Origin of the sequence: Flavobacterium ginsenosidimutans (genome assembly GCF_037478105.1) — a bacterium.
GTDB classification, from domain to species: Bacteria; Bacteroidota; Bacteroidia; order Flavobacteriales; family Flavobacteriaceae; genus Flavobacterium; species Flavobacterium ginsenosidimutans.
In genome coordinates this window covers 2,768,229-2,883,571 of sequence record NZ_CP147988.1, presented here as the reverse complement: position 1 = coordinate 2,883,571, position 115,343 = coordinate 2,768,229, and the positions used below count along the sequence as shown (strand labels likewise).

The 115,343-nt window shown below is 32.7% G+C and carries 95 protein-coding genes (2 of these 95 cut by a window edge); 41 read left to right on the top strand and 54 right to left on the bottom strand.

Going from position 1 to position 115,343, the window contains the following annotated elements; genetic code table 11:
* The 9 genes from V6624_RS12690 to V6624_RS12650 all read left to right on the top strand — a co-directional run.
* A protein-coding gene (locus V6624_RS12690; RefSeq protein WP_338838740.1) for a hypothetical protein crosses the window boundary here: on the top strand, positions 1-1,122 show its 3' portion. The gene continues 318 nt to the left of window position 1, outside the view; the window shows 1,122 of its 1,440 coding nt (coding positions 319-1,440); its start codon lies off the left edge, out of view; its stop codon occupies positions 1,120-1,122.
* A 4-nt stretch (positions 1,123-1,126) separates the two neighbouring features.
* Entirely contained in the window at positions 1,127-2,293 is a 1,167-nt protein-coding gene (locus V6624_RS12685) for a hypothetical protein (protein WP_338838738.1), read from the top strand.
* A 1-nt stretch (position 2,294) separates the two neighbouring features.
* Positions 2,295-3,545 (top strand): hypothetical protein, encoded by a 1,251-nt coding sequence (locus V6624_RS12680; RefSeq protein ID WP_338838737.1) that lies wholly within the window; start codon positions 2,295-2,297, stop codon positions 3,543-3,545.
* Between the two features lie 142 nt (positions 3,546-3,687).
* Complete coding sequence (locus tag V6624_RS12675; RefSeq protein WP_338838736.1) at positions 3,688-10,095, top strand: T9SS type A sorting domain-containing protein; 6,408 nt, start codon at positions 3,688-3,690, stop codon at positions 10,093-10,095.
* Between the two features lie 93 nt (positions 10,096-10,188).
* A complete protein-coding gene (locus tag V6624_RS12670; protein WP_338838735.1) occupies positions 10,189-12,636 on the top strand; it encodes a hypothetical protein in 2,448 nt (815 codons plus the stop codon).
* A gap of 42 nt (positions 12,637-12,678) precedes the next feature.
* Complete coding sequence (locus V6624_RS12665; protein ID WP_111282967.1) at positions 12,679-19,176, top strand: fibronectin type III domain-containing protein; 6,498 nt, start codon at positions 12,679-12,681, stop codon at positions 19,174-19,176.
* 3 nt (positions 19,177-19,179) lie between these two features.
* Positions 19,180-19,875 carry a hypothetical protein gene (locus V6624_RS12660; RefSeq protein WP_162614888.1) on the top strand — a complete coding sequence of 232 codons (696 nt, stop codon included), beginning with the start codon at positions 19,180-19,182 and terminating at the stop codon, positions 19,873-19,875.
* Positions 19,876-20,610, top strand: a complete 735-nt coding sequence (locus V6624_RS12655; RefSeq protein ID WP_111282971.1) for a nucleic acid/nucleotide deaminase domain-containing protein — start codon at positions 19,876-19,878, stop codon at positions 20,608-20,610. It begins immediately after the preceding gene.
* A 6-nt stretch (positions 20,611-20,616) separates the two neighbouring features.
* Positions 20,617-21,117, top strand: coding sequence for a hypothetical protein (locus V6624_RS12650; protein WP_111282973.1), 501 nt, complete (start codon positions 20,617-20,619; stop codon positions 21,115-21,117).
* 132 nt (positions 21,118-21,249) lie between these two features.
* On the opposite strand, the gene V6624_RS12645 is transcribed toward V6624_RS12650, so the two are convergent.
* Positions 21,250-22,149, bottom strand: coding sequence for a LamG domain-containing protein (locus V6624_RS12645; RefSeq protein ID WP_239455547.1), 900 nt, complete (start codon positions 22,147-22,149; stop codon positions 21,250-21,252).
* A 389-nt stretch (positions 22,150-22,538) separates the two neighbouring features.
* On the opposite strand from V6624_RS12645, the gene V6624_RS12640 reads away from it, so the two are divergent.
* Positions 22,539-23,558 carry a DUF481 domain-containing protein gene (locus V6624_RS12640; protein WP_111282975.1) on the top strand — a complete coding sequence of 340 codons (1,020 nt, stop codon included), beginning with the start codon at positions 22,539-22,541 and terminating at the stop codon, positions 23,556-23,558.
* Positions 23,559-23,666: 108 nt separating this feature from the next.
* On the opposite strand, the gene V6624_RS12635 is transcribed toward V6624_RS12640, so the two are convergent.
* The 3 genes from V6624_RS12635 to V6624_RS12625 form a co-directional block, all read right to left on the bottom strand.
* Complete coding sequence (locus tag V6624_RS12635; protein WP_338838724.1) at positions 23,667-24,581, bottom strand: LamG domain-containing protein; 915 nt, start codon at positions 24,579-24,581, stop codon at positions 23,667-23,669.
* 352 nt (positions 24,582-24,933) lie between these two features.
* Positions 24,934-25,974, bottom strand: coding sequence for a PLP-dependent cysteine synthase family protein (locus tag V6624_RS12630; RefSeq protein WP_111286460.1), 1,041 nt, complete (start codon positions 25,972-25,974; stop codon positions 24,934-24,936).
* A 71-nt stretch (positions 25,975-26,045) separates the two neighbouring features.
* Positions 26,046-28,106 (bottom strand): S9 family peptidase, encoded by a 2,061-nt coding sequence (locus V6624_RS12625; RefSeq protein WP_338838723.1) that lies wholly within the window; start codon positions 28,104-28,106, stop codon positions 26,046-26,048.
* Positions 28,107-28,250: 144 nt separating this feature from the next.
* Between V6624_RS12625 and V6624_RS12620 the strand changes: the two genes are divergently transcribed.
* Positions 28,251-28,571 carry a YbaB/EbfC family nucleoid-associated protein gene (locus V6624_RS12620; protein WP_338838722.1) on the top strand — a complete coding sequence of 107 codons (321 nt, stop codon included), beginning with the start codon at positions 28,251-28,253 and terminating at the stop codon, positions 28,569-28,571.
* An 89-nt stretch (positions 28,572-28,660) separates the two neighbouring features.
* On the opposite strand, the gene V6624_RS12615 is transcribed toward V6624_RS12620, so the two are convergent.
* A complete protein-coding gene (locus V6624_RS12615; RefSeq protein ID WP_111286464.1) occupies positions 28,661-29,680 on the bottom strand; it encodes a threonine aldolase family protein in 1,020 nt (339 codons plus the stop codon).
* Between the two features lie 151 nt (positions 29,681-29,831).
* On the opposite strand from V6624_RS12615, the gene prfB reads away from it, so the two are divergent.
* The 8 genes from prfB to hemN all read left to right on the top strand — a co-directional run bounded on the left by prfB (position 29,832) and on the right by hemN (position 37,654).
* A protein-coding gene (gene prfB, locus V6624_RS12610; RefSeq protein WP_338838720.1) for a peptide chain release factor 2 occupies positions 29,832-30,930 on the top strand; the annotation gives its coding sequence in 2 pieces (ribosomal slippage) (positions 29,832-29,894 and positions 29,896-30,930; 1,098 coding nt in all).
* Positions 30,931-31,029: 99 nt separating this feature from the next.
* Positions 31,030-31,476 (top strand): peptide-methionine (R)-S-oxide reductase MsrB, encoded by a 447-nt coding sequence (gene msrB, locus V6624_RS12605; protein ID WP_111286468.1) that lies wholly within the window; start codon positions 31,030-31,032, stop codon positions 31,474-31,476.
* A gap of 332 nt (positions 31,477-31,808) precedes the next feature.
* A complete protein-coding gene (gene lpxD / locus V6624_RS12600) occupies positions 31,809-32,807 on the top strand; it encodes a UDP-3-O-(3-hydroxymyristoyl)glucosamine N-acyltransferase (protein ID WP_338838719.1) in 999 nt (332 codons plus the stop codon).
* A gap of 146 nt (positions 32,808-32,953) precedes the next feature.
* Positions 32,954-34,582: an acyl-CoA carboxylase subunit beta gene (locus tag V6624_RS12595; RefSeq protein WP_338838718.1), complete on the top strand. Its 1,629-nt coding sequence runs from the start codon at positions 32,954-32,956 to the stop codon at positions 34,580-34,582.
* A gap of 123 nt (positions 34,583-34,705) precedes the next feature.
* A complete protein-coding gene (locus V6624_RS12590; RefSeq protein WP_263524968.1) occupies positions 34,706-35,128 on the top strand; it encodes a DoxX family protein in 423 nt (140 codons plus the stop codon).
* 108 nt (positions 35,129-35,236) lie between these two features.
* Positions 35,237-35,581: a hypothetical protein gene (locus V6624_RS12585; RefSeq protein WP_111286476.1), complete on the top strand. Its 345-nt coding sequence runs from the start codon at positions 35,237-35,239 to the stop codon at positions 35,579-35,581.
* 108 nt (positions 35,582-35,689) lie between these two features.
* Positions 35,690-36,166: a hypothetical protein gene (locus V6624_RS12580; protein ID WP_111286478.1), complete on the top strand. Its 477-nt coding sequence runs from the start codon at positions 35,690-35,692 to the stop codon at positions 36,164-36,166.
* 123 nt (positions 36,167-36,289) lie between these two features.
* Positions 36,290-37,654: an oxygen-independent coproporphyrinogen III oxidase gene (hemN, locus tag V6624_RS12575; RefSeq protein WP_338838715.1), complete on the top strand. Its 1,365-nt coding sequence runs from the start codon at positions 36,290-36,292 to the stop codon at positions 37,652-37,654.
* Between the two features lie 25 nt (positions 37,655-37,679).
* Here the strand turns inward: hemN and V6624_RS12570 are convergent, their stop codons facing one another.
* The 8 genes from V6624_RS12570 to V6624_RS12535 all read right to left on the bottom strand — a co-directional run bounded on the left by V6624_RS12570 (position 37,680) and on the right by V6624_RS12535 (position 46,301).
* The gene (locus tag V6624_RS12570) at positions 37,680-38,381 is read right to left on the bottom strand and encodes a sulfite exporter TauE/SafE family protein (protein WP_111286482.1); all 702 of its coding nucleotides are present in this window, start codon (positions 38,379-38,381) and stop codon (positions 37,680-37,682) included.
* Between the two features lie 6 nt (positions 38,382-38,387).
* On the bottom strand, positions 38,388-38,837 hold the full coding sequence (locus V6624_RS12565; RefSeq protein WP_338838714.1) for a FixH family protein: 450 nt from the start codon (positions 38,835-38,837) through the stop codon (positions 38,388-38,390).
* 12 nt (positions 38,838-38,849) lie between these two features.
* On the bottom strand, positions 38,850-40,268 hold the full coding sequence (ccoG, locus tag V6624_RS12560) for a cytochrome c oxidase accessory protein CcoG (protein ID WP_338838713.1): 1,419 nt from the start codon (positions 40,266-40,268) through the stop codon (positions 38,850-38,852).
* A gap of 10 nt (positions 40,269-40,278) precedes the next feature.
* Positions 40,279-41,214 (bottom strand): cbb3-type cytochrome c oxidase N-terminal domain-containing protein, encoded by a 936-nt coding sequence (locus tag V6624_RS12555; protein ID WP_111286488.1) that lies wholly within the window; start codon positions 41,212-41,214, stop codon positions 40,279-40,281.
* A 2-nt stretch (positions 41,215-41,216) separates the two neighbouring features.
* A complete protein-coding gene (locus V6624_RS12550) occupies positions 41,217-41,411 on the bottom strand; it encodes a CcoQ/FixQ family Cbb3-type cytochrome c oxidase assembly chaperone (protein ID WP_111286490.1) in 195 nt (64 codons plus the stop codon).
* A 7-nt stretch (positions 41,412-41,418) separates the two neighbouring features.
* Complete coding sequence (gene ccoN / locus V6624_RS12545) at positions 41,419-43,605, bottom strand: cytochrome-c oxidase, cbb3-type subunit I (protein WP_338838710.1); 2,187 nt, start codon at positions 43,603-43,605, stop codon at positions 41,419-41,421.
* Positions 43,606-43,607: 2 nt separating this feature from the next.
* On the bottom strand, positions 43,608-43,799 hold the full coding sequence (gene ccoS, locus V6624_RS12540; protein WP_111286494.1) for a cbb3-type cytochrome oxidase assembly protein CcoS: 192 nt from the start codon (positions 43,797-43,799) through the stop codon (positions 43,608-43,610).
* 117 nt (positions 43,800-43,916) lie between these two features.
* On the bottom strand, positions 43,917-46,301 hold the full coding sequence (locus tag V6624_RS12535) for a heavy metal translocating P-type ATPase (protein WP_338838709.1): 2,385 nt from the start codon (positions 46,299-46,301) through the stop codon (positions 43,917-43,919).
* 202 nt (positions 46,302-46,503) lie between these two features.
* On the opposite strand from V6624_RS12535, the gene V6624_RS12530 reads away from it, so the two are divergent.
* The gene (locus V6624_RS12530; protein WP_111286498.1) at positions 46,504-47,187 is read left to right on the top strand and encodes a Crp/Fnr family transcriptional regulator; all 684 of its coding nucleotides are present in this window, start codon (positions 46,504-46,506) and stop codon (positions 47,185-47,187) included.
* Here V6624_RS12530 and mazG read toward each other — a convergent pair.
* The 3 genes from mazG to def all read right to left on the bottom strand — a co-directional run bounded on the left by mazG (position 47,184) and on the right by def (position 49,192).
* A complete protein-coding gene (mazG, locus tag V6624_RS12525) occupies positions 47,184-47,954 on the bottom strand; it encodes a nucleoside triphosphate pyrophosphohydrolase (RefSeq protein WP_111286500.1) in 771 nt (256 codons plus the stop codon). The genes V6624_RS12530 and mazG overlap by 4 nt on opposite strands.
* A 98-nt stretch (positions 47,955-48,052) precedes the next feature.
* On the bottom strand, positions 48,053-48,541 hold the full coding sequence (locus V6624_RS12520) for a DUF5606 domain-containing protein (protein WP_111286502.1): 489 nt from the start codon (positions 48,539-48,541) through the stop codon (positions 48,053-48,055).
* 60 nt (positions 48,542-48,601) lie between these two features.
* Positions 48,602-49,192 carry a peptide deformylase gene (gene def, locus V6624_RS12515; RefSeq protein ID WP_111286504.1) on the bottom strand — a complete coding sequence of 197 codons (591 nt, stop codon included), beginning with the start codon at positions 49,190-49,192 and terminating at the stop codon, positions 48,602-48,604.
* 200 nt (positions 49,193-49,392) lie between these two features.
* Between def and V6624_RS12510 the strand changes: the two genes are divergently transcribed.
* On the top strand, positions 49,393-51,615 hold the full coding sequence (locus V6624_RS12510) for an FUSC family protein (RefSeq protein ID WP_338838708.1): 2,223 nt from the start codon (positions 49,393-49,395) through the stop codon (positions 51,613-51,615).
* A gap of 44 nt (positions 51,616-51,659) precedes the next feature.
* Here the strand turns inward: V6624_RS12510 and V6624_RS12505 are convergent, their stop codons facing one another.
* The 5 genes from V6624_RS12505 to V6624_RS12485 all read right to left on the bottom strand — a co-directional run bounded on the left by V6624_RS12505 (position 51,660) and on the right by V6624_RS12485 (position 55,010).
* Positions 51,660-53,153, bottom strand: a complete 1,494-nt coding sequence (locus tag V6624_RS12505; protein ID WP_338838707.1) for a malate:quinone oxidoreductase — start codon at positions 53,151-53,153, stop codon at positions 51,660-51,662.
* A 126-nt stretch (positions 53,154-53,279) separates the two neighbouring features.
* Positions 53,280-53,693 (bottom strand): Holliday junction resolvase RuvX, encoded by a 414-nt coding sequence (ruvX, locus tag V6624_RS12500; RefSeq protein WP_111286510.1) that lies wholly within the window; start codon positions 53,691-53,693, stop codon positions 53,280-53,282.
* Positions 53,694-53,738: 45 nt separating this feature from the next.
* A complete protein-coding gene (locus tag V6624_RS12495) occupies positions 53,739-54,020 on the bottom strand; it encodes a type II toxin-antitoxin system RelE/ParE family toxin (RefSeq protein WP_338838704.1) in 282 nt (93 codons plus the stop codon).
* Positions 54,010-54,243 carry a hypothetical protein gene (locus V6624_RS12490; RefSeq protein WP_111286512.1) on the bottom strand — a complete coding sequence of 78 codons (234 nt, stop codon included), beginning with the start codon at positions 54,241-54,243 and terminating at the stop codon, positions 54,010-54,012. The genes V6624_RS12495 and V6624_RS12490 overlap by 11 nt, the downstream gene beginning before the upstream one ends.
* 137 nt (positions 54,244-54,380) lie before the next feature.
* Positions 54,381-55,010: a PAS domain-containing protein gene (locus V6624_RS12485; protein ID WP_111286514.1), complete on the bottom strand. Its 630-nt coding sequence runs from the start codon at positions 55,008-55,010 to the stop codon at positions 54,381-54,383.
* A 263-nt stretch (positions 55,011-55,273) separates the two neighbouring features.
* Here V6624_RS12485 and V6624_RS12480 point away from each other — a divergent pair, with 263 nt between their 5' ends.
* Both V6624_RS12480 and V6624_RS12475 read left to right on the top strand, forming a co-directional pair.
* On the top strand, positions 55,274-56,089 hold the full coding sequence (locus V6624_RS12480) for a 2,3,4,5-tetrahydropyridine-2,6-dicarboxylate N-succinyltransferase (protein WP_111286516.1): 816 nt from the start codon (positions 55,274-55,276) through the stop codon (positions 56,087-56,089).
* Positions 56,090-56,355: 266 nt separating this feature from the next.
* A complete protein-coding gene (locus V6624_RS12475) occupies positions 56,356-58,131 on the top strand; it encodes an LTA synthase family protein (protein ID WP_338838703.1) in 1,776 nt (591 codons plus the stop codon).
* 5 nt (positions 58,132-58,136) lie between these two features.
* Here the strand turns inward: V6624_RS12475 and V6624_RS12470 are convergent, their stop codons facing one another.
* Positions 58,137-58,883: a glycosyltransferase family 2 protein gene (locus V6624_RS12470; RefSeq protein ID WP_111286518.1), complete on the bottom strand. Its 747-nt coding sequence runs from the start codon at positions 58,881-58,883 to the stop codon at positions 58,137-58,139.
* A 126-nt stretch (positions 58,884-59,009) separates the two neighbouring features.
* Here V6624_RS12470 and V6624_RS12465 point away from each other — a divergent pair, with 126 nt between their 5' ends.
* Together V6624_RS12465 and V6624_RS12460 are read left to right on the top strand one after the other, a co-directional pair.
* Positions 59,010-60,074 carry a glycosyltransferase family 9 protein gene (locus V6624_RS12465; protein WP_111286520.1) on the top strand — a complete coding sequence of 355 codons (1,065 nt, stop codon included), beginning with the start codon at positions 59,010-59,012 and terminating at the stop codon, positions 60,072-60,074.
* A gap of 19 nt (positions 60,075-60,093) precedes the next feature.
* The gene (locus tag V6624_RS12460; RefSeq protein WP_111286522.1) at positions 60,094-60,864 is read left to right on the top strand and encodes a glycosyltransferase family 2 protein; all 771 of its coding nucleotides are present in this window, start codon (positions 60,094-60,096) and stop codon (positions 60,862-60,864) included.
* On the opposite strand, the gene V6624_RS12455 is transcribed toward V6624_RS12460, so the two are convergent.
* Positions 60,845-61,609, bottom strand: coding sequence for a lipopolysaccharide kinase InaA family protein (locus tag V6624_RS12455; protein ID WP_338838702.1), 765 nt, complete (start codon positions 61,607-61,609; stop codon positions 60,845-60,847). The genes V6624_RS12460 and V6624_RS12455 overlap by 20 nt on opposite strands.
* Positions 61,610-61,669: 60 nt before the next feature.
* Here V6624_RS12455 and V6624_RS12450 point away from each other — a divergent pair, with 60 nt between their 5' ends.
* Both V6624_RS12450 and V6624_RS12445 read left to right on the top strand, forming a co-directional pair.
* On the top strand, positions 61,670-62,626 hold the full coding sequence (locus V6624_RS12450; protein ID WP_338838701.1) for a hypothetical protein: 957 nt from the start codon (positions 61,670-61,672) through the stop codon (positions 62,624-62,626).
* A gap of 194 nt (positions 62,627-62,820) precedes the next feature.
* The gene (locus tag V6624_RS12445) at positions 62,821-63,150 is read left to right on the top strand and encodes a hypothetical protein (RefSeq protein WP_338838700.1); all 330 of its coding nucleotides are present in this window, start codon (positions 62,821-62,823) and stop codon (positions 63,148-63,150) included.
* 246 nt (positions 63,151-63,396) lie between these two features.
* On the opposite strand, the gene V6624_RS12440 is transcribed toward V6624_RS12445, so the two are convergent.
* The gene (locus V6624_RS12440) at positions 63,397-63,582 is read right to left on the bottom strand and encodes a hypothetical protein (protein WP_338838699.1); all 186 of its coding nucleotides are present in this window, start codon (positions 63,580-63,582) and stop codon (positions 63,397-63,399) included.
* Between the two features lie 533 nt (positions 63,583-64,115).
* Between V6624_RS12440 and V6624_RS12435 the strand changes: the two genes are divergently transcribed.
* Positions 64,116-64,676: an L-threonylcarbamoyladenylate synthase gene (locus tag V6624_RS12435; RefSeq protein ID WP_338838697.1), complete on the top strand. Its 561-nt coding sequence runs from the start codon at positions 64,116-64,118 to the stop codon at positions 64,674-64,676.
* A 65-nt stretch (positions 64,677-64,741) separates the two neighbouring features.
* On the opposite strand, the gene V6624_RS12430 is transcribed toward V6624_RS12435, so the two are convergent.
* A complete protein-coding gene (locus V6624_RS12430) occupies positions 64,742-65,866 on the bottom strand; it encodes a cysteine desulfurase family protein (RefSeq protein WP_338838695.1) in 1,125 nt (374 codons plus the stop codon).
* Between the two features lie 88 nt (positions 65,867-65,954).
* Here V6624_RS12430 and V6624_RS12425 point away from each other — a divergent pair, with 88 nt between their 5' ends.
* Positions 65,955-66,950 carry a hypothetical protein gene (locus V6624_RS12425; protein WP_111286531.1) on the top strand — a complete coding sequence of 332 codons (996 nt, stop codon included), beginning with the start codon at positions 65,955-65,957 and terminating at the stop codon, positions 66,948-66,950.
* 147 nt (positions 66,951-67,097) lie between these two features.
* Here V6624_RS12425 and V6624_RS12420 read toward each other — a convergent pair whose 3' ends face one another.
* Positions 67,098-67,649: a Smr/MutS family protein gene (locus V6624_RS12420; RefSeq protein ID WP_338838691.1), complete on the bottom strand. Its 552-nt coding sequence runs from the start codon at positions 67,647-67,649 to the stop codon at positions 67,098-67,100.
* Between the two features lies 1 nt (position 67,650).
* Complete coding sequence (locus tag V6624_RS12415) at positions 67,651-67,824, bottom strand: hypothetical protein (RefSeq protein WP_204251678.1); 174 nt, start codon at positions 67,822-67,824, stop codon at positions 67,651-67,653.
* Positions 67,825-67,931: 107 nt separating this feature from the next.
* On the opposite strand from V6624_RS12415, the gene V6624_RS12410 reads away from it, so the two are divergent.
* Entirely contained in the window at positions 67,932-68,216 is a 285-nt protein-coding gene (locus V6624_RS12410) for a DUF2752 domain-containing protein (RefSeq protein ID WP_338838690.1), read from the top strand.
* A gap of 599 nt (positions 68,217-68,815) precedes the next feature.
* Here V6624_RS12410 and V6624_RS12405 read toward each other — a convergent pair.
* Positions 68,816-70,051, bottom strand: coding sequence for an ABC transporter permease (locus V6624_RS12405; protein ID WP_111286899.1), 1,236 nt, complete (start codon positions 70,049-70,051; stop codon positions 68,816-68,818).
* 99 nt (positions 70,052-70,150) lie between these two features.
* Positions 70,151-70,645 (bottom strand): YkgJ family cysteine cluster protein, encoded by a 495-nt coding sequence (locus V6624_RS12400; protein ID WP_111286901.1) that lies wholly within the window; start codon positions 70,643-70,645, stop codon positions 70,151-70,153.
* A 72-nt stretch (positions 70,646-70,717) separates the two neighbouring features.
* Here V6624_RS12400 and V6624_RS12395 point away from each other — a divergent pair, with 72 nt between their 5' ends.
* Positions 70,718-71,425, top strand: coding sequence for a class I SAM-dependent methyltransferase (locus V6624_RS12395; RefSeq protein WP_338838689.1), 708 nt, complete (start codon positions 70,718-70,720; stop codon positions 71,423-71,425).
* Between the two features lie 20 nt (positions 71,426-71,445).
* The gene (locus tag V6624_RS12390; RefSeq protein ID WP_111286905.1) at positions 71,446-71,991 is read left to right on the top strand and encodes a YfiT family bacillithiol transferase; all 546 of its coding nucleotides are present in this window, start codon (positions 71,446-71,448) and stop codon (positions 71,989-71,991) included.
* Positions 71,992-72,066: 75 nt separating this feature from the next.
* Here V6624_RS12390 and V6624_RS12385 read toward each other — a convergent pair whose 3' ends face one another.
* The 8 genes from V6624_RS12385 to V6624_RS12350 all read right to left on the bottom strand — a co-directional run bounded on the left by V6624_RS12385 (position 72,067) and on the right by V6624_RS12350 (position 78,536).
* Entirely contained in the window at positions 72,067-72,699 is a 633-nt protein-coding gene (locus V6624_RS12385; RefSeq protein ID WP_111286907.1) for a 7-carboxy-7-deazaguanine synthase QueE, read from the bottom strand.
* A 100-nt stretch (positions 72,700-72,799) separates the two neighbouring features.
* Positions 72,800-74,467, bottom strand: a complete 1,668-nt coding sequence (locus V6624_RS12380; protein ID WP_338838688.1) for a tetratricopeptide repeat protein — start codon at positions 74,465-74,467, stop codon at positions 72,800-72,802.
* Between the two features lie 18 nt (positions 74,468-74,485).
* A complete protein-coding gene (locus V6624_RS12375; protein ID WP_338838687.1) occupies positions 74,486-75,409 on the bottom strand; it encodes a substrate-binding domain-containing protein in 924 nt (307 codons plus the stop codon).
* 2 nt (positions 75,410-75,411) lie between these two features.
* Positions 75,412-75,642 carry a hypothetical protein gene (locus V6624_RS12370; RefSeq protein ID WP_111286913.1) on the bottom strand — a complete coding sequence of 77 codons (231 nt, stop codon included), beginning with the start codon at positions 75,640-75,642 and terminating at the stop codon, positions 75,412-75,414.
* Positions 75,642-76,442, bottom strand: coding sequence for an energy transducer TonB (locus V6624_RS12365; protein ID WP_111286915.1), 801 nt, complete (start codon positions 76,440-76,442; stop codon positions 75,642-75,644). The genes V6624_RS12370 and V6624_RS12365 overlap by 1 nt, the downstream gene beginning before the upstream one ends.
* Before the next feature lie 30 nt (positions 76,443-76,472).
* Positions 76,473-77,039, bottom strand: a complete 567-nt coding sequence (locus V6624_RS12360; protein WP_111286917.1) for an ExbD/TolR family protein — start codon at positions 77,037-77,039, stop codon at positions 76,473-76,475.
* Between the two features lie 19 nt (positions 77,040-77,058).
* Positions 77,059-77,670 (bottom strand): ExbD/TolR family protein, encoded by a 612-nt coding sequence (locus tag V6624_RS12355; RefSeq protein ID WP_111286919.1) that lies wholly within the window; start codon positions 77,668-77,670, stop codon positions 77,059-77,061.
* Between the two features lie 41 nt (positions 77,671-77,711).
* On the bottom strand, positions 77,712-78,536 hold the full coding sequence (locus V6624_RS12350) for a MotA/TolQ/ExbB proton channel family protein (RefSeq protein WP_008464979.1): 825 nt from the start codon (positions 78,534-78,536) through the stop codon (positions 77,712-77,714).
* Between the two features lie 381 nt (positions 78,537-78,917).
* Between V6624_RS12350 and V6624_RS12345 the strand changes: the two genes are divergently transcribed.
* Positions 78,918-80,435: a helicase HerA-like domain-containing protein gene (locus V6624_RS12345; protein WP_111286921.1), complete on the top strand. Its 1,518-nt coding sequence runs from the start codon at positions 78,918-78,920 to the stop codon at positions 80,433-80,435.
* A 130-nt stretch (positions 80,436-80,565) separates the two neighbouring features.
* Here V6624_RS12345 and V6624_RS12340 read toward each other — a convergent pair whose 3' ends face one another.
* Entirely contained in the window at positions 80,566-81,909 is a 1,344-nt protein-coding gene (locus V6624_RS12340; protein WP_111286923.1) for an FAD-dependent oxidoreductase, read from the bottom strand.
* A gap of 215 nt (positions 81,910-82,124) precedes the next feature.
* Here V6624_RS12340 and V6624_RS12335 point away from each other — a divergent pair, with 215 nt between their 5' ends.
* A complete protein-coding gene (locus tag V6624_RS12335; RefSeq protein ID WP_111286925.1) occupies positions 82,125-82,718 on the top strand; it encodes a GNAT family N-acetyltransferase in 594 nt (197 codons plus the stop codon).
* Between the two features lie 50 nt (positions 82,719-82,768).
* On the opposite strand, the gene V6624_RS12330 is transcribed toward V6624_RS12335, so the two are convergent.
* Positions 82,769-84,214, bottom strand: a complete 1,446-nt coding sequence (locus tag V6624_RS12330; protein WP_111286927.1) for a DUF1214 domain-containing protein — start codon at positions 84,212-84,214, stop codon at positions 82,769-82,771.
* 164 nt (positions 84,215-84,378) lie between these two features.
* Between V6624_RS12330 and V6624_RS12325 the strand changes: the two genes are divergently transcribed.
* The 4 genes from V6624_RS12325 to V6624_RS12310 all read left to right on the top strand — a co-directional run bounded on the left by V6624_RS12325 (position 84,379) and on the right by V6624_RS12310 (position 89,189).
* The gene (locus V6624_RS12325; protein ID WP_338838683.1) at positions 84,379-85,167 is read left to right on the top strand and encodes an AraC family transcriptional regulator; all 789 of its coding nucleotides are present in this window, start codon (positions 84,379-84,381) and stop codon (positions 85,165-85,167) included.
* A gap of 71 nt (positions 85,168-85,238) precedes the next feature.
* Entirely contained in the window at positions 85,239-86,771 is a 1,533-nt protein-coding gene (locus V6624_RS12320; protein WP_111286931.1) for a serine hydrolase, read from the top strand.
* A 371-nt stretch (positions 86,772-87,142) separates the two neighbouring features.
* Positions 87,143-88,603, top strand: a complete 1,461-nt coding sequence (locus V6624_RS12315) for a serine hydrolase (protein WP_338838681.1) — start codon at positions 87,143-87,145, stop codon at positions 88,601-88,603.
* Positions 88,604-88,745: 142 nt separating this feature from the next.
* Positions 88,746-89,189, top strand: a complete 444-nt coding sequence (locus V6624_RS12310; protein WP_111286935.1) for a hypothetical protein — start codon at positions 88,746-88,748, stop codon at positions 89,187-89,189.
* A gap of 136 nt (positions 89,190-89,325) precedes the next feature.
* On the opposite strand, the gene V6624_RS12305 is transcribed toward V6624_RS12310, so the two are convergent.
* Positions 89,326-91,716: a penicillin acylase family protein gene (locus V6624_RS12305; protein WP_111286937.1), complete on the bottom strand. Its 2,391-nt coding sequence runs from the start codon at positions 91,714-91,716 to the stop codon at positions 89,326-89,328.
* Between the two features lie 116 nt (positions 91,717-91,832).
* Here V6624_RS12305 and V6624_RS12300 point away from each other — a divergent pair, with 116 nt between their 5' ends.
* From V6624_RS12300 to V6624_RS12290, 3 genes are all read left to right on the top strand, one after another.
* Positions 91,833-93,389: a hypothetical protein gene (locus V6624_RS12300; RefSeq protein ID WP_111286939.1), complete on the top strand. Its 1,557-nt coding sequence runs from the start codon at positions 91,833-91,835 to the stop codon at positions 93,387-93,389.
* Between the two features lie 143 nt (positions 93,390-93,532).
* On the top strand, positions 93,533-95,329 hold the full coding sequence (locus V6624_RS12295; protein WP_338838679.1) for a hypothetical protein: 1,797 nt from the start codon (positions 93,533-93,535) through the stop codon (positions 95,327-95,329).
* 178 nt (positions 95,330-95,507) lie between these two features.
* A complete protein-coding gene (locus V6624_RS12290; protein WP_338838678.1) occupies positions 95,508-96,080 on the top strand; it encodes a hypothetical protein in 573 nt (190 codons plus the stop codon).
* A gap of 87 nt (positions 96,081-96,167) precedes the next feature.
* Here the strand turns inward: V6624_RS12290 and V6624_RS12285 are convergent, their stop codons facing one another.
* The 14 genes from V6624_RS12285 to V6624_RS12220 all read right to left on the bottom strand — a co-directional run.
* Positions 96,168-96,593 (bottom strand): YMGG-like glycine zipper-containing protein, encoded by a 426-nt coding sequence (locus V6624_RS12285; RefSeq protein WP_111286945.1) that lies wholly within the window; start codon positions 96,591-96,593, stop codon positions 96,168-96,170.
* Between the two features lie 405 nt (positions 96,594-96,998).
* A complete protein-coding gene (kynU, locus tag V6624_RS12280; RefSeq protein WP_111286947.1) occupies positions 96,999-98,273 on the bottom strand; it encodes a kynureninase in 1,275 nt (424 codons plus the stop codon).
* Positions 98,274-98,587: 314 nt separating this feature from the next.
* Positions 98,588-99,637, bottom strand: a complete 1,050-nt coding sequence (gene queA / locus V6624_RS12275) for a tRNA preQ1(34) S-adenosylmethionine ribosyltransferase-isomerase QueA (RefSeq protein WP_111286949.1) — start codon at positions 99,635-99,637, stop codon at positions 98,588-98,590.
* Between the two features lie 285 nt (positions 99,638-99,922).
* Complete coding sequence (locus V6624_RS12270; protein ID WP_338838676.1) at positions 99,923-101,152, bottom strand: 3-phosphoshikimate 1-carboxyvinyltransferase; 1,230 nt, start codon at positions 101,150-101,152, stop codon at positions 99,923-99,925.
* Positions 101,153-101,286: 134 nt separating this feature from the next.
* A complete protein-coding gene (locus V6624_RS12265; RefSeq protein ID WP_012022600.1) occupies positions 101,287-101,613 on the bottom strand; it encodes a nucleotide pyrophosphohydrolase in 327 nt (108 codons plus the stop codon).
* Between the two features lie 3 nt (positions 101,614-101,616).
* The gene (locus V6624_RS12260) at positions 101,617-103,608 is read right to left on the bottom strand and encodes a DUF3857 domain-containing protein (protein WP_338838661.1); all 1,992 of its coding nucleotides are present in this window, start codon (positions 103,606-103,608) and stop codon (positions 101,617-101,619) included.
* Position 103,609: 1 nt separating this feature from the next.
* The gene (locus V6624_RS12255; protein ID WP_338838660.1) at positions 103,610-105,622 is read right to left on the bottom strand and encodes a DUF3857 domain-containing protein; all 2,013 of its coding nucleotides are present in this window, start codon (positions 105,620-105,622) and stop codon (positions 103,610-103,612) included.
* 34 nt (positions 105,623-105,656) lie between these two features.
* Positions 105,657-107,564 (bottom strand): DUF3857 domain-containing protein, encoded by a 1,908-nt coding sequence (locus V6624_RS12250; RefSeq protein ID WP_338838659.1) that lies wholly within the window; start codon positions 107,562-107,564, stop codon positions 105,657-105,659.
* Between the two features lie 64 nt (positions 107,565-107,628).
* The gene (gene dtd / locus V6624_RS12245; RefSeq protein WP_338838658.1) at positions 107,629-108,081 is read right to left on the bottom strand and encodes a D-aminoacyl-tRNA deacylase; all 453 of its coding nucleotides are present in this window, start codon (positions 108,079-108,081) and stop codon (positions 107,629-107,631) included.
* Positions 108,082-108,229: 148 nt separating this feature from the next.
* Positions 108,230-109,207: a ribosome small subunit-dependent GTPase A gene (gene rsgA / locus V6624_RS12240; protein WP_111286962.1), complete on the bottom strand. Its 978-nt coding sequence runs from the start codon at positions 109,205-109,207 to the stop codon at positions 108,230-108,232.
* Positions 109,208-109,347: 140 nt separating this feature from the next.
* Positions 109,348-112,419 (bottom strand): VIT domain-containing protein, encoded by a 3,072-nt coding sequence (locus tag V6624_RS12235; protein WP_338838656.1) that lies wholly within the window; start codon positions 112,417-112,419, stop codon positions 109,348-109,350.
* 221 nt (positions 112,420-112,640) lie between these two features.
* Positions 112,641-113,723 carry a bifunctional 3-deoxy-7-phosphoheptulonate synthase/chorismate mutase type II gene (locus tag V6624_RS12230; RefSeq protein WP_053472520.1) on the bottom strand — a complete coding sequence of 361 codons (1,083 nt, stop codon included), beginning with the start codon at positions 113,721-113,723 and terminating at the stop codon, positions 112,641-112,643.
* 12 nt (positions 113,724-113,735) lie between these two features.
* On the bottom strand, positions 113,736-114,593 hold the full coding sequence (locus V6624_RS12225; protein WP_111286964.1) for a prephenate dehydrogenase: 858 nt from the start codon (positions 114,591-114,593) through the stop codon (positions 113,736-113,738).
* A gap of 203 nt (positions 114,594-114,796) precedes the next feature.
* Positions 114,797-115,343 carry the final stretch of a pyridoxal phosphate-dependent aminotransferase gene (locus V6624_RS12220; RefSeq protein ID WP_338838653.1) on the bottom strand. Its footprint extends 599 nt past the window's final position, so only the last 547 of its 1,146 coding nucleotides appear in the window; the start codon falls outside the window, past its right edge; its stop codon occupies positions 114,797-114,799.

Here is a 115,343-nt window from a genome sequence, read left to right as displayed (position 1 = left end):
CCTTACTATGTCTGCAGTGAAATTGCAAATCAAGTAATTACAAATACTGGTTATACATACAACGGAACGACTAATGCATCATTGGGAGTTATACAATCATTGACTGGTGGCGGAAATGCCGGTGGTTTTTCTATAAACCCAAGTACCCAGGTCTGTATAGGAACTGTTATGTTAAAAAATTTCAGACCAAACGGAATCGTCATAAGCAAACCTGGTTACAATTTATATCCCAATGGAACATTTACACCTCCTGAATATATTTCAGGGGAAATGATAGATTTAATTGCAACAGCTGGAAGTGGTCCTATACCATTTCCTTCTGAGGTATATCATTGGCAATATTCCATAGACAATAAAGCAACATGGATTGATGTCCCTGTCGTAGCTGGAAAAGTCACTATTAATACTCCAACCCCATCATTTACTATAGAAGATATTTTAGGAGCTGATCATGTAAATCATTTTGGTCCAATTGATTTCCGACTTGGCTATGGTGTTCGAGCATTTACAGATTCTTATCGTATTATATACACTGCAGGCGCACCAGTATTAAAAAAAGTTGCCTACCAGGGGCCAAAGTGTGCTGGTGATAATATTCAGTCTCTAATTGTTTATTTTGATCGTGACTTATATCTAAATGAAGATATTGCACCGCTTTATGTTCAAAAAACAACTTTGTCTACACCTACTCCACTTCAAGCACAGCCAGTTGTTGAAAAACTCACATATGATGATGCCACAGGTTTTTATAAATATTCTTTTGTAGATCTCGGAAATCTTGAAAATAATGCGGAATATAAAATTAATTATCAAGCAAGAATGAGCACTGTACCAAGAGGTACATTAACCTCATCTAGTCAAACATTTACTTATAAAGAACCTCAAATTTTAAGTTTTCAAATAACAGATCAGCAAAAACCATCATGTGTAGACGGAAATGATGGATTTATAGAAGTTACGATTACAAGCGGAACTTCTCCCTTTCATTTTTACAAAAATAGTACCGAGGTTACTCCTGAGGTTAGTAATGGCAAATATTACATTCGAAATCTAACTGAAGGCAATTACGATATAATAGTTACTGATCTCAGTGGCTGCATAGATAAAAACGCTAATGATTAAGAAAATGAGAACAAAATTACTTTCTGTATTATTTCTCTTTTTTGGATTAATACAATTTTCAAATGCACAGGCAACCAAATATGGTATGCTCGTAAGAACAACATTAGACCCTTTTCAAGGCTGGAATGGAAGTCACGCAGGGAATTTAAGTATAACAATAGGTTCTAAATCTGTAACTGAAGGCAGTAATACCACAGATGATGTCGTTGTTGCATATACTTTCTTTTACATAACTGATAATCCAACAAAAATTGTATGTAGCAGTCGTACAGCAGGAAACAAGGATGGTAGCGATTGTACTTTAAGTAAAACTATTGCATACGATCCAAATACCTTTGATTCTGATTTTTTCGGAGGATGTATTGGAGATGCTGATATGATGGGAATCTATCTCCCACAACCTGTAAATACCAATTATTGCAAAAATGACATGATAACATTAACCAGAGGATGGAACTGGCAATATCGTTATGATAGTGGAGCTTGGACTGATTTTCCGAGCACTTATCAAGCTAAAAGATCAATCTCTTTTAATATGGCAACTTTAGGAGGCTCTGATGGAAAAAACAAACTCCAAATCAGAACAGGTTATGGTACAAGTTTCACTGACGAGATTATTTATGACATTATTCCGTGTCCTCCTGGATTAGTTGGGCTTCCAGACACAAAAGCTACGACTTGCATTAATAAGAATGATGGCCAGTTAGTTTTAACTTATGACAGAGATTTAGTAGCCAATGAAAAATTTCTTTTTACTTTTTTCAAACAGCCAGGGAATATAACTGTTGGATTTTCTGATTATTCAATTGATGCTGTAAATCGAAAATTAAGTTTTACAGATGTCCCCGCGGGTGATTATTCTTTTAAATATCAAACTTTTATTGGAGCTCAGGAAACTAGTACAAATCCATCTCCTGATCCAACGTTTAAAATTCCTCTCCCAGAAGCCTTAACATTTCAAGTAACTGATTTACAACCACTATGCAATAATGAACAAGGAAAAATAATAATAACCGCATCTGGAGGCACAGGAACATATTTTTACAAAATAGATTCAGGTTCGGAAGTTCAATTTACTTCTTCTACAGGAGAAATAAATGTATCTGCTGGTGAACATTCAATTAAAGTAAGAGATACAAATTCTTGTATCGATTTAAGTGCTAATCAATAATATGAAGAAACTCTACTATACTTTTTTCATTATTTTATTTTCTGTCGGAAGTCTTTCCGCACAGACTACCTATATTATCAATAGTAATACTAGTTCGTATAGTTACACAACATCTTTTTTTCCGAGTGGTGATTATTATTATCAATACTGGATTAAAAAAGCTGATGGAAATTTACTTGTTGCAATAAAAAATGTTGGAGACTATTTGATTTTTAATGAAAAACCTACTCAATTCTATTTTTATGCATATAGACCAGAAACTTATCATTGTAGCGGTCCTTGCGGAGAAGATTGGGATTCATCATTTACTGCTACTGATTTCAATGCTAACTGTTTTAATGGAGTTGGTGGTTCTGGAGGTCGAGCAGGTGCCGAAATCGTTCCAGAATTTAGCATAATTAGTAATCAAGTATTGGTAAATCCAAATCCACAAAACGGACAAGAAACAAATTTCTGCGATAAAGTAAATCTGCAAGCAGTTGGATGCACCGGAACACAACGCTTCTTTTGGGAGTATCGAATCGAAGGAGGAAGTTTTCAGTCAACTAATATAAGCACTGCTTTTAATGAAACATTTCAATTCAATAGATCGAACTATTTGTCTACAACATATATTGGAAATATTGATTTTCGTGTTCTAATAGATTCAGATACTTCAGTAACAGGAGAAGAAGTTTACTCTAATATTATTTCTTACAGCGTAATTCCTTGTCCGCCATTTTTAAATAAAAATCCTGAACCAGAAACGACTAGTTGTGTGTACAATAATGATGGAAAAGTGGTTTTAACATTTGATAGAGCATTAATTACAAATGAACGATTTGAGTTTAATTTTTATACCGCAGATAATGCGCTTATACCAACTCCTGCTCTTTCTGTAGATAGTACAAATAAAGTATATACTTTTTCTGGTTTAGCTCTAGGACAATATTATATAAAGTATCAATCTTTTATAGGTTCGCAACAGACCAGCGTAAATAAAGAGCCATATCCAGCCTTTACAATTGGTCCTCCAAGTGAGTTTACATTTGAAATTATTGAAACTCAACCTGCATGTCATAACGAACCAGGCAAAATACAATTAAAAGCTTCAGGAGGGGAAAGTCCTTATTATTATACGGTTGATAATGGTACTGAAGTCGAGTTTACTGCTATTTCAAATGTATTTACCCTTACAGAAGGAAATCATTATATAAAAGTGAGAGATAAAAAAAACTGTTTAAGCGTGACCGCCAATGATGTGCAAATATAAAGCTTCAGGTAAGGCATTGCCTTAAGCTCAAATTCAAAAATTGAATAAATCAAAGATAGATTTGGTGGTAATCGATTCGAGATTACTTATTAAAGTTAGAAATACAAATAACTGCATGATACAGATGCAAAAGACTATAAATATGAAGAAAATTATACTATTTTTTCTATTACTTACTAATTTCATTGCGCACTCTCAAGCTCCAACTGGTGTTAAAAGAGTAACGATAGGTAATCCCGCTGTGATTGTTATTACTGCAACCGAAAAAGCTGCCTCAGGAAAAGGTCTGGCAAATGGTTCTATAACTTTATTTCCAATAACTGGCGGAATAACTAATGGCGTAGGACCTTACACTTATTCTTGGACAAAAATTGGAGATGGTACTTTTTCATCTACAGCAAAAGATATCACTGGATTAAAAGCTGGAGATTACGAAGTAACTGTAACTGAAAATGAAAAATGTACCCAAAAAGCAACATTTAAAGTTGGCGAGCCTCTAAAAGAGCTAACAGTATCTTATAATGAAACTGTAATCAACAACTGTTTTGGAGGAACCAGTACCCTTAAGGCAACTGCTGATGGAGGAACTTTAACAACTAACGGATCATATACTTATTCTTGGACGATAACTTATGAAGATAATTCAACAGAAACTAAATCTACCAGCAGTGTAACTGGTAAGGCTGGTGTCTATGCATTAACAGTATTTGATAATGCTACACCACCAAATTATGCTTACGAAACTATAACTGTAAAACATAATCCTGAAATTAAAGTTACACCAACTACTGTAGGTGCTAAATGTTTTAACGAAGCTTCTGGAAAAATAACATTTAACATTACTGGCGGAACAGAATTAACGACTGGCGGTTATACAGTTGTTGTTAGTACTGACTATAGCCAAAACAATGTAGTAGCAGACCCAACACAATTAAAAAAAGGGCTATATTACTTTACGGTTACTGATAAATTAGGCTGTAAATATTCTCCAAATCCAATTCCTTTTGAGATAGAAGGACCTACATCACCAGTATCAATTGGATCAAATATACAACAAACCCAACCTTCAAGTTCGTCAGCACTTGACGGAAAGATTAAAATATCTGCAACTGGAGGAACTCCTGGTTATACCTACACTTGGTATAAAGGCACAACATTAATAAATCCAGATTCAGACCAAAATGGCGAAGCAACTGGTCTTGACAATGGAACTTATTCTGTTATTGTAACAGATGCTAATGGCTGTACTGCTACTAAAGAAAATTTGGAACTTAAGGCATTAGATGTCGCAATTGAAGACCATACTGATGTTAAGTGTTTTGGGGAATCAACAGGTAGTATAACAGCTAAAGCTGTAGGAGGTTTAGGTTCTGGATATACATACAAATGGTATAAAATTGAAGGTCAAAACTTAATCCCTCAATTACCTGAACAAGCACAAATCAACAATATCCCGTTTGGTACCTACAGGGTCGTAGTAAATGAAGGTCAAACTCCTTCAGTTTCTGCGGAGTATACGCTTATACAACCAAACCAACCTTTACAAGCAAGTGTAAGTACTACTAAAACAATCTGCTATGGAGAAGCAAATGGAACTGCAACACTTACTGTCTCTGGCGGAACAGTGGGAACTGGTTATACTTACTTGTGGAGTAACGGAAGTACGGCTAAAAATCAGAATTCTTTAGTTAAAGGAACATATTGGGTAACTGTAACAGATGCAAACAACTGTTCAGTAACAATAAACAATATTTTAATTGATCAGCCAAATCTTATAATTATCCCTACTCCAACCATTAAAAAAGTCTTAATTAATGGACAAAGCACCGGAGAAATTTCTCTTGCTGATGCAACTGAAGGCACTGGCACACTTGAGTATAGCTGGGTTTCTACTAATGTTACTCCTGCATTCAGCTCAAATAGCAAAAACATTAGCGGACTTAAAGCTGGAGATTATACTTTAACAGTAAAAGATGGGAATTCTTGCACTGTAAGTGCAACTTTTACAGTTGAAGAGAATCCGAAATTAGTTGTTTCCTTGGCAGAAACGTCAAGCATTAAATGTTTTGGCAATACAACTGGAGAAATAACAGCTACAGTAACTGGAGGATCTTCAATCTATACATACGAATGGTCTAAATTAAATGGCAGTACTTACGATCCAATTTCGAGCGCTCCGAGCATAATTTCGAATCAAGGTTTTGGAAAATATAAATTGACTATAACAGATAATGTCGGTGCAGTTGAAAGTGCAGAAATTGATCTTGGACAGCCAGATCAACTTACCGTTTCATTAGCTTCTAATGTTGTAAATGTTTTATGCTATGGAAATCAAACGGGAGCAATATCAATTAATATTTCTGGAGGAATCACGCCATATACATATCAATGGATAAATAGTGAAGATGCAACTTTTTATAAAACTTCAAAAGATCTATCAGGAATTTTCGCAGGAACTTATAGTGTTTTAATTACAGACGATAATAATTGTACTATTGAGCTAAAAGACATTATAGTAAGCCAGCCAACGGCTCCATTGGCAATTAATGATCTTCAAGTTAAAAATTTAACTGGTTTTGAAACCAAAAATGGTATTCTAGAAGTAAATGTTACTGGCGGAACTCAAGCATACACTTATGAATGGAGAGTAAAAGGAACATCTCCTATTATCGGAAGCACTAATAAAATTGATCAGCTTACAATTGGAACTTATGTTCTTACCGTTACAGATCAAAACAATTGTACCATTGAGAAAGAATATACATTAACACAACCGCCTAGACTTGATATTACAGGTATCGACATGACGCCAAATACAGAAATAAAATGTTATGGCGACACTACTGCAGAATTGACTGCAACAATTACCGGAGGTGTACCAGCATATATCTATAAGTGGTATAATGCTTTAGATTCAGATATAACATTATCAAATACAAATCAAGTTTCTAATTTAGGAGCTGGAAAATATATTGTTGAGGTAACAGACCAAGAAAATAATATTTTATATGGAATAAACGAATATACGATTACACAGCCAGATCCATTAGCAATTACTTTTACTAAAACAGAAGTTTCTTGTAAAAATGGAAATGATGGAACAATAAACTTGACTATTACTGGAGGTTCTTCGGACTATAATATTGTTTGGAATTACGATTCAGCAAATAACAATGGGAAAACCAATATTACAGATTTACCATACGGTACATACACCGTAACAGTATCTGATAATAATGCTGTAAATTGTTCGATAACAGAAACAATTAATATTACGGAACCAGCAAATGAATTAGCTATTAGCGAAAATATTCTACCAGCTTCAGGATATGGTTTAAGCAACGGAAAAATTACAGTTCAAATTTCTGGAGGAACTCCAACATACACTTACAAATGGTTTAAGGATGATACCGAAATTGCTGATCAAACTACCGAAGTTTTAGACAATCAGCCAGCGGGATCTTACAAACTTGTTGTAACCGATAGCAAAAACTGTACTTTAGAACAAACTTTTACAATTACAGAACCTTTAGAACTTAAAGTAAATGTTTCTATCGCAAAAGTAATTGATTGTTTTGACGGTACAGGTATTTTGAAAGCTGCAGCAGTTACAGGAACTGGTGTGCCAGATGCACAAGGATTTTATACTTATAAATGGTACAACGAAAGCGGTACTTTAATCAATACTATTTTAAATACTGAAGGAACTACAGGAAATATTACAAAAGGTAAATATTATGTAATTGTAATTGATTCAAACAACAATCAAACAACTTCTGACCTATTCGAAATTACACAGCCAACTCAAATTATTGTTACAACAACAAACAAACAAGATGTAACATGTTATGACGGAAATGATGGAATTGTTGAAATTGATGTTATTGGAGGAACTCCTGATATTGTCGCTGGAGCACCAGTTTACACTTATTTATGGAGTAACGGAAGCACAGATAAAAACCAATATTCTTTAAGAAAAGGTACTTACTCGGTTAGTGCTTATGACGGAAATCTATGTGTTGGAACTTTAAGCAACATTGTAATAGATCAGCCTCAGGATTTCGGATTTGATTTGGACAAAATTGTACCAACTATTCCAACCGCAGGCAATAATGACGGTTCATTACATATTGAAATTGTTGGTGGAGTCGCACCTTACAGATATGTATGTCAAGACAGCAACGGAAACATAATTAAAGACGTAACAAATTCAAACTTAAAACAAGTCGATTTTACAAATCTAGCTTCAAGCATTTTTACAATTTCTGCAACAGATGCAACTGGATGTACAAAATCTACAGAATTTGATTTCAATAATAATGTATTAGAAATTAACATTGCTCAATCGGCAGAAATTACATGTAACAATGGTAAAAATGCTTCTATAACTGCTGTTGTAAAAGGTGGTTTTGGTATTAGAACTATTACTTGGTATAAGAATAATGTAAAAATTCCAAACGAATCAAATGCATTACTAAGCAACCTAGAAATAGGAACTTACTATGCCATTGTAAAAGATTTTAATAAAGTAGAAGTCACTAGCAACTCAATCGTAATTACCCAACCTGATCCAATTGTTGTTACCAATACACAAAAAGATGCAAGCTGTTTAGGTTATAATGATGGAGCAATTTATCTTACAGCTGCAGGCGGAAGCAATAATTTCCAATACCGTTACAAATCGCAAGATTCAGGATACGGCAATTGGATTGCATTTAATAATTTATCTGCTACCATTTCAAATCTAAAAGCAAATGTTTACGACATACAAGTGCAAGACAGTAAAGGATGTAATTATACTTCAATAGTAAATGTTCAGATCTCAGAACCAAAACAACTTGTAATAACTCAAAAAACAATTACTCCAACAACAGGTTTTGGACTTTCTAATGGAAGCATCAATATTACTGTTCAAGGCGGAACTCCTACATACAATTACAAATGGTTTACAAGTGCAAATGCTGCCGTAAACGGAACAACAGCAACAGCTTCAAATCTTTCGGCAGGTAAATATTATGCAATTGTGACAGATGCAAAAGGCTGTTCTGTGACTTCTGAACTTTACGAAGTAAAACAGCCAGATTTATTAGTGGCAACTATTACCAAAATAAATTCTGTTTTATGTAACGGAGATAAAAATGCAAGCCTTAGAGCAAATGTAACAGGAGGTATCTCAGGTTATACATACAAATGGTATTCTGTTCCAGAAACTGGAGTTTTAGGAACTAACATAACTTTAGGAAATCTAGGAATCGGAACTTATTATGTTGAGGTAACTGACAGCAAAAACAACATTTCAAAAAGTGATTTGTTTACGATTGACCAACCTCAACAACTAGACAATACACTTTCTTCAGATTACACACTTTGTGGTGATGGAAAAGACTGGACAATTACACCAGCTGTTACAGGCGGAACAAAACCATACAATTATTTATGGAATACTGGAGCTAAGACTGAAATTTTAAAGAATGTTTCTCCTGGTACATACACTGTGACGGTAACAGATTTTAATGGATGTACGATCTCAAAATCTATTACTGTAAAAGCGCCATTGCATTTGGATGCTACTGGAGTAATCAAAATTCCAACTTGTTATGGAGGATCTGATGCTACAATTACCATGACAACTTTTGGCGGACAAGCACCTTATCAATATTTATGGAATACAGGCGAAAAATCTAGTGTTTTAAGCAATGCTTCAGCTGGAGATTATACGCTGAAAATTACAGACAATAAAGGCTGTGTGATGAATTATGATTTTACAATCGAAAATCCTCCAAAAGATGTGATTTATCTTGGCGAAGACGTTACGCTATGTTACGATCAAAGCTTGACAATCAATGCAACGATTGATGATGATAAAGCAACTTACTTATGGACTTCTGATAAAGGATTCAAAAGCACAAATGCAATGATCACCGTTTCTCAAGCTGCAAATTATACTGTTGTTGTAACCAACAAATTAGGATGTCAGGCAACAGATACAATTAATATTTCGAGTCAAGATTCGGCTATCAGTTCTGAGTTTGCAATGTCTTCTCAAGTATTCGTCAATGAGAAATTTATCATTGTAGATATCAGTAATCCAAAAGCAGATAGAATCGAATGGAAATTACCTCCAGAAGCAATTGTAACAACAAATAATGGAGATTATGCCGAAATGAGTTTTACAAAAGCGGGGGAATATGATATTACATTAAATACTGAAAAAGGAAGATGTACGTCTTATCAAACCAAAACCATTTTGGTAACCGAGGGCGAATATGTTGATCCGGATGAAACAGATTTACAGAAAAAATTTGATATAAAGGTTTATCCGAATCCTTCTAATGGAATATTTACTGTCGATGCAACATTAGACAAAGTAATGCCGGCAAGTGTAAAAGTTTATAACCTAAATAATAATGTGGTTATTGATTCTAAAAGCGGAAATGGACAAGATACGTATTCGTTCAATTTTAGTTTAAACGGACTTCCATCGGGGATCTATTTTGTATTGTTTGAATCTCAGCAGGGAACAAAACTGAGAAAACTGATTATACAATAAACCATGATCATTTGATCGAAAAGTCAATTTTAATAAAAATAGTTCGAAATATAAGGCCAGCCCTTCCCTATTTCATGCCCTGAATATATTATAATGAATTTAAAAAGAATATCATTTTTTAGCATACTATTGTTTACATCCTTGGGATTTGCACAAAATTTCAATGTTGAAGAACTAGGAAAAGCCAAATTAATAAATGTCTCTGGTGGCGCTTCTGCCAGCGGAGTATTCTATTCTGGAAATGCTGCCAGAGAACCTTTTACCTATTTCTTAAACGGAAATATCAATGTGAATGTCGCAGGATTATATAATATACCTTTTTCATTTTCGTACACCAATCAAAGTTTTGGTTACAATAGACCAGTTCTAATGAATCGTTTAAGCATCCATCCATCTTATAAATGGATAACTGGACATATTGGAGATGTTAGCATGACTTTTTCTCCATACACCTTAAGCGGACATCAATTTACTGGTTTGGGTGTTGATTTAACTCCGCAAGGCAAATTTAAAATCAGCGCCATGTACGGACGTTTGGTTAAAAGTAGCGAATATGATGCAATCAATAGCGAATTGGTTCCAACGTATAAAAGATTTGGTTACGGTTTTAAAACACAGTACGCCTTAGAAAAAGTAAATCTTGGACTTACCTTTTTTAGAGCAAAAGATGAGATTAACTCACTTTCTATTCCAGTTCCTTACGAATTGGGAGTTGTTCCAAAAGAAAATGCTGCAATCAGTTTTGAAACCTCTTTTAAACTATTCAAAAAATTACAGGTTTTAACTGAATTTGCAAACAGTGCAATAACAGAAGATACAAGAGATGAAGGAAATACAAAGGCAAAAAATGTTGCTTCATTATTTGTAAATTCTAACTCGACTACGACAAGCTATAAAGCAATGAAAGGGCAATTGGTTTATCCAGCCGGAAAAGGAACATTAGGTTTAGGTTACGAACGTATCGATCCGAATTACAGAACATTGGGAGGTTATTATTTCAATAATGACTTAGAAAATGTTACTGTTAATGCTTCTCAAACTTTATACAAAGACAAATTGAGCTTAAACTTGAATTTAGGTTTGCAAAAAGACAATCTGGACAAACAGAAACAAAGCCAGATGAAAAGATTGGTTTCATCTATTAGTGCCGATTTCAGAGCAAATCAGAAATTAAATTTCAATGTAAATTATTCTAATTTTCAATCATTTACCAATAGCAGAAATCAGTTTGATTACATCAATCAGACTTCTCAATATGAATATTTAGACACTTTAAATTACAGACAGGTCAATCAAAATGCAGCGCTTACAGTTAATTATCTTTTGAAAAATGATAAAAGACAGAAACAAGCTTTCAATGCAACTTTTAGTATGCAAGATGCCGTAAATCAGCAAGAAGGAAAAACAATTGCTGGCGGTGCGAGCACTTATTATAACACAGGACTTTCATACATTATTGGATATCCACAGAAAGATCTAAATCTGACGGCTTCATTCAACAGTACAATAGGAAAACTAGATACTAGTGATAATTTAATTTTAGGACCAACGGTTGGCGCTACTAAATTATTTTATGACAAAAAACTAAATACTTCCTTTTCTACCAGTTATAACACCAGTTTCAATAATGGTGATAAAGTCAACGACATTATTAATATCCGTTTAAACGGTTCATACATTTATTTGCAAAAGCATAATTTCAGTTTAAACTGTATTACGCTTTTCAGCAGTTCGCAAACCGTTCGCAATAATGATTTGACAGCAACTTTATCCTATGCTTATTCATTTGACAAAATCAAACTTCGCCCAAAACGTGTAGAAGAAAAAACAGAAGTTACAGCAAAAGAAACCCCAGAAAGCACTCTGAAAATCTCTTCGAAAGATGTGACATTAGAAGGAACAAAAGCTGAAATTATTGCCAATCTTGAACAGCTTCAAAACAACCTAAAACCAGTGCCAGAAGAAGAAACTGAAAAGTTAAATAAACTTTTAAATGGTGCAAGAATGGAATTGGATGACAAAAAATTCAAAGAAAAAACACTCGATTATCTTGATCAATATAATTCAGATAAAGAAATTATTTCGAAATACAACTCTGTCCTTTTTGATATCGCACAGAAACTAAACAGTGAAATATCTGCCAAAGATGAAAATATCGAAAAAGTTTATGTAGCCGCAATTAGCCGTGTCAATACAGACAAAATGCACGGAGTTACAAGCGAAGAAGCAAAAGACAAAGCCGCTTACAACAAGTATTTGAAATTGGTTGAAAGAAGCAAACAAAGCGAAAAACAGCTAATTAACCATAGATGGATGATGAGAGAATTTGCAATGCTTGCCAAACTGCCCAAAAATGAACTTCAGAATAATGAATCAATGGCGGCTTTCAGCAAACAAGAAGTCAATACATTTTTTGATTTAAATCAAGATAAAAAACCTGCTGAAGAAATCAGTGCACAATTAGAAGAGAAGATGATTCCATTTTACCATCAATTGGCGATAGAAAAAGCAGCAAATGATCCTATCGAATTAAAACATTAAGAGAAAAAGATTTTAAAGTATAATAGTTATAAAAACACCCAAATGCTAAAAAAACTACAATATCAACTATTTCTAACCCTTGGGTTTTGGCTTTCTGCAATGGTTTCTGGTATAGCACAAACTTATCCAGTAACAATAAGCACGCAAATTTCGCAACCATCGCCAATCTATTTAAGCAATTATGCCGATGCGACTACCATAAATAGTCCAATCAAAGTGCAGATTTCTTTAAACGATTTAACGATTTCTAATCGCCAGATTCGATTAAAATGTTATTTCCAAGGACAATCTATTTCATTAACAACAAACGATTTTGTGGTTGGAGCACGTGATCTTTATCTAGAAGGCGGTGTGCCCCTTCAGTTAACCAATGTAGATTTAGCACCATACTTTGAATATCAAAATCTCCTTGGAATCAATCCAAACCAATACGCTCAGGCACTTCCTGAAGGTATTTATAATTTTTCTGTTGAGGTTTATGATTTTGCGACCAACAAAAAGCTTTCTAAGAAAACCAGTGTAACGACAATTATTTTCCAAAATGATCCGCCGTTTCTAAATCTTCCTCTGAATAATGCTTCTATAATGCAGCAGAATATTCAGAACATTATTTTCAGTTGGACGCCACGACAAATCAATGTCAGCAACGTTGAATATGAATTTTCTTTGGTAGAAATCTGGGATAAATATACTCCAGTTCAAAATGCATTTTTATACTCACCTCCTCTTTTTACAACTACAACACGTTCGACTACGTTACAATATGGCGTTTCAGAACCGCAATTACTTCCTGGTAAAAAATATGCTTGGAGAATAAAAGCAAAAGCCCTTCAAGGAGCCGAAGAAATTGGTGTTTTTAAGAATAATGGATATAGTGAAATCTTCTCATTCGATTACGAAACCTATTGTACAGCACCACTTGCCATAAACGTTGACGGAATAAGCGAAAATCAAGCTAAAGTTTCTTGGTCAGGAAGTATCGATAACTTCGATTATCAGGTAAACTACCGTGAAAAAAATGCAGATTCGGAATGGTATAAAGTGGTAACTCCAAGAGAAAACCTTACTATTACCAATCTTAAACCTAATACTACTTACGAATATACTGTAGGTGCATCTTGTGAAGTTGGCAAATACACTCATAGTACAGTTAAAGAATTTAATACTCTAGTAAGAGATGAAATTGCTTTTCAAGGCTGTGGCTTAAAACCAGATCCAGCAGATTTAGCAAACACTACTCCGCTGAAAGAACTTTTGCCTAATGATGTTATCGCAGCGGGAGATTTCCCTATTGTGGTTTTACATGCAACTGGAAGCAACGGAACTTTTTCTGGTGATGGTTATGTAACGCTTCCTTTTATCGAAAAATTTAGACAGCTTATTGATGCAGCTGACACACTTATTGCACAAAGCGCAGAAGATAAAGAAGAAAACGAAAAAAGTGCTAAAGTAAATATAAGTGAAAACACTCGTATCAGGATTACATTCAACAGTATTGGTTTAAATACTGATTTTAAACTGATTTCTGGAGAGATTATAGCAGCCTATGATCCGAATTGGAGCAGTATGGCTGATCTTGATGGCGTGTTTAAAGATGTATTTGGAAGCGATGGAAAACCAGTTGAAGGCAAGCTTGATTATGTAATAGAATCAGTAACATTAAATCCTGACGGAAGTACTACAATAAAAGGAACTAATGGCGCTGTCACTGTTCTTCCAAAATCTTCTTACGATCAAGTTTATACTGATAAAGACGGAAAAACTGTTACGATACCAGCTGAAGCTAAAGGTGAACCTACTGTTTCAAATCCAGCTGAAGGCGGAAAAGCAACCGCTGCAAATACCAATGGTATATCTAGCAGTGGTGAAGTTGTTCAAATATCTTCTTCAGATGTTAAAATTACTTTTTCAAATGGAACTAATGCCAAATACGCTTTTGATCCACAGCCAAAAGATGGGCCTAAAAAGCTTTTAGAATCTTATGAAACCATCCCTACTAAAACGGGAGGCACATATAAGGTAAGTTATAAAGCAATATCTGACTTAAGTGATGATTTTGATTTCATTATTGCAGAGGCTGAATTTAAAAATGGTAAAACATTAGATGATGTTGTTTTTAAAACTAATGCTGGTGAAGAAGTCGCTACACAAAAAATCAGTGATACGAAAGTAGAAATAAAGATTAGTAAGAAATTTAATTTTGCTAAACATAGTATCATTGCTACAGTAAAAGGAGCACAAGAAAAAGATCCAAATGATCCTAGTAAAACTATTGCTGGTAAATCTGATATTGCTGGTAAAATAAACCTTTGGGATCTAACTCAAAAACCTTCAATTAATATAACTATTTTAAGTGTCAACGGAGCAAATGCACCAAGTACTGCAGATGCGGAAAAATTCCTTAATGACGTTTATAATAAAGCAGGAATTAAGTTCAATGTAACTTCACAAAATGTCAATATAACGACTCTACCTAACATAGTTCCTTGTGGAGACAGCGGAATTATGAATGTGTATACTGATGGACAAATTAATATAATAAATCAGATTGAAGCGAGTAATCTTAAATATGATGATGAAACATATTACATCATTTACACTGGTAGACCAGGGCAAGATGGATATAAAGGTTTTATGCCACTTGGAGGTCAATATGCTTTTGTATTTGACAATAATTTAAAAACTGCTGCTCACGAGCTTGGGCATGGTGTTTTTGGTCTTAAACATCCTTTCTCTACTGATACTGAATCAGGAAAAACGGATCTCTTAATGGATTATGGGAATGGTACTGTATTATCACATAACGATTGGGATATTATTCATAGCGGTGGATGGAAATTCTATGGTTTCCAGAAAAGTTCTTCTGGGGCTGATCGTCAAGCTAATGAACTTGATTTACTTGGAAATATTTTTAAAGTAACTGAAAATGAAGCTGCTAGTGGAAATATATTAGTAGCTCAGCTTTCTGAAAAAGTTCCTTTTCTAATTACAGGTTTTAATTTACACCAAACTGAAACTAAAAAATTACTTGCAACTTTTATTGGAAAAGTGTCAGGAAAAGAAGTAGTATATGAGCTATCTTATAGAGATAATGATTATAACCGCGTTACAAATATCGGGGATAAAATGCCATATCCTATTTCTTTAGAGAGTAACGGCGATGCAGTCATTAAAATTTTGAATGACCAATGTTCTTACAGTAGAAAAACAATTTATGGCTGGAAAAAACCTGAAAACGCAACTACTGAAAATGTAATTGAACAAATCAAAAAGTATCTTCAAAAGGATAATAATTTTATTACCGTAGCATTATATTCTGCCGATCCTTCATGTACTGTAGTTAATTCGTTAGTAGATTTAATTAACAATGACAAAAATAAATGTCAGCCCAATATTGTTGAAGCGGACGAGAAAAAACTTACTACGCTATTTGCAAAATCAAGTTTTACAAATACAGAACTAGTCGATTTAATTGTAAACCAGCAAGTTTGTATTTCTGCCTTAAGAAAAGTAAGCTGGGAAAATATAAAGAAGGCATTTAAACAATTAAGCTTATCTCCTGAAATTAAAAATGATCAAGAAATTGCCCTTTTAAGGGTAATGGTTGCTATAAACTCAAAAAATGTACCTGATTTCTACAATTTATTGTCTGCTAATAATCATGAGATTCTTATCAATTTAAACAAAGAATTACATGATCATTCTATTAATCCATATGATAATGAGAACTATACATCTTTCTATCAAGGATTAATGGCTATGTTTTCTATCAATAACCTTGATCTTGATAGATTAATTCCTAAAGATGATTCAGCTGCATACAATTTCATTAAAAATCTTGTCCCTGAATCTGTTACTGGTTTTGATGAAAGCTATTATTATGAATATGTAACAAACCAGTCCGTAAGTGATAAATTTAAAATGATTCCTGTTTTCTGGAAAAGCATATCTAATGAAACAAGAAAAAATCTGATTGATTTAGCAATCAACAATAATTCAATGTTTGATAAATCTGAGGAAATTCTTCTAAATCTCTTCATTCATGTAAATGATCGTTATGGAATAACTGAAGAATTACAAAAAAATAATTATAGCTTATTATGGAGCGTTTATAAAATATTGGATGGAAAAGAGAGAAAATTTTTCGTTCAAGACATTTTCTACAAAACATTAGTTTACAATAAAATTCCAAATGGTTATGCAAATAACTTAGCATTAGAAGTTAGTAACAAATACAATACGATTCCTCCTTTAACAGAAGTTCGAAAAGAGCCATACTTCATGTTCTATGATCAAGGACTTTTTAACGTGGTTTCAAATAATGGTGCTGTACTAGAATATCATTTGCTTTCTACTAAATTATTGAGTAACCCAAGTCGAATTCTATTTAATTGTAGTTATCAAGTAATAAATTCAAAAGACCCAAAAAATCCAATACAACATCTTTTTGATCTCGCCCCATATGATTATGTTGTCTTAGAGATTCCCAAAGATTTTACAGTAGATGGTAGACAATTCAAAAAAGGGCTTTTAGCCGTTCCTGCAATTTATGCTTACTGGATGATTAATGCTGTAGAAGACCATAATGATGCAATCTTATTTAGATTAGTAGCTGATGGGGTTGCTATAGCTTTAGCTCCATTTACAAGTGGTGGATCATTATTAACACTAGAATTAACAATGGTTTCCGCAGACATACTTATAACAGCAACTAATTATAATAATCCAGGTGCTATAAGTCCAAAATATAATGCCATCTGGGATGCTGTATATGCAATCTATAATTTACCAAAAGCCGTTTCTGGATTAACAAATTTAACACGAGGAGTTTTTCAATTTGCGGTTAGAGAAGGAAAATATATTGAAACTGTAAGAGTAATGCGAAGCAGCATTAAAAATTTGGTTGCAGATTTTCAAAATTTAAATGAAACGGAAAGACTAGCACATTTAAACGCACTTGATAACTTAGTAGAAACAATGTCTACTGCAATGAACGGAGGAACTCTTAACCCCGATGAAGTGAGAGTCGTTAAAAAAATGTATGATCTAGTTACTGAAGCTAGACTAAAATGTCAAAACATTGATCAAAGTCTTTCTTCAATTATAGATATAACAGTTGATAATGGAACTATTTTATTAAACAATGGAAAAGTAGCAAGTCCGGCAGTTGCAGAAGTTACGATTTCAAAAAATATAGTCAATTTAAAAAATATAAAATGGCAACCAACTAATGTTCAAAATGTAGAAATTGTAAGCACATTTGATAAACTATCATATATAGATAAAGCAGGGCAAACGACAACAGGGGCACTGAGCATTGTAGAAGACTTAAATAATAGAGGATACTTTTATGCTACCCCAAAATTATTAGGACCTGCAACATTATCATCTAGACTAGAATCATCTCAATTTGCATTATTAAAAAGTGAAGTAAATGCATTAGATTCAACTCTAAAAACTAAGTTCTTTGAAGATTTTGCACTTGCAAATGATGCTATTTTAAAAGAATTAGATGATATAGTTCATTACAATGACGACTACATTGCATTCAAAGAACTATGGAAAAACTCAAAAACGACTGATGTAAAAAATTATGCCGGAGATATAGATAAATTCAAATCTTGGTGGTATCCAAATAAAGCAAAAGTTAATAATGAATTTTTTATTAATCAAAAAGCATTTGAAAAAGCTTTAAATAAAGATTACATTGAGAAATTAAACCTAGAAAAAATTCCAAGTACAGTTAGGGGTCAATATTGGAATAATTATAAGCAAAGCCAATGGGAAAAACTCGAAGCCTTAGCAAAAGAATATAATATAAATTTTGACTCTAAAAATAATGCTTTATGGCCACCCGCAAATGGCGGATATGGAGCACTAATTAAAAGGGTACCAAACAAAAATGAAGTATTTGACAGATATAGTGGTTCTTTTGAAGACCTTCCTGACGGGACACCAAATTTAGGAGGAGCTTACACAAGTCCTATGTTCAATGGAAAACCTTATGACTTTGATAGTAGAGCATTAAATATGGAAAGAAACGAATATGATTTTTATTATCAAATTATAATTAAAGATCCATCAAAATTTGAAATAGAAACTAACAGAGCAATTCCTTGGTTTGGAAAAGTTGGAAAAGGTGAACAATCACGATTCATAATAAAAGACATTGATCCTATAACTGGTTATCCAAAAACATGGTCTCAATTAGCACTAGAAGGATCTGTTGAAGTAATTGTTATGGAATCGCCAAGTGGTAAATATGCAACATGGGTTGGAAAAGGAAGAACAATATCTAAAACTATAGCTAGTGGCGCAGATACTTTAAGTGAATTTAAAGCATTAGGATTTACAGATGATGTAGCAGCTAAAATTGTTGCCAAGAATAAATCATTAAATTTGCCTGAAACAGAAGTGAAAACATTGATGCAAGATTTAAAAAGTAACTCTACTTTAATGAAAGCTGTTAGTAAAAATCCTGATAATGGCATTGATGCTTGGAAGATATTTAGTGATAATAAGAAACCTTTTTGCGATTAGGAAATGATGCAACTAACAAAAATTGAAAAGTTATATAAATTTGAAAATGTAAACAAAAAAATAAAATTTGTTTATGCTGGATGGGAAGAACCTAACAGAGGTCAAGAACTTGTATACTATACTTTATTAATTAACGGGGTAGATAAAACGCAAGAATTGTTTTCAGAAAAAAAGATCCAGTGTTTTATCGATGAAAAGATTGAAACAGAACATCCTATTAAAAATTTTGCATTTATTCCTTGCAGAGATTTATTTTTATTAGATATGGAAAATTTTAGCAAAGTAAGTTTGAAGGTTTATTTTAGAGAAGATGGTAAGACAGTACAAGACAGTTTAGTTGGCAGTTTTTTTTATGAAAAAAATCATCTATTGATTAATAAAAGAAGCCTAATTATAACAGACCTTTCAACTTTACAAAATATCAAAGTAAAGTTTGAAAAAGACATTGCGATCGAATGGGCATTTTTTATTAATACAACACAAATACAAATTGTTCAATCATTTTCTAATACCTGTTTTGTATACGATTTGATAGAACAGAAAATTATCGATAAAAAAAAGATTATTAACGAATTGCTTTATCCTGATATATTTCGATGGATCTACAGAGGGCAAGAATATAATTCAAATCAATTACAAATGGAGCTACTCCAAAAAAAAGAAAGCCAATTTATAAGTACTTATTTTAAAATAGAATAAATGAAAAATATATTAAAAAGATTCCTTTTTTGTTTAATACTATTAGTTCAATTTATTTCATATGCTCAAGGTGAAGACAATATATGTCCTGTATTAGCTCTAGCAAATGATCTATCAACAGCTAATGCAGAATTCAAAACTTCAATTAAAGATCCAGAAATTTTTAATGCTTGGAATCTATTAAGCAAAGAATCTCCTGCCTTAAGAACTAACATTGAAGAGTTAAAATTAGTTTCTAAAAATTTAACTGAAATTAATAAAGCTGGCGGATATTTAAAGTGGAAAAATACATTCCGAAATGTAATAAAGTTACCCTTAGACACTGGTGATTTAGGAAAAATGGCAATGAGTTACAGAAAGTCCAATAATTTTTGGCACGATGGAAATATTGCTGTTTTTGAATATTTAGATCTAAATGGAAATACAAAAACACTTGTTCAAACAACTATTCCTAATAATGGAAGGCACGCAGAAAGATTAGCCCTTGAAACATTAGAAGCACAAAATATTCCACCAAAAAATATTAAGAGAATATATTCTGAATTAGAAGTATGTGAACTAGAAAGTGGAGGCGTCGGCCAAGGCTGTACAAAAATGCTTTTGGACAAAATAGGACGTGATTTAGAAATAATTTATAGCTATCCTTATCCAGGAAAAGGCTCCGATCTCGACGCAAAAGCAATAAGACAAGCATCTTTAAATCAAAGAGCCATTGATTTTAATAATTTTAAATAACTAGAAATGATAATTGAAAATAAAGTAATCGAACATTTCGGTTCTAATTTGATTATTAGAGCAATTGAATTTAGTTTAAGTCAAAAATTAACTAAAGAAGAAGAATTAATTATTTCAAGCATTGGATTACCTAGTAATATTTTGAACTTTGAATTTGTTGATAACATTTCTTTATTATCAGAATCTGAAATCATTATTGGCAAAACATCTTATAATTCTAATATTATTTTAAATTTAAAATCAAGGGTAATAACTAGAGATAATGAAATTTTTATTTCGAAATCTCTTAAAAATTTGGTATTACAACTTTATACGTACGATCATTTATGGACAATTGATATACCCGAAAAAAAATTTGGTAATTACAGGGAAGATTCTAATCATAAAAAATATGCAAAATATCTAGAAATAGAATTATTGAAAATAGATTCAGATTTATTTAAAAATGATAATGGATATTTATGGGGTTCATTAGTAGAAGATATAGAATTTGGTATAGTAGGATAATATATTATTTAAACATGCCCTTAATAATCTTAATAATAAATAGCGCATATCATTAAATTTATAAACTACTTTAAAAAAGCCTTCTGAAAATCTCAGAAGGCTTTTTTATTATATTAAAAACAAATAAGAACTTTACTTTTTCGCGTTCGTATTGATAACCTTAATCAAATAAGTACCTTCAGGTAAATCGCCAATATTAGACGCATTAGCACTCATGATTTGTTTTCCTTGCGAGAAGACCTCGATTATTTTACCATTCTTAGTAGTTTCTGCTGAAGAAGCAGCAGGCGCCGAAGCTTTTGCTGGTGATCCAACAGATCTCGCTGATGAATTAGAAGCTGATGCTAATACAGCAACTTGATTATTCGCTGGAGCAGCTTTCGAACTGTTATAGGCTTCTAAAACCTGTTCGTCTGTCATGGCCACACTGTATAATCTTATATCATCAATATCAGCATTGATACTGGTTGAAGTATTTAATTTTCCTAAATTTAAAATATAACCTTTCGCTGAACGCTGAATTCCATCAGCCGCTTTTAATAATACACCGTTTCGGTAAATTTTTGATACATTACCATCGTAAGTAACACTGTACATATACCAGGTCTCTTTTGCAAGAGGAACAGAAGCGATAACATTGTTGCTATCTCCCCACCCTACTAGACTTACATCCGCATTTCCTCCAGTTACTGGCTGCTGAACTAAACCAAAATACTGTCCATTTACTGCTGCACCATAACCTAAAATATAGTTAGGAATATTTACAGCATTAAATTTTACCCAAACCGAAATTGTTTTGGGTTTATTATCTTGCGGAAGCTCACCAACAACAGCTTGCAAAGATTTATTAGTTAATCTTAAAGCTCCTCGCGGCGCACCCATTCTGTCATTTACATAAATTGGAGTTCCAACAAATGAAATGCTGTTATCGGCGCTGTTTAGATTACCATTGAAATTAAATTCCTGCACCGGATTTTGTGCATTGGCAGTTAAAAAATTTACAAACATGAATGTGAGTAATATTTTTTTCATAGTCATAGTAGTTTTTTTTCAGAATGTTTTGGAGTTACGGTAAATATCTTTAACTCTAAAATTTGATTGCTCAAACCTTACAATTAAATTTTCAGTTATTATTTTTACAAATTTTGTTAAAACTATGATTTTTATTCAGCATCACCAAACAATTCCTACACACAAATAAATAATTCTCACAAAAATGATGTTTTTACCTCAAAAAGAATATCGCAAGATCTGTTTAAAGCTTTATAAGGCCGATTTAGGAAATTCAATACCATCATTAAAAAACACCAATACAATTTATCTTAACTGTCAATAGGATTTTTTCAGGATTCTGTCCTACATTTCTTTTTTATTTCTAACTTTAACATTAAAAGCTGATAATCAAATAAATAAAACTCCGTATGAAGAAAATTTTGCTTTTGTTTTTTCTTTTATTTTTCTTCAATATCAATGCACAAATCTGTGATACTTTAGTATTGAAAAACAACGATATTATTGTTGGTGAAATAAAAACAATGAACAAAGGTATCTTACAGATCGAAACCGATTACAGCAAAGACGATTTTAAAGTCGAATGGAAATATGTAAAAAGCATCGGTTCAGAAAGAGTTCATATTATCAATCTTTCCAATGGTAATTTATTAAACGGAAAAATTACTAAAATCAAAACTCCCAACAAATGCGAAATCACCAATATCGAAACACAGACCAAAAGCATTATTGATCTTAGTGATATTGTACGAATAAAACCCGTTGATGACAGTTTCTGGGACAGACTCGATGCTAGTTTCGACGCCGGAATCAAATTGACTAAAGCGCAAAGTTTACAGCAATTAACTGTAAACGTAAATTTAGGATACACTGCAAAAAAGTGGTACGGAACGGCAATGTACAAACAAATCCAATCCATACAAGATGACAGCGAACCGATTCGCAGGATTGACACCGATTTGAGTTATGTCCATTTATTGCCAAGAGATTATTTTATTCCGCTCTCTATTGTTACTTTAAAAAATACAGAACAAGATATTGATTTGCGTGTGGTGTCAAAAGCTGGTTACGGAAAATATCTCATGCACAGCAATAAAAAATATTGGGGCCTTGCCGCAGGATTGTCTTTTAACCATGAACGTTTTACAGAGACAACTGAGCCCAATAAAAGTTTGGAAATGTTCTTAGGCAGTGATCTTAATTTATATGATATTGGAGATTTTAGCATTCAGTCAAAAGTGAATGTTTTTCCAAGTTTAACAGAAAGCAAAAGGGTTCGTACCGATTTTTCAGTAGACACCAAATACGATTTGCCACTTGATTTTTTTATCAAACTTTCTTTTGTCTATAATTACGACAATAAACCAAAAGAAGGAGCTTCAAAAGATGATTATGTATTTCAGACCACTTTCGGATGGAAATTAGACTAAAAAAAGCCCTCTGGATTACAGAAGGCTTTTTCTTTTACTAGTTCAAAAATGTTATTGCCGAAGCAACGTAAGAAACTAAACTAACATTAAAAAAACAAATGAAAACCTTTATTTTGAAGTGATTTTTTTAGCTGGAGCATTGGTGATTTTTAATAAATAGGTTCCTTCTGGAAGACTGCTGATATTTGTTGCATTACTTCCTTCAATTTTTTGTCCTTGAGAATAAATCTCAACACTTTTTGTAATTCCGCTAACATCACTTGAAGTTAATATTGTAGCATTATTTTGCTGTTTAACCACTTTTCCTTTCACTACAGTTGCTGATGTGGCTTTAGATTTTTCTACAGTTGAAGCGATCGAAACAACAGGTTTTTCACTTTCATATAATTCTTTAACCTGATCTGCAGTCAACGCTACATCATAAATTTTCAAATCGTCTACATCAGCATTAATACCAATTGTAGTATTAATTTCTCCTAATCTAAACACAGTACCATTCGTAGAACGTGTCATTCCTTCTAAAAACTTTATTAGTTTTCCGTCTCTATATATTTTAGAAGTTGCTCCTTCGTATGTAATGGTATAGTTATACCAAACATACTTTTCAAGTGGTGTAGGAACAATTACGTCATTTGAAGCTCCCCAAGCAGCTAGACTCAAATCGGAATTTGAATTCGTAGTTCCTTGATGTAATAATCCGAAATATTGCGCATTATAAGGATTTCCATAACCCCAAATATAATTAGCAGCAGCAATATCATTGAATTTTACCCAGATACTAACTGTTCTGGCATTTTTTCCTTGTGGTAGATTGTCGATTACGGCTTCTAGGGCTTTATTATTTAATCGTTGGGCTCCTTTTATAACTCCCGCCCTATCTGTGACGAAATTATCGGTTCCCATAAATGAGATTGTGTTTGCGGTATTGTTTAGAGTACCATTAAAGTTAAATTCTTGAATTGGTGTTTGTGCATTAGCATTCAAATAACATACAAACAAAACTGTAAGTAGTAATTTTTTCATAATAGTGAGATTTTGGGATTAAACAACTCATGTCATTTTAACACTGCTAAACTAGACCATTATGAATTTGGACGAAAATATTTCCGACAACCTACCAAAATACTCGTTAAAATAACGAATATTAGTCATTTTATACGACTAAACGCGTTTATGAACTTGCAAAAAATAGTATTAAAATTATCCATTTAATTCAATCATCTTAATAATTTCTTACGTATAAATACGGTATTTTTAAAAATAAGAGATTTAAAATATTTCAAAACAAAAGAAAAACACCTTTCAAAAAGCGTTTAAATCAAAAAAAAACTCCATTCATAAGAATGGAGTTTTATATATTAAAAGTAAATTCTCTTTACTTTACAAATTCAATTTTTTGAACTTCTTCTTCATTAACACTGTCAAAGAAACCTTGTTCGTTCATCCAGTCATCACTAAATACTTTACTCATGTAACGAGAACCGTGATCTGGAAAAATTGCAATGATATTACTGTCTTTTGTAAATTCTCCTTCTTCTGCATATTGTTTAATAGCTTGCATTACTGCTCCAGAAGTATATCCAACAAATAAACCTTCTTTACGAGTGATTTCTCTAGCAGAGTGAGCACTTTCTTCGTCGGTTACTTTCATGAATTTATCAATAATATCAAAATCTGTTGCCGATGGGATTAAGTTTTTACCTAAACCTTCAATACGATATGGGTAAATTTCTTTGTTATCGAATTCTCTTGTTTCGTGGTATTTTTTCAATACAGATCCAAAAGCATCAACTCCTAGGATTCTAATATTCGGATTCTTTTCTTTTAAGAATTTTGCAGTTCCAGAGATAGTTCCTCCTGTTCCACTGCACGCAATTAAGTGCGTAATTTGTCCTTTTGTTTGTTCCCAAATCTCTGGACCTGTAGTGTTGTAGTGGGCATCAATATTCAATTGGTTAAAATATTGATTAATGTAGACTGATCCTTTAGTTTCTTCGTGTAAACGTTTTGCTACATTATAATATGATCTTTCATCATCAGCAGAAACGTGAGCCGGACAGACATAAACTTTGGCGCCTAAACTTCTCAACATGTCAATTTTATCTTTCGATGATTTTGAGCTTACGGCTAAAATACAATTGTAACCTTTAATAATGCTTACCATTGCTAAACTAAATCCTGTATTACCAGATGTGGTTTCGATAATGGTATCTCCCGGAGAAAGAATTCCTTTTTTCTCGGCTTCTTCAATAATATATAACGCTATTCTATCTTTTGAGGAATGACCTGGGTTGAAAGCTTCTACCTTTGCGTAGAAATTTCCTTCTAACTCTTCGGTGATTTTATTTAGTTTAATAAGGGGGGTGTTACCTATTAACTCTAAAACATTATTATAAGCGGTTATTTCTTCTTTCATAAAAAAATAGTTAATCAAAGGCCTTTTTAAATTAACCTTGATAGGTTGCAAATTTAACAAAAAATTTCTAATTAGCTTTTAATTTTTTCTAAATCTAATAAAAAACTAAATTCTTTTGCTAAGTCTTTTAAAGCCTCAAAACGTCCCGAAGCCCCGCCATGACCTGCATCCATGTTAGTATCTAAAAACAAAAGATTATTATTTGTTTTTAAATCTCTTAATTTAGCAACCCATTTGGCTGGCTCCCAATATTGTACCTGAGAATCGTGCAATCCAGTAGATACATACATATTAGGATATTCCTGCGCTTTTACATTATCATAAGGTGAATATGATAACATATAATCATAATATTCTTTTTTGTTTGGGTTTCCCCATTCGTCATACTCTCCAGTTGTAAGCGGAATACTGTCGTCTAGCATCGTCGTAATTACGTCTACAAAAGGCACCTGAGCGATAACGCCGTTATACAATTCAGGAGCTTCATTTACGATCACTCCCATTAAAAGTCCGCCAGCAGATCCTCCCTCTGCATAAAGATGTTCGGGAGAAGTATACTTTTGGTCTATTACAAATTTAGAGCAATCGATGAAATCTGTAAAGGTATTTTTCTTTTTTAACAGTTTTCCGTCTTCATACCATTGTCTTCCTAAGTCCTCGCCTCCTCTAATATGCGCAATAGCATAAACAAATCCGCGGTCTAAAAGTGACAATCTTGTTGACGAAAAATACGTATCCATTGTGATTCCATATGAACCGTATGCGTAAAGCAACAACGGATTTTTACCATTTTTCTCTAATCCTTTTCTATAAACCATCGAAATAGGCACTTTTACACCATCTCTGGCTTCTGCCCAAACTCGTTCTTCTATATAATTGTTCTTATCAAATTTCCCACCTAAAACCTCTTGTTCTTTAAGAATTTCTTTGGTTTTAGTCTTCATATTAAAATCTATTACAGAAGACGGAGTTGCCAATGATTGATAACTGTAACGCAAAATATCAGTATCAAAATCAACATTTGTTGTTGTGTATGCATTATACGTTTCACTGCCAAAGGGAAGATAATAATCTGGCTCATCGCCCCAAGGCATAATTCTAATATGATTTAATCCGTTAGAACGTTCTTCTACAACTAAATAATTTTTAAAGATTTCAATATCTTCCAACAAAACATCTTCTCTGTGCGGAATAAGATCTACCCAGTTTTTCTTTCCTGTTTTGTCTTCTGGCGTTTTCATTAACTTGAAATTCGTCGCCTTATCTTTATTGGTTAGAACATAAAAAGAATCTTCATAATGAGAAATACTGTATTCTAACCCACGTACACGAGGCTGAAAAACTGTAAACTCTCCATCTGGATCACTTGAATTCAGAATTCTATATTCAGTCGTCAAAGTACTTCCAGAACCAATAACAATATATTTTCTTGATTTTTCTTTGCTGATTGAGACATTAAAAGTATCATCAATTTCATCAAAAACTAAAACATCCTTTTCAGATGCTGTATTTAATTTATGTCTGAAAACCTTATCGGCTCTCAGCGTAACTTGATCTTGTCTCACATAAAAAATAGTATTGTTGTCATTTGCCCAAACTGAAGCGCCAGTAACATTTTCTATTTTATCTGCTAAGATTTCACCAGTCTCTAAGTTTTTTACTTGAATCGTATAAATTCTTCTTCCAACAATATCTACTCCAAAACTAGCAAATTTGTTATCTGGACTAATACTTAAACCTCCTAATTTGAAATAAGCATGTCCTTTTGCCATTTCGTTACAATTAAAAAGAATTTCTTCTTCGGCAGAAAGGCTTCCTTTTTTTCTAGCAAAAATTGGATAATCCTGCCCTGTTTCGAAACGTGTAATATAAAAATATCCGTTGTAAAAATAAGGAACAGAAGAGTCGTCTTCTTTAATCCTTGCTTTCATTTCTTCAAACAGGCTATCTCTTAAATTTTGGGTATGAGAAGTCATGCTTTCATAATAAGCATTCTCCTTATTTAGGTAATCAATTACTTCTGAATCCTCTCTGTCATTAAGCCAGAAATAGTTATCAATCCTAGATTCTTTATGTTTTTTTAATGTCTTTGGAATTATTTTAGCCTTTGGGGCTGATATATCATTTTGCATTTATTAAGCATTAATTTTTAAATATGAAGACGCAAAAATAGCACAAACCCAACAGAACAGAATTAATTTTTTCTTAAATTATTCTATTGAATTCACACAGCAATATACTAATTTTGTCTGAAATAATTTAAAAAATCAACAAAAATGGATTTAATGGTAATGATGGGTAAACTTAAAGAAACCCAACAAAAAATTGAAGATACTAAAAAGCGTTTAGATACTGTTTTGATTGATGAACAAAGCGCTGACGGATTATTAAAAGTTACTATCACTGCAAGTAGAAAAATAAAATCACTTTCTATTGATGATTCTTTACTAGAAGACAAAGAACAGCTAGAAGATTACTTAATTGTAACTTTAAATAAAGCTATAGAAAAAGCAACAAGTGTAAACGAAAGAGAATTAGATGCCGTTGCTAGAATGGATATGCCTTCTATTCCTGGAATGGATAATTTGTTTAAATAAGATTCTAAGAAACTAAGATTCTAAGTTTCTAAGTTTTCGACAGAAGAAAAACTCAGAAACTTAGAATCTTAGCGACTTAGTAACTTCCCCTAAAACTTCGAAAGTGTATCAATTACATAAGTATGCATTACTTCTTTATAATCTAAATGTGTTACAATACGAAGTTTATTATGTCCTAAAGAACTTATCAATATATTTTTCTGTTTTAATTTTTCAATTAACAATTGGTCGCTGTAACCTTCTGCAAGCGAAAAAATTAAAATATTTGTTTCAACGGGTTCAATAGATGCAATCCAAGGTTTTGTGCTTAAGACCTTTGCAATTTCTTTCGCTCTGCGATGATCTTCAGCCAATCTTTCGATATTATGAGCCAAAGCATATAATCCTGCTGCTGCCAAATAACCAACTTGACGCATCCCTCCACCTAATATCTTTCTGATTCTCAACGCTCTGTGAATATCAGCTTTACTTCCAAGCAGTACAGAACCAATTGGAGCGCCTAATCCTTTAGACAAACAAACTGAAATAGTATCGAAAATAGCTCCAAATTCTTTAGGATTCTGTCTTTTAGCTACTAACGCATTCCAAATTCGAGCGCCATCTAAGTGAAACTTTAAATTATTAGCATCACAGACCTTTTTTATTTCTCTTAAATCTTCTAATTCATAACAAGCTCCACCACCTTTATTGGTTGTATTTTCTACACAAACCAAACTCGTTAGCGGACTATGATAAAACTCTGGATCATTTATCGCAGCAGCAACTTGCGGAGCTGTAATCATTCCGCGGTTTCCATCTAATAAACAGCAAGAAACACCGCTGTTAAAAGAAACTCCTCCTCCTTCATAATGATAAACGTGAGCATATTTATCTGCAATTAATTGTTCTCCAGGCTGCGTGTGCAGTTTAATTGCAGTCTGGTTTGCCATAGTTCCAGACGGAAAAAAAAGCCCAGCTTCCATACCAAAAAACTCCGCTGTTCTATTTTCTAATTCAATCACCGTTGGGTCCTGTTTGTATACATCATCGCCGACATGAGCGTTAAACATATACTGAAGCATCTCATAAGTAGGCTTTGTTATGGTATCGCTGATTAAATTTATTTCCATATTCTAAAAACTATATCTTATTTTTGTAGACAAAATTACGTATTACAAATAGTTATTCTTGGCAAGTTTAATAAAATTTAACTCGCTCGTTTCTATAGACCAAATTAACGTAATAATTCTAAAAAACATATAAAAACCTATTAATTAATTTATGACAACAGCCGAACAAGTAAAAGGTATTGTGGAGCGCCTTGGTGCGTTGAGGAGGTATCTTTGACGTCGATGCTAAACTAATCGAAATTGCAAACGAAGAAGAAAAAACTTTCGCTCCTGATTTTTGGAACAATCCAAAAGAAGCAGAAATCCTTGTAAAAAATCTTCGAAACAAGAAAAAATGGATTGAAGATTATGACAAAGCCGTATCACTTACAGAAGAATTACAGCTAGCTTATGATTTTTACAAAGAAGGAGAACTTTCTGTTGATGAATTAGATGAACAATATGAAGTTGCACAAGCACATATCGAAAATATCGAATTCAAAAACATGCTTTCTGATGAAGGCGACAGTTTAAGTGCAGTAGTACAAATCACTGCTGGAGCTGGAGGAACAGAAAGTTGCGACTGGGCAGGAATGCTGATGCGTATGTATATGATGTGGGGAGAAAGTTATGGCTATAAAATTAAAGAGCTTAACTTTCAAGAAGGCGACGTTGCCGGAATTAAAACCGTAACTTTAGAATTCGAAGGAGATTACTCATTCGGATATTTAAAAGGGGAAAACGGAGTTCACCGTTTGGTTCGTATTTCGCCTTTTGATAGTAATGCAAAACGTCATACTTCATTCGTATCGGTTTACGTTTATCCATTAGTTGATGATAGTATCGAAATCGACATTAATCCTGCCGATATCGAAATCACAACTTCTCGTTCGAGTGGTGCGGGTGGACAGAACGTAAACAAAGTTGAAACTAAAGTTCAGTTAGTTCACAAACCAACTGGAATTCAGATTCAATGTTCTGAAACGAGATCTCAGCAAGACAACAGACAGCGTGCTATGCAAATGCTTCGTTCTCAATTGTATGAAATCGAATTAAAGAAACAACAAGCGCAACGTGCTGATATTGAAGCTGGAAAAATGAAAATTGAATGGGGTTCGCAGATTCGTAATTACGTAATGCAACCTTATAAATTAGTAAAAGACGTTCGTACAGGTTACGAAACCAGCGATGTTGACGGCGTAATGAACGGAAATATCGATCCTTTCTTAAAAGCCTATCTAATGATGATGGGACAGAAGGAAGAGGAATAAAGTTTTCAGTCGCAGTCACAGTTTTCAGTTTAAATTAGCTAAAACTGTGACTGGAAACTGAGACTGAAAACTGCGACTGAAAACTTAAAAAAAAATGTTATGATAAAATGGGCAGATGTAATTCATTTTACAAATAAAGGAAATCCAGCTCCAGATAAAAGAGTGGAGAAAACGGAAGAAGAATGGAAACAAATTCTAACTCCAGAAGAATTTCAGGTTACACGATTAAAAGGAACCGAAAGATCTTTTAGCTCTGAATTATGTAGTTTATTTGATCCTGGAATTTACGAATGTAAATGTTGTGGTACTTTATTGTTTGATGCCAGCGAAAAGTTCGAATCTGGAACAGGATGGCCATCTTTTACACAACCTGTAAAAGAAAATGCAATTGGATATCACGCTGACAGATCTCACGGAATGATCCGTGTTGAAGTAACTTGTAATGTCTGCGATTCGCATTTAGGTCACATTTTTCCTGATGGTCCACCTCCAAGTGGTTTACGTTATTGCATTAACGCAGTTTCTTTATCAAAAATTAAAGAATAACACATAAAAAAAGCGGTTCATTAAAATGAATCGTTTTTTTTTTAATCCCTCACTATAAATGATTTAACAAAACAAATGTAAGCTATAACCTAACAATTAAATTATTTATTTTCCCTACTCAATTTTCAATTATTCCAGACAAAATACCCAAGCCACTGTTACTCAGTTTATTGAAAAACTTTCATTAAATTAATATACTGAATGTTAATTTTGTAAAAATCACCATCTTATTTTAAACATTTATTAAGAAACATAAAAATATAATTAGGTAATTAAAATCTAATTCATTTTATTTGGCAAAAAATAACCCTTAAGTCGATTAAAATTTGTCAATGAGATCCTATTCAATTCAAGAAATTAGCGAAGTTATTAATGGCGTAATTTACGGCAGTACTTCACAAAGCATAACTGCCACAGAACAATTAGAAAAAGCAACAACTTCGGAAATCTCATTTATCGGAAATAAAAAATACGAAAAATACTGGTCGACGTCTAATGCTTCAATTGCAGTTGTAAACGAAGATATTTCAATAGAACCTGGAGAGAATCGCGCTTTTATAAAAGTAAAAAATGCCGATTTGGCAATGTCACAAATCCTTGCCCTTTTTGCTCCCCCTGCCCCAATCTTTCATAACAATATTCATAAAACAGCAACTATAGACGAAACCGCTATAATTGGTGAAGGCACTAAAATTGGTGCTGGCTGTTACATTGGCCCAAAAGTTGAAATTGGAGCTAACACAGTAATTTATCCGAATGTGACCATTCTTGACGAATGCACAATCGGAAGAAACACGATTATCTGGTCTGGAACTGTTGTTCGCGAACGCTGTCATATTGGAAGCGAATGCATCATTCACCCAAATGCGACAATTGGCGCAGATGGTTTCGGATTTCGCGCTTGCACTGAAAAAGGTCTCGTAAAAATTCCCCAAATTGGAAATGTAATTATTGGCAACGGTGTAGAAATTGGAGCAAATTCATGTGTTGATCGCGGAAAATTCAGCTCTACAATTCTTGGCGATGGCTGTAAAATAGACAACTTAGTTCAGATTGGCCATAACAGCAAATTAGGCAAGTTCTGCATTATGGCTGGAAACAGTGGTTTAGCAGGTTCTGTAACCTTAGGAAACGGAGTTATTATTGGCGGAAGCGCTTCTATAAAAGACCACACAACAATTGGTGATGGTGCAATAATTGGTGCTGGATCTGGCGTTACCGGAGATGTTCCTGCTGGAAAAACTATGTTAGGATATCCTGCTGTCGAAGCTCGAGATGCCTTAAAACAGTGGGCTTTATTAAAACAAATGGTTTGCGGTCCTAAAAAATAATTTTAATTCAAACTCCAAAAATAGAAACATCCACTAAACGGATGTTTTTTTTATTTAATACCATTTCTTAATTCATAAAGGAACTCTTTTATTTCAATTGATTTTGTAAATTAGCCAACACTATTTTATCAAATCAATACTACATTATGGATTTAAACTTCAATAAAAACGAAGATCACAATAAATTACTTCTTTCTGAACTAAAACAAAAATTCGCAAAAGTAAAATTGGGCGGAGGCGAAAAAAGAATCGAGAAATTGCATTCTGAAGGAAAAATGACGGCTCGCGAAAGAATTGCTTATTTATTGGATGAAAATTCAAAAAGTATTGAAATCGGAGGTTTTGCTGGCGAAGGAATGTACCCAGAACACGGTGGCTGTCCTTCAGGAGGTGTTGTTGTAAAAATTGGTTACATCAAAGGCAAACAATGCATTGTTGTTGCCAATGACGCTACAGTAAAAGCGGGAGCTTGGTTTCCAATTACAGGAAAGAAAAATCTTCGTGCGCAGGAAATTGCGATGGAAAACCGACTTCCTATTATTTATCTTGTGGACAGCGCAGGAGTTTATCTGCCAATGCAAGATGAAATTTTTCCAGATAAAGAACATTTCGGACGCATTTTTAGAAACAATGCTCAAATGAGCAGTATGGGAATTACCCAAATCGCTGCTGTTATGGGAAGCTGTGTTGCTGGCGGAGCTTATCTGCCAATTATGAGTGACGAAGCTCTAATCGTCGATAAAACTGGAAGTATTTTCCTTGCCGGAAGCTATTTAGTAAAAGCTGCTATTGGAGAAACAATCGATAATGAAACTTTAGGTGGTGCAACAACACATTGTGAAATTTCAGGCGTGACCGATTATAAAGCTAAAGATGATAAAGACGCTTTAGATAAAATAAAAAATATTGTAGATAAAATTGGAGATTTTGATAAAGCTGGCTACAGCCGAATCAAAGCTGAAAAACCGGTTTTAGAGCCAAATGATATTTACGGAATTCTTCCAAAAGCTAGAACCGAACAATACGATATGATGGAGATCATCAAACGTCTGGTTGATAATTCAGAATTTGAAGCTTACAAAGAAGGTTACGGACAATCTTTAATTACAGGTTACGCCAGAATTGATGGCTGGGCCGTGGGAATTATTGCCAATCAAAGAAAAGTGGTAAAAACCAAAAAGGGCGAAATGCAGTTTGGAGGCGTTATATATTCTGATAGCGCCGATAAAGCCACTCGTTTTATTGCCAATTGCAATCAGAAAAAAATTCCGTTGGTGTTTTTACAAGACGTTACAGGTTTTATGGTTGGTTCAAAATCAGAACATGGCGGAATTATTAAAGACGGTGCCAAAATGGTAAATGCGGTAAGTAACTCGGTGGTTCCTAAATTTACTGTTATTGTCGGAAATTCATACGGAGCAGGAAATTATGCCATGTGTGGAAAAGCTTATGATCCTCGATTAATCTTTGCTTGGCCAAGTGCCGAACTTGCTGTAATGGGTGGAACTCAAGCTGCAAAAGTTTTGGCGCAAATTGAAGCTTCTTCGCTTAAAGCGAAAGGAGAAAAAGTCGATGAAGCAAAAGAAACTGAGCTATTCAATAAAATAAAAGCACGTTACGACGAGCAAACTTCACCATACTATGCAGCATCAAGACTTTGGACAGATGCGATCATCGATCCTTTAGAAACTCGCAATTGGATTTCTATGGGAATCGAAGCTGCGAACCACGCTCCTATACAAAAACCATTCAATTTAGGAGTAATTCAAGTTTAATGATTAAAGAATTCTCAATAATGCGTTAAATAAAAAGTAAAAAACTTATTTTAGATTCGTTAAAAATACATATATCACTAAAAATTAGTAACTTAGTAATATAATTTTTAATCACACAACATCATGGAAAATGTAAAAAGTTTGAATAAATGGGCAAATTCGCACACTTATTTACCAGTTGATTTAGTACGTATTGTTTTGGGTGGATTCTTATTTATGAAAGGTGTCTCTTTCGTCACCAATGTTCAATACCTGCATGATTTGATTTCCCCTATCGATAAATATGGCGGAGGTATGTTTATGCTGCATTACATTGCTCCGGCCCACATGATTGGTGGTATAATGATTATTTTCGGACTATTAACCAGATGGGCAATCGCTGCTCAATTACCAATCTTATTTGGTGCTGTTCTCGTAAACTCTATGGGAAAAATGCACTCTGAAAGTTTGCTTCTGGCTGTAGTTGTATTATTGGTCTGCACCTTCTTCCTATTTTATGGAAGTGGCAAACATTCTGCAGATTACTACTTTAAAATGCAACAATAACCTCATAAATCCTCAGTTTTTCACGAAAAAAGACTGAGGATATTTTTTGAGTGTTAATTAATTCTATAAAATTTCTTTTATTGTGTTTTATGACTTAAATTCGCCGACATGAATTGGATTCGTAAAACCGTTATTTTCATTGTACTTTTACTTGCAGGTCTATTTGCTTATCAAGCAGATCAGTCTTCTGTACACGTAATTGAAACAAAATCGGATACGAATTTCTGTAAAGACTTTGCAGATTCATCTGCATTTATTCAGCCACAAGGAAGTTATCAATTTGCGGCAAACATCAAAACAAATTCAACTGGAATAATCAAATGTTTTGATTCACTTTTACCGCTGGTACCACAGCATCAGACCGTTACATCTATTACAGCATATACTAAACTCTTTACTACTCAGAGTAAAAAGGTTTTAGTCATACTCTATGCTTTCCATTTTTTCTGGTAAATAAATATCTGATCTCTTTTTGAAGATTTATTCTTCATTTACAAGTAAACTGTTTTCTAACTGAAGACTGTTTCGCATATCATTTTATTTATTTCATTAAAAAACATTATGGAAACTACAACCACAATAATGGGTATTGTGATTTTAATTATTGTTGCTATCCCAATATATTTTTCTGCGCGCTCGTCGGCAGCTAGTAAATCAAGAATTTTAAACATTAAGAAACGATTCAATCCAACAAATCCTGAGAGTTTTGACTTGACTGAATCTATCAATAATAAGACCTTAACGATTGATCAGAAAAATAATAAATTCATTTTAATGAATTTCAATCCAAATCAGCAAGAGTCAATATATGTTGATTTGAACACAATTGCTTCATGTAAACTTGTTCCGACAACTGATTCAAATTCAGATACAATTATTAAAATTGATTTTGAATTTCAAGAAAAAGGAACATCTAAAAAAATAATAATTCCATTCTATGATTTTGACGATGACCGCATCAAACAGATTAGCGTTTATCAAGATCATCAGTTTGCGAAAAAATGGCTTAAAATCATCCAAGATTCTATATCACGTTAGTTATTTAATTCAATAAGGAGACTCAAATTTTGGGTCTCTTTTTTTTTTTACAGTTTTCATGATATTTGTCATTTTATGTCACTGCTTGAAGTTTTAATTTTGATGTAAACTAAATCCGTCGTTATGAAAATTTCTTTGACTCAAAAATACAATGTCCCAGGTCCAAGATATACAAGTTATCCGACAGTTCCGTACTGGAATGAAGCAGATTTTACTGCAGAAAAATGGATCACAACTTTACAGAAATCATTTTCAGAAAGTAATTCGAAGAACGGAATCAGTTTATATATTCATTTGCCTTTTTGCGAAAGCATGTGCACATTTTGCGGATGCAATAAGCGAATTACAAAAAATCACTCCGTAGAAGAAAAATACATTCAAGCAGTTTTAAAAGAATGGAGCTTATATTGCGAATTTCTTCCTGAAAAACCTGTCATTAAAGAAATTCATTTAGGTGGAGGAACTCCAACATTTTTTTCAAAAGAGAATTTAGAAAGCCTTATTAACGGAATTTTTGTTCATGCTGTAAAAGCAGAAAATCACGAATTTAGTTTTGAAGGACATCCTAATAATACCACTTACGAGCAGCTTAAAAAATTATATGATTTAGGCTTTCGCCGAGTAAGTTTTGGAGTTCAAGATTACTCCTCTACAGTTCAAAAAGCAATAAATAGAATCCAGCCTTTTCATAATGTCGCTAAAGTAACTTTTTGGGCAAAAGAAATTGGTTATACTTCAATTGGACACGATATTATTTTTGGACTTCCCTTTCAAACTATTGAAGATGTAATTGATACGGTTGAAAAAACTAATTCATTAAAACCAGACAGATTAGCATTTTACAGCTATGCACATGTACCTTGGATAAAAGGAAACGGGCAACGTGGATTTAATGAAGAAAATTTACCAAAGGATGCCGAGAAAAGAAAATTATACGAAATTGGAAAAAAACTTTTAATTCAAAATGGCTATCATGAAATTGGCATGGATCATTTTGCTTTAACTGACGACAGTTTGTACAAAGCTGCTCATAATGGAAAACTGCACAGAAATTTTATGGGCTACAGCGCTTCTAAAACACAAGTTATGATAGGACTTGGTGTTTCTTCAATAAGCGATAGCTGGTACAGTTTTGCTCAAAACACAAAAAGTCTTGAGGAATATTATGAGATTTTAGAATCTGATAAACTTCCTGTTGTAAAAGGTCATATTTTAAATGACGAAGATCTTATTATTAGAAAACACATCCTAAATTTAACCTGCGAATTGGAAACTTCTTGGACAGCAGAGTCTCTAAATTTTGCTGAACTTCCAGAAGTTTTAATTGCTTTGAAAGAAATCGAAAACGACAATTTAATTGTTATTGAAAGTAATAAAATAAAAATTACAGAAGAAGGCAGACCTTTTGTTCGTAATATCTGCATGGCATTCGATTTACATCTAAAAAGAAAGTCACCGGAAACAAATCTGTTTTCGATGACTGTATAAAATTATTTTTTAAAAAATATCCTTTTTAGTGGCAATTTGGAGTCTGCTGTACAAATAAACTCATGTTAGAAGGAGAAATATAAGGAATTCCTAACCCTAATCCGCGAAGGATAAATAAAACCCCAATTACAACCGCTACATACGGAATTGCTTTCTGAATTTTATTTCGAAATGGTAATCTCAATAACGTGTTTACATAAACTACAATTGTCATTAACGGAATACTTCCTATTCCGAATAAAAGCATATAAAGAACTCCGTAGCCAGCACTTTGCATAGCAATTGCTCCAAATAACGCAACATAAACCATTCCGCAGGGAAGAAAACCATTCAAAAGACCAATTGTAAAAAGAGATTTATAGCTTTTATTTTTAAATTGACTTCCAAGGTTGGTTTTTATTTTTGAAATGATTCGATAAACAGGTTTAGAAAAATTGTATTGAGCAAATTTCTTCTCTGGAATTAAAACCACAATAATCATTATTACACCAATAATAATTGACATTTTCTGTTGTAATCCTGCCAGGAAAAAACCTCTTCCGAGTAATCCAAAAATTAACCCGATTGAAGCATAAGCTGTTAAACGACCAAAATGATACGTCATAATTTGCGTTACCTTTTTAGCTTCATTTTGCCTATCTACAGGAAGCATCATGGCAATTGGCCCACACATTCCAACACAATGCAGGCTACTGATCAAACCCAAAAAGAAAGCTGAAAATAACATTTTGATTTAGTTTACGTAAATAACTTCTTTAGTGAGATATTTTTTTCCTTCATATTGCCATTCCATATTCACATCCCAACGGCCTTTTATTAGTTTTTTCTGCGGAATCAATATTGATGAATTGCTTAAAGCAATTTGAGTATTAAAATCAAATTTCTTATTTGAAGGTCTATACAACAAGATATTTCCTTTCACCTTATCACTTTCAAATCCTGCAGGAAATGTTACTGCTACACCATCCTCAGTATATTTAATTGATGGTTTGTGCTGTAAGTCATGAGCATTTTGAATTCTCGCCATTTCTTCCTGAAAATGCGTGTCGTGTTTGTAATATTCTTCAACAACCAAATCGTTATCGTATTTAGAATTTGATTGCACTTCAAAAACAAAATATAAAATAAATGTCATAAACAATGCAAATGCAATGACAATGCCGGTACCCCAATTAAATTTCATAATGTAAATATTTTAATTAAAACTTCGTGGTCCTAAGAAATTTGTAGTTGTTGTTTCTAGGAGTTGAGAACCATTATAAACTCCAATTTTTACTTTTGTTTTGTCACTTTCTAATAAAACTTCATCAATTTCGATAAACAAAGTTCCTTGAGAAATTCCTTCTTTCGCAACTTTAAAATGTTCTTTGCCAACATTCTTAATTTCTCCTTTTTGATCAATCAATTCGAAATGAATATCATTGTAATCTTTCATTGTCTTGTTTACAATTTTATAGGTGTAAACATTACTGATTTTTTCCCCATTATGCTGAAACAACTGACCTGGTAAACGTAAAACTACCGCTTGTACATCTGTTCTTAAAAACAGCATTCCAACAAAAATACTCAATAAAATAAAGAGAACAGCTGTGTATCCTTTCATTCTTGAGGTAAATTTGAAAGGTTCTTTTTTGGCAATTTCATCTTCAGAAGCATAACGAATAAGACCTTTTGGCAACCCTACAGATTCCATAATATGATCGCATTCATCTATACAGGCAGTACAGTTTGTACATTCTAACTGCGTTCCGTTTCTAATGTCAATTCCCATTGGACAGACATGAACGCATTGAAGACAATCAATACAATCTCCTTTTCCAGTTAATGCTCTATCTTCATTTTTTTTGAATTTTGCACGGCCTTCTTCTTTTTCACCGCGAACAAAATCGTAGGCAACATTTATAGATTTATTATCTAAAAGAACACCTTGCAATCTTCCGTATGGGCAAGCAATAATACAAACCTGTTCACGAAACCAAACAAAAACAAAATAGAAAACGCCTGTAAATATTAGAAGTGCAATAAAATTACTAGCCTGCGCGATTGGACCTTGCTCAATCATTAAAAATAAAGCATCACTCCCTACCAAATAAGCCAAGAATATATTTGCAATAAGAAAAGAAATTAGAAAGAAAATAGTCCATTTGGTTAGTCTTTTTCTAATTTTTTCTCCATTCCATTCTTGTTTTGCTAAACGAGTTTGTGCGCCACGGTCTCCATCAATCCAATATTCAATTCGACGGAAAACTAATTCAAGGAAAATAGTCTGCGGGCAAATCCACCCACAAAATATTCGTCCAAAAACGACAGTAAATAAGAGTATAAATACAACGCCGATCAGCATTGAAATTACGAAGAGATAAAAATCCTGTGGCCAAAAAGGGAATCCAAAGATATTAAAACGACGTTCGATAATATTGAACATCATAAACTGATTCCCATTTACTTTAATAAACGGATTTATGAATAAAATTGCCAATAAAACATAGCTGACAATTTTTCTATAATCGTAAAATTTACCAGACGGTTTTTTAGGAAAAATAAATTTCCGTTTACCACCTTCATCTATTGTTCCAATGGTATTTCTAAAAGCTTCGTCTGGTAAATTTGACATGATATTCTAATTATTTTTTAACTTCAGTGGTATCTTTTGGTGCAGTCGCCGCATCAGTTTTAGGAGCGCTATCGTCTACCCAAACCTCTCCTTCTGCTTCTTTCGGATCTTTAGGATTACTTCCTTGTAGAGACAGAATATAACTAGCGACTTTTTGTATTTCTTTTGGCTTAAGAGTTCCTTTCCAGGCAATCATCCCTTTACCATCTCTACCTCCATTTGTAATGGTGTGGAAAAGATTTTTAATTCCTCCTCCTAAAATCCATTTATCATCTGTAAGGTTTGGTCCAATTTGTCCTCCTGCATCCGCACGGTGGCACGCAGCACAATTGGTTGTAAAAATTTCTTTTCCTGCGGCTAAACTTGGTTCGTCAGTAAGTAAAACAACCGTTTTTTCATCCATTAAATCTGGTGCAGTTTTCATGTATTCTTCAACATCAATTTTTGCCTGCGCCATTTCTTTTTTCAACTCCATTTCTTGGTTGTCAGCACCTAAAACATCATAACGAACGACATAGATTACTCCAAAAAGAATACAGATGTAGAATAAATACACCCACCAAGGCGGTAAATTATTATCCAACTCTTTGATTCCGTCATAATCATGATCCATCAATAAATCGGCTTCTTTTTCAATTGGCTCCGTTTTAGTCAATTTGTGCATTAAGTTTTTGAACCAAGTGCTCTCTTTGAAACTTAAACTTTCTTCAAGTTCTTTTTGTGCTTTCTCTTCTGGTGATAATAATTGATACATCACTCTATTTACAGCGCTAAGCGTAATTTCGATAGCAATCAGAATAAACAAAAAGACAAATAAAAAGAGCGAAACCATTGGGAATTTTATAAAAGCTGGTTTATCGCCTGAATCTATAAAATATTCCATCAAAGCAAATACGATGAAGAAAATCAACGGTACTCTAATATATACTGGGAAAAACTTTTTCATTTTTATCTATCTTTTGTAGTTACACTAAGTCCTTCATCTAAAGGTATATTACTCATTTCTTGAATTTTTTCTTTTCTATAAGAGAACACCCAAACGCCTAATCCTACAAAGAAGAAGAAGAAAATCAAGAGGGAAATAATCGGGTATAATTCTACACCCGATATTGTTTCCATATTGTGTTTTATTTGTTCAAACATAATGCTGTTATTTTGAAGTTTCTTTTACTTTAATATCAGTACCAAGTCTTTGAATATAAGCGATCAAAGCAACGATTTCTCTTTCGTTCATCGGAATGAATTTCTCGCCTTTTGCAGCAGCTTTTTTGCGGCTGTCTTCGTAACTCTTCACGAAATCAGGATCACTTTCTAAGCTTTTTTCTATTTTAACTGCTTGTTCTCTTAAAGTTCTTTGTGCATTTGCAACATCTTCTGGAGAATATGGCACACCTAATGAAATCATTGCCTGCATTTTCTTTTGTGTCAATGAAATGTCCATTGGTTCATTATCAAATAACCATTTATAACCTGGCATAATTGATCCTGCAGATGTACTTTGCGGATTCCACATGTGGTTAAAATGCCAGTTGTCATTGTACTTACCACCTACTCTTAATAAGTCTGGTCCAGTACGTTTTGATCCCCATAAAAATGGATGGTCGTAAACAAACTCTCCAGCTTTTGATTGAACTCCATAACGTTCTACTTCACTTCTAAACGGACGAACTGATTGAGAGTGACATCCAACGCAACCTTCTCTAATGTATAAATCGCGTCCTTCAAGCTCTAACGGTGTATATGGTTTTACACTTGAAATTGTTGGAATATTTGATTTTACCATAATCGTTGGCACAATCTGAATAATACCTCCAATTAAAATTGCGATTGTAGCTAAAATGGTTAACTGAATTGGTTTTCTTTCTAACCATGAGTGGAATTTCTCTCCACTTAATCTACTACTTTTTATTGTTTGTAAAGCTGGAGCTTGAGCTAATTCATCTTCAATTGTCTGACCTGCTCTTACAGTCATAATAATATTGTAAACCAATGTCAGCATACCTATTAAGTACAACGTACCTCCGATAGCTCTCATCCAATACATTGGCATAATAGCCGTTACCGTTTCAAGGAAATTTCCATAAGTTAAAGTCCCATCTGGATTAAATTGTTTCCACATAGAAGCTTGTTGAAAACCAGCTACATATAAAGGAATTGTATATACAATAATACCTAAAGTACCAATCCAGAAATGGAAGTTTGCCAATTTCTTAGAGAATAATTCTGACTTTGTCATTCTTGGAATTAACCAATAAATAATAGCAAATGACATAAAACCATTCCACGCTAAAGCTCCTACGTGCACGTGCGCTACGATCCAGTCTGTATAGTGCGCGATAGCATTTACATTTTTTAAAGATAACATCGGGCCTTCAAAAGTTGCCATACCGTAACCTGTAATCGCTACTACGAAGAATTTTAAAACTGGTTCTTCACGAACTTTATCCCAAGCTCCTCTTAATGTAAGAAGACCATTGATCATACCTCCCCAAGATGGTGCAATTAACATTACTGAGAATGCAACTCCTAAATTCTGAGCCCAGTTTGGCAATGCAGAATACAATAAGTGGTGTGGTCCAGCCCAAATATATATAAAGATTAAAGACCAAAAGTGAATAATAGATAATCTATATGAATAAACAGGTCTGTTTGCAATTTTTGGAACGAAATAGTACATTAATCCCAAAAACGGGGTTGTCAAGAAGAATGCTACCGCATTGTGCCCGTACCACCATTGTACAAGTGCATCTTGAACACCAGCATAAACAGAGTAACTTTTTAAGCCTGAAACCGGAATTTCAATGTTGTTAAAAATGTGCAGTACCGCTACCGTTACAAATGTTGCTAAATAGAACCAAATTGCAACATATAGGTGACGCTCTCTACGACGCAGCATGGTTCCTATCATATTGATTCCCATTACTACCCAAATTAAAGCGATAGCAATATCAATTGGCCACTCTAATTCTGCATATTCTTTAGAAGAAGTATAACCTAACGGAAGTGTAATTGCTGCAGCGACAATAATTAGCTGCCATCCCCAGAAATGAAGGTTACTTAAAAAATCACTAAACATTCTGGCTTTTAGCAATCTTTGTAGTGAGTAGTACATACCGGCAAAGAAAGCATTACCCACAAAGGCAAAAATAACTGCATTGGTGTGTAACGGTCTTAAACGGCCGTAACTAAGCCACGAAATCCCATCTGTCATGTTGGGAAAAAGGTACATTACCGCAAGGGTAAGTCCCACTAACATACCCACAACACCAAAGAGTATTGTGGCGTAAATGAATTTTTTTACAATTTTGTTGTCGTAATAAAACTGTTCCATTTCCATAATTATACTTGTTTTTCTTCGATTGGTGAATTATTATTTTGGGAATTAATTTTGGTTTCGTCATCAAAAAGAATCCTGACTGAAGGCGTATAATCATCATCGTACTGTCCAGATTTGACAGCGATAATAAAGGCAATAAAGAAACAGATTGCCACAAAAATACTTACTGAAATTAATAGATAAATAACACTCATACCTTAGATTTATATTAACAAAATTACTTCGTTAAAGGCGCATAAAATATGATAATTATCATAAACAAAAAGATTGTTAAATTTATAAAAAAAATCTTATGTTACAATTTATAATCATTATAAATTTCTGTTACTGAAATAGTTAGACATAAAAGTCACAAAGCTTACAATCGTAATTGTGCTTAACGGCATGATGATAGCTGCAACCAATGGAAGCAGATTTCCTGTAACCGCAAATGCAAGTCCAACAACGTTGTACAGCAATGATAAAGTAAAACTCATTTTGATAATTGAAATCGCTTTATGAGATAGCTTTAAAAAGTAGTTTAAACGTGAAAATTCTGATGCATCTAAAATCGCATCACATGCAGGTGAAAAGACATTCACATTCTCTGAAATAGAAATCCCGACATTGCTTTGTGCCAGCGCTCCAGCATCATTTAGTCCGTCACCAACCATCATTACATTTTGCCCTTTTTCTTGAAGTTTCTTTATGTATTCGAGTTTTTGCTCTGGTTTCTGATTAAAAATCAGCTCAGTTCCTTTTGGAAGAATCGCTTCTAAATTAGCTCTCTCACCATCATTATCTCCAGAAAGCACTTTTATTTTATAAGCTTTACTCAGATCTTCAAAAAGTTTTTCTAAACCTTCTCGATATTGATTTTGAAAAGTAAATTTTCCAAAATAAACCTCTCCTATTTTGATATGCAATGCTGTTTTTTCAATTTCTGAACCATCTGCAACTATATCATTTACAAATTGACCTGAACCAATTTTAATTTCTTTTTCCTCAATAGTTGCCAAAATTCCTTTTCCCGTAATCTCTTGAAACTCTTCTACGGCGATACGTTTAGCTTCTGGCAGAAAATCATAAAGCATTCGGCTTAATGGATGGTTTGAACCTCGTAATACATTTTTAATCAATACAATGTCTGAATCTGAAATAGGATTTCCTTCATATAGTATATTCGATTTTTTGTTAGTTGTAATTGTCCCTGTTTTATCAAAAACAATCGTATCAACTTTAGCTAGCTGTTCAATTACAATCGCATTTTTCAAATAAAATTTCTTTTTTCCTAAAATTCGTAATATATTTCCAAAAGTGAACGGAGCGGTAAGAGCCAAAGCACAAGGGCAGGCCACAATTAAAACCGCTGTAAAAACATTAAAAGCAGTATTGGCATCAATAAAAATCCAATATCCAAAACCAGCAAATGCAATTAGCAATAAAATAGGGGTAAAATATCGACTTATTGCATCTGTTATGGTTTTGTGTTTCTGGTCTACTTTTTTCTGAAAAATTTCGTTACTCCATAACTGAGTCAAATAACTTTGAGAAACAGAATGCAATACCTCCATTTCTATCACTTTTCCAATCTGTTTTCCTCCTGCAAATACTTTATCACCAGACTTTTTAGTAATTGGTACTGCTTCTCCTGTCACAAAACTATAATCTATTTCCGCGCTTTCGCTAATTAAAATCCCATCAACTGGTATAAGCTCTTGATTTCGAATCAATAATCGATCTCCTTTTAAAACATCATAAATAGCGACATTATCTTCGGTAGCATCTTTATTAATTTTAGTAACAGCAATCGGGAAATAGGATTTAAAATCTCTTTCGAAGCTTAAAAAACTATACGTTTTAATTTGGAACATTTTACCAAGAAGCATAAAAAATACTAAACTGGCTAAACTGTCAAAAAATCCCGGACCGTGATCCATTAGCATATCATATGTACTGCGAATAAACATCACGATAATACCTAAAGCAATCGGAATATCAATGTTAAGCATTCTGGTTCTAATGCTATGATAAGCAGAAACATAATATCCGCTTGCTGAGTACAAGAAACTTGGCAACGCTAAAATGAAAATCAGTAATCTGAAAAACGGCTTATAACTATCCAACCAGAATTCCTTCATTTCGAAATATTCTGGAAATGAAAGCAACATAATATTTCCAAAACAAAAGAATGCAACACCCAATTTATAGGTTAGACTTCTGTCTACTTTAGCTTTTGCTGTTCCGTAATTTTCTAGACTTATATAAGGTTCGTAACCAATAGAACTTAACAGATAAACAATTTCTTTTAAAGAAACAACATCTGAATTAAACGTAATTCGAACTCTTTTTTCATGAAAATTAACTTGTGAAGTGCTAATTCCTGCTTGAAGACGATTTAGATTCTCCAAAATCCAAATACAAGAACTGCAGTGAATGTGCGGAATATTTAAAGAAACGATTGCTGTGTTTCCTTCCTGAAATTCTAAAACTTTAGAAAGTATAGCTTCGTTTTCTAAAAAATCATATTTGCCTTTGATGTCTTGTGGTGTGGCACCAGGCGATTTCTCGAAGTCGTAATAAGAGGTTAAATCGTTAATGCTGAAAATTTCGTAAACCGTTTTACAGCCTGTACAACAAAACTTCTTATCATCAAACTCAATTTCTTCATTTTGTTCAATAGATAAACCACAATGAAAACAACTTTGCTCCCTCATAAACTTGTTTTTATTTGTCGCAAATTTCCAATTAAAGCACAATTATTAAGATGATAATTGTCATGTTATATTGAAATTGAATTCTAATTTAATAAAATAAAAGAGTCCAAATTAAGATGTACCTTATTTTATTATAATTTTACCGCGTAATGCTGCTTCAAAACCTTAAATATCCTTATTTTTGCAGCAAATAACTATTGTCATGAACAAATGTGATCAATGTATTGTACGCCAGCTAAGCTCATTAAAAGCCCTTAACAAAGAAGAAGTTATAAAATTAGCCAGCAGTAAAACTACTTACAAAATTAAAAAAGGTGAAGCCATTTTTGAAGAGGGCGAAGTGACCAATGGAGTTTTTTGTGTGAAAGATGGCGTTGGTAAACTTTCAAAATTGAGTGCAAACGGGAAAGACCAAATTGTAAAATTGGTAAAATCTGGTGAACTTCTTGGACAGCGTTCTATGATTAGTAACGAACCAGCAAACTTGACTGCAAAAGCGATTGCCGACATGGAGGTTTGTTTTATACCTAAAACCGAAATCATCAATTTCTTTAATACTAACAATCAATTTTCTTTAAATATGATGCAGTCTGTCTGCGAAGATTTAAAGGAATCTGAAAATGAGAAAATTGCTTTAGTTCAAAAAACAGTTAAACAGAGACTTGCCGAAACTTTACTTCATCTGCATGATGCTTTTGGCGAAGACACTGATAAAACACTTAAAGTTCAATTAACTAGAGAAGAACTGGCAGGAATTATTGGTACGGCAACTGAAAGCTGTATTCGTCTCCTTTCTGATTTTAATAAATTAGGATTGATTGAATTAGTAGGTAAAAAAATCCTGCTTAAAGATGTTCGTGCTTTAAAGAAATTAGCTGATAATTAAAGCTTTTTGGCTTCATTCCAGAAAACATCCATTTCTGTAAGCGTCATATCCATTAACGGTTTTCCTAATTCGTTTGCTTTGCTTTCTAAGTATTGAAAACGTTTAATGAATTTTTTATTGGTTCGTTCTAAAGCATCTTCTGGGTTTACATTTAAGAATCTTGCGTAGTTAATCATTGAAAATAAGACATCTCCAAATTCGTCTTCGATTTTATCTTGATTTCCAGATTTTACTTCTTCTTGAAGTTCTTGTAATTCTTCCTGTACTTTATCCCAAACTTGGTGTGGTTGTTCCCAGTCAAAACCTACACCTTTTACTTTATCTTGAATTCTACTTGCTTTAACCAAAGCTGGAAGACTTCTTGGAACTCCTTCCAAAACAGATTTTTTGCCTTCTTTTAGTTTTAGTTTTTCCCAGTTTTGTTTTACTTCTTCTTCATTTTCCACTTTAACATCACCATATATATGAGGATGACGGTGAATTAGTTTATCGCAGATCTCATTGCAAACATCAGCAATATCAAAATCATTCGTTTCACTACCTATTTTAGCATAAAACACAATATGAAGCAGTAAATCTCCTAATTCTTTTTTAACTTCATTTAAATCATTATCCAAAATAGCATCGCCCAATTCATACGTTTCTTCGATTGTTAAATGTCTCAATGTCTGAAGGGTTTGTTTTTTATCCCACGGACATTGTTCACGAAGTTCATCCATGATATTTAATAATCTCTCAAATGCTTTTAACTGGTTTTCTCTATTCATCTTGAAGTTCTTTAGATTTAAACTCGATATTGTAAAATTAAAAAATCCTGTCAAGAAAACATCTTAACAGGATATTATATATTCAAAAAGAATTGTTTTTATTCTTCTTCTTTTTTAGCTTTTGCTTTTTTTGCTGCTGGAGCTTTTTTTGGTTTTTCTGCAGCAACTGGAGCTTCTTCTTTTGGCTCTTCAACTGCTGGAGCTAAATCTGTAACTAAACCTTTTGCCTGAAGTGTATTGTACCAGTTTAATACTTTTTTGATATCTGATGGATAAACTCTTTCTTCGTCATAATCTGGAAGAATTTGTTTGAAATAAGCAGACAAAGTAGCGTTATCTTCTTTATGAGAAATAGCTTGTCCTTTATTTTCTTTAACGGCAATCTGCTGCATTACTTCAGTTAACGGTTTTTCACCTTCATAAGTATAAATCGAAATTTCAGACAATAAACTTACATTGCTTTTTAGATTTACAGTAATCTTCTTCCCATCAATTAATGATTCCGCCACAAAACCAGTACGAGTTTGTACTTTTAATTCGTATAAACCTGGTTTTCCTGAAATGGCTAAAATTTTCGTTAAATTCATTTTTATTAAAATTAGTATTAAGAATTTTATTTATTTTTTGTTTCTAAGTATTTAGAAAACTTATCTTCCTTTTTTTGCTCCAAAGAACTTCATTCTATATTCCTGAAACGTTTTCCCTTCAGAAATATTTTTCAATTTCTTTTGTATTAAACGTTTTTTAAGAGATGAAATTTTATCTGTAAATAAAATTCCTTCAATGTGGTCATATTCATGCTGAATAACTCTCGCGATTAATCCGTCGAATACTTCCGTTTTCATTACGAAATCTTCTTCACAATATTCGATTGTAACAGTTGGTTTTCTGTACACGTCTTCACGTACATCTGGAATACTCAAACAACCTTCGTTAAATCCCCACTCTTCTCCTTCTTCCTTAACGATTTTAGCATTTATAAAAGTCTTTTTGAAACCTTTCAAATCTTTTTGTTCTTCTGAAGGAAGATCCTCATCATCACTAAAAGGCGTTGTATCTATAACAAACAAACGAATAGGCAGTCCAACCTGCGGTGCTGCAAGTCCAACTCCATACGCATTGTACATCGTCTCGTACATATTTGCGATCGTTTCTTTTAGATTTGGATATTCAGGTGTAACATCTTGCCCTACTTTTCTCAAAACAGGATCACCGTATCCTACAATTGGTAAAATCATTTGTTTTTGTTTATATTTTTAAGCTGTAAAAACAGAACCAAAGTTCTGATATTTCAGCTGGCAAAAATAGTAAAAAATAGTCAATGAATAATTCTATTGGTCTATTATATCATATTTTTTCCCCAGCCGTTAAAAATCTCAGCTATAATTATGCCAAAATCACTCGTACAATTCTTACCTTTGCTAGTAAACCTCTCTTTATGATTGATAAAATTTCAAAATTTACAAACAGCACTTCCTTTCTCAATGCTTCTAAAGTAACTATTGCATCTGTTGTTCCTGTTTTAGTTTTAAATTTTTTGGGTCATTTTGAAATTGGTTTTACTATTGCATTGGGAGCTTTTTATACTTATCCCAGTGACATTCCAAGTTCTTTAAGCCATAAGATCAAAGGATTAATCGCGGCTTCTTTCATTGTTTCAGGAGTAAATCTTTTGGTCAATCTTGTTTATCCGTATCCTTTTCTATTTTATATCTTTTTAGGGTTTCTATTGTTTTTATGCTCTATGATTTCGGTTTACGGGCAGCGAGCAACTTTAATTTCGTTTTCTGCTTTATTATCGATTTCACTTTCATTTGGACATTTGCACGAAGGCTGGGCAGCTTTTGAATATTCTGGTTTTATCTTTATTGGTGGAATTCTGTATTTAATAGTATCGCTTGTATTTCATTTTGTACAGCCTTATAAATATGTAGAATTGCAAATTGCCGAAGGAATAAAACTTACCGCCAAATATCTTAAATTAAGAGGTGATTTATGGAGTCCTGAAGCCAACAGAGAAGCTATTATTGAAAAACAATTGGCAATTCAGGTAGAATTAAATCTAATTCATGAAGATCTAAGAAAAATGCTGATTGGAAACCAGAATGCTTCTGGAACTACAAGCCAGAATAGAAAAATGCTTTTGGTTTTTATTACATTAGTTGAAATTCAAGAACTTGCTCTGTATACTTCATTTGATCACGAGAAACTTCACGAGAAATTTGCTAAACATCCTGATGTTTTAAGAACGTATCAAAATGTTGCTTACAAATTAGCCTCTACTTTAAAAAAACTTTCAAAAAATGTAAGCCACATTAGTGTTTATGTTGACAAGCATGATTTGAAAAACGAATTAGACGCTCTTGAGTTTGCCATTTTTGATTACGAAAAAACATTAGGAAAAGAAGAAGCTGCAGAAGGTGTTCTAATGCTGACGAATATGCTGAAATATGCCAAAAATCAAGTTGGAAAAATTAAAACTATCCAGCGCGCACTTTCTTTGGCAATGCAGTCTTATAAATTAAAAGACAAAGATAAAGAGCTTGAAAAATTCCTAACGCCACAATATTATCCAATTCGGACTTTGATTGAGAATTTAAGTTATTCTTCTTCTATTTTCAGACATTCAATAAGATTAACTATTACAATTCTAATTGGATTTTTCCTCGGACAAGTTCTGCCTTTTCAAAATGTATATTGGATTCTGCTGACGATTGTTGTTATTATGCGTCCTGGTTACGGATTAACAAAAGAACGATCGTACAATAGAATGTTCGGAACTGTTTTAGGAGGATTTTTAGCTTTCGGAATTGTATCGATTATTCAGAATCACGTAGCATTAAGCATTTTCTCTATTGTATGTATGCTTTTGGGAATTTCCTTTACCCAAATTAACTATAAAGTCAGCGCAACATTTGTTACAATGTATGTGGTTTTTATTTACGGAATTCTTACACCAAATATCAATGAAGTAATTCAATACAGAATTTTAGATTCACTTGCAGGAGCGATTTTAGCTTTTATAGCCAATCAATTTTTGTGGCCTGCTTGGGAATTTATCAATACCCCAATTCATATTGAAAATTCGATTCGGGCCAACCGAAATTATTTAAAAGAAATTGCAGACTTTTATAATAAAAAAGGAGAAGTTCCAACTTCTTATCGATTGGCAAGAAAAAATGCTTTTGTTGAAATAGGAAATTTAATGACCTCTTTTCAGCGCATGATGCAGGAGCCAAAATCAAAACAGAAAACAATGCCTTTGGTTAATAAATTGGTGGTTTTAAATCATTCTTTATTATCTGCTTTAGCGTCACTTTCGACTTATATTCAATCACACCAAACAACTTCTGCTTCTGACTCTTTTAATTATATCATCAAGACTATTTTGGCCAATTTAGATCATTCAATTTCTGTTTTAAGAAATGAAGTCATAATACAAGATACTTTTTTTGAAAAAGAAGATGTGACTTTACAATTTGAAGAATTAAAACGTAGGCATTTTACACGTTTGGCCGAAGATGATGATTTAGACAAAGAAACGCGTCAAGCCAAAATGCAGGAAGCACAAATGGTAATTGAACAATTGATCTGGATGAGTAATCTGGCTGAAAAAATCCTAAAAAACACAACCGACCTAAAAGCAACAAATCCAGATTAATTCATCTGGATTTGTTTTTTATTCTAATATTTAAAGACCAAAACTTAATTTAGTTTTAAAACATCTGCTGTATGTTTTCTAAGCTCTGCTAAAAGCTCGGGTTTGTCATTTAAAGTTTGTCCGTAAGAAGGAATCATTGTTTTTAATTTAGCTTGCCACTCTGGTGTTTTAATTTGATTTGTAAAACATCTGCTAACTAGATCAACCATAATTGCTACAGCTGTAGAAGCACCTGGGGAAGCACCTAGTAAAACTGCTAGAGTTCCGTCATGCGTATTAATTACTTCTGTACCAAATTCCAGAATCCCACCTTCTTTTTCATCTTTTTTAATCACTTGAACACGTTGTCCTGCTTTTTCTAATTTCCAATCTTTTGAACGTGCTGTTGGAAGATATTCGCGTAAAGCTTTCATTCTGTCTTTTGGAGACTGACGAACCTGCTCAATTAAATATTTCGTTAATGGAATATTGTGATATCCTGCAGCCAGCATCGGAATTAAATTGTTACGTTTAATAGACAAAGGCAAATCTAAATAAGAACCATTTTTTAAGAAACGAGTCGAGAATCCTGCGAAAGGTCCAAAAAGAAGTGCTTTTTCACCATCAATTACACGAGTATCGATGTGAGGAACTGACATTGGAGGTGCTCCAACACTCGCTTTCCCGTACACTTTTGCTGCGTGTTTTGCAATTACCTCAGGATTTGTACATTTTAGCCATTGTCCGCTTACTGGGAAACCGCCATATCCATGTCCTTCTGGTACATTTGCTTTTTCTAATAAAGGCAATGAACCTCCACCTGCTCCAATAAATACAAATTTAGTATATGCTTTGCGAGTATTTCCAGTAGACAAATCTTTAATTTTAATTCTCCAAGATTTATCCTCGCGCTGTCTTAGTTTTTTAACTTCATGATTGAAGAACAAAGAAACACCATCAAGTTTTTCTAAGTAATTGAACATACTTCTTGTTAAAGCACCAAAATTCACATCGGTACCAATTTCCATATGCGTTGCTGCTAATTTTTCATCAGCATTTCTTCCTTCCATTACCAATGGCATCCATTTTTGAAGCTGCTCAAAATCGGTACTGAAAGTCATTTCAGAGAAAATCGGGTTGCTTTGAAGCGCTTCGAATCTCTTTTTTAAATAATCTACATTTTTATCTCCCCACACAAAACTCATATGAGGCACGCTTTTGATAAAATTATCCGGAGAAGGCACTTTGTTTTGCTGTACTAAATAAGACCAAAATTGGCGAGAAATCTCAAATGATTCTGCAATGCTAATTGCTTTTTTAGGATCGATACTGCCGTCTGCCTTTTCTGGAGTATAATTTAGTTCACAAAAAGCAGAATGTCCGGTTCCTGCATTATTCCAAGCATCAGAACTTTCAGCTGCGGCAACATCTAATCTTTCGTAAATTTCAATTTTTATATCTGGTTGTAATTCTTTCAAAATTACTCCGAGAGTGGCACTCATTATTCCAGCGCCAATGAGTACTACATCACTATTTGAACGTATGGTTTCGTCAGGCATAACAGTATTTTTATTTAAAGTGCAAAGGTACTTTTTTAATTGCAAAAAAAAACTAATTTTTACAGGATAAAAGTTAGGATTTTCTAAAAACCATTAAATTATAAATAAAAAATTCGGCGAACAGCGTTATTTTTTTGCGGAAAGATAATCTTGAAGCAGAATTGTAGCAGAAATTTCGTCTATTAACCCTTTATTCTGACGTTGCTTTTTGCTTAAACCGCTGTCGATCATAGTTTGAAATGCCATTTTCGAAGTAAAACGCTCATCAACTCTAATCACTTTCATGTCTGGAAAAATATTTGAGAAATGAGTTGCAAAGCCATTAATTACAGAAGCACTTTCTGAAGGCTGTCCGTTCATCTGTTTTGGTTCACCAATTAAAACCGCCTCGACTTTTTCTTTAGCAAAATAATCTTTCAAAAAGTCAATCAAAGTATGAGTAGGAATCGTTGTTAGACCTGAAGCAATAATCTGCATTTCGTCTGTAACAGCAATTCCTGTACGTTTTTGTCCGTAATCTATTGAGAGGATTCTTGGCATATTTTGAAATTTTTATAAAAGATTTAGAAAGTAAAATTATAATCTTTAAAGAGAGTCTTTATATTTTATAAAACCGAAAATGAAAACAATGTCTTTATCGGTATCAACTTCATAAACAGAAACGTAACCTTTAAAAACATAATCCCTAATATTTTCATCATCAAAATATCTTGATTTTTTAAAGAGAAAAGGATGTTTTAAATCTTTTTTAATATTTCTAAGCAAATCTTTCCTAAACTTTAGTGCTGCTCCAGGTTTATCTTTATAAATATAATGAACTTGTTCTTTTAATAATTTTAAAAATTCATTCGAAATTTTAATTGTCATATTCCGAAAATGTATTGTCTAAAATTGAATCAGCTTCATCTATTGAATACAACTTTTCATTACCACTTTTTAATTTAGCATAAGCTGCATGCACTTTTTTTTTATCATTTTCAAAATCAGAATCTTCTTCAATAATTGTCAATTCACTAGGAGAAAACTCACTTAATAACTTAAGTACTTTCTCTCTAATTTCTGGCTGAAATTCTAATCTAATCGCTTCCATAATACTTTCGTTTTCCTTACAAATATAAACCTTTTTAAATTCATGTTTTTTAAATTAAACTTAAAAACAAAAAAATCCGCCCTGAAAATTCAAGACGGACTTTTATCCAAATATTCAAACCTAAAAAATAACTCAATTTATCTTCCGAACAATCGTCCGAAAAAACCTTTATGTTCTTCTTCACCTGCATCTTCTTCCTCATTATAATTCGCGAACTTAGATTGTGATTTTTCATGTTCGTAAATCAGTTCCTTAATATATTCAACGTAAGTTCTCTTTTTTTCTTCTAAGAATCCTATTAGGTACTTTTCACTAAATTCAACTCCACTTGCTGCTTCGATCTGTAATAATTTTTTATACAAAGGTTCAATATGCATCGCAATTACTTCTTGCGGTACTGCTTGTCTTCTTCCAAAATAATTTACAATAACGTCGTTTTCGTCGCGGGCAATTTCAAAATCGGTAATTACCCAATAGTATCTTCCAGACTTTGCAAGGTTTTTTACAATAGCGTGAAAGTTTTTCCCGTTTTTAAGATTTTCCCAAAGCACTTTAAAAATAACTTTTGGCATATCTGGATGGCGTATGATATTATGAGGCTGCCCCATTAATTCATAGTCTTCGTAACCACAAACATCTACAAACACTTCGTTTGCATATTCGATAATACCGAAAGCGTTTGTTTTACTCATAATAACCTGAGTTTTATCCCAGCTTACTTCTTTATCAATGATTACTCTGTTTTGAAGGTGATTTTCTTGATTCATATTTTACTGCTTATATGATTATTTTATGGAATGGAATGTTGATCAACACTGCGAAATTAAAGCGAAGAAAAAACACAAAGCCTGACTTTTGTCATATTTTGACATAAAAAAAACTTTTAGGAGTAATTAAATACATTTAAAACCGAATGGCTTTTTTAAAGTTTTACAAATAAGAAACAAAAAGTTAAACCTGTAACATTTTCGATCCGTTTTGCTTTTTTGCATTTCTACAAATACGCTATCTTTGCCAAAAATTTAAACGTATGAATTCTTTACAGACTATAATTGAACAAGCTTGGGAAAACAGAGCTTTATTACAAGAAAAAACTACAACTGATGCCATTAGAGAAGTTATCGAATTGGTAGACGCAGGAAAATTACGTGTTGCAGAACCAGTTGGTGACAAATGGCAAGTAAACGAATGGGTTAAGAAAGCGGTTGTAATGTACTTCCCAATTCAAAAAATGGAAACATGGGAATCTGGTATTTTTGAATACCACGATAAAATGTTGCTAAAAAGAAATTATGCTGAAAAAGGAATCCGTGTAGTACCAAATGCTGTTGCTCGTTATGGAGCTTACATCTCAAGCGGTGTTATCTTGATGCCAAGTTACGTAAACATTGGTGCTTATGTTGACGAAGGAACAATGGTTGACACTTGGGCAACTGTAGGAAGCTGTGCTCAAATTGGTAAAAATGTTCACTTAAGTGGTGGTGTTGGTATTGGTGGAGTTCTTGAGCCATTACAAGCTGCTCCAGTTATTATCGAAGACGGTGCTTTTATTGGTTCTCGTTGTATTGTTGTTGAAGGTGTTCACGTTGGCAAAGAAGCGGTTCTTGGAGCTAATGTATGTTTAACAGCATCGACTAAAATTATTGATGTTACAGGCGATGAGCCAGTTGAAATGAAAGGTTTCGTTCCTGCTCGTTCTGTTGTTATTCCTGGAAGCTATACTAAGAAATTTGCTGCTGGAGAATACCAAGTTCCTTGTGCATTAATTATTGGAACTCGTAAACCATCTACAGATTTAAAAACTTCTTTAAACAATGCACTTCGTGAATACGATGTTGCTGTATAGATTTAAAAAATTATAATATTATGAGGGCGGTAAAAACCGCCCTTTTTTTATACCTTTTCTAAATAATTAAATAAAAATCTTACAAATAATAAAAAGTAAGAAAATTGTTCTAAATTTGCATTTTTAAAAAATCTTCTAAAGACAAGAAGATGATTTATTTACATGCCTTTTTAATGAAAAACTATACATTTAGCTTAAAGTTATTCCTTTATCGATATTTCATAATTTTTTTAATTTATCAAATTTGCAATATCTTTTTTTATGTTTTGAATACTAAATATTTTGACCACATAACAGCTCAAAATATTTTAGGAAGTGTTTTGTTTGACCTTTCAGCGATTTCATATATAACTTTTATTTTCTTAATAGCACATGCAATTCCAGGAAACTTTAAGTATCGCGAAACCTATCAAACCGTATTAAAAATTTCTTTCTATTTAATCAATCTTCTGTTCATAGCAGCGAATCTAATTGATATTATATATTTCCGATTTACGGGGAGAAGAAGCACTTTTAGCATGATTACTGCGAAAGGAATGGAAAAAGAAGCTTTAGGCCTGCTTCTTTCTTTTATAAAAGAATTTTGGTATATCCCATTATTATTTACAATTCTTAGCATTCTTTTTTGGAAATCAATCCCAAATTTTAAGAACAAAAACGAGATAAAAAGTTTCACAAAAGAAAAGTTCCTAAAACAATCTTTTTATTTTTTAACCTCAGTTTTTCTATTGCTAATAGTCGGTCGTGGAGGATTTCAAAAAAAAACTCTTCGAATTGTAGATGCAGCCAAATATAGTTCTCTCAATAATGCTCCGCTTATCTTAAATACACCTTTCTGTATATTAAAAACAATATCTCAAAAAGAAGATATTGACAAAGTAAATTATTTTGACAAAAAACATCTTGACTCGATCTACAAACCAATCTTATCTTTTAAAGGCACAGAAACGGTAAACAAAAAAAATGTTGTAATCATTATTCTGGAAAGTTTTGGCCATGAAAATATCAGCAAAAAACAAACTCCTTTTTTAGATTCGCTGATAACAAAATCTTATTATTTTAAAAATGGTTTTGCCAACGGAAAAGTATCTATAGACGCTGTTCCTTCAATTATTTCGAGCATACCTAGTTTAATGAATAATTCTTTTATCATTTCTAGCTATTCTTTGGACAAAACGAATAGTTTGCCCAAGATTCTAAAAAAAGAAGGCTATGAAACTTCTTTTTTCCACGGTGCTTTTAACGGAAGCCAAAATTTTGATCAATATGCAAAAGCTGCAGGATTTGAAAAATACTTTGGCAAAGACGAATATATCGGTACCGAAGCTTTTGATGGAAAATGGGGAATTTTTGATGAAGAATTTTTACAGTTTTTTGCTGGTAAATTATCTAGTTTTAAAGAACCTTTCTTTAGCACTATTTTTACCATTTCTTCTCATAATCCATACAAAATACCAGAGCGATACAAAGATAAATTTCCTAAAGGAACAACAGTCGTTCAGGAAAGTATAGCGTATACTGATTACTCTCTAAAACTTTTTTTTGAAAACGCTAAAAAACAAAAATGGTATAACAATACATTATTTGTAATTTCTGCCGATCATACTTCCTCTAGTGGAGAATCAGAAATAGATAAAACAATCATTGGTAAATTTCACATTCCAATTTTATTTTTTGACCCAAGCAATCCAAATTTTTCTGGTGTAGACGAAAAGAACTTTCAACAGATCGATATTATGCCAAGTATAATAGACTATCTCGGCATAAAAACAGATCTAATTTGTTTTGGAAAAAGTTTTAAAAGCAACCTAAATTTTGCCGTCTTCTATTTACAGGGAATTTATCATTGCGTTCAAGACGATTATTATCTGGCCTTTGCAAACAATCAGGTCATAGGACTATATAATTGGAAAAAGGATCCTTTACTAAAAACTAATTTACAAAATCAAAATACATTCAAGACAATAGAAATTTCAAATTTTTTGAAAGCCTATATTCAAAACTTTAACGAAAGAGTTATTGATAATAAACTTAGCTTTTAAAATGCTTATTTCTTTTTTTGCAGTTTTATAAGCTTCGCATATTTCATATAAGAGAAAAAAGCTTGAATCATTGCAATTGACAATCCGTCAAGTCCATTAAAAATTCCTTTTTTAAAGAAATAGCAACGAACAAAAGCTACAGTTCCGTTAAGAACAGGTTTAAAAGCATTTATTCTTTTTCCTTGATCATATAATTGTTGGGCATGCCATCCAGAATATTGATTCTTTTTAGCAATAATCTGATCAAAAGAATCCCATCCGTAATGCAAAATATGAACTGCAACTTTTTTCTCATTTTGAGCTACAATTTTTTGGTGCACTTTAGATTCTGAAGGATGAGCCGTTTGTTTATTAAAAAAACGAACTTTATGATCTGGATACCAACCTGAGAAGTCAATTAATTTATCAGCTAAAAAGTTTTTCACTCTAAAACTTAAAGCATCATGATTTCCTTCTAGATATTTTTTCTTTAGAATAAAATCTTCAGCATCTTTGTCTAGAAATTCATCTGCATCAAGGTTTAAAATCCAGTCATTTTTACAAAAGGGCAATCCGTGCGTACGCTGCGGACCATCTCCTAAAAATGCCTGTTGAATAACTTGTGCTCCTTTTTCTTTAGCTATTTCTACCGTACGATCTTTACTGAAAGAATCTACAATAATAACTTCGTCACAAACTTTAAACAAGGCATCTATACATTTTCCAATGTTTTTTTCTTCATTGAAAGTAATAACCAAACCGCTAATTCCCATTATAAATTTTAATTTGTTGAGCACAAAAATATAACTTTTTAATTTAGTTTAATCTTATTAATACCATCGCTTGTGCACTTCATAAAATAGTTTGTATTTTAGCCTTTTAATTGAACAAAAATACACATGAGAATATTAGTCATTCAGCAAAAAAGAATTGGAGACGTCTTAACGAGTACAATTATTTGTAACAATCTTAAAGCCAAGTTTCCTGACTCTACAATTGACTATATGTGTTACCCTAATTCTGTAGATGTTCTTATAGAAAACCCGAATATTAATAACATTATTCCGGTGACTAATAAAATCAGAAAATCGACTTTTGGGTTTATTAAATTCATTTTTGAGATTCGAAGAAAAAAATATGACGCTGTAATAGATGTCTACAGCAAATTAGGAACTAACTTAATTACGTTTTTTTCTGGAGCAAAATATAAAGTTTCGTACCATAAATGGTATTCTAACATCTTTTACAATTACAGCTACGAGCGTTTTGATGCTATAAAATCAGAATACGGTTTGGCAATTGAAAACAGATTATTGCTTCTGAAGCCTTTTTTCTCTGAAAAAATAACCAATGTAAAACCGAAAATCTTTTTAAAAGAATCTGAGATTGCCGAAGCAAAAAATCTCTTGAATAGCTATAATATCGATCCTGAAAAGCCATTAATTATGTTTGGTATTTTAGGAAGTGAGCACTATAAAACGTATCCGCTTGAAGGAATGGCGAAAATTATTGATTTCACAGTAGCCAAAACAAACGCTACTATTCTCTTTAATTACATTCCAAACCAGAAAGAGCAAGCTTTGGAGGTTTATAATCATTGTTCTGAAGAAACTAAAAAACATATCATTTTTGATTTATATGCTACCGATTTACGTCAGTTTTTAGCAATACTTTCTCAATGTGAGATGTTGATAGGAAACGAAGGCGGCGCTGTAAATATGGCAAAAGCACTTGAAATTCCAACATTTTCAATCTTTACTCCTTCTGTTAGAAAAGAAACATGGCAGTTGTTTGAAAATGAGGCTAAAAACGCTTCAATTCACCTAAAAGACTTAAAACCTGAAATTTACGAAAAGCATACAGAACAATATATCAAAGAACATACTTTTGAATATTATGCAGAATATCCGTTAGAACTTATGCTCGAAAAATTAGAAGCTTATTTTCAAGAGTATAAAAACTGAAAAAGCAAAAGCATCGTCAATGAATAACGAAAAGCAAAAATTATCTGTTCTGATTATTACGCTTAACGAAGAACAGCATATACAATCCCTTCTTGAAGATATTGATTTTGCTGATGAAATTATTGTTGTAGATTCTTATAGCACCGATAAAACGGTAAGCATTGTGGAGTCTTTTAAAAACGTAAAATTAATTCAGAATCATTTCGTTGATTACACTTCTCAACGAAATTTTGCTTTGGATCAAGCTAAAAACTCATGGATTCTATTTGTTGATGCAGATGAAAGATTAACTCCAGAATTAAAATCTGAAATTGTTACTGCTATTAATACTGAAAATAAAGCAAGTGCTTATTTTATCTACCGTATTTTTATGTTCAAAAAAAGCAGACTGCATTTCAGCGGGTGGCAAACTGATAAAATTTTTAGGCTTTTTAATAAATCAAAGTGCCGATATAATGAAGAAAGAAAGGTTCATGAAAAACTAATTGTAAATGGCTCTATTTCTACTTTAAAAAACAAAATCATACATTATTCTTATTCTTCGTACGAAGATTATAAATCAAAAATGTATAATTATGGAATTCTTAAGGCCAATGAAAAATTCAAACGAGGAGTAAAACCTTATTTTTTATTGCTTTTACTCCACCCTTTGTATACTTTCTTGTACCAGTTTATAATCCGTTTTGGTTTTTTGGACGGAAGCAAAGGCGCAATAATATGCTATTTAAATGCATACAGCGTTTTTATTCGCTATAAAGAATTGAGAAGAATTACTTCTTCCAGAATTTAAGTTTCTTTTTCAGGCGTTTTTTTCTGTAAAATTTCTCTTGAAAATCCGAAGTATATTTCCACAAAGTATCAAAAATCTTCTCTTCAGATTCTCCATAAAATTTAGCATATTCGTTACTCATTACAGCCACCATATCCTTTAGCGGAGTTAGTCTGCATAAGTTTTTCATACGCATTTCAAAAGACATTGAATCATGAAATTCCATTCTATTCAAATCTACCAGAAAGAAATCATAATTTCCGCTGGCATTCTTTTTTATTAAGGTATTTCCAGGCGAATGATCCAAAAATTCAATTCCCTTTTCGTGAAGATTAAAACTAAATTTAGTAAACTGCCTTAAAATATTCTCGCGGTCTGGAAAATCAGGTATTTCTACAAGTTCTCTATAAGTAAGATCACATTCTAACTGTTCGCTTACATAAAAACTTTTCTCTAAACCAATTATCGACGAAAATTCGGCAAAAGCTATAGGTTCTGGAGTTCCAACGCCTAGTTCCAACAATTTATTAGCAAACTCAAAAGAACGTTTTGCTTTTGATTTTCTGAAGTATTTATAAGCGATTTTATTGATAAAGTGCGGAACTTTAAACGATTTTATGTTTATTTTTTTATCGTCTAAATCAAAAAGTTTTATCTGATTGCGCTGGCCAATTACAAAGTCCTCTCCTTTTGTATTGAAAAAACGAATGTATTCAAGAAGAATATTTTCAAATTTTTCATATCCGCGATTTAATCTTAAAATCATAAAAATTGTTTCAGCAAATTTAGCTAGTTTTACCAACTAATAAAAACTATTTCGAAGATAATGCATATTACTCTTATAAGTTTAGACAACTGGGGGCTCAACAAACATATAGCTACTGACTTAGAAAAACAAGGGCACACTGTTCGCCACATTGATTTTAATACTTTCAAATATAAATATCCTTCTATATTCCATAAAGTATACAATGTTGTATTAAAAGCGTTCTTTAAAACAAACTTAAAACATCAGCATTACGGAAAAGAAATCATCAAGGAACTAAAGAAAAATGACCAGATTCAAGATGTGATTTTAACTATAAAAGGAGATTTTATTACTCCTAAAAGCATTTTAGAATTTAAAAATTACACTAAAAAATCGATCGGATTTTTTAATGATAACATCTATCGTTGTCCAAAAATCAAACGAGTTTTGCATTGTTTTGATGAAGTTTTTTCGTTCGAAAAAGAAGACTGCGCAGAATACAATTTAAAATTTGCATCAAATTGGATTTACAACTCAGAAAATGCAGTAAATACAGATCAATTTGAATACGATGTTTTCAATATCAGCTCAATTGATAAAAGGCTTCCAATTTTAAAAAAAATTGCTTCTAATTTAGCTTCGCAGCATTCAAAATTTAAATTCATTGTTTACGATAAAAAACAAAAAGACAATGATGAAAACATTACATACATAAGAAGTCATATGCCTTTGAGTGAAGTGAATGATTACATTAATCGCTCAAAAGTACTTTTAGATATTAACCGACTGGGCCAGAGCGGACTTACTTTTAGAGTTTTTGAAAGTTTGGGCTTAGAAAAAAAGCTTATAACCACAAATGCGGACATTAAAAACTACGATTTTTACAACCCAAATAACATTTTAGTTATTGACGAAAAAAATCCAATTATACCTGTAGCTTTTTTCGAAAATAAATATGAAAATATTCCAGACTCCATTTACAATAAGTACACTTTAAAAGGCTGGACTGAGAATGTTATTTTCAAAAATAATTAGTTAGAGCCTTAAAACCCAAAGGATAATTTTTTGTTATTCATTTTTAAACAAATTGTTAGTCAATCTTGTAGGTATTTAATTCTTATTTAAGATATTTTTAACCTTAAAATTTTTGCATGTAGTACTTGTTTAGTACTTTTGCGCAAATTTGGAATTTGTAAAAAATATCTCAACAAAAAATTATTTCCTCAAAAATGACATTAAATTTCTGCGTTTATTTAATACCTATATTATTTGTTCTCATTATTTCTGTATTATTTACAAATAAGTTAGTAAAGATAGAAGTGCTCGACGTACGCTATCCTGAAATTGATGGTTTAAGAGGTTATTTGGCTTTTTTTGTTTTCCTACATCATAGTTATATTTGGAGAATTTTCCTTAAAGATGGTGAATGGAAAGAACCCGAATCTAATTTGTTTAATCACTTTGGGCAAACGACTGTTGCTTTCTTCTTTGTTATTACCGCTTTTTTATTCACTCTAAAATTGATCAATAGTAAAAGTAAAAACAAAGAAATAAACTAGACAGCTTATATCAAGGCTCGTTGGTACAGGCTTTTCCCGATGTATCTTTTTTCTGTTTCTATTATTTTTATAATTGCAGGTTATTTAACAGATTTCAAATCTAAAATTACCTTTTTCTGAAAATGCAGAAGCTACACTTTCATGGATATTTTTCAATGTAAAAAAAGGATTAAATATCAACGGCTTAGAAGATAGCTTCTTATTAAACGCTGGTATAACTTGGACATTACCGTATGAATGGGTCTTCTATCTTTTACTCCCTCTAATTACATTATTTTTTAAGATCAAAGTAAATCTGAAAACGTTACTGATTTTTAGTTCAATTGCCGCTGTTGTAATGATGATAAATGGATCCTCATTAAGACATTTTTCGCCTTTTATTGGCGGAATTATTAGCGCATTGGTAGTTAGCAGTAAAAAATTTGAAAACATTTTAAAACAAAAAAAAATATACTTTCTTAGCTATTTTACTATTAGCTTGCTCTATATATTTTTTCAATAGCGGAAGAAAACCCATTCCTGTCATTATCACGTCAATTGTATTTATAATGATTGCTTCTGGAAATAGTTTTTTTGGACTTTTGTCAAACACTTTTTCTCGCAAATTTGGACAAATAACCTATAGTATATATTTATTGCATGGAACATTATTGTTTGTTGTCTTTTATTTTTTTATCGGATTTGAAAAGGCTAAAAATTTAACCGATTTTGAATTTTGGTCAATTATTACTTTATCCGTTTTTCCGTTAATTTTTATTAGTCAATTAACATTCAAATACATCGAACGCCCTTTAATGGAATTAGCAAAGACAAAATTTGAATCTTCTCCAATAAAATCATAAGTAGTTTGCGATTAGAAAGTCTTCTCAAAAACTAAAAACTCTGCCATTTTTAAAAACTCTAAAAAGCTTTTACAAGTAAAATTTATAACTTTGTAATCTTAATTGAGTATATATAATTGTAAAATGAACGAGGAAATCATCAACGCATACGAAGTAATAAAAGAAGGCGGTATAATTTTATATCCAACAGATACTGTTTGGGGAATTGGGTGCGATGCTACAAACCCAGATGCCGTTGCTAAAATTTATAAATTAAAACAGCGTGCAGAAACACAAAGCATGATCGTTTTAATGAATGACGAAAAGATGATTTACAATGTTTTCAAAAACATTCCTGAAGTTGCGTGGCAAATCTGGGATTTATCAGATAAACCAACGACTTTAATTCTTGATGATGCTCGAAACGTTGCCCCAAATATCATTGCTGCTGACAAATCTTTAGGAGTTAGACTGGTAAAAGAGCCTTTTTGCTATAAATTAATGGAAAGAATGAAAAAACCTTTGGTTTCAACTTCTGCAAATATTTCAGGTCAGCCTACTCCAATTGCCTTCAAAGACATTAGTCCAGAAATTATTAATGGGGTTGATTACGTTGTAAAATTAAACCAAGACAAAATAAACGGAAAGTCTTCTACGATAATCAAATTAACAAACGATTCGCAGGTAAAAGTAATCCGTAAATAATGTTGAATTGTCAATGGTTAATTGTGAATTCAATTTAAATCTAAAAAACTTAGAATCTTAGCAACTTAGACAGTTTTCAAACTCTCAATCAACCAATCTATATCTTCTTTGGTATTATAATGACTGAATGATATTCGGAGATTTGGTAATTTTAAATCGGTCTCCGAAAGCATTTCGTTTAAAACGTGTGAAGGTTTTATACTTCCAGATTGGCACGCACTTCCTCTCGAAACCGCAATTCCTTTCATATCTAAACTAAAAAGCAGCATCGAAGTTTTATCTGATGAAAATGGCAGAATAATATTGATGATATTGTAGAAATCATCTTTATTCCCATTAATTCTAAAATCAGGAAAATGAATTTCCATTTGTTCAATCAGATAATTCTTGATTCCTAAAATATACGCTCTTTCTTCATCTAATTTTTCGTAAGAAATAGACAGAGCCTTTGCCATTCCAGCAATTTGATGTACGGCTTCAGTTCCAGCGCGAAGACCTTTTTCTTGTTCGCCTCCAAAAAGTAATGGTTGCAAACCCGAATTTTTTCGAACAAAAGCAAATCCGATCCCTTTTGGTCCATGAAATTTATGCGCGCTTGCTAAAATGAAGTCAATTGGAGTCTTTTGAAGATCGATTTCCGTTTTCCCGATTGACTGAACTGTGTCTGAATGAAACAATGCATTATATTGCTTGCAAATCAAACTAACACGATCCAGATCTAAAATAGTTCCCGTTTCGTTATTAACATGCATTAAGCTGACTAATGTTTTCTTTTCATCAGACAATAAATTAGATAAATGCGTTAGATTTAAGCTTCCATCAGCATTTACATTTACATAATCGACCTGAATATTATATTCCTCTTTAAGCGCCCAAACCGTATGTAAAACAGCATGGTGCTCGATTTTTGAAGTAATAATTCTTTCTACTTTTAAATCTTCAACAGCAGAACGCAAAATCCAGTTATCAGCTTCAGTTCCACCAGAAGTAAAAATTATTTCCTGAGCAGTGCAATTTAAATGTTTTGCAATGCTTTTTCTAGAAAGTTCTAAAATCGTTTTACCATTTCGCCCAAAACTATGCGTAGACGAAGGATTTCCATAATCCTCCAGCATAACTTTTGTCATTTCCTGAATTACTTCAGGACGCATTGCTGTTGTTGAGGCATTATCAAGATATACTTTTTTCATCGCTGCAAAGTTACAAAATATCAATTGTGAAAACTTAAACATAATCTGGCATTTTTTTCACTATTTTTGACGCAAATAAATTTTTACGATGAAAAAATACGCTGCCCTTTTATTATTTGCCCTTTTTCTAAATGGATGCGATGATGGGGATTTAACTGTAGACACTATCGATTTTGTAGACGCAGATTCTCAAGCTTGTGATCCGGAAACAAACACTTTAATCTATAAATTAAAAACTCAGGAAGCCCTTTTATTACAAATGCCTGAAGGTAAAATTGTTAATGATCCTGGAACTTATTCTTACCCAATCGATTCAAAAGGTACTGGGTCTTATCGTGTTGTTTATAGAGCTTATGATGGAACTGTAGCAACTGCAAACATTTGCGGTACAATTCCTCCTAGCACGCCAAAAGTAACAGAAGAATGGATTGCAACTGATGGAGTAATTGAGATTACAACTAGTCAAGATGAAAGAGATATTTCAACTAATCCTGATGACGGAAGTAGAATACATGGTTATAATCACACTATTATTTTTAGAAATATAACATTTAATAAACCAGCTGGAGATCAAACAGAAGAAAAATTTGATTTTGGAACCTATACAACTTCGATTACACCAGCCGATTTAACTTTCAAAACCAATCCAAACGGCTCGGCTTATGAGTGCGATGAAGTTAGTAGAGTTTACAACTACAATAACTCATTTTACATATCGATTGATGATATAGATCCTGCTTTAATTGTCAACACACCTACTAACGGCGTGCCACGTACAAGTTTGATAACAGCTACTCAAAATAAAGTATATTATAAAACTGCGAAAGCAGAAACGGGATCGATTACTCCGGCTTTTATTTGTTCAAAAGTACAGCCGGCTTCTCCAGCAATTGAGGAAACATGGACAGGTCAACTTGGTGTAGCAGCTACGAGTGGAATTATTGAAGTAACCACTACTTTAACTGGACAAGTTTATGAGCATACTATTGTTCTTAAAAATGTAATTTTAGAAAAAGATAATAGTCATTTCAGATTAGGAAGCAGTTTTGTTCTAGGGAAAATTGACAGAGTTGCCACTAACTAAAACACATTGATATTTAGAAGAAATCAATAAAAATAATTCTTACAAAAAACGTCTGTTTTTCAAAGCTGATTTTAAACCTAAATCAGATGAAAAACAGACGTTTTTTTATGCTTAAATAAAGCGTTCTAAAACTTCAAAAAAGCGATTTTATTTATTGCTTTGTCTAATATAAACTTCGGTTGCACCAAGTCCGTATTTTTGATAATTGGCATCTTGAAAATCAATTCCGTCGTAACGGCCTAATAAAAAATCAAGTTCTGCTTTTAAAATTCCTTCACCAACACCGTGAATAAAAACGATTTTCGGAATGCGGTTTCTTATCGCAAATTCGATATGCCTTTTTGCCGTTTCGGTCTGTAATGTCAAAATATCATAGTTTGACATTCCGCGTTTATTTGGAACCAATTTTTCGATGTGTAAATCAAATTCTGGAACGCCAAAATCACGTTTATCTTTCTTTTCTTTGACAAAACTTCTCGGTTTTGGCTCTGTTTTCTCTTTTGAAACTTCATCTAAATCAATTCTTTTAATAGAATTCATTAAATTACTGGTTTCTTGAACTTTAATTAATTCGTTGACTAAAAATGTCATCATAAATCCATCCGTAGTTTCAATTAAAACTTCGTTGTTTTTAACCGAAACTACTGTTCCGTTTATGGCTTCATCGAGTACTGAAACCTTATCTCCTTTTGCCAGCATCCTACTCTTCTTTATCGTTATGTTTACTTGGCGTTTTTGCGCTCAACTGCATCATTCCAAACATGAAAACTACAATTGCAATAATCATGATATAGATATTTTTTTCTTCAGAAACCTGCTCATATAACGCAACCGAAATCGCAAGAATCATTATTAAAATTTTAAAAGCTTTCATTAATTCAAAGTTTAAGATTTCAAAAGTATAAAACTTTCATATAGTACTCCTATTCTACTTCAAACGTTTGTCATATTTTTTTAGTAAAATTGCAAAAAAGATTCACCATGAGTTTAGAGAAATATATGATTCCGTGTATGTTCAAAACGATCTTCGGTTTTGACTGTTTAGGATGCGGATTTCAGCGTTCTTTATTCCTACTTTTTCAGGGCGAATTTTTAGCTGCTTTTAAAATGTATCCGGCCATATATTCTTGCCTTTTACTATTTGTTTTTATCGCTTTTCATTTCTTAGATAAATCTCGAAATTATAAAAAGCTTGTTTGGAGAATGGCGATTATAAATCTGTTTTTTATGATTGGCGGATATTATTTCAAACACTTTTATTTTTAGATTTTAGATTTTAGATTTTAGATTTTAGATTTTAGATCCCTCCGATTCTTCTTTCCTGCCGGTATTTCGATGAGCGCCTTTCGCTGTTGCGGGTGCAAAAGTAGAACCTTTTTCCGCTTGCGCAAGCTTTTTATCCGCTTTTTTTGATCTTTTTCTAAACTTTTTCCTAACTCGCTGATAGCGGATTCTTTACAATCCGTATTTTCCTGAAGAATTATAGGTTTTTTCTGTACTGCAATAAAGCTTCTTCATTTTGAGGGCTTTTTTTGGATGGGATTTTGACAGTTTTCTGCTCTTCATGTCTGGTTTTTGAAGAAAAATCAAAGTTCAGGGGTTAAGCTTCTGCCGTTTTTAATCCCGCAATGGCGCCAAGGCGCAAAGTTCTGCCTTCCCTTTCTTCTGGAAACCGATGCCCTAGCCCCGATAGGAGCGGAAATCCTTTTGCTTTTTTCTTTAAAAAGCAAAAGATTGAAGCGGATAGCGGGAAACAGCTCCTTAAAAACCATAATATTCAAATCATACATATTATATATGTACACAAAAAACAAACCCGACAGGCTTTTAAAACCTGTCGGGTTATTTATTGATTAGATTTTGTTTTAATCGAAACGAATCGCTTTTACTGGAGATATTTTCGTTATTATATAAGACGGTATTAATAAAACTAGAAAACAAATGCCTACCGTAAGCAAATTCAACAATAATATATAAATCCAATTTAAATAAACTGGAGCTTGATTTACGTAATAATTTTCAGGATTTAACTGGATCACTCCAAATTGCTGCTGGATCAACAACAATGAAATTCCAATTAGATTTCCCCAAAAAAGTCCGCGAAGGATTAAATAGAAGGCATTATATAAAAATATTTTACGAACTGACCAGTTATTAGCTCCCATAGACTTTAAAATCCCAATCATTTGGGTTCTTTCTAAAATAAGAACTAACAAAGCTACGACCATATTAATTGTAGCCACAAGAATCATAACCGCTAAAATGATTATGATATTAAAATCAAACAGCTGGAGCCAGTCAAAAATGTAACTGTATTTTTCGACAATGGTTTTTGTATCGAGATTTGAAGACGTTTGTTCGTAAACTTTATTTCCTACTTCTTTAATTGTATTAAAATCTTTGACAAAAATCTCAAATGACCCGATTTGGTCTTCGTTCCACTTATTGATTCTTTGAATATGTCGAATATCACCAATAATATATGTGGCATCAAAATCCTGAAATCCTGAATTAAATATTCCAGCAATTTTAAATCGGCGACTGTTTGGAAGCTTTCCTTGTTCTTCCTTTATAAAAAAAGTATTGAATTGATCTCCGACTTTCAAGTTTAGACGATCTGCAAGAAATCTAGAGATAATTACATCTTCATTTAATGCTTTTGTAAAATCAGGCAGTTTACCTTCTACAATATATTCTTTTATATTATTCCAATCGTAATCGGCTCCAACTCCTTTAAATATAATTCCTTCAAATGCATTTTCTGTTCGTATAATTCCTGCTTTACTAGCCACTGCTTGGATATGACTGACTTCTGGAACTGATTTAAAATTTGGATAGAAATCTTGCTTCTTTGAAATTGGAACTGTTGTAACTTCAGAATTATTATTATCATAGTTCGAAATTATAATCTGACCATTAAAAGCAGAAACTTTATCACGAATTTTTTTCTGAAGACCAATTCCTGTTGCCACAGAAACAATCATCATAATCATTCCGATTGCGATCGCAGAAATAGCAATTTTTATAATAGGTGCCGAAATACTGCTTTTATAATCTTTTGCAGTAATAAGTCTTTTGGCTATGAAATATTCTAAATTCAAATTATGAGTTTTCTTTATGTTCTTTAATTATTCCTTTCTCAAAAATACATCTTAAAAAAGGAAATCAAGATATTATTAGAAACAATTACCAGTTTTTAGTTATAGTGGCAGTTTCTTTTTCATTTCTTCTACAATATTAAATGCTGCTGGGCAAATTTCAACATTTTTCAAAGTTAGATTTGAAATCTGATAAAATTTATTTCGGTCTGTATGTGGAAATTCTCTGCAGGCCTTTGGACGAACATCATAAATCATACAATAATTTTCATTATCCAAAAAAGTACACGGAACGCTTTTCAAAACATAATCTTTGTCCTCATCAATTCGAAGATATTGTTCGATAAATTGCTGTGGCTTTTGTCTAAAATGTTTCGAAATTCGTTCAATATCTGCCAATGTAAATAGCGGACCCGTTGTTTTACAGCAATTAGCGCATTTTAAACAGTCAGTTCTTTTAAATTCTGCATTGTGCAAATCCTGCATAATGTAATCTAAATTCTTTGGCTGTTTCTTTTTAAGCTTATCGAAATACTTTTTATTCTCGTTATGCTTATCTTTGGCTAACTTACTTAAGTTATTTAAAATCTGTTTCAAGTTTAAAATTTAAAGTTGATCTGCAAAATTAAACAACTTTGAACTTGAAACCTTAAACTTTACACTAAAACAATGAAAGATCTTTTTGGGAAAGCGATATTTGATTTTTACACCAAAAATTCGCCCGAGGATATTATTACCGAAACTTCAATTTCTGAAGAAGACGAAATGAGCGTTGAATATCTTTTTCGCAATTATAATGAAATGCCAAAAATTGAACAAAAGGCTTTACAATTGGCAAAAGGAAAAATATTAGACGTAGGATGCGGAGCCGGAAGTCATGCTCTTTCCTTGCAAAATGAACGTAGTTTGGATATAACTGCTATTGATATTTCAGAAAAAGCAATCGAAACTTGCCTGCTACGAGGAATAAAAAATGCTAAAGTTGAAAATATTCTAGATTTCGAAGGAGAAAAATTCGATACTATTTTACTTTTAATGAACGGAACTGGTATTTTTGGCCAATTAAAAAACTGCAATACCTATTTAACTAAATTAAAATCGCTTTTAAATCCTGGCGGACAAATTTTAATTGACAGTTCTGATATCATTTATATGTTTGATGAAGATGAAGACGGCGGAAAATGGATTCCGTCTGAAAATGATTATTATGGAGAACTTGTTTTTAATATTAGTTATAAAGGAGAAAAAGAAGAGCCTTTTGATTGGTTGTATTTAGATTACAATACGCTTCAAAATGCAGCAATTTCGAATGGTTTTAATTGCGAACTTGTTCTTGAAGGCGATCATTATGATTATTTAGCGAAACTTTCCATTTAAAACAAACCATAAGAAAACCTATGAAAGAATTAGATTTAGAAAAATTAAAATATCCCATCGGAAAATTTATTGCTCCAGAAAATTATTCAACGGAGTATCTTTCTGAAAGAATTAAAGAAATTGAAGCTCTTCCAGAAAAATTAGCAAAAGAAACAATTCATTTAACTGATGAGCAATTGGACACTCCATATCGTCCAGATGGATGGACCGTTAGACAGGTTATTCACCATTGCGCTGAAAGTCACATGAATTGTTACATCAGAATTAAATGGGCTTTAACAGAAAATAATCCTGTTATTAAAGCTTATGATGAAGTTCTTTGGTCTGAATTAAATGATAATTTAACTATGCCTATTCAACCGACTTTAGATTTACTGAAAGGTCTTCATTTTAGATTAGGTTATATTATGAGAAATTTATCTGAATCTGATTTAGAAAAAACTTTTATTCATCCTTCCGATAATTCAGAAAACAAACTAAAGAAGATTATAGGATCTTACGCTTGGCACGGTAATCATCATTTAGCTCACATTACAACTTTAAAAAATTATAAAAACTGGAAATAATTGATTGTCTATTTTTTATACAGTGTATACTCATAATAGACAAAAAATCTCTTCGCTTGAAGAGATTTTTTTGTTTTATGGAATATTAAGATACTTATGTGTTTGTAATGAAACCCTCCATTTTGGATTATTCATAACATAATCGACAATCAATGGGGTCATTTCTTCTTTTTTGCTCCATTCAGGCTGAAGGAATAAAATTGCATTATCGTTTACTAATTCTGCCTGTTCTTCGGCAAAAATAAAATCGTGTTTGTTGTAAATGATCACTTTTAGTTCGTGAGCATTGTCATAAACCGTTTGTGTAGGTAATTTATTTTTTTTCGGAGAAAGACAAATCCAATCCCAAGTTCCTGATAACGGAAAAGCACCAGAAGTTTCAATATGAACTTTTAAATTTCTTTCTTTTAAACGTTTTGTTAGAAGAGTCATATCCCAAGACAATGGCTCTCCACCAGTTACAACAACTGTGTCAGCGTACTTCGCCGCGTTATCCACAATTAAATCAATACTTGTTGGCGGATGAAGTTCTGCATTCCAGCTTTCTTTAACATCGCACCAATGACATCCTACATCACATCCTCCAATTCTAATAAAATAAGCAGCTCTTCCTGTATGCGAACCTTCCCCTTGAATGGTATAGAATTCTTCCATCAAAGGAAGCATAGCTCCTTTATTTACTTCTAATTGTATTTCTTTTGGTAACATTCTAATATTTTAAGAGTGCAAAGATAGTCAATAATATACATAACAAAAAAAACCGATAGCTTTTGAACTATCGGTTTTTCATTTATTTCAAAAATCTAAATTATTTTAAAGATTTTAAAGATTGTGTAGCATAAGCATTTGCTGGATCCAACACTAAAGTTTTGTTGAAGTACTCGATAGCTTTTGCTTTGTCAGTATTAGCGTAACTAGCAGCTATATTGTTGTAAGCTTCAATAAATTTAGTTTTTACTGCTGGTTTAGCTAACTCATCAGCACCTTTAGCAGTAATTTTAGTTACATAATCTTCGTAGTTTTTAGTCATTGCATCATCTTTCTCTAACAATCTGTTGATTCTTGCTTTGTATAAGTAAGCCTCATCGTAATTTGGAGATGCAACTAAAATTTTATCGAAAGTAGCTTCTGCTTTTGCTAAAGCTGCAGCATCTGGAGCTCCTGTAGATTTATTTACGTTTGCATAATAAACAGAGATACCGTAGTAAACACTGTCATCTAAATAGTTTTTAGATTCTGAGTTGCCAGCTCCAAGTTCAAAAATAGAAGCAGCTTGTAAATATTGTTTTTTACCAAATAAAGCTTTTCCAAAATCAGCTAATTCTTCAACTACTAAAGGCTCCATTTCTACCGCTTTTTTAATATCTGCAAGACCTGCATCAAAAGCAGTTTGCTCTACATTTCCAGCTGCATCAGTTCCTTTTTTAATTTTAGAAAGACCTAAGTATAAATAATCTCTTCCAATTACTTTATTTGATGGAGTTTTGATATAATCTTCGATAGATTTAATAGCTACATCAACATTTCCGTTTTCGTATGCTGCGTAACCTAAATATCTAAAGATTCTAGGATTAACTTTATCTTGAGCAATCATTTTGTTAGCAACAACTTCTAAGTTTTTGTAATCTTTTACTAAAACTAAGAAATCTGCGTGACGCATTTTAGAATCAAGAGAATAATCTGTTAAACTTAAATACTTCTCGTAGTTTGTAATTGCATTTTGTAAATTAACTTTAGAAGTAGAAGGTTTATTTCTAGCCCATTTGTAATATGTTTCAGCAAGTTCTCTGTAAACTGGTCCGTAATTAGCATCTAATGCAATAACTTCATTGAAAGATTTAATAGCTTCATCATACGATTTAGCACCTTTTAATAAAACTCCTAATTGCATTTTAGCTCTTAACAAAGTATTGTCAGCTGTAAAAGCATCACGGTATGCTTTATAAGCATCATTTTGATTGTTTGCTCCGTAGTAAGCATCACCAATAGCCAAAAGAGCTTGAGCATTTTGAGGATCAACTAATAGAGCACGTTTTAAAACATCAGTAGCATTTTTATAATCTGGATTTTCAGAGTTCATGTAAGCTCTAGCGATATAAATAAACTCATTTACATCTTTTTTCTTCATGTCTTTAGTAGCTAAAGCGAAATTTGCTTGAGCTGCCGCTGTATTTTTGGCATCAAGATCTAATTGACCTAAACCAATATAGTTTAAGTTTTTCTTATCAGAAGCTTGTAATCCATTATTGTAATAGATTTTAGCAGAATCTACAACAGATTGATTTAAATAAACGTTTCCTAAAACAAAATTTGCCTCACCATCAGATGGTTTAGATTTGATGATTGATTTAAGCATTGTTTTAGCTTTATCAAATTGCTCTGCATCAATTGCCTTTTTTGCTTGGTTGATATCTTGCGCTTTTGCCGCCGTAGCAGAGGCAACTAGTGCAAGACCTAAAATTTTAAATTTATTCATCTTTTTATCGTAATTAATTTATTCTTTATCTTTTATAATTTCACTTCTAATTTTAAGCTTTCGTCCAGGAGTTTTGTATGGCAATAAACCTGATTTCAAAACTATACGCTGACCGATGTCTCCTGCGATGAATGAAGCAAACCCCATTCCTAGCCCAGAATAGCCTTGACAATTGATAATAAACAAATCACGTGCCAAAGGATATTTCTCTTCTCCCAGGTCGTTTTGTGTAGGACTATAGTATCCAGTACCATTTAATCCCTTTACACTCAAAACATTTATTTTTTTAATCGTTTCTGTCATATCTGGTGTTGGTTGATATAACCAATTTACACCAACAACTCCAATCATTCCATCATTTTCAGAAACAAACTTTATTACTTCATTGTTTGTTTTAAAAGAGAAAACTCCATTCGTTGGAATAGCATTAACCTTTGCTAATTCTTTCATGTAACGTACGGTACTAGAATTAGGATTATCAAAAACTAACCCTTTAATTTTAGGATCTGGCTTACCTTGCATAAAATCGATTACACTTTTCAACGCAATAAGTGTATCATTATTGTTCTTGTTTGAAATAAATGCAATTGCATCTTGAGCGAAAGGTGTTACTCTTGGATTGATTTTACTTTTATCAAAACGAGCTAATTCTTCTTTTGTTAAATTCCGTGTGGTAATTACAACTTTAGCCTTTTGATTTAATAAATCATTAATTACTTCGGCTTCAGATTTTGGTTTAACCGTAATTTTTGCATCATAGTAAGTACCCTCAAAAACTGCAACCTGATCGTCTACGATTTGTTTTACCGTTTCATCGACAGTAATATCAAGTGATCCTTTTAAAATTGTTTCTTTTTCAGTTTCACTTTTGCTTTTTTGGTTGCACATGGCAAACAAAAAGACAAAAACTATCAAACCTAAAGCCTTACTATATTTCAACATAATTATTCTTCTTTTGAATTAATTAATCTTAAAAATCTTATTCCCGAATATACAATTAGTAATCCACCAAAAGCATATCTATATTTTGGTTCCATATTTAATGGTAGTTTTTCCCAAAACATAATCATTAAACCGAGTACAAGATAAATTAAAAAAAACAGTATTCCTAAAACAAGAAGAAATCGCTCTTTGAGCGATTTCTTCTGAATATTATTAAGCATATCTTTTAACATTATTCTGCAGATTGAATAGTAATAGGCAGAGAGTAAAGTACTCTAACTTTTTTACCATTTTGCTCGCCGGGAGTCCATTTTGGACATTTTTTAAGAACACGAATTGCTTCTGCTCCTGTACCGTAACCGATATCTCTTAAAACTTTAATATCTGTTAACGACCCGTCTTTTTCAACTACAAACGTAACGTAAACTTTACCTTTTAAACCTTCTTCTTCTGGAGTTTTGTAATTGTTTCCTACGAATTTGTAGAATTTATCAATTCCTCCTGGGAAATCTGGTTTTACCTCGATACCAGCTGTGTTATAAACGTTGTTATCTTCTTCTACTACTTGAGAAACAGGTCCTGTTCCTACTGGTTCATCTACAGTTAATACTGCATCTGGATCTCCTTTAATAGTTTCGGCTCCAACTTTTTTGTCTTTCAAATCCACAATTTTTGGCGGATCCTCAGTAACTTCCTCAGCTTTCGCTACCACAGGTTTTACGAATTTTACCTGATCCACTTTTGGTGGTGGTGGTGGCGGTGGTGGAGTGTTTGGTTTAATTTCCTCTTTTTTAGGAGGTAATTTAACCGTTGCAATCTTGATATCTTTATTCACATCTTCTTCCGTAGAATCTGGTAAAAAACTTGCAATAAGAGGAGCAGCCACAGCAGCGCTAAAGATAAGTGAACCGATAACAAGTGCTTTCACAGTTGTTTTTCCGTTCGATTTTCTCAGCTCATATGCACCATATATCTTATTACGTCCTTCGAATACGATATCAAGCCACTGATTTTTTATAATATCTAATTTCATATCTCTTGATTTTTAATTTGATAAAAAAGATTATTCAGCTTTTTTATCTATTAATTTCGTTTCCTCTGGTGTAAACTCAGGAACAATCGCGTAAGTTTCAACTCCAGTAATAGCCATCTCGTCTAAGATATCAACCAAATTACGGTAATTTGATTTCTTCGTTGGTTTGATGATTACAATGATTCCGTTTTTAGGTTTCCCTAAAGCTGTAGAATAAGCTAAAACATTTTTCTTTTGTTTTAACAGTTCTTTACGGATACCATCTTTACCATATGCAATATCCTTTGGCCCAACTTTTGGTGTCGCTAATAACCCCATATAGAAAACCATCTTATTATCAGCCCCTAACATTACAGTCATGGTACGATTCTCATCTACCTTCGTGTCCACGTTTGGTTTATTAGGATCCTCATCTTTATTTGGCAATGATAAATCCATCGATTGAGGTTTTGACAACGAAGTAGTTAACATAAAGAATGTGATCAATAAGAATGCCAAATCCACCATTGCCGTTAAATCGACTTTCGAATTCTGCTTCTTGCTTCTTACTTTACCACCTTTACCACCACCGCCGTCGCCGGTATTTAATTCAGCCATTTTAGTGTATTTTTTTTAATTAAAAGTCTTTCCCTCTCGTACCTGTAACTAAGTTAAAGGAATTGATTTTCTGATCTTGTAAGATATCCATAATTTTTTTAATTTTTGGATATTCTTCCTTAGCATCTCCTTTAATTGCAATTTGCAATTCTTTGTCATCAAGGTCAATTGTAGCTCTTCGAGAAATTAGAAGCCATTCTTTTAATTGATTGTCTAAAGAGTCTAAAGGAATCCCAGGTTGATTTGCCTTGGTTCTGTCCGCCGCTTTCATATCAATGATTTGCTTTAAACCTGTAATTGGCACACCAAAATCATCCATAAGAGCAAATTTGGTTTTATCTTCTTCTGAAAATTCAATACCATATTTTGCACCCATTCCTTCAAGAGTTCTTTTACGAACCTCTCTTCCTTTGATGTCAAAAAATACTTTTCCTTTTCCTACTGTAATAATCGCCAAATCTGTATCTGGCAATTTAGTTTGTACAGTAGATGCAGGAGTATCTACAGGTAGTGCCTCTGGCACTTTAGCAGTCGCGGTTAAGATAAAGAACGTAAGCAAAAGGAACGCTACGTCACACATCGCAGTCATATCTGTCGATGTAGACTTCTTTTTCATTTTTATTTTAGCCATTATCTTTTATTTTATTTTTTTGATATAAAATCAAAAATTAATTATTGTCTTAAACTTCCTCTGAATTTTCTGTAAGTATTAACGATTGTAGTACCAGCCTCATCGATAGAGTAAGTTAAATCGTCAATTTTAGCAGTAAAGAAGTTGTAAGAAACAATTGCTAAGATAGAAGTAGAGATACCTGTTGCAGTGTTGATAAGTGCCTCAGAGATACCTGTTGCAAGAGCAGCTTGGTCAGGAGTACCAGCAGAAGCTAACGCACCAAACGCTTTAATCATACCAGATACAGTTCCTAATAATCCTCCTAATGTACCTAAAGATACTAAAGTAGAGATAATAGTCATGTTTTTCTCTAGCATTGGCATTTCTAATGAAGTTGCCTCTTCAATTTCTTTGTGGATTACTTCTGAAGCTTCTTCGCTATTGAATCCTTCTTTTTTAACATCTTGGTATTTTACCAAAGCAGATTTAATTGCATTTGCAACTGAACCTTGTTGTTTGTCGCAAGAAGCGATAGCAGCTTCGATGTTTCCTTCTTTAATACTACCTTGAACACTTTTCATGAATTTGTCAAGGTTAGTTTTTCCAGCAGCTTTACCGATAACAATAAATCTTTCGATAGAAAAAACAACAACCATTAAAAACATACCTAATAATACAGGTACAATGAAACCTCCTTTATAAACTTGTCCTAATGTATTGATTGGATGTCCAGTTTCTGGATTACCTCCTTCGAAGTTCGCAGAGTCCCCCATGATTACTTTCCAAATAAACACCCCTACTAAGATACACGCAACAATAATGATTCCAGTAATCATTCCTCCCCCATTTGAAGTGCTTTCTTTTTTAACTTTAACGTTTGCCATTTTTTTTAATTTTAATAGTTTTAAATAATTTTTATTTTTTAGTTATATTTAACTTGTAGAGGAGCAAATTTATACGTTTAGTTTAAATAAAAAAACTTTTTTTAATTTAATTGACCGAAATTTAACTTCAATTTAAAAAATATCTCATTAAATTGCCGGCATCATTTTTTAGATAAACCAAAAAAAAGGACTATAATTGGAAAAATTACAACGTTTTAGTAAATATTCAAAGATTCCTTTGATATCTTCTTAAAAAGCTGAGAATTTTTTTTTTATTAAATTTTCAATCAAAAAAAGCTTTTTCTTACTAAAAAAAACTATAATAAAAATGCCCAAACACACAGCAATACTCATATAACCAACTAAATTACAAATAAAAACATGAATAAAAAAGACAATTTTATTGCAGATATAAATACAGGGTATTCTTCTAAAGGTGACAGCATCATTCTAGGAGGCGCAATACTTGATGGTGAGCCACTTGCAGAAGCACATGTCAAAATTCCGCTGAAAACTTTAAATCGTCATGGCTTAATTGCTGGAGCAACAGGAACAGGAAAAACGAAAACAATTCAGGTCTTTTCTGAACAGCTTTCTAATGCTGGAATTCCTGTTTTAATGATGGATATTAAAGGAGATTTTAGTGGTATTGCTAAAGAAGGTAAAGAAGAAGGTTTCATTACAGAACGTCATGCAAAAATAAATATACCTTATAATGTATCATCATTTCCTGTTGAGCTGATGTCTTTATCTAAACAGGATGGAGTTAGACTGCGCGCCACAGTTTCTGAGTTTGGACCTGTCTTGTTTTCCAGAATCCTGGATTTAAATGACACTCAGGCTGGTGTTGTGGCTGTTATCTTTAAATACTGCGATGATAACCAAATGCCTTTGCTTGATTTAAAAGACATTAAAAAAGTAATCAATTATATTACTGAGGAAGGCAAGGATGAAATTGCTGCGAGTTACGGAAAAATTTCAACAGCAACAACTGGAACAATTCTTAGAAAAATTATTGAATTGGAACAGCAAGGCGGTGATTTGTTTTTTGGCGAATTATCATTTGAAACTGATGATTTGATGCGAATCGACGAAAACGGGAAAGGCTACGTAAATATCATCCGCTTGACGGATATTCAGGATAAGCCAAAATTATTCTCGACTTTCATGTTAAGTCTTTTGGCAGAAATTTATCAGAAAATGCCAGAAAAAGGAGATGCGGAACAACCTGAATTGGTAATTTTTATTGACGAAGCGCATTTAATTTTTAATGAGGCAAGCAAAGCTTTATTGGAACAAATTGAAACAATAGTAAAACTGATTCGTTCAAAAGGTGTTGGTATTTATTTTGTAACCCAAAACCCAATGGACGTTCCAAGCGGTGTTTTAGCTCAGCTTGGATTGAAAATTCAGCACGCGCTTAGAGCTTTTACAGCAAATGACCGTCAGGCAATTAAGAAAACTGCCGACAATTATCCTACTTCTCCATATTATAAAACAGACGAATTACTAACGAGTTTAGGAATTGGAGAAGCTTTGGTTACCGCGCTTAACGAAAAAGGTATTCCAACTCCGCTTGTTGCTACAATGATGCGTGCACCAATGAGCCGAATGGACATTTTATCTGCACAAGAAATTGAGGAAATAAATGGAAAATCAAAATTGGTTAAGAAATACGAAGAAGAAATTGACCGCGAAAGTGCTTTCGAAATCTTAAATAAAAAATTAGCTCAAGCAGCTGAAGTTGCAGCACAGCAAGAAGAACAAGCTCCAGCAAAATCGTCAAAATCAGAACCAAGTACTACAGAGGTTGTTACAAAATCTGTTTTGAAAGTTGTTACAAGCGCTACCTTTATAAGAGGCGTTTTTGGAGTTTTATCTAAATTTCTAAAGAAGTAAAAAACTTATTTAAACCATATTAAGTAATATTAGTTCATTTAATTTTACAAATACAAAACCCGACAGATTTTTAAAACCTGTCGGGTTTATTTTGCGCACAGTATTATATTTACTTATTGGTTTAAAAATTTTATCTTTTTTCTAGTAATTCCAGAATCTTATTTTCAACTTCTGGTGTATTCCAGATGTTTTCGACATTTTCCATTCGAAGCACTTCTTCCATAATTCCGTTTTGATAATCTCCAATTGCCAAGGCTTCGGCATACGGGCGATCACTAAAAGTAACACGGCTATAAAGCGGAATCCATTTATCTGGATGTTTGTCTGAAAAGACTTTTTCTATTTTTTTCTGCAATAAGAATTTTTCATCTGCAGTCTTGGTACTCATTTCCAAGAAATTTCGATACGAAAGTTCAGCAATTGCATCTGCATTTGGTTTTCTAGAAATTTGATATTCTGCGAAGATCTTTTTCCAATCATCTCCGTACTTTTCAATCATTTCGTTCAAAACCGTAATATCTTCAAAACCAGCATTCATACCTTGTCCGTAAAAAGGAACAATTGCATGGCAGGCATCTCCAATTAAGGCAATTTTATTTTCGTAAGTCCAAGGAAAACATTTCATTGTAACCAATGTACTTGTTGGGTTTTTAAAGAAATCGTTTGCCAATTCTGGAATCACTTCAATTGAATCTGGGAAATTTTTCTCGAAGAAATCTTCGACCATTTTTCGATCTACAAGCGATTCAAAAGAATTTTCTCCTTCAAAAGGCATAAATAAGGTACAAGTAAAACTTCCGTCTAGGTTAGGAAGTGCAATTAGCATGTACTCGCCTCTCGGCCAAATATGAAATGAATTTTTATCTAACTTATGTGTTCCATCAGGGTTTGCTGGAATATTCAATTCTTTGTAACCCATATTTAAAAATTCCTGAGAATAATTAAACATACTCTGACGCTGCATTCTATGACGAATTCTAGAAAAAGCTCCATCGGCACCAAAAACCATGTCGAACTTTCTTTCTTCCCATTCCCCTCTTTCGCTTTCGCCAATATGAAGTGTTGCATCGTTTAAAGTAACATCCCAAACTTTTTGTTCAAAATGAAATTCAGCTCCAGCTTCTTCAGCCAAATCGATCATTCTTCTGTTTAGTTTTCCTCTTGAAATAGAATAAATCGATTCGCCTTCTTGTCCATAATTCTGAAAATTCAATTTATCGACCAAATGAATTGCACGTTTATCCATCGGAATTGCAATTTCTCGAACCGAATCGCCAACGCCAACAGCATCCAAAGCCTTCCAGCCACGATTAGACATTGCTAAATTAATAGAACGGCCAGAGAAATTTATTTTTCGGATATCTGGGCTACGATCATAAACATGAACGGTGTGACCAGCTTTTTTAAGATAAATTGCCAGAAGCGACCCTACAAGTCCGGAACCAACAACAGCAATTTTTAATGAAGTTTGCATCGAGGAAAATCTAATATTGGGTCGTAAAAATAACTAATAATTATACATGAGCCGTAAAATAAATGAACAAATTGTGTGTAAATAGTGATTCAGAAAGATTAGTCTGTTTTATATCTTTTTAAAAATATAACAAATTGTTGTTTTATTTGATTTGTTTAAAGAAATCAAACAATTACTTTCGCTCTTCATTACTTCATTAGATAAAATAAAAATTCATGAACAGCGAAATAGTACAATCAGACATTATTTTAGAAAATGAGAAAGTGCTTTTAATTCCATTTGAAAACGAAAGGAATATAGAATTGAAAGAAATCATTTTTGATGACGAAATTTGGAAATATATGGAAATGTATGTTCGCAACGATCAAGATTTCGAAAACTATATAAAAAGTACATTTAAACAAAAAACAGACGGCATTTGTTATCCTTTTTTAATAATTGACAAAGCGACTAACAAAGTTGCTGGAAGTACGCGTTATGGCTATTTAAATCACGCCAGTCAAAAATGTGAAATTGGCTGGACTTGGTACGGAAAAGCATTTCAGGGAACTGGATTAAATCAGGCCTGCAAATTTGAACTGCTTAATTTTGGTTTCGAAAAAATTCAATTTAGAAGAATACAATTCAGCGCAGATCTTGAAAATATAAGATCACAAAAAGCCATTGAAAAATTGGGCGCTGTAAAAGAAGGCGTTTTCAGAAACAATTATGTTGATTCTGAAGGAAAAAGTAAATCTGATGTTTATTTCAGTATTATTTTGGAAGAATGGGAAAATACTAAAAAAGAATATTTTTCGGAATTTGTTTGAGACTTTTGAAATAAAAAACAACCCAGTTTTTAAGCTGGGTTGTTTTTGAGTCAATTAACCTTCTCGATATCATTCAGCTTCCAAGATTGATCGAACAATGCTGGAGTTGGTCCATAGAATCTTGCTAGTATTTCGAAATCGCCTTTTGGATCTGTCGGAACCCAATTACTTTCTCCTTCTGGCGGTGGTTTTGGCCCAAAGTACAAAGTAACTGTTCCGTCGGAATTCTTTTTAATTCCAGGTGTTTGAGAAGAACGCGCTGCCCATTTTAAATCTCGAATAAAAGTATGTGTATCACGGTTGTAAGCCGTCATTGACCAATATTGTTTTACCGGAACATTTGCAGGAACTATCACTTTATAAGAGGAGCTTCCTTTCAATATATTACCTTCTTTATCTTTTATCGCCATAAGATAATATTGAGATTCTCCTAGATGTTTTGCACTAAAAAAAGCTATCATATAACAAATGCCTCTATTATCAATTGGGTAAATTTCTTTTATACCAAAAGAACTCTTTACACTCTTTATATTCTCTTCATCTGCCGGAAAAAACCAATTAGCACTTCCGTAAAAAGGTTTTATATTTTCGTAATTATAAATAAGCCAGTCCCTCGCTTCATTAACAGCAGCTTTAAAAATTTCTTTAGTTCTTGCATCAGGACTAAAGTTTTGTCCCCTATTTATCCCAATTGTTCTTAGAGGATCAATCATTACTCTATCACGCTCAAGAAAAGGTTCTTGCTGAACTATTTCATTTAATGTTTGATAAAAACTTTCATCATATTTAATAGCGGAATCATAAACTGCTTTTGAAGCATCTACAAATGTTGTTTTTGGCGAATTTGAAGCTTCAGAATAAGGATATAATTTTACTCTTTTGCTATAATCAATAGCGGTTTTGACATCTGAGGGGCTACCGCTTTTTAGAACCGAACGCAAAAGTGCATAACCACGATACGTATCAGACTGCATTACAAAATAACCAGACGGAATTTTACTTTTATCATAACCAGGAGGCAGAATAAGATATTTTCCGCCTTTTCCTTTATCCATTCCTCCAGGCCCAACGTCTTCAATAGCTGCTTGCCAGTAATTCATCACGCTTCCGTTAAAAACGCCATTGTCTGCAGGAGGAATTTCTAAAACTACTGGCCCTTTTTCAGTATTGAAAAAAGGCATTAAATATATAACATCTGGATTTGGAGTAAGAGTTTGATTTTTCCAATTTAATAAACCCGGCCAATACACAATTTGATTGTAAGAACCGTTAAGTTTTTCCATCTCTTTATACATAAGCTGAAAATTTACTGCTGGTATTCCCCAAATAGCCGCTTCGACAGCTCTGTTGTAGAGTATTTTTTCTTTTATATTTTCAGGCTGAAAACTGGTTTGAGGAGTTTTTTCATTCTGATTAACTGCTGTTTCTTTATTTTCTTTTTTACAAGCTGTAATAAAGCACATTAACAAAAATATACTAGGAATAATTTTTTTCATCGCTTCTGAGTTAATTTGTTAGACAGGAATTTCCAATCAAATGTAAAGCATGCAAGGAAAATAAAATTATTCTCACAGTTCTATTCGGTTTCACTTTATAAAATGAAACCATTTTTTTGGCTTAAATTTGAAACAGAATAGGAGTTTTTAATTCAGAAAAATAAATGCAGTTATATTCAGAACATTATGTAAGTCCGAAAACCGAGAGATTCGTCAATAAAATTTGGTGTTTGAATAACAGCATTGGCGAAAGCCTGATAGAAAATAAACTCGTTTTACCAAATGGCTGTTTTAATTTGGCCGTTGTGAGCGGCAATGCAATTGAAGTCCATACGAGTAAAAACAAATGCGAAATGAACGAAGGCATTTATTTCTGTTCTCAAATGACTAATAAAGTGCTCGTTAATATTCAGCCGAAAACAAAAGTTACGATTATTCAATTGCATACATGGACACTTTCAATGTTTCCAAAATACGATTTGAACAATTTTACAGATTCGATTATTAAAATTAATTCAGCTGAATTGCCTTTTAAACTTGAGATTCAATCTGATATTGAAAAAGTATTAAAAACAATAAATACTTATTTTGAAGCATTAGCAGATTCAAATCAAAATACAATTGAAAAAATCTGTGAAATTATAAGACTTCATGAAGATGAAATTTCAGTTTCAGAAATAGGAAAATTGTTGAATTCTTCGCAGCGATTACTTCAAATAAAATTTAAAACGGCGACTGGGCTTACGATTAAAAAATACATTCAGATTTTAAAATTCAGAAAATCGGTTGATCAAATGCTGAATGCCGATTTAGAGAAAATGAGTTTAACCGAAATTGCGCTTTACAATAAATATTTCGATCAATCGCACTTTATCAGAAAGTTTAAAGACGTGACTAAAATAACTCCAAAAATGTTTAATCCAGAAATGTATTTTCTTTCGCAAAAAAGATAAGATTTCGCATTTGTACAATTTTGTTAATCTTGATTGATTTATTTTTGTAAAATCATCAATCAATCAACAAAATGAAAATCATCCATCACATTCATTTTCAATTAAAAACCTTCTTAATTGGAATTTTAGCTTTCTCTTTTCAAACCGTTTTTTCGCAAGAAGAAAAAAACTCCGAATTGTACAAAACCATCATGTCGCTCGACAGTTTGCTTTTTGATGTCGGTTTTAATACCTGCGACATTTCTGTATCTGAAAGCCTTTGTAGCGATCAATTAGAATTTTACCATGATAAAAACGGACTTTCGAATAAAGCGGATTTTGTAAAAACGATGAAAAGCGGTTTATGCGCTTCTCCAACAACGTATCAATCTAGAAGAGAACTAGTTGATGAAAGCACTAAAATTTATCCGTTATATAAAAACGGAGTTTTGTATGCTGCTTTACAAACTGGAATTCATTATTTCTATGAAAACAAGACAAACAAAGGCGAACCGTTCTTAAAGAAAAACGAAAAATTAGTTGGAAAAGCAAGGTTTTCACATCTTTGGGTTCTAGAAAACAACGTTTGGAAATTGAAACGAATTTTAAGTTACGATCATCAACCCACTAATTCGATAGAAGAAAAAAACAGTCTTTTTGACAATGATGCAGAAACTGAAAAATGGCTAAAAGAAAATAATGTTCCGACTTTAGGACTTGGAATTATTTCTGACGGAAAACTAAAACAGGTAAAAGTTTTTGGCAATCTTAAAAGAGGCGTTGCTGCGCCATATAATACGATTTGGAATGTCGCTTCGTTGACCAAACCTGTTACGGCAATTGTAACTTTAAAACTAGTTTCGCAAGGAAAATGGGATTTAGACGAACCGCTTGATAAATATTGGATTGATCCAGATATTGCTAAAGATCCGAATCATAAATTATTGACTACAAGAATTATTTTAAGCCATCAAACTGGTTTTCCGAATTGGAGGTATTTGAACGAATCTAAAAAACTGGATTTCAAGTTCAAACCCGGAACACAATATCAATATTCTGGAGAAGGCATGGAATATTTGCGAAAAGCTTTAGAAAAGAAATTCCATAAAACTTTAGATCAATTGGCTTCAGAATTAGTTTTTGATCCTTTGAAAATGGCCGATTCTCAATTGATCTGGAATGATAAAATTGATCTTTCGAGATATGCAACTAATTATGATAAAGACGGAAATGCTTATGAACCAACTAAAAATAAAACGGCAAGCGCCGCAGACGATCTTTTGACTACAGTTGAAGATTATGGCAAATTTTTATCAAGCGTAATGAACAGCGAAGGCTTAAGCCAAAAGGTTTTTGACGAAATGGTTTCGCATCAAGTCCAAACAAAAAAAAACAAATATTTTGGTTTGGGTTTTGAAATCTATGATTTAGGAAACGAAAATTACGCGCTTTCTCATGGCGGAGCTGATAAAGGTGTTCAGACTATCGTTTTTATGCTTCCAAAAACAAAGCAAGGTTTAATCATTTTTACGAATGTTGACGATGGCTACAAAGTTTATGAAAATATCCTCGTTCATTATCTAGGAGAAAACGGCAGAAAAATAATCGATATCGAAACCAAATAATTTCTATCACAATCAGATATTAACCTTAATCTGAGTAACATGCTAAAATTATTTATCCTTTTATTATTATATATAAGTAAAGTTTTAACTACTTAATATTCTTGAAAATATTTGTTAGTTATGAGCATAGGCCAGCTTTTAAAGTTACTTTGGTCTGTGCTCTACTTTTTTATATTTTGAAAAAAAATAAAAAAAATGGATTAATCTTGAAACCAATTCGCAAAATGATCGTCTAAACTTTTATCAGCATTAATTTTATTCAAGTAAAAATCGTAATTTCGATTTAACCTATTGAATATCTTTTCATTACGAAGTTTCAATCATCAATCAAAAACGAATCAATCATTAATCTAAACCATAATCAATCCATTATGAAAAAATCAATCAAACTTATTGCGCTCTTTGTCGCTTTTCAACTCTCAATGGTGAGCATTTTTGCTCAAAATAAAGCACAGCAAATCGAACAGCTTTTAAGCAAATACAACGAATACGGACAATTTAATGGTTCTGCATTGGTAGCTGAAAACGGAAAAGTGATATTCAAAAAAGGTTTTGGTTCTGCTAACATGGAATGGAATATTCCAAATCAGCCTGATACGAAATTTAGATTGGGTTCTATCAGTAAACAATTTACTGCGCTTTTAATTGTAAAATTAGCAGAAGAAGGAAAAATAAAACTGGATGTTCCAATTACTACTTACCTTCCAGATTATCCAAAAGAAAATGGCGATAAAATCACGATTCATCATTTATTGACGCATACTTCAGGAATTCCGAATTATACCAATGCACCAAATTTCTTTAAAGATAAAGCTAGAAATCCTTACACTCCAGCAGAATTTGTAAAAACGTTCTCAAGTTTGCCACTTGAATTTGCACCAGGCGAAAAATTCAATTACAGCAATTCTGGTTATTTCTTATTAGGATATATTATCGAAAAAATTACAGGTAAAACCTATGAGCAATATTTACAGGAAACTATTTTCACACCTTTAAAAATGGTTAATTCCGGATACGATCACAGCGATGTAATTTTAAAAAACAGAGCTGCTGGTTATGAAAGAAAAGGAAAATTAATTAGCAATGCACCTTATGTTGATATGAGTATTCCGTATGCTGCAGGATCTTTATACTCAACAGTAGAAGATTTATATTTATGGGATCAGGCACTTTATACCAATAAATTGCTTTCAGAAAAATCAATGGAATCTTTATTCAAACCTTACATAAAAGTTGGAGACGCCTCTTATGGTTATGGATGGTTTGTGGATGAATTTGACAATGGAGATAAAGGCAAACTGAAGATGGTTGGTCATGGCGGTGGAATAAATGGCTTTAATACCATCATTTCACGCATTTTTACAGATAAAAACTTGGTAGTTTTATTAAACAATACTGGTGGAACTGTTTTAGGTGAAATGACCGATGCAATTCAAGCTATACTGTACAACAAACCATTTGAGCAACCAAAAAAATCATTGGCGCTTGAATTATTAGATGTTTATACAGAAAAAGGTGCTGTTGCAGGAACTGAGACTTTTAAAAAGCTAAAAAATGATCCGTCTTATGCTATTAAGGAAGATGATATGAACAGAGTTGGATATCAGTTACTGCAAACTGGGAAAAAGAAAGAAGCTATTGAAATTTTCAAAATCAATGTAGAAACTTTCCCTAAATCTGGAAATGTTTATGATAGTTTAGGCGAAGCTTATTTAGCTGATGGTGATAAAAAATTAGCGATTTCAAATTATAAAAAATCCGTTGAATTAGATCCAACAAATGAAAACGGTAAAAAAGTTCTAGACGAGCTTTTAAAAAATAAAGCCAAGTAATTTTTTAGAAAATAATTTAAAAAAAAGCTCCGATAAATAAGATTTTATAGGAGCTTTTTTTGTTACAACTTGTAACAGTGAAATTTGAAGATTTATTTTAAAAAAGTACTATTTTCGCCTTTCCCAAAACAATTGAAAACCTATGAAAAATCTAAAAAACTACAGTTTTCTAGCTGTATTATTATGCCTTTTTATTTCTGCAAAATCTTTCTCTCAAAATAATCATCCGCTGATGCCAACGCAGCAAAACAAAATCATAATTGACAAAATTGTTGAAGCTGCCAATTATAAAAACTATGTTATTGATTTCTGTCTGGCAAAAATAAATGAAGCTTCCGCGAAAGAAGGCTGGAATGAACAAAAAGCAATGGAAATTACGGGAAGCATTAACTACAAAAATTTCAGAGATGCGATTTACAACAGTTTTGTTGTTTTTGATGAAGTTGAACTGGAAATTTTATTAAAAGCATATGAAAAAGACCCAGCTTATCAAAAACAAAATGTTATGACTAACAATAAGGTTCTAATTAATAATCTGAACATTTTTGCAAATGATATTGTTTTGGGGAAGTATATTTCTAAATAAGGCGTCAAGGTTCTGAGATGCTAAGTTTCTAAGCTTTTTAACCTTTGTCAAAGTTTAAAACTTTGACAAAGATTGTAACTTGAAACTTGAAACCTGACTCGAGAGCTTCAGTTCGAACAGGCGAAGCAAACAAAAACTATTTCGTTGGTTTCAGAACCAGTTTGGTCGAAGTTTTTATAATCTCTTCTTTGTTCAATTTCATTTTTCTGAACTTTCCTGCGTTGTACATTTCGGCTTGATCGTCGTAATGTTTGCTGAAAGGATTTCCAGATTGTCCTGTTGGTAAAATGCTCCAACTGTTTTCTACATCAGCAAAATCGACAATTCTTCTTGTTGAAGGTCCGCCTTTAGTGTAATATTTTCCTTCATCATTAAATCCGAAAAATAAATTATTAATCACTTCATTTGAACCTGGAGAATTAAAAGGTCCAACATTAAATAATCCGCGAAGTGCTGCAACTTTTCCAAGCGGATGTTCGTGTTCTACAGTATGTACTTTGCCCCAATTCCATTCTGAAACATTTTCTCCTAATTGATTTTGCAAAGCAATAACCGCATCGTGAAATGATTTTGAAACAATATCTGTTCTGGTTTCTTTTACATTTTTGGTTTTAATATTATCCCACCAAACCGAATTTTCATTTTTTATCTGATTTGCAATAACTTGTTTTCCAGTAGAAATTCCCAAAAATAAATTGAAATTGTCTTTACCCATTTCATCTTCAAATGTATTTTTCAGATACAAATAAATCCATTTATTGTAAATCGTTGGCGCAACATCTTCTAAGTTTGTTGTTCCTTTCCAAGATTTTAAAACTTTTAAAACTTCTTTTTCATTATTCGAAAGCAGCTTATTATCTAAACTTGCCATTAAATTTTTAGAAACCTCAACTGCAACATCCGAAGTATTATCGTAAATCATTTTACTGATCGCTTCTTTATCCCAATCTGATTTTGCATTTAGAATTCCCGAAATTCTTTTCGCACGATCTTCTGGCAAATAATACCCTGGATATAAATAACCATTATCAATAGCTTCTGGCTGATTGTTTGCAGAATAAACATATCCCCATTCTGGATTTTCCGCCGACGGATTTTGTTCGAAATCTAAAAATTTAGTGATATCCTCTTTTCCGCTTGAACCGTCTAAAATCAAATGTGTATTAACGCCTTCATTGTGCCTGTACAATTTCCCGCTCGCCCACCAAGCCACATTTCCTTTTGCATCTCCATACATTACGTTTAATCCAGGAGCAGCAATTAAAGAAACTGCTTTTTTAAAATCAGTTGTATTTTTAGCATGCGAAAGTCCGTATGCTGCATCCAAAATCTGAATTGGTTCTCTCGTGTAAGTCCACGACATTGCGATTGGATTTTTCTTTTCCAAACGTTCCATCAAATCGTTCATAATTGGACCGTGACGCGTTATTTTAAACGTCATCACAACATCTGAAGAATCTTTTACTTTTATCGTTTTTTTTCTGATTTCATATTTACTGAAACCCGTTGGAGTTTGATATTGAGAAGCATCGTTTGCTTTATTTTTTTCTTGGTAAAAATCGATATCATCATTTTCAAACATCGTTAATCCATAAGCATAATCTCTGTTGTGCGCTAAAAGCGGAAACGGAGTTCCTGCCAAATAACAGCCGTATAATTCATGTTGTGGCGTTACCAAATGTGCTTCGTACCAAGTTGCAGGTTGCGAAAACCCAATGTGCGGATCATTCGCAAAAATAACTTTTCCAGTTTTCGTTTTATGTGGCCCAACAACCCAGCTGTTACTTCCAACAAACGGCGGAATCGGAGATTGATCCAACATTGCAGTTATAGATTTTGAAATCTCGGTATATTCTTCTGTTTTTTCTTTTGAAATTTTAATTCTTGTGTTATTGAATTCTCCTTCAATCCCTAAATCTTTCAAATATGCAACGCCATATTTATTTTTAACATCCGTCAATAATGGATCTGTTTTCTGCGCCATCGCAAAACTGAAAGACATATATCCGAAAATATTATAAACATCTTTTATTGTGAATTTTTGTTTTTTGACACCAACCAAAGTGAATTCTATTGGCGTAACTCCTTCATCCAAATATTGGTTAATCCCGTCCAAATAGGCCTGAGTCAGTTTATAGCTTTCGCTGTTTTTATCCAATCTAGCAATGGCTTTCGCCGAAGCTTCTTCGATTCCAATTCCAGCAAAAAACTTATCGTTTTTAAGCGCAACCGTGCCGAAAATTTCAGACAAACGCCCTGGAGCAATTCGGCGTAATAATTCCATTTGCCACAATCTTTCTTGTGCATGTACATAACCAAGTGCGGTCATGGCATCTTTTTCAGAATCTGCATAAATATGGGGAACTCCAAAATCATCAAAATAAACCGTAGTTTCTTTTTCGAGATTTTTTAATTGAAGTGAACCTTCATATTTTGGTTTCAAATGAAAAATATAAGCGCACAAACCAATCGCAAGCACTGCAATCAAAACCAATAAAACAAGCAGGATTTTTTTAATTATTCTCATATTCTAAAAAAAGTAAAATGGATCAAAATTCGTAATGATGTAACTTTTCTATAAAATTTTATAAGAAACAACATTTTTTAAAGTCTAAATTTATGTATTTAAAATTAATACTATAAATGTCAATATATAAAAAAATAGCGATTGGACTAATTTCTCTATTTATCATTGTGATTTTGGCCAACGTTGGTTTGAATTACTGGATAAAAAAGCAACTTCCTATTATTATTCACGAAAAAAACAAAACGGCATATAATATTAATTATGAAAAAATTGAAGTCTCCCTTTTTTCTCGAAATATCTACGCACAAACATTATTGGTAAGTCCGAAAAACGAACCAAAAGACAGCAAAAATGGACTTTTTTCTAAAATAGAATCTATTACCATAAAACATTTCAATATTTGGGATTTGGCTTTTCGCGATATTATTCAGGCAGAAAGTATTATCATCAATAAACCTCGAATCATTTTATATAAAAAAGGAGAAAAATTAATTAATAATCACAAAAGCATTGAAAAAGAAATTATCGATCCGTTCCGAAAAATTGTTGCCGTTTCGAATATTTATTTGAACGAAGGAGTAATCGATGTTGTTTCTTTAGATACAGAAAAACCTATTTTCAGTATTAAAAAAATCCTTTTAAAACTGGAAGGAATTTTAATTACTGATGCAACTTTAAAAGAAAAAATTCCGCTTCAATATAAAAGTTATGCTTTAGTAATTGACAGTTTGTTTTATAGACCAAATGGTTTTTATTATATCAATATTGGAAAAATAAGCACCGAAAAGAATTTCTTAAAAATCAATAATTTCTCTACTCTGCCTCAATTTGAGCGAAATGATTTTCTAAAACGCCTTGAAAAAGAAAAGGATATTTACAACTTAAAGTTCGACTCGGCTCAAGTCGAAAAAATGGATTGGGGTTTTAAAAATGACCGTTTTTATTTCAAAGCAAATTCGCTAGTGATTAATCATTTTGATGCCAATATTTACCGCGGAAAAATGCTGAAAGACGATTTGAGCAAGAAATATCTATACAATCATTTACTGAGAAATCTAAAATTCCCGCTTCAAATTGATACGCTTCAGGTTTTAAAATCGAAACTGGTCTATGAAGAAGAACTTGATTTTGCCAAAGGGCCAGGAGTGCTAACTTTTGACAAATTCAATTTACAAGCAACCAATCTGCGAAGTGGTTTTGGTTTGAAAAAAATGGATGATGTGAAGATCAAAGTCAAATGTATTTTTATGAAAAATTCTCCTTTAGATGTCGATTGGAATTTTAATGTTCTAGACAAAAGCGACGGATTTCATATTCAAGGCGTGATTTCAAATTTTGATGTTGCGGCAATGACGCGTTTCAGCAAACCTTACATTGGCACAACTTTTACTGGAACTTTTAATAAATACCGTTTCAATTTTTACGGAAATGATAACGGCTCAAAAGGAAATGCTTCTTTAGATTATGATGATCTAAAAGTGAAATTATACAAAAAGAAAAACCCTGAAAAAGAAGCCAAACTTAAAACGGCTGTTGCCAATTTATTCGTAAAAAATGATTCAAAAGATAAAGCGAAAACGGCTGAAGTTGAAGTAGAACGGCTTCAAGATAGATCGTTTTACAACCTTTTATGGAGAAGCATTGCAGAATCTTTGAAGAAGATTTTGATATAGTTTTTTTCCGCCACGAATTGTTTTAAATTAAATTCGTGAATTCGTGGCGGAAAAACTTTCTCAACAATTTACAAACCTGACAATTATCAGGTTTTAGGATGAAATATTTTTCTTCATTTGTCTCTATTTTAATCCGAATACAAATGACAAAAAAAAATCTGCATACTTTTCATATTCCAGTAATGGGATTGGCTTATACGATAGACAGTCCGATTCGAGTGGCGCAGTATGGAATTTCATCTGTTATAGCTTTAGCCGACGATGATTTGATTGAAAAGATGCGTAATTTTTACAGCACAAAATTCAACTTCCCTTACGAAGAAATCAGTCAAAAATTTCACGATTACCGCGCAGAGCGAATTACTTCTTATTTAAATTTAGTCGATAAAATTGTCAAAGAGAAATTTGAAAATTTTAAAACTGAATTGGCCGAAAGCAAAACGGCTCTTGATAACTTTATGTCGATGTTACCCAACACTTCTGACATTAAGAAAGGATTTCAAAACTTACTAGATGATGGAATTTCCTTTAAAGAAAACATTCAAAATTATATTGAAACGCATCTCTTTCCTGGAGAAATCGATGTTAACATTATGACGAAACTAGATAAAGATAACTTTATCAAAAATGAACAATTACCAATTGAATTTAACGATGCGCATGCCGCTTTAAGAGGTTTTGCAAATAGTAATTTAGAATCTTCTGTTGTACTTTCCGCTGGAATGAACCCAAGATTGTTTGGTTATTTCGAAAACTTCAAAGATTTTTTTCCGAATGAAAATAACGAACTGAAAAAGAAAATCGTCTTAAAAGTAAGCGATTTTAGATCGGCGATGATTCAGGGAAATTTCTTGGCTAAAAAAGGACTTTGGGTTTCAGAATATCGAATTGAATCGGGATTAAACTGCGGCGGTCACGCCTTTGCAACCGATGGACTCTTATTAGGTGCCATTTTAGAAGAATTCAAGCAGAAAAAAGAACAATTGGTACAATCTGCCCACGATTTAATGATTAAAGCTTTACAGGCAAAAAATCAGCATTTTCCAGAAAACCCTTTAGAATTAAAAATTACAGTTCAAGGCGGTGTTGGAACTTCTCAAGAACATGAGTTTTTATTAGACGAATATCACGTAGATTCTATTGGCTGGGGTTCTCCATTTTTATTAGTTCCAGAAGCAACATCTGTAGATCAAGAAACTCGCAATTTATTGATGAATGCCAAAGAAGATGATTTCTATTTAAGTAACATTTCGCCTTTGGGAGTTCCATTCAACACTTTGAAAGGAACAACTAATGAATTTTTAAAACAGAAAAGAATTCAAGAAAATAAAGCTGGAAGTTCTTGTCCAAAGAAATTCTTAGCATTAAGTAAAGAATATGACCCACACGGAATTTGTACGGCTTCAAAAAAATATCAGGATATTAAACTGGAAGAATTAGAAGCAAGAAAAGATTCTTTATCTGCTGATGAATTTGAAAAAAGCAAAATCAAAATAACCGAAAAATCATGTTTGTGCGTTGGTTTAGCAAATGCATCTTATTTAGAAAATGACATAAAAGTTAAAGGCCAGGCTCAAGGTGTAGTAATTTGCCCAGGTCCGAATTTGGCTTATTTTGATCAAGAAGTTTCTTTGAAAGAAATGCTGCATCATATTTATCATGGAAAATCAGTTATCAGAACTGAGCGTCCTAACTTATTTATTAAAGAGCTTAAAATGTACATAACGTATTTTAGAAATGAAATTCAGTCTCTTTCTGGAGAACTTACAACAGCTCAGCTTAAAAAATGGAATTCTTTTAAATCTAATCTGTTAGATGGAATTGAGTATTATAAAAATTTATTTGAATCGACGAAAGTCTTTAAAGGTGACCTTGATCAACTCGATTCTTGTAAATCAGAATTAGTTGGTATTAAAATTCCCGTTTCAGAGTTGGTTTAAAATTGAAACCCCAAATTAAAAGTAATTTGGGGTTTGTTTTTCCACATTTTTTCTTTAAAAATGATTTAAAAAATTAAAAAATTCAATTCAATTTTTTATAAACTAGAATTAAATATCATTCAGATTTCAACATATAAATTTAGCTTGAAATTATTATATTGATAAAACATCAAGAACCATGTTTAAAAAAACTATAGCCACTAGTTTAACATTTGTATTATTCTCTCTGATGAATTGTTTTGCTAAAGAAAATTTAAAGATTAAAGATTTTTGTAAAATTAACATTGGAACAAAACGTGCTGATATAGAAAAATTTATTGGCAAACCGCAAGAAAAATTAAAATCAAATTTTATCTACAATTTAGATTATGAATGCAAAATGAAACTAATCTACAAAAACAACAAACTCATTAAAATGTTTTTTATAGATCCTTGCAAAAGAGAATATCAATTAAAATCAAATCTAACTTCTATTTCGTCTACAGCAAAAATAGGAATCCTTCATAGTGGGCCAAATCAAAAAAACAGAACAATATCTATAAATGACTTCTGTAAAGTAAAAGAAGGAATGACATATAACAAAGTAGTAAATTTAATTGGCTCTAATACAGGTTCGATAGGTTTTGGAATGGTATGGGATGTTTATGAATTCCCTGATGGCTCTTATATGAAATTGTGGTATAACAATAACAATTTAGCTTTTTTAAATTTTGTTGATTGTTGCAATAGGGAATATGCATCAGTAAATTAAAACATTAAAGTTCTTTAATAAACTAAAAATGGCAAACAAATAAATTGTTTGCCATTTTTTTATATCAAGTTATCCAAATGATTATTATTATTCTTTTTTCTTATTCTTACTGTCAATAACAGCTCCAGTTCCAGTTCCTACTGCAGCTCCAGCTAGACCTCCAATAATTGCACCTTCACCTTTTTTCTTACTGACAATGGCTCCAGTTGCGGCACCAACGCCAGCACCAATAACAGCGCCTTTAGCAGTTGCACTCCAACCTTTCTTTTTAGCAGTTGTGGCATTTGTTCCATCTTGTTGATGCACAACAACGACTTTCTCTTTTTGAGCTTCGATCTTTTCCTCGTTTAATTTAGCCATTTCTGTCTTCATCGAATCGATAACACGCTGTTTGTTAATCTCAACTTTCATTGAATCAATGCTGGCTTGCTTGGCTTTATTTATATCTTCTTTGCTTTGTTGCTGACAAGAAGTTAAAAATATCACGGTTAATAATATATATAAGCCTTTCATGACTATAAGTTTTAAAATTATGCATTACAAAGTACTTAATATTTGTTTTAATACTTATTACAGGATTTTTTAGAAAGTTTATAAGATTTGAAGATTTCGCCGTATTTCTGGCTGAATTATTTTTTTTTAAGCTGTATGATTTAATCTCGCAAAGTCGCGAAGACGCAAAGTTTTATCTTTTAAGTACAATAGCTTCCTGCTTTAGCTGGATGAAAAATTGGTTAAAAGAAAAAGCTTTAACCAAACTATGCCGTTTGGCTAAAGCCTTCTTAAGTTTTATTTTTAATACCTCCAGTTAAAATTGGAGGCAATTCAAAAAAATCTTTTTAATCCTATTAATCTGTGGCTTTAAACAAAAAATGCTATTCAGCTCCCCGATGGCTATCGGGATTGCGAGATTAATTTTTACTTCCCTAAAATTCCTTTTTTCAGAATTTGTCCGAAATCATACATATCTTCATAAGAGCAGTACAAAGGAACCGGTGCCAAACGAATTACGTTTGGTTCACGCCAATCTGTGATTACGCCATTTTTCATTAAATAATCAAATAATGCTCTTCCTTCTCCGTGAAGGAAAACAGACAATTGTGAAGCTCTTTCACTTGGGTTTGAAGGCGTAATAATTTCAAAAGTGCTTTCTACTTCTTTATCAATTTCGTGTAGAATAAATTCCAAATAAGAAGTAATATGATCACGTTTTTTAATTAAGGCATCCATTCCAACCTCAGCAAACATTTCTACCGAAGCCAAATATGGCGCTAAAGATAAAACTGGAAGATTACTAATCTGCCATCCGTCTGCGCCGTGAACGGGATCAAAGTTTGGTTCCATTTTAAAACGACGTTCTTTGTTGTGTCCCCACCATCCAGCAAATCTTGGTAAATCTGAATTATGATGTTTTTCGTGAACAAAACACCCCGAAGCATTTCCAGGTCCTGAATTCATATATTTATAACTGCACCAAGCTGCGAAATCTACATTCCAGTTATGAAGTTCTAATTTGATATTTCCAGCAGCATGAGCCAAGTCCCAACCTACTTTTGCTCCAGCTTTTTGTCCAGCAGCAGTTATGGTTTTGATGTCAAAAACTTGTCCTGTATAATAGTTTACTCCGCCAATTAAAACCAAAGCAAGTTCATCTCCGACTTCTTCAATTTTTGCTAAGACATCTTCAAGACGAATATTGTGTTCTCCTTCTCGACGTTTAATTTCTACAATCGCATCTTCAGGCTTGTATCCATGAAAGTTAACTTGACTTTGAAACATATATTGATCTGATGGAAAAGCTTTTTCTTCGCAGATAATCTTATAACGTTTGCCTTTTGGCTGATAAAAAGAAACCATCAATAGATGAAGATTAACAGTCAAAGTATTCATAACCGTAACTTCTGATGGAAGCGCGCCTACAATTTTACTCAAGGGTTCTGCAAATCTTTCTTGATAATCCCACCAAGGTTTTTCAGCATAAAAATGACCTTCAACTGCCAATTCTGCCCAATCGTTCATTACTTCATCAATATAAGCTTTGGTGCGTTTTGGCTGTAATCCTAATGAGTTTCCAGTAAAATAAATTACTCTTTTGTCGTTTACTTTAGGAAAAATGAATTGGTCTTGGTAATGTTTTAATGCGTCTTTCGAATCTAGCTCTCGTGCAAATTCGCGTGTATTTTGAAAAGTCATTGTGTTTTTGTTTTGTCTGCTAAAATAACAAATTTTGTTTGTTTTGTTTCAGGTTTAAGGTTTCAAGTTGAAATGCTTTGTATTTTTTAACCGCAAAGTTCGCAAGGATTTTTTATCAAGGTTAACGTTTACAAACGCTAAGTTCGCAAAGCTTTGCGTTCTTTTATATTTGGCAAACACAAACTAAGTAAAAAATCCTTGCTAACTTTGCGGTTAAACTTGAAACCTGAAACTTGAAACAAAACTATTAAAAACAAAAAACCCGACAGGTTCTAAAAACTTGTCGGGTCTTTTTTATAATATAAAAACTCTAATTAAAGAATTAACATCGCGTCTCCGTAAGAATAGAATTTGTATCCTTCTTTGATCGCTTCTTCGTATGCTTTTTTCATTAAATCGTGTCCACAAAAAGCAGAAATCATCATTAACAATGTTGATTTTGGAGTGTGGAAGTTTGTGATCATACAGTTTGCAATACTAAAATCGTGAGGAGGGAAAATAAATTTATTTGTCCATCCTTCGTAAGGATTCAAAGTATTTGCAGAAGAAACAGAACTTTCGATTGCACGCATAGAAGTTGTTCCTACAGCACAGATACGTTTTTTCTTTGCTTTTCCTTCGTTTACGATATCACAAGCTTTTTGATTTATAATTAATTCCTCAGAATCCATTTTGTGTTTAGATAAATCCTCAACCTCAACTGGGTTAAAAGTTCCTAAACCAACGTGTAAAGTTACCTCAGCAAAGTTCACTCCTTTGATTTCTAATTTTTTCAAAAGGTGTTTTGAGAAGTGTAAACCAGCAGTTGGTGCCGCTACAGCTCCTTCTTCTTTTGCGTAGATTGTTTGGTATCTTTCAGCATCTTCAGCAGTTACTTCTCTGTTGATGTATTTAGGAATTGGAGTTTCTCCAAGTTCTGTCAATTTGTTTCTGAATTCTTCGTATGATCCATCGTATAAGAAACGTAAAGTTCTACCACGAGATGTTGTATTGTCGATTACCTCAGCAACTAATGAATCGTCATCACCAAAATAAAGTTTGTTACCAATACGGATTTTTCTAGCAGGATCTACTAAAACGTCCCATAAACGTTGCTCAGAGTTTAATTCTCTTAATAAGAAAACCTCAATTCTAGCTCCCGTCTTTTCTTTGTTTCCATACAAACGCGCAGGGAAAACTTTTGTATTGTTAAGAATTAAAACGTCTCCGTCATCAAAATAGTTGATAACGTCTTTAAACATTTTATGTTCGATTGTGTTTTTTTTACGGTCAATTACCATTAAACGAGATTCATCTCTGTTTTCTGCTGGAAATTCAGCCAAAAGTTCTTTCGGTAAATTGAAATTGAAGTGTGATAATTTCATATTTGAAGTTAGATTTTAAAATATCAATCTTAGATTTTTTTATCTAAAATTTTAAATCGACTGCAAATATACGATTGTGAAATAGGCGTTGTCAAGTGTTTTGGCTATTATTTTCAAAAGTCCTTGATTTACTGAGCTTTCAGATTGACTTAGAAAGCTATTCTTTAAGTCAATTTTAACTTTTTTGATTCATACATATAAAAAAACCTCTGGTTGAAACCAGAGGCTAAGTTTTATTGAGTTTTATTTAAATGAACTTATATATCATATATGGTCCAAAAAAAATTACATTTCTGAGATTTGGAAATTTAATGCTTTTAAATCATTCCAGAAATCTGGGTATGATTTTGAAACAACTTCTGCGTCATCAATAATAATTGGCACATTGATAGCTAAAGGCGCAAATGCCATTGCCATACGGTGATCGTTGTATGTTGCAATATGTACATCGTGTTTTATATTATCAGATTTAACTAAAGTTAAACTGTCATTAGTCACCGAAATATTAGCGCCTAATTTTGTCAACTCCGTTTTTAAAGCTTCCAAACGGTCCGTTTCTTTAATTTTTAAAGTATGAAGACCTGTTAAATGACATCCTATTCCTAAACCTAAACAAGTAACTACAATCGTTTGTGCGATATCTGGCGTATTATTCAAATCGAAATTTACATCTTGATAATTAAAACCAGCCACTTTTTCCAAAGTCATTTTATTGTTTTGAAAAGTCGTTTTCACGCCCATTTTTTGGTAAAGAGAAACTAATTCTGAATCTCCTTGAAGGCTATTTTCTTTATAACTGCTCAAAGTAATTTTTGCAGCATCAGATAAAGCAACAAGACTAAAGAAATAAGAAGCAGAACTCCAATCTGATTCTACAACCATTTCTTTTGTTTCAACTGATTCTTTAGGAAAAACTTTAATTACATTTCCTTCAAAACTAGTTTTAATATCCAAATCATTAAGCAAAGCTAAAGTCATTTTGATATATGGAATTGAAGTAATTTCTCCTTCCAAAGTCAATTCTAAACCATTATCTAATTTTGAAGCCACTAATAAAAGTGCCGAAATATATTGGCTGCTCACATTTGCCGCCAGAGTTACTTTTGAAGCTGTAACTTTTTTTCCTTTAATTCTAATTGGCGGATATCCTACTTCTTTCTCGTATGAAATCTCAACACCTAATTGTGCCAAAGCTTCAACAAGAATTTTAATCGGACGTTCTTGCATTCTGCTAGAACCTGTCAAAACCACTTCTCTTCCTTCGTTAACCGAAAAATAAGCAGTTAAGAAACGCATTGCAGTTCCTGCGTGGTGTATATCTACAATTTCGTCATTTCCAGCTAAAGCTTTTTGCATTACTTCGCTGTCGTCGGAATTTGAAGTATTGGCTAAAGTGATATTTGGAAATAACGCTTTTAGTAACAATAAACGGTTAGTTTCGCTTTTTGATCCTGTAATATTTAATTGCGAATCATCAATGGTGAATGGTGAATTCGTGCTTAGTTTTAAATTCATTTTTTTTATTGTAAGTTGTGAATTATGAATTATGACTGATTAGATACATAATTCAGCCCCGCAATTTACCACTCCCCATTCATAATTCAAAATCCAAAACTCATAATTCAAAACTTATGAGTGATATTTCACAATTATTTCAATTTATCATTGTTTTTATGACGGTCTTTATCTCTAACCGATTTCAAATCCATTTTTTTATCAAAAGCCGCTTGTAAATCAATTCCTGTTTGATTGGCTAAACATAACACAACAAAAACAACATCTGCCAATTCTTCGCCAAGATCTTTATTTTTATCGCTTTCTTTCTCAGATTGTTCTCCATATCTGCGAGCAATGATTCTTGCTACTTCTCCAACTTCTTCTGTTAGCTGCGCCATATTGGTTAATTCGTTGAAATAACGAACACCGTGCTCCTTTATCCAAGTATCAACATCTAACTGTGCATTTTTTAAATCCATTTCTTAAGCTTTTTTTAGAACAATTTTTTCATTTTGGCTTACGATAATCTTTTGAAAAAACTCTTTAAGCATTTCGTAATCCTCAGCTGCAAAAATACTATTGTTAATTTCTTTTATGCTCACAATTTGAATTTTGTTTTCTACAACTGAAAAATTTAAGAGAAATGACATTTGCTTGTCTTCTGAAGTAATTCTTACTGGTTTCGGAACTGATTCTATGGCGTAACCGTCTGGAATTTCAATGCTAAGACTAAACTTTTCCGAATTTTTATAGCCGAAATAAACAGGCATTTGTCTCTTTTCTTGATTAAATGGATTTTTACTTTTTGTAAAAAACAATAATGGGTTTACAAAAATTTTCCCTCCAATGATTTCTGTCTGTCCATTTGAAACAAAAGAAAAAGTCTCGACAATGGGCTGTTCAACATTTGATTTCTTATTTTCTATTCTATAATTTGAAATTGTCAAACCTCCAAGTTCTTCCTCAAATTTCTCTAAATAATTGTCCTCCGATTTTGCATTATTTTCTACTCTAAATCGATATGCATCGTAATCTGTTCGCTGAATTCTTGCACTACCATCCATTTTCCCTTCTGGGCTAATTTTAACCATCAAATTAAAATTTTCTTTAGATGCTAAGGCCGGATCTAATTCTATTTCTTGCGAAGTCCCATCTTTTCTTACCAATCTTCCCTTCCAATTTAAGGTGTTTAATGGCAAAATATTAGGAGAGGTAAATTTGTGCGTTGCATCTAGCAAAGTTAATTTCCCATCAATTTCGGCAGCCGCAACGATATAATTAAATCCTGCTCGTGTAGGGTAAACTGGCAATCCGTTTTCAACTGTGCTGACTAAAACTGGATTTGCAGTAACTCCAGCCATTCGAAGCATATTTATTAGAATAAAATTGATTTCGGCAACATTTCCCGTTTGATCTTGATAGGCTTTTTTGACACCTTTGTCAGTGTAACAGCCATAGGTTTCATTCCAATTCATTCGATTCTGAACATAGGTAAAAATAAGTTTTAATCGTTCATTTTGGGATTCTACATTAGCCAATAATTTTTTTAAATCTTCAGCAAAGAAAAGTGTTTCGTTTAATTGTTTTCCAAAATCATCATCTTTAAAGATTGTTTTTGCAACACCTTCCCAGGTTACACTGTAATCTTTAACGGGCTGTTCTGGAAGACGAACTCTTTCAAGTTCTTGCTGAATACTTCCGCGGTAATTTTCTAAATTATTTACATAAGGCTCATCTTTCAATGCAGGAACATCTTTTCCTGTATAGTATGATTCGATTTGTTTGTAAGTAAATGAATTTGTCTGGTTGAAATTGTTATCGTAACTCTGTGATCCGTTTGTTAATTTTGCTTCTGTTTCAAGCGGAATTCCTCCAATTAAAATAGGTTTATAAATATAGAATTCAGGAATTTGAGTTTTATAATAAAAATAATTAACTGGGATTTTGAACTGAATATCAAAATCAGGAAACTTTACCAGATTTTCAGATTTCAAAACATATTTATATTCTATAATAGAGCCCACTTTTACATTTGGTAAAGTGATTGTTTTCTCTTTCCAGTATTTATTAATTTTATTTTTAAATTCTCCTTGATTTTCAAGTTTCGTTTTTACAATGTTCCCATTTTCTAAGTTATAAGTTACTGCTTCTGAGAACTCTAAACAGTCGTCATTTAGATTTTCATATCCAATATAAAAGCGCACTTTTTGATCGGCCCAACTGAGGCCTTCTTTTTTATAAATTTTGATTTTTACCTCGCAAATATGATTTGCAATAAAACCTGTATTTCGGTCGTATGTAAAATATGTTCTTCCCTTTTTAAACAAGATAGCAGCTGGTGCGCTGCTATCTTTAGGATGAACATTTTCTTTAAGTTCTGCTATTGTTACTTTTCCAAGCTCATAATTTTGAGCTTGTGTATTTGTAATGTTCCAAAAGAAAGCAATGCAAATTAGAAATGATCTTATAAACATATTAAATGCGTTTTAAAACAATTTTTTCGGTTTCTTTCGCAACCATTCCTTTGTAATACTCTTTCAGCATTTCATATTGTTCTGTATTAATAATTGCCTCATTGATCTGATTGACAATCATCAATTGTAAAACATCGCCATTTGCAGCAATATTAAATTTAAAACTTCCCAGATTGTTTTCCATACTATAAGCAACAGCAGTTGGCAATGTTTCTACTGCAAAACCTTCTGGAATTTTAATTGTGATATTGTATTTATCCATAAACGGATAACCAAAATCTACTGGATACTCACGAGATTCTTGTTTAAATGGATTCTTGTCTTGACTAAAGAATAACATTGGACTAACATAAATCTTACCACCGATAATTTCGCATAAATCGTTTCCTGTAAATGAATAAGTCTCAAGTGTTGGAGAAAGCAACTCTTTTTCGTTTGTTCTTGAATATTCGCTTACCTCAATTTTTCCATTGTTATTTTCTAATTTTTCAAGATATTCTTCTTCTTTTAGTTTTTCGAAGTTTTCTCTGGCGATCATAGCGTTATAATCTGTGCATTGTCTTCTTGCTTTTCCAGTAACTTTTCCTTCAGCATTGATGTCATAATTCATGAAAACAAAATCATTTGATGTCTTTTTAGGCATTAAATCTATTTCTTGTGAAGAGCCATCTTTTCTGATTAATCTTCCAAGCCAATTTAATGTTCTAAAAGGAAGAACATTTGGAATCGAATATTTATCAGTTGCATCCAATAAAATATATCCGTCTGGTGTTTCAATTGCAGCAATTACATAATTAAAAGCATTTCTATTTGGGAACAATGCAATTCCATTAGAACGTGTACTAACTAAAACTGGATTTGCTGTTAAACCCGAAGAACGAAGCATTGCAGTAAGCATTAAATTGATATCTGCAATATTTCCTGTTTTTTCTTTATATGCTTTTTTAACTCCGCTATCACAGCTGTAACCTGTATAGCCATTCCATTTTATGGTTGCTTTCACATAATTGAAAATGGCCCAAATTCTTTCATCCTGCCCATTTAATCCAGTCAGAACTTTTTTCAAATCCTCTTCAAAATATCCTGTTTTGTTTAATTCTGGACCAAAATCATCATATTCGTAGATCGTTCTTACCACTGAATTCCAATCTGTAGAGTATTCTTTTATTGGACTATTTGGAAAGTGAGTCAGCGACAATTCGTGCTGAACACTTGCTGTATAATTATCAATATTATTCACAAAACTTTCATCTTTCAACGCTGGAAAATCTTGTGCTACATACGTTACTTCAGTTTCTAAATAATCAATTTTATCTGAAGAGAAACTAGTTCCAGACACCAGTCCTACGTTTCTTTCTTTACTATTGATCGTTATAGATTTGGGATTTTTTAATGTTGTAGCTTTTGGAAATAAATATCCTTTTTGCAAGGGTTTAAAGACATAATATTCTGGATAAGCGACTTTAAGTTCTGAATAGTTTACAGGAATTGACGTTTGAAAATCCCAATCGCGAATGATTCCTTCGTTAGGACATTTTATAGTATAACGAAATTCGATTACAGATCCTTCTTTTACATTTGGCATAGTAATCTTTTTTTGCCCTGTGTATTTAGAAATGACTTCATCAAAAGATCCGTCGCTTTTTAATTTTGTTTTCTCTATTTTACCATTCACTAAATTATAAGTATTTGCATCTGTAAAAAACACACGTTCTTTTAAGTTAGTAGTGTTGTAATACCAAACTTGCTGGTTGGCCCATTCATAGCCTTCTTTTTTATAAATTTTGATACGGGTTTCTACTTCGGTCATCATGTAAAAACCATCATTTTGATCGAACTCCATTCTTGAAACTCCTTTTTTGTAAAGAACTGCTGCTACTGCTGAAGTATCTTTTGGATGGACTTTCTGTTCCAATTCTGCAACAGAAACCTTTCCTAATTTGAATTCCTGAGAAATCGCTTTGGGAGCAATTAATAGAATCACAGAGAGGCTAAATAGTTTAATAATTTTCATTGGTAATTCTTGGTTTATATTGGTTATAATTGGTTTAATTTTTTGTCAATATTATTTTGGCATTATCGTTTCTAGAGACCTGCTCCATAAACAAACGGTATTCGTCATATTCTTTATTCGAATATTTACCTTTGTTAAGGAACATTGACCTTTTATACGTTAGTTTGTTATTTTCTTTTTTTATGATTTCGGTTTTATATTCACCAAATTTTCCTTTTAACTCATAATTTGAAGGAAGAAATTCGATACTGTAACCTGCAGGAAGGCTAATTTCGATTTCGTCTGTATCCAAATATCCGCGCTGGATTTGAAATGGATTTTTACGATTTCTCATTCGTTTTATATTTCCCGTATATTGATTAAATGCATCAACTACAAAAATCATTTTATTGCCTGAAAGTGTTCCGTAATTTGAAGCACTTATTTGAATATCTTCTGTAAAACGAACATTTTCTTTATCGTTGATAAAAGTTATTTTACCTAATTTTAAGTTATTGATATTATCCCAGTAATCTTTGTAGTGCTCTTCTTTTTCGTTGGGTTGCATGGTTTCTACTCGAGATTTAGAAGCGTATTGACTTCCTTGTGAAGCTATTTTTAGAATTCCCGAAAAATTCCCCGTTTCATCAATGGTATAAGTTCCTTTTCCATCTTGAGTATTTCCTTTGTCATCGTAGATTTTAGTTCGGACAATTTCTCCGCCTTCGGGTTTTACAACCAAAACATCGCGATCATCTGTAAAAACACCTTGATATCCAAATGGATCATCTTGACTTGTACATTCTAACCAGATATAATTATTCGCGTTTGGAACCGCTAAAATCATGTGGTTTCCTTGCATCGAAACAAAATCAGATTGAATATCTGACTTGTAGCGATCTCCATATAAAATAGTATTATAAGACGGAACATCTACAACCTCCAAAAGTGCTTTTGTATAATTTGATAATGCTTTACAATCACCATAACCTAAACGATCTACATCGCTTGCCAACATTGGTTTCCATCCGCCAATTCCAACGGCAATATTTACATATCTGGATTTCTTTTGAACATAATCATAAATAATCTTTGCTTTCTTAACTGGATCTTTTTCGTTCCCAACCAAAGCTTTGATTTTTGCTTTTGTTTCTTCTGGCAAAATGGTAGTTCCTGTTAGGATTTTTTCTCCATACCATTTACCAAATGCTTCCCATGTTGTAGCTTTTCCATCAACTCCTTCTAAATGGAAATTCTCTAATCCCATCATTACTTTGGGAAAAAGGTCTGATGGATTAGGGCTAAGGTCTTCTTGTTTTTGAGCAACAAGATTGGTAGCTAAATAACTTAGTTTGGTATCTGTTTCTTCGGTCTTTTTAATATTAAAACCGTTAAAACGGAATTCTTTCTTTTTAAAGCCCAAGTCTTTAGGAAAAGTAACATTCAAAATACATTTTTCTACACTTAAATAATACCCCCCTAAAAAATACCATTGCGGTATAAATGCTGTATTCGAAGTTTCAACTTCGCAGGTATAGACAATAGTAAAAGGATATGAAATTGGAGTATAATCTAAGTAAAGCACACGGTTATCTGAAAAAAGAGTACTGCCACTTACCGCGCTTTGATCTTTAAAATCTTTTCGTTTGATTTTTTTTATTTCGTTTCCGAATGCATCATAAACAATTGCTTCAATATTTTTGATTGAAGTTGTTTTATCATAATGACTAAAGGCGTCAATATCATTTAGTCCTTTATCATTTAAAACAGAAACTACTCTTTGAGTTTTGATGTTCATGCTTCTTTGCGAAGCAATAAGGATATCCATCTGGTCTAATCGAAGGACAGCATTGGCATTTTGCTTAAGACTATCGGGTATTGATAGTATAGAATAATCGCTCTTTTGAGCAGAAGAATTAACAAGAAATAAGAAAAAAAAGAATGCGCAAAAGAGTTTTTTCATTAGTAAGTATTTTCGTCAAATATATATTTTTTTGCGAAATCCTTAACAAATGTTTAATAATATTTTACTCCTTGTTTTTGCTGTCTACTACAATAGTTACAGGCCCATCATTTAGAAGATTTACTTTCATATCTGCGCCAAAAATTCCAGTTTGTACTTTCTTGCCAAACTCTTTTTCCAGAGATTTTACAAAGTTCTCATAAGTTGGAATTGCAAAATCTGGCTTTGAAGCTTTTATATAAGAAGGGCGATTTCCTTTTTTGGTTGATGCATGAAGCGTAAACTGACTCACGACAATAATATCGCCGTCGATATCCTGAACCGAACAGTTCATAACATCATTTTCATCTCCAAAAATTCTCATTTTTATGATTTTCCCAACAAGCCAATCTATGTCTTCCTGTGTATCGGCATCTTCTATTCCGACTAAAACCAATAAACCTTTTTTAATATCTGCAACAATATTAGAATCGACAGTTACAGATGCTTGAGAAACTCTTTGAACGACTACTTTCATAGAAAATTGTGAATTGTGGCTCTATGCCACAGATTAAAGGATTTAACAGATTTTAAATTCTAGTGTTAGATGCACTGCAGTGCATCTCTACAATGCAAACTTTTCGTGTTTCAATTGGAATTCACAATTTACCATTCACAATTCACAATTACTTACGTGTTTCATCACTCGCCGCACGATCTTCGCCATAGGTATCGGTACGGTAATGCTCTTCGTCACCTTCAAGGATTTTAAGATAACTATTGTAACGTGACCACGCAATTTCGTCTTTTTCTAAAGCTGTTTTAATTGCACAATGCGGTTCTTCTTTATGTAAACAGTTGTTAAACTTACATTGATCTTTGAGTTTGAAGAACTCTGGAAAGTATCCGCTGATTTCTGATGGCTCCATATCTACAATTCCAAAACCTTTAATTCCCGGTGTATCGATAATTCGGGCATCAAAAGACAAATCATACATTTCAGCAAAAGTAGTTGTGTGCTGACCTTGCTTGCTTTGTTCTGAAATTACTGAAGTTTTTAAATGAAGACTTGGTTCCATTGCATTTACCAAAGTTGATTTTCCTACTCCAGAATGCCCAGAAAACATACTTACTTTTCCAACCATCATTTCTTTCAACTTGTCAACTCCTTTATTTTCAGTTGATGAAATTCGAAGACATTTATATCCAATTTCAGAATAAATATGTTGCAGATAAAGCTGATCGTCTAAAGTCTGATCATTTAAAGTATCTATTTTATTAAAAATCAAGATTGCTTCAATTCCGTAAGCTTCGGCAGTAACCAAAAAACGATCAATAAAACTTGTCGTTGTTGGCGGATTATCAATTGTAATCAACAAGAAAACTTGGTCGATATTGGAAGCAATAATGTGAATCTGCTTAGACAAGTTAACCGATTTACGAACGATATAATTTTTTCGTTCATGAATATTATGAATCGTTCCCGTTACAGCATCTGAAGTTTCGTCTAATTCATAATCGACAATATCGCCTACAGCAATAGGATTGGTACTTTTTATACCTTTAATTCTGAATTTCCCTTTCATACGGCATTCCACAAAATCTCCATTTTCAGATTTTACGGTGTACCAGCTTCCTGTAGATTTATATACGGTTCCTGTCATTCTTTAATTTTAGATTGCTGATTTTAGATTTTCGATTACGCTTTAAAACCTAAAAAATAAAAGGCAAAATTACGTTTTTAGAATGGAACAACGCAATTTCACCTTTTAAATTTGAAAGACATATCCTTAATTTGCAGACTTTACCAAACTATTTCGGCTAAAGTTTCATTTTCCTTTACCTTTCCTAACTGAATTGTTTTTAAAGTTCGAGATACTTTACCAGCTTTAGTGGTATAAATTTCCAACATTACGGTTGCAGGACCATTTTCTGTTAATGTGCTTTCGCCAAAATAATTGGTTTTGATTTGATATTTTCCTTTCACCGCATTTCTAACCAAATATTGTTCTGGCCCATAACCTTGCGTAAAATCTTTTGAAAATCTTCCGCCAATTTCAGTGTTCTTATGGCTGTAGTAACATTCTTCTCCAGTTGGTTCAATTACATGTAAATCTAAATCGACATCCATTTGATTCCAGTTCATTATAATTCTGATATCTACAGGCATTTTTTCAAGATATTTTTTATCTAGTTTACCTGTTTTTAATCCTGGATGTTCACTCATCAAACGGTTAATATCCATTAAAATAATATCTTCTACACCTTCATATTGTCCACTCATTTCTCCATAATAATTTACTTCTAGAGATTTTACCAATTCGTCAAAAGCTGCCTGATATTTTCCTGCATCTTCAAGAGCCAATGCATAATCCCTTAAACTTTGTGGTTCATGCGCTCTCCATTTTGCCACTTGTTTTGCCGTAAATACTGCATCATCATAATCTTTCCATTGACGTAAAGTATAAGTAAGTGTTTTATAAAGCTGATGATTTTCTAAACCTAAATCGGCAATATTGCTAATTACTTGTAACGCTTTTTTCACGTCACCTTGATTATAGAAAAAATGTGCTACATCAAAATAAAAGCTCGGATTTCGTTCTTGTGATTTTCTAAGTTCAAAATACAAATCATATTGTTTTTCTTTTGGTGCTGAGGCTAAAGCTTTTAAATACAATCTGTCTGGATTCCAGATTTTATCTTTGTTTTTAGAATCAAAAGTTAGTGTATCAGTAACAGAATAATTTAAGGATGATACTGTCTCATTTCTTGTGTCAACTGCAACTCCCGCAACTCTTCCTTGCAATTTTTGCTGTACATCTCCATCCCTTGCAATAATTTGGCTAGAATTTGTGGTCATCCTCGCATATCCTACATAGACTACTTCTTCACTGGCTACTTTTTTATCTTTTATCTCTTCAATTTTTGGAGCATTATATACCGCATTATCTTCTTCCACAACACTCATTGCTGGAGCAGAGCCTACTGGTTCATCTATTGTTAAAACGGCATCAGGATCTCCTTTGATCGTTTCATTCGCTTTTTGCTTTTTGTATTTCGCTAAAGCTGCTGGGCTAGTTGTAACATTATTTTTCCACCAAGCATTAATACCTTTAAAATAGCTTTCAATACTTCCCCAATTATTTTTTTGTTGTGCCAATGCTCTATCTTGATCTTGTTTCTTAATTAGGTCAAAGTCAGCACGCAATTCTGCAGGTGGCAAAATATCATACATAATATAATCGCGGACCGTTTCCAGAACAATCAAAGAAGTATTTTTGGTTACGATTCCGAATTTCTTTCCGAGAAGCTCAATTTCATCAGCATTTTTAGCATATTCTAATTCAAGATTGGCGATTTTTTTCTGTGCCCAAAGTTTCTCAACATTAATATCAGTTGTGTTTTGAGTTGCTGCATCTAAAGTTATTTTTCGCTCTAAAACAACATCATTTCCATAACCAAAAAGCAAGGTGATTTCATTTTTTGGATTCAGAGAAATTCCTGAAAAACTAAAATTTCCAGAAACCGAAGTTCCTTCCATCGGAAATAAATCAGTCAAAGTTAGATTTTCTTTTATGCCTAAAAATTTCAAATTAACATTTGTCAATTTATCCAAAGCCGTTTCAGCATTTATCTGATTCAAATTGATCAGATTTCCACCTGTTTTCATTGAAGAAAAATTCAAAAAAGCAAAATCCGCAGAAACTGAAGATGTAATGGCATAAACAGGTTTTTTAGTTTTTGGAAGAAGATTTTCACTCAAAGAAGATAATCCGTCAGAGAAAAATAAAAATTCGTCCTGATTTTCAAAACTGATTTGTGAAAAACGAGTTCCGCCATCGTATTTTGTGTTTTGTAAAATTGATTTTAATTCAGCCCAATTTCCGTTCGAAATCACAAATTCTTTTTGTTTCTCAAAAGTATAATTCAAAAAGTATAAAGTCACTTTTGTATTTTTTATCTTCTGAAAATAAGCGTCCAACAAATCCAATTCCTTTTTCAAATCTCGATTTTTGCAACTCAATGAATTATCCCAAATCAAACCAATTGAAGCTGGACTTTTTTTAAACATTTTATTTCCTTCAACAAAAGTGTTCCCATAAAAATAATACTGCCCGCCAACATTTTGGGTCACAACACTTGGAACATTTTGCTGTACTGGAATTTTAAATACTATTTTTTCAGAAGGCTGATAATTTTCTTTTTTTATAGAAGCATTAAAAGACTGATTCCATTTCGAAAAAACAATTTCCTTTTCAGAATCTCCATTTACAGCCGGCTCCGCAGACGCTCCTAAAACCGAAACATTAATTTCAAATTGATCTAGTTTTTTAGGATAGCGACTCAACAATTGATACACCAGATTGTCTTTATCGAAAGCTGAAAGTTCTTCTTCATAACCAATAACAACAATTCGTTCTCCATTTGGCATCAATGGATAAATTCTCGTTTTAAAGTTGTTCCCATCTACTTTTTCCAACAATCCGGGGTCAACACGTCGATGTTCAATTGCTTCAAAAACTTGTTTCCCTTTGTTTTTATTTACTGGAACAGCTTCGCGAAGTTTTCCGTTAATATCAATTGCATATCTAGAAACGGAAACATTTTCAGGCAATGGAAAAATAAGTTCGGCTTCCATTTGGCGTGTTCCAGAATTAAAAAAATGCATTTCAGAAGTGGTATAAGCAATATTGCCAACGACTTTTACATTGACTTTTAACTGACTCATTCTTACTTTCTCGGCATCATCACCTTTAACTGTCAATTCTGGACTTTGTGCAAAAGTTTTTGTTCCGATAAACAACAGAAAACAAAGTGATAAATAAAACTTTATTTGCGAAAACATCAACATTGAAAAAAGCGATTTTGATTTCATGGCATAGAAATTTAAAGTTGTATAAAAGTATAGAGAACAAAAAACTTAAAAAGGTTGGGAAAGATAAAAATATTTATACAAAAAAAATCCCCATCACTTCTTTCAAAGTAATAGGGATTCTTAAAAAACAATCTATTTTTAATTAATGCTATAAGAAAATTTAGAGATTCATTTTGCTTAAACTTAAATTATCTTATATCACTTATAGGATTTAAAGAAAATTATGCGTTGAAAATTTTCTCTTGGTGACCAATACTTTCTTGGTGAATTGCTTTGAACATTCTCAAAACGAACTCTTCTGTAAGACCTTTTTTCTCACCTTCCAAAATCATTTTTCCTAAAATTTCGTTCCAACGGTTGTTTTGAAGAATTGCAACGTTTGCATCTTTTTTCACTTGACCAATTTCGTCAGCAACTTTCATACGTTTTCCTAATAACTCTAATAAGTTAGCATCCAAAACGTCGATATTTGCTCTTAGTTTAGTCATTTTTTGGCTGTACTCGTCTGTAGTATCATCCGTTTTTCTGATAGTCAAATCTTTGATGATTTGTTTCAAAGCATCTGGAGTAACTTGTTGTGCAGCATCAGACCAAGCGTTGTCTGGATCAAAGTGTGTTTCGATGATCATACCATCGTAATTCAAGTCTAAAGCTTCTTGAGTTACTTCGAAAATCATTTTACGATCTCCAGTAATGTGAGATGGATCGATGATTAATGGTAAATCAGGGAATTTATTTTGTAATTCGATAGCAATTTGCCATTCTGGAATGTTTCTGTATTTTGTTTTTTCGTAAGTAGAGAAACCTCTGTGGATAACACCTAATTTCTCGATACCTGCCATGTGTAAACGCTCAACACCACCTAACCATAAAGCTAAATCTGGGTTTACAGGGTTTTTAACCAAAACGATTTTATCAGTTCCTTTCAATGTATCAGCAATTTCTTGAACTGCGAATGGGTTTGCAGTTGTACGTGCACCAACCCATAATACGTCGATATCGTGTTCTAAAGCTAGTTTACAGTGAGCTGCAGTTGCCACTTCAGTTCCCATTAATAAACCAGTTTCAGCTTTAGCTTTCTGTAACCATTTTAATCCAATTTCACCAACACCTTCAAATCCTCCTGGACGAGTTCTTGGTTTCCAGATTCCAGCTCTGAATACGCTTACTTTTGAATCTTTTAATTCGTGAGCAATTTTCAAAACCTGATCTTCAGTTTCTGCACTACAAGGTCCAGCTATCACAAGTGGGTGATTTAAATTGAAATCCTCTAACCACTTTCTCATTTCTTTCTTATTTTCCATCTTTTTTATAGTTTACTTTTTTATAGTTATTCCGTTTAATATTTCTCTAATTTTATTTACACCTTCCATTTCTTCAAAAATGGCACTGTAATTATCGTCTGCCAGCAAATCTCTAAACTGAGTTAAATTTGCAATATAACCTTCTAAGGTTTCCAGAACGTATTCTTTGTTTTGTTTAAAAATTGGTGTCCACATTGCAGGTGAACTTTTTGCCAGACGAACGGTGCTTTCAAATCCACTACCCGCCATATCAAAAATATCTTGTTCGTCTTTTTCTTTGATCATTACTGTTTTCCCGAGCATAAACGAACTAATGTGCGATAAATGCGAAACGTAAGCAATGTGTTTGTCGTGCGAAACGGGATCCATATATCGAATTCTCATTCCAATTTCTGCGAAAAGATTTAATGCCTTTTCTTGCAGTTTAAAAGTGGTTTTTTCCACTTCACAAATAATGTTTGTTTTTCCTTTAAACAAACCTTTTATCGCTGCTGAAGGTCCGGAAAACTCTGTTCCTGCAATTGGATGTGTGGCAATAAAATTTCTTCTTTTCGGATGATTTGCAACCGCATCGCAGATTGGCTTTTTTGTCGATCCTACTTCAAAGACAATGGTCTTATCTCCAACGGCATCCAGAACTTTCGGCAAAACTGTCAGCGCAACATCTACCGGAACCGAAACGATTACAAAATCTGCTTTTTGCAAATCTTCAAAGCTTCCCGCTTCGTCAATAACCCCAAGATCAAGTGCTTCTTGCAAATGTTTTTCGTTATTGTCAATTCCGAAAATAGTCGCATTCGGATGCTTCTCTTTGATGTCCAACACCATTGAGCCGCCTATTAATCCTATTCCTATTACGTATACTTTCATATTTATTTTAAATTCCAAGTTTTAAAATTGCTTCGCCTGTTCGCTATCGCTCGAGTCCAAATCCAAATCTTGCTTTTCAATTTGTCACCCTGAGCGATCCCGAGGCTTCGGGAGAAGGGCGTTCCAATTGGCACGGGCTTCGACTCCGCTCAGCCTGACAATCTGGATAAAAATCTTAATACTTAATTCTAAAGTCTTAATACTTAAAACCTATCAATGGCTTCTTGTACTTTTTCTTCTTTTACACACAATGAGAATCTGATATACCCTTCACCGTTGCTTCCGAAAATGGTTCCTGGTGTAATGAAAATATGTTTCTCATATAATATTTCGTCAATGAACTTTTCTGCTGATTCAATTCCTTCTGGCAATTTTGCCCAAACAAAAAGCCCAACTCCTTCTTTATAAACTTTGCAATTTAATTTTTCTGCTAGTTTTTCAGTCAATTCTCTACGGCGTCTGTAAATTTTATTTTGGTCTTCGAACCAAGATTTATCACATTTTAAAGCTGCAATTGCACCTTTCTGAATTCCGTAGAACATTCCGCTGTCCATGTTACTTTTTACTTTTAGAACCGCATCAATAATTTCAGGATTTCCTAAAACCATTCCGACTCTCCAGCCTGCCATGTTGAATGTTTTACTTAAAGAGTTTAATTCTAAAGCCACATCTTTCGCACCTTCAACTTGAAGTAAACTCATTGGATTATCATTCAAAACAAAACTATACGGATTGTCGTTGATCAATAAT

What these genes read in the sequence shown, in the direction of transcription:
- V6624_RS12685 (WP_338838738.1), top strand. Translation starts at nt 1,127, where the DNA reads ATGAGAACAAAATTACTTTCTGTATTATTTCTCTTTTTTGGATTAATA.
- V6624_RS12680 (WP_338838737.1), top strand. Translation starts at nt 2,295, where the DNA reads ATGAAGAAACTCTACTATACTTTTTTCATTATTTTATTTTCTGTCGGA.
- V6624_RS12675 (WP_338838736.1), top strand. Translation starts at nt 3,688, where the DNA reads ATGAAGAAAATTATACTATTTTTTCTATTACTTACTAATTTCATTGCG.
- V6624_RS12670 (WP_338838735.1), top strand. Translation starts at nt 10,189, where the DNA reads ATGAATTTAAAAAGAATATCATTTTTTAGCATACTATTGTTTACATCC.
- V6624_RS12665 (WP_111282967.1), top strand. Translation starts at nt 12,679, where the DNA reads ATGCTAAAAAAACTACAATATCAACTATTTCTAACCCTTGGGTTTTGG.
- V6624_RS12660 (WP_162614888.1), top strand. Translation starts at nt 19,180, where the DNA reads ATGATGCAACTAACAAAAATTGAAAAGTTATATAAATTTGAAAATGTA.
- V6624_RS12655 (WP_111282971.1), top strand. Translation starts at nt 19,876, where the DNA reads ATGAAAAATATATTAAAAAGATTCCTTTTTTGTTTAATACTATTAGTT.
- V6624_RS12650 (WP_111282973.1), top strand. Translation starts at nt 20,617, where the DNA reads ATGATAATTGAAAATAAAGTAATCGAACATTTCGGTTCTAATTTGATT.
- V6624_RS12645 (WP_239455547.1), bottom strand. Translation starts at nt 22,149, where the DNA reads ATGAAAAAAATATTACTCACATTCATGTTTGTAAATTTTTTAACTGCC.
- V6624_RS12640 (WP_111282975.1), top strand. Translation starts at nt 22,539, where the DNA reads ATGAAGAAAATTTTGCTTTTGTTTTTTCTTTTATTTTTCTTCAATATC.
- V6624_RS12635 (WP_338838724.1), bottom strand. Translation starts at nt 24,581, where the DNA reads ATGAAAAAATTACTACTTACAGTTTTGTTTGTATGTTATTTGAATGCT.
- V6624_RS12630 (WP_111286460.1), bottom strand. Translation starts at nt 25,974, where the DNA reads ATGAAAGAAGAAATAACCGCTTATAATAATGTTTTAGAGTTAATAGGT.
- V6624_RS12625 (WP_338838723.1), bottom strand. Translation starts at nt 28,106, where the DNA reads ATGCAAAATGATATATCAGCCCCAAAGGCTAAAATAATTCCAAAGACA.
- V6624_RS12620 (WP_338838722.1), top strand. Translation starts at nt 28,251, where the DNA reads ATGGATTTAATGGTAATGATGGGTAAACTTAAAGAAACCCAACAAAAA.
- V6624_RS12615 (WP_111286464.1), bottom strand. Translation starts at nt 29,680, where the DNA reads ATGGAAATAAATTTAATCAGCGATACCATAACAAAGCCTACTTATGAG.
- msrB (WP_111286468.1), top strand. Translation starts at nt 31,030, where the DNA reads ATGATAAAATGGGCAGATGTAATTCATTTTACAAATAAAGGAAATCCA.
- lpxD (WP_338838719.1), top strand. Translation starts at nt 31,809, where the DNA reads ATGAGATCCTATTCAATTCAAGAAATTAGCGAAGTTATTAATGGCGTA.
- V6624_RS12595 (WP_338838718.1), top strand. Translation starts at nt 32,954, where the DNA reads ATGGATTTAAACTTCAATAAAAACGAAGATCACAATAAATTACTTCTT.
- V6624_RS12590 (WP_263524968.1), top strand. Translation starts at nt 34,706, where the DNA reads ATGGAAAATGTAAAAAGTTTGAATAAATGGGCAAATTCGCACACTTAT.
- V6624_RS12585 (WP_111286476.1), top strand. Translation starts at nt 35,237, where the DNA reads ATGAATTGGATTCGTAAAACCGTTATTTTCATTGTACTTTTACTTGCA.
- V6624_RS12580 (WP_111286478.1), top strand. Translation starts at nt 35,690, where the DNA reads ATGGAAACTACAACCACAATAATGGGTATTGTGATTTTAATTATTGTT.
- hemN (WP_338838715.1), top strand. Translation starts at nt 36,290, where the DNA reads ATGAAAATTTCTTTGACTCAAAAATACAATGTCCCAGGTCCAAGATAT.
- V6624_RS12570 (WP_111286482.1), bottom strand. Translation starts at nt 38,381, where the DNA reads ATGTTATTTTCAGCTTTCTTTTTGGGTTTGATCAGTAGCCTGCATTGT.
- V6624_RS12565 (WP_338838714.1), bottom strand. Translation starts at nt 38,837, where the DNA reads ATGAAATTTAATTGGGGTACCGGCATTGTCATTGCATTTGCATTGTTT.
- ccoG (WP_338838713.1), bottom strand. Translation starts at nt 40,268, where the DNA reads ATGTCAAATTTACCAGACGAAGCTTTTAGAAATACCATTGGAACAATA.
- V6624_RS12555 (WP_111286488.1), bottom strand. Translation starts at nt 41,214, where the DNA reads ATGAAAAAGTTTTTCCCAGTATATATTAGAGTACCGTTGATTTTCTTC.
- V6624_RS12550 (WP_111286490.1), bottom strand. Translation starts at nt 41,411, where the DNA reads ATGTTTGAACAAATAAAACACAATATGGAAACAATATCGGGTGTAGAA.
- ccoN (WP_338838710.1), bottom strand. Translation starts at nt 43,605, where the DNA reads ATGGAAATGGAACAGTTTTATTACGACAACAAAATTGTAAAAAAATTC.
- ccoS (WP_111286494.1), bottom strand. Translation starts at nt 43,799, where the DNA reads ATGAGTGTTATTTATCTATTAATTTCAGTAAGTATTTTTGTGGCAATC.
- V6624_RS12535 (WP_338838709.1), bottom strand. Translation starts at nt 46,301, where the DNA reads ATGAGGGAGCAAAGTTGTTTTCATTGTGGTTTATCTATTGAACAAAAT.
- V6624_RS12530 (WP_111286498.1), top strand. Translation starts at nt 46,504, where the DNA reads ATGAACAAATGTGATCAATGTATTGTACGCCAGCTAAGCTCATTAAAA.
- mazG (WP_111286500.1), bottom strand. Translation starts at nt 47,954, where the DNA reads ATGAATAGAGAAAACCAGTTAAAAGCATTTGAGAGATTATTAAATATC.
- V6624_RS12520 (WP_111286502.1), bottom strand. Translation starts at nt 48,541, where the DNA reads ATGAATTTAACGAAAATTTTAGCCATTTCAGGAAAACCAGGTTTATAC.
- def (WP_111286504.1), bottom strand. Translation starts at nt 49,192, where the DNA reads ATGATTTTACCAATTGTAGGATACGGTGATCCTGTTTTGAGAAAAGTA.
- V6624_RS12510 (WP_338838708.1), top strand. Translation starts at nt 49,393, where the DNA reads ATGATTGATAAAATTTCAAAATTTACAAACAGCACTTCCTTTCTCAAT.
- V6624_RS12505 (WP_338838707.1), bottom strand. Translation starts at nt 53,153, where the DNA reads ATGCCTGACGAAACCATACGTTCAAATAGTGATGTAGTACTCATTGGC.
- ruvX (WP_111286510.1), bottom strand. Translation starts at nt 53,693, where the DNA reads ATGCCAAGAATCCTCTCAATAGATTACGGACAAAAACGTACAGGAATT.
- V6624_RS12495 (WP_338838704.1), bottom strand. Translation starts at nt 54,020, where the DNA reads ATGACAATTAAAATTTCGAATGAATTTTTAAAATTATTAAAAGAACAA.
- V6624_RS12490 (WP_111286512.1), bottom strand. Translation starts at nt 54,243, where the DNA reads ATGGAAGCGATTAGATTAGAATTTCAGCCAGAAATTAGAGAGAAAGTA.
- V6624_RS12485 (WP_111286514.1), bottom strand. Translation starts at nt 55,010, where the DNA reads ATGAATCAAGAAAATCACCTTCAAAACAGAGTAATCATTGATAAAGAA.
- V6624_RS12480 (WP_111286516.1), top strand. Translation starts at nt 55,274, where the DNA reads ATGAATTCTTTACAGACTATAATTGAACAAGCTTGGGAAAACAGAGCT.
- V6624_RS12470 (WP_111286518.1), bottom strand. Translation starts at nt 58,883, where the DNA reads ATGGGAATTAGCGGTTTGGTTATTACTTTCAATGAAGAAAAAAACATT.
- V6624_RS12465 (WP_111286520.1), top strand. Translation starts at nt 59,010, where the DNA reads ATGAGAATATTAGTCATTCAGCAAAAAAGAATTGGAGACGTCTTAACG.
- V6624_RS12460 (WP_111286522.1), top strand. Translation starts at nt 60,094, where the DNA reads ATGAATAACGAAAAGCAAAAATTATCTGTTCTGATTATTACGCTTAAC.
- V6624_RS12455 (WP_338838702.1), bottom strand. Translation starts at nt 61,609, where the DNA reads ATGATTTTAAGATTAAATCGCGGATATGAAAAATTTGAAAATATTCTT.
- V6624_RS12450 (WP_338838701.1), top strand. Translation starts at nt 61,670, where the DNA reads ATGCATATTACTCTTATAAGTTTAGACAACTGGGGGCTCAACAAACAT.
- V6624_RS12445 (WP_338838700.1), top strand. Translation starts at nt 62,821, where the DNA reads ATGACATTAAATTTCTGCGTTTATTTAATACCTATATTATTTGTTCTC.
- V6624_RS12440 (WP_338838699.1), bottom strand. Translation starts at nt 63,582, where the DNA reads ATGTTTTCAAATTTTTTACTGCTAACTACCAATGCGCTAATAATTCCG.
- V6624_RS12435 (WP_338838697.1), top strand. Translation starts at nt 64,116, where the DNA reads ATGAACGAGGAAATCATCAACGCATACGAAGTAATAAAAGAAGGCGGT.
- V6624_RS12430 (WP_338838695.1), bottom strand. Translation starts at nt 65,866, where the DNA reads ATGAAAAAAGTATATCTTGATAATGCCTCAACAACAGCAATGCGTCCT.
- V6624_RS12425 (WP_111286531.1), top strand. Translation starts at nt 65,955, where the DNA reads ATGAAAAAATACGCTGCCCTTTTATTATTTGCCCTTTTTCTAAATGGA.
- V6624_RS12420 (WP_338838691.1), bottom strand. Translation starts at nt 67,649, where the DNA reads ATGCTGGCAAAAGGAGATAAGGTTTCAGTACTCGATGAAGCCATAAAC.
- V6624_RS12415 (WP_204251678.1), bottom strand. Translation starts at nt 67,824, where the DNA reads ATGAAAGCTTTTAAAATTTTAATAATGATTCTTGCGATTTCGGTTGCG.
- V6624_RS12410 (WP_338838690.1), top strand. Translation starts at nt 67,932, where the DNA reads ATGAGTTTAGAGAAATATATGATTCCGTGTATGTTCAAAACGATCTTC.
- V6624_RS12395 (WP_338838689.1), top strand. Translation starts at nt 70,718, where the DNA reads ATGAAAGATCTTTTTGGGAAAGCGATATTTGATTTTTACACCAAAAAT.
- V6624_RS12390 (WP_111286905.1), top strand. Translation starts at nt 71,446, where the DNA reads ATGAAAGAATTAGATTTAGAAAAATTAAAATATCCCATCGGAAAATTT.
- V6624_RS12385 (WP_111286907.1), bottom strand. Translation starts at nt 72,699, where the DNA reads ATGTTACCAAAAGAAATACAATTAGAAGTAAATAAAGGAGCTATGCTT.
- V6624_RS12380 (WP_338838688.1), bottom strand. Translation starts at nt 74,467, where the DNA reads ATGAATAAATTTAAAATTTTAGGTCTTGCACTAGTTGCCTCTGCTACG.
- V6624_RS12375 (WP_338838687.1), bottom strand. Translation starts at nt 75,409, where the DNA reads ATGTTGAAATATAGTAAGGCTTTAGGTTTGATAGTTTTTGTCTTTTTG.
- V6624_RS12370 (WP_111286913.1), bottom strand. Translation starts at nt 75,642, where the DNA reads ATGTTAAAAGATATGCTTAATAATATTCAGAAGAAATCGCTCAAAGAG.
- V6624_RS12365 (WP_111286915.1), bottom strand. Translation starts at nt 76,442, where the DNA reads ATGAAATTAGATATTATAAAAAATCAGTGGCTTGATATCGTATTCGAA.
- V6624_RS12360 (WP_111286917.1), bottom strand. Translation starts at nt 77,039, where the DNA reads ATGGCTGAATTAAATACCGGCGACGGCGGTGGTGGTAAAGGTGGTAAA.
- V6624_RS12355 (WP_111286919.1), bottom strand. Translation starts at nt 77,670, where the DNA reads ATGGCTAAAATAAAAATGAAAAAGAAGTCTACATCGACAGATATGACT.
- V6624_RS12350 (WP_008464979.1), bottom strand. Translation starts at nt 78,536, where the DNA reads ATGGCAAACGTTAAAGTTAAAAAAGAAAGCACTTCAAATGGGGGAGGA.
- V6624_RS12345 (WP_111286921.1), top strand. Translation starts at nt 78,918, where the DNA reads ATGAATAAAAAAGACAATTTTATTGCAGATATAAATACAGGGTATTCT.
- V6624_RS12340 (WP_111286923.1), bottom strand. Translation starts at nt 81,909, where the DNA reads ATGCAAACTTCATTAAAAATTGCTGTTGTTGGTTCCGGACTTGTAGGG.
- V6624_RS12335 (WP_111286925.1), top strand. Translation starts at nt 82,125, where the DNA reads ATGAACAGCGAAATAGTACAATCAGACATTATTTTAGAAAATGAGAAA.
- V6624_RS12330 (WP_111286927.1), bottom strand. Translation starts at nt 84,214, where the DNA reads ATGAAAAAAATTATTCCTAGTATATTTTTGTTAATGTGCTTTATTACA.
- V6624_RS12325 (WP_338838683.1), top strand. Translation starts at nt 84,379, where the DNA reads ATGCAGTTATATTCAGAACATTATGTAAGTCCGAAAACCGAGAGATTC.
- V6624_RS12320 (WP_111286931.1), top strand. Translation starts at nt 85,239, where the DNA reads ATGAAAATCATCCATCACATTCATTTTCAATTAAAAACCTTCTTAATT.
- V6624_RS12315 (WP_338838681.1), top strand. Translation starts at nt 87,143, where the DNA reads ATGAAAAAATCAATCAAACTTATTGCGCTCTTTGTCGCTTTTCAACTC.
- V6624_RS12310 (WP_111286935.1), top strand. Translation starts at nt 88,746, where the DNA reads ATGAAAAATCTAAAAAACTACAGTTTTCTAGCTGTATTATTATGCCTT.
- V6624_RS12305 (WP_111286937.1), bottom strand. Translation starts at nt 91,716, where the DNA reads ATGAGAATAATTAAAAAAATCCTGCTTGTTTTATTGGTTTTGATTGCA.
- V6624_RS12300 (WP_111286939.1), top strand. Translation starts at nt 91,833, where the DNA reads ATGTCAATATATAAAAAAATAGCGATTGGACTAATTTCTCTATTTATC.
- V6624_RS12295 (WP_338838679.1), top strand. Translation starts at nt 93,533, where the DNA reads ATGACAAAAAAAAATCTGCATACTTTTCATATTCCAGTAATGGGATTG.
- V6624_RS12290 (WP_338838678.1), top strand. Translation starts at nt 95,508, where the DNA reads ATGTTTAAAAAAACTATAGCCACTAGTTTAACATTTGTATTATTCTCT.
- V6624_RS12285 (WP_111286945.1), bottom strand. Translation starts at nt 96,593, where the DNA reads ATGAAAGGCTTATATATATTATTAACCGTGATATTTTTAACTTCTTGT.
- kynU (WP_111286947.1), bottom strand. Translation starts at nt 98,273, where the DNA reads ATGACTTTTCAAAATACACGCGAATTTGCACGAGAGCTAGATTCGAAA.
- queA (WP_111286949.1), bottom strand. Translation starts at nt 99,637, where the DNA reads ATGAAATTATCACACTTCAATTTCAATTTACCGAAAGAACTTTTGGCT.
- V6624_RS12270 (WP_338838676.1), bottom strand. Translation starts at nt 101,152, where the DNA reads ATGAATTTAAAACTAAGCACGAATTCACCATTCACCATTGATGATTCG.
- V6624_RS12265 (WP_012022600.1), bottom strand. Translation starts at nt 101,613, where the DNA reads ATGGATTTAAAAAATGCACAGTTAGATGTTGATACTTGGATAAAGGAG.
- V6624_RS12260 (WP_338838661.1), bottom strand. Translation starts at nt 103,608, where the DNA reads ATGTTTATAAGATCATTTCTAATTTGCATTGCTTTCTTTTGGAACATT.
- V6624_RS12255 (WP_338838660.1), bottom strand. Translation starts at nt 105,622, where the DNA reads ATGAAAATTATTAAACTATTTAGCCTCTCTGTGATTCTATTAATTGCT.
- V6624_RS12250 (WP_338838659.1), bottom strand. Translation starts at nt 107,564, where the DNA reads ATGAAAAAACTCTTTTGCGCATTCTTTTTTTTCTTATTTCTTGTTAAT.
- dtd (WP_338838658.1), bottom strand. Translation starts at nt 108,081, where the DNA reads ATGAAAGTAGTCGTTCAAAGAGTTTCTCAAGCATCTGTAACTGTCGAT.
- rsgA (WP_111286962.1), bottom strand. Translation starts at nt 109,207, where the DNA reads ATGACAGGAACCGTATATAAATCTACAGGAAGCTGGTACACCGTAAAA.
- V6624_RS12235 (WP_338838656.1), bottom strand. Translation starts at nt 112,419, where the DNA reads ATGAAATCAAAATCGCTTTTTTCAATGTTGATGTTTTCGCAAATAAAG.
- V6624_RS12230 (WP_053472520.1), bottom strand. Translation starts at nt 113,723, where the DNA reads ATGGAAAATAAGAAAGAAATGAGAAAGTGGTTAGAGGATTTCAATTTA.
- V6624_RS12225 (WP_111286964.1), bottom strand. Translation starts at nt 114,593, where the DNA reads ATGAAAGTATACGTAATAGGAATAGGATTAATAGGCGGCTCAATGGTG.